The sequence below is a fragment of the Sphingobacterium sp. JUb20 genome, from assembly GCF_004342035.1.
In the GTDB taxonomy this organism is placed as follows: Bacteria; Bacteroidota; Bacteroidia; order Sphingobacteriales; family Sphingobacteriaceae; genus Sphingobacterium; species Sphingobacterium anhuiense.
Genome location: NZ_SLYV01000004.1, coordinates 288357 through 403699 on the forward strand (window position 1 = coordinate 288357; position 115343 = coordinate 403699).

Annotated in this window: 75 protein-coding genes (1 of these 75 only partly in view); 46 read left to right on the plus strand and 29 right to left on the minus strand. The window is 35.4% G+C overall.

Annotated elements, in window-relative coordinates:
- Positions 1 to 67: 67 nt before the first annotated feature.
- The 4 genes from EDF66_RS08925 to EDF66_RS08940 are packed head-to-tail and all read right to left on the minus strand — an operon-like array spanning position 68 to position 4906.
- Positions 68 to 871, minus strand: coding sequence for a hypothetical protein (locus tag EDF66_RS08925; protein ID WP_132842084.1), 804 nt, complete (start codon positions 869 to 871; stop codon positions 68 to 70).
- Between the two features lie 25 nt (positions 872 to 896).
- Positions 897 to 3383 carry a TonB-dependent receptor gene (locus tag EDF66_RS08930; protein WP_132842085.1) on the minus strand — a complete coding sequence of 829 codons (2487 nt, stop codon included), beginning with the start codon at positions 3381 to 3383 and terminating at the stop codon, positions 897 to 899.
- Positions 3376 to 4317 carry a FecR family protein gene (locus tag EDF66_RS08935; RefSeq protein ID WP_132842086.1) on the minus strand — a complete coding sequence of 314 codons (942 nt, stop codon included), beginning with the start codon at positions 4315 to 4317 and terminating at the stop codon, positions 3376 to 3378. Before EDF66_RS08935 ends, EDF66_RS08930 begins: the two co-directional genes overlap by 8 nt.
- 46 nt (positions 4318 to 4363) lie before the next feature.
- Positions 4364 to 4906 (minus strand): RNA polymerase sigma-70 factor, encoded by a 543-nt coding sequence (locus EDF66_RS08940; protein ID WP_132842088.1) that lies wholly within the window; start codon positions 4904 to 4906, stop codon positions 4364 to 4366.
- Positions 4907 to 5129: 223 nt separating this feature from the next.
- On the opposite strand from EDF66_RS08940, the gene EDF66_RS08945 reads away from it, so the two are divergent.
- The 12 genes from EDF66_RS08945 (at position 5130) to EDF66_RS09000 (ending at position 24553) form a co-directional block, all read left to right on the plus strand.
- Complete coding sequence (locus tag EDF66_RS08945) at positions 5130 to 5753, plus strand: hypothetical protein (protein WP_132842089.1); 624 nt, start codon at positions 5130 to 5132, stop codon at positions 5751 to 5753.
- 810 nt (positions 5754 to 6563) lie between these two features.
- On the plus strand, positions 6564 to 9734 hold the full coding sequence (locus EDF66_RS08950) for a SusC/RagA family TonB-linked outer membrane protein (protein ID WP_132842090.1): 3171 nt from the start codon (positions 6564 to 6566) through the stop codon (positions 9732 to 9734).
- Between the two features lie 11 nt (positions 9735 to 9745).
- Complete coding sequence (locus EDF66_RS08955) at positions 9746 to 11683, plus strand: RagB/SusD family nutrient uptake outer membrane protein (protein WP_207898550.1); 1938 nt, start codon at positions 9746 to 9748, stop codon at positions 11681 to 11683.
- A gap of 12 nt (positions 11684 to 11695) precedes the next feature.
- On the plus strand, positions 11696 to 12889 hold the full coding sequence (locus EDF66_RS08960) for a DUF5000 domain-containing lipoprotein (RefSeq protein WP_132842092.1): 1194 nt from the start codon (positions 11696 to 11698) through the stop codon (positions 12887 to 12889).
- Positions 12890 to 12898: 9 nt separating this feature from the next.
- A complete protein-coding gene (locus EDF66_RS08965; protein WP_132842093.1) occupies positions 12899 to 13585 on the plus strand; it encodes a DUF4998 domain-containing protein in 687 nt (228 codons plus the stop codon).
- Between the two features lie 1060 nt (positions 13586 to 14645).
- Positions 14646 to 15227 (plus strand): class I SAM-dependent methyltransferase, encoded by a 582-nt coding sequence (locus EDF66_RS08970; RefSeq protein WP_132842095.1) that lies wholly within the window; start codon positions 14646 to 14648, stop codon positions 15225 to 15227.
- 201 nt (positions 15228 to 15428) lie between these two features.
- Positions 15429 to 17069: a vitamin K epoxide reductase family protein gene (locus EDF66_RS08975; protein WP_132842096.1), complete on the plus strand. Its 1641-nt coding sequence runs from the start codon at positions 15429 to 15431 to the stop codon at positions 17067 to 17069.
- A gap of 117 nt (positions 17070 to 17186) precedes the next feature.
- Positions 17187 to 17456, plus strand: a complete 270-nt coding sequence (locus tag EDF66_RS08980) for a hypothetical protein (protein WP_132842098.1) — start codon at positions 17187 to 17189, stop codon at positions 17454 to 17456.
- 96 nt (positions 17457 to 17552) lie between these two features.
- Positions 17553 to 18698, plus strand: coding sequence for a TlpA family protein disulfide reductase (locus tag EDF66_RS08985; RefSeq protein ID WP_132842100.1), 1146 nt, complete (start codon positions 17553 to 17555; stop codon positions 18696 to 18698).
- Between the two features lie 145 nt (positions 18699 to 18843).
- Positions 18844 to 19359, plus strand: coding sequence for a cysteine peptidase family C39 domain-containing protein (locus tag EDF66_RS08990; protein ID WP_132842102.1), 516 nt, complete (start codon positions 18844 to 18846; stop codon positions 19357 to 19359).
- Positions 19360 to 19885: 526 nt separating this feature from the next.
- A complete protein-coding gene (locus EDF66_RS08995; protein ID WP_132842103.1) occupies positions 19886 to 21190 on the plus strand; it encodes a hypothetical protein in 1305 nt (434 codons plus the stop codon).
- A gap of 447 nt (positions 21191 to 21637) precedes the next feature.
- The gene (locus tag EDF66_RS09000; protein ID WP_165902410.1) at positions 21638 to 24553 is read left to right on the plus strand and encodes a glycoside hydrolase family 2 protein; all 2916 of its coding nucleotides are present in this window, start codon (positions 21638 to 21640) and stop codon (positions 24551 to 24553) included.
- 261 nt (positions 24554 to 24814) lie between these two features.
- Here the strand turns inward: EDF66_RS09000 and EDF66_RS09005 are convergent, their stop codons facing one another.
- Both EDF66_RS09005 and EDF66_RS09010 read right to left on the minus strand, forming a co-directional pair.
- Positions 24815 to 26377 (minus strand): RagB/SusD family nutrient uptake outer membrane protein, encoded by a 1563-nt coding sequence (locus EDF66_RS09005; RefSeq protein WP_132842106.1) that lies wholly within the window; start codon positions 26375 to 26377, stop codon positions 24815 to 24817.
- Between the two features lie 17 nt (positions 26378 to 26394).
- A complete protein-coding gene (locus EDF66_RS09010) occupies positions 26395 to 29511 on the minus strand; it encodes a SusC/RagA family TonB-linked outer membrane protein (RefSeq protein WP_132842107.1) in 3117 nt (1038 codons plus the stop codon).
- Between the two features lie 493 nt (positions 29512 to 30004).
- Here EDF66_RS09010 and EDF66_RS09015 point away from each other — a divergent pair, with 493 nt between their 5' ends.
- Together EDF66_RS09015 and EDF66_RS09020 are read left to right on the plus strand one after the other, a co-directional pair.
- Positions 30005 to 31672, plus strand: coding sequence for a glycoside hydrolase family protein (locus EDF66_RS09015; protein WP_132842109.1), 1668 nt, complete (start codon positions 30005 to 30007; stop codon positions 31670 to 31672).
- Positions 31673 to 31925: 253 nt separating this feature from the next.
- Positions 31926 to 34832, plus strand: coding sequence for a glycoside hydrolase family 2 protein (locus EDF66_RS09020; RefSeq protein WP_132842110.1), 2907 nt, complete (start codon positions 31926 to 31928; stop codon positions 34830 to 34832).
- A 125-nt stretch (positions 34833 to 34957) separates the two neighbouring features.
- Here the strand turns inward: EDF66_RS09020 and EDF66_RS09025 are convergent, their stop codons facing one another.
- Positions 34958 to 35821 carry an AraC family transcriptional regulator gene (locus EDF66_RS09025; RefSeq protein WP_132842111.1) on the minus strand — a complete coding sequence of 288 codons (864 nt, stop codon included), beginning with the start codon at positions 35819 to 35821 and terminating at the stop codon, positions 34958 to 34960.
- A gap of 600 nt (positions 35822 to 36421) precedes the next feature.
- Between EDF66_RS09025 and EDF66_RS09030 the strand changes: the two genes are divergently transcribed.
- Together EDF66_RS09030 and EDF66_RS09035 are read left to right on the plus strand one after the other, a co-directional pair.
- Positions 36422 to 39631 carry a SusC/RagA family TonB-linked outer membrane protein gene (locus EDF66_RS09030; protein ID WP_207898552.1) on the plus strand — a complete coding sequence of 1070 codons (3210 nt, stop codon included), beginning with the start codon at positions 36422 to 36424 and terminating at the stop codon, positions 39629 to 39631.
- A 5-nt stretch (positions 39632 to 39636) separates the two neighbouring features.
- Positions 39637 to 41418 (plus strand): RagB/SusD family nutrient uptake outer membrane protein, encoded by a 1782-nt coding sequence (locus tag EDF66_RS09035; protein WP_132842113.1) that lies wholly within the window; start codon positions 39637 to 39639, stop codon positions 41416 to 41418.
- A 346-nt stretch (positions 41419 to 41764) separates the two neighbouring features.
- Here the strand turns inward: EDF66_RS09035 and EDF66_RS09040 are convergent, their stop codons facing one another.
- The 7 genes from EDF66_RS09040 to EDF66_RS09065 all read right to left on the minus strand — a co-directional run bounded on the left by EDF66_RS09040 (position 41765) and on the right by EDF66_RS09065 (position 49078).
- Positions 41765 to 42763 (minus strand): metallophosphoesterase family protein, encoded by a 999-nt coding sequence (locus EDF66_RS09040; RefSeq protein ID WP_132842114.1) that lies wholly within the window; start codon positions 42761 to 42763, stop codon positions 41765 to 41767.
- Between the two features lie 144 nt (positions 42764 to 42907).
- Positions 42908 to 44161, minus strand: a complete 1254-nt coding sequence (locus tag EDF66_RS09045) for an MFS transporter (RefSeq protein WP_243656017.1) — start codon at positions 44159 to 44161, stop codon at positions 42908 to 42910.
- Positions 44162 to 44167: 6 nt separating this feature from the next.
- The gene (locus EDF66_RS09050; RefSeq protein WP_132842116.1) at positions 44168 to 45259 is read right to left on the minus strand and encodes a zinc-binding dehydrogenase; all 1092 of its coding nucleotides are present in this window, start codon (positions 45257 to 45259) and stop codon (positions 44168 to 44170) included.
- Between the two features lie 260 nt (positions 45260 to 45519).
- Entirely contained in the window at positions 45520 to 46716 is a 1197-nt protein-coding gene (egtB, locus tag EDF66_RS09055; RefSeq protein WP_310438100.1) for an ergothioneine biosynthesis protein EgtB, read from the minus strand.
- A 7-nt stretch (positions 46717 to 46723) separates the two neighbouring features.
- A complete protein-coding gene (locus EDF66_RS09060) occupies positions 46724 to 47707 on the minus strand; it encodes an L-histidine N(alpha)-methyltransferase (RefSeq protein WP_132842119.1) in 984 nt (327 codons plus the stop codon).
- A gap of 150 nt (positions 47708 to 47857) precedes the next feature.
- Positions 47858 to 48193, minus strand: coding sequence for a hypothetical protein (locus tag EDF66_RS26250; protein WP_207898554.1), 336 nt, complete (start codon positions 48191 to 48193; stop codon positions 47858 to 47860).
- Between the two features lie 48 nt (positions 48194 to 48241).
- A complete protein-coding gene (locus EDF66_RS09065; protein ID WP_132842121.1) occupies positions 48242 to 49078 on the minus strand; it encodes an AraC family transcriptional regulator in 837 nt (278 codons plus the stop codon).
- A gap of 90 nt (positions 49079 to 49168) precedes the next feature.
- On the opposite strand from EDF66_RS09065, the gene EDF66_RS09070 reads away from it, so the two are divergent.
- The 3 genes from EDF66_RS09070 to EDF66_RS09080 are packed head-to-tail and all read left to right on the plus strand — an operon-like array spanning position 49169 to position 52431.
- Positions 49169 to 50152, plus strand: a complete 984-nt coding sequence (locus EDF66_RS09070) for a polysaccharide deacetylase family protein (protein ID WP_132842122.1) — start codon at positions 49169 to 49171, stop codon at positions 50150 to 50152.
- Positions 50152 to 50985 carry an acetolactate decarboxylase gene (locus EDF66_RS09075; RefSeq protein WP_132842124.1) on the plus strand — a complete coding sequence of 278 codons (834 nt, stop codon included), beginning with the start codon at positions 50152 to 50154 and terminating at the stop codon, positions 50983 to 50985. The genes EDF66_RS09070 and EDF66_RS09075 overlap by 1 nt, the downstream gene beginning before the upstream one ends.
- 21 nt (positions 50986 to 51006) lie before the next feature.
- Positions 51007 to 52431: an L-dopachrome tautomerase-related protein gene (locus tag EDF66_RS09080; RefSeq protein ID WP_132842125.1), complete on the plus strand. Its 1425-nt coding sequence runs from the start codon at positions 51007 to 51009 to the stop codon at positions 52429 to 52431.
- A 180-nt stretch (positions 52432 to 52611) separates the two neighbouring features.
- Here EDF66_RS09080 and EDF66_RS09085 read toward each other — a convergent pair whose 3' ends face one another.
- From EDF66_RS09085 to EDF66_RS09100, 4 genes are all read right to left on the minus strand, one after another.
- Positions 52612 to 53772 carry a PepSY-associated TM helix domain-containing protein gene (locus EDF66_RS09085; RefSeq protein WP_207898556.1) on the minus strand — a complete coding sequence of 387 codons (1161 nt, stop codon included), beginning with the start codon at positions 53770 to 53772 and terminating at the stop codon, positions 52612 to 52614.
- Positions 53773 to 53774: 2 nt separating this feature from the next.
- A complete protein-coding gene (locus EDF66_RS09090; protein WP_243656018.1) occupies positions 53775 to 56024 on the minus strand; it encodes a TonB-dependent receptor in 2250 nt (749 codons plus the stop codon).
- A gap of 311 nt (positions 56025 to 56335) precedes the next feature.
- Entirely contained in the window at positions 56336 to 56758 is a 423-nt protein-coding gene (locus EDF66_RS09095; RefSeq protein ID WP_132842128.1) for an SRPBCC domain-containing protein, read from the minus strand.
- 115 nt (positions 56759 to 56873) lie between these two features.
- A complete protein-coding gene (locus EDF66_RS09100; RefSeq protein WP_132842129.1) occupies positions 56874 to 58079 on the minus strand; it encodes an MFS transporter in 1206 nt (401 codons plus the stop codon).
- 636 nt (positions 58080 to 58715) lie between these two features.
- Between EDF66_RS09100 and EDF66_RS09105 the strand changes: the two genes are divergently transcribed.
- Positions 58716 to 60083, plus strand: coding sequence for a sulfatase-like hydrolase/transferase (locus EDF66_RS09105; protein ID WP_243656019.1), 1368 nt, complete (start codon positions 58716 to 58718; stop codon positions 60081 to 60083).
- Between the two features lie 81 nt (positions 60084 to 60164).
- Here EDF66_RS09105 and EDF66_RS09110 read toward each other — a convergent pair whose 3' ends face one another.
- Positions 60165 to 62741, minus strand: a complete 2577-nt coding sequence (locus EDF66_RS09110) for a DNA-binding transcriptional activator (protein WP_132842131.1) — start codon at positions 62739 to 62741, stop codon at positions 60165 to 60167.
- A 353-nt stretch (positions 62742 to 63094) separates the two neighbouring features.
- Between EDF66_RS09110 and EDF66_RS09115 the strand changes: the two genes are divergently transcribed.
- The 5 genes from EDF66_RS09115 to EDF66_RS09135 are packed head-to-tail and all read left to right on the plus strand — an operon-like array spanning position 63095 to position 72894.
- On the plus strand, positions 63095 to 64567 hold the full coding sequence (locus EDF66_RS09115) for a glycoside hydrolase family 76 protein (RefSeq protein ID WP_207898558.1): 1473 nt from the start codon (positions 63095 to 63097) through the stop codon (positions 64565 to 64567).
- 17 nt (positions 64568 to 64584) lie between these two features.
- Positions 64585 to 67761: a SusC/RagA family TonB-linked outer membrane protein gene (locus EDF66_RS09120; RefSeq protein ID WP_132842132.1), complete on the plus strand. Its 3177-nt coding sequence runs from the start codon at positions 64585 to 64587 to the stop codon at positions 67759 to 67761.
- Positions 67762 to 67792: 31 nt separating this feature from the next.
- Positions 67793 to 69853 carry a RagB/SusD family nutrient uptake outer membrane protein gene (locus EDF66_RS09125; protein ID WP_132842134.1) on the plus strand — a complete coding sequence of 687 codons (2061 nt, stop codon included), beginning with the start codon at positions 67793 to 67795 and terminating at the stop codon, positions 69851 to 69853.
- An 18-nt stretch (positions 69854 to 69871) separates the two neighbouring features.
- Positions 69872 to 70687 (plus strand): DUF3823 domain-containing protein, encoded by an 816-nt coding sequence (locus tag EDF66_RS09130; protein ID WP_132842135.1) that lies wholly within the window; start codon positions 69872 to 69874, stop codon positions 70685 to 70687.
- 32 nt (positions 70688 to 70719) lie between these two features.
- Complete coding sequence (locus tag EDF66_RS09135) at positions 70720 to 72894, plus strand: hypothetical protein (protein ID WP_132842137.1); 2175 nt, start codon at positions 70720 to 70722, stop codon at positions 72892 to 72894.
- Between the two features lie 96 nt (positions 72895 to 72990).
- Here the strand turns inward: EDF66_RS09135 and EDF66_RS09140 are convergent, their stop codons facing one another.
- Both EDF66_RS09140 and EDF66_RS09145 read right to left on the minus strand, forming a co-directional pair.
- Complete coding sequence (locus tag EDF66_RS09140; protein ID WP_132842139.1) at positions 72991 to 73767, minus strand: response regulator; 777 nt, start codon at positions 73765 to 73767, stop codon at positions 72991 to 72993.
- Positions 73764 to 76919: a two-component regulator propeller domain-containing protein gene (locus tag EDF66_RS09145; RefSeq protein ID WP_132842140.1), complete on the minus strand. Its 3156-nt coding sequence runs from the start codon at positions 76917 to 76919 to the stop codon at positions 73764 to 73766. The genes EDF66_RS09140 and EDF66_RS09145 overlap by 4 nt, the downstream gene beginning before the upstream one ends.
- Before the next feature lie 226 nt (positions 76920 to 77145).
- Between EDF66_RS09145 and EDF66_RS09150 the strand changes: the two genes are divergently transcribed.
- The 8 genes from EDF66_RS09150 to EDF66_RS09185 all read left to right on the plus strand — a co-directional run bounded on the left by EDF66_RS09150 (position 77146) and on the right by EDF66_RS09185 (position 93178).
- Positions 77146 to 78306 carry an aldose epimerase family protein gene (locus EDF66_RS09150; RefSeq protein ID WP_207898560.1) on the plus strand — a complete coding sequence of 387 codons (1161 nt, stop codon included), beginning with the start codon at positions 77146 to 77148 and terminating at the stop codon, positions 78304 to 78306.
- 430 nt (positions 78307 to 78736) lie between these two features.
- On the plus strand, positions 78737 to 80581 hold the full coding sequence (locus EDF66_RS09155; protein ID WP_132770150.1) for a glycoside hydrolase family 2 protein: 1845 nt from the start codon (positions 78737 to 78739) through the stop codon (positions 80579 to 80581).
- 99 nt (positions 80582 to 80680) lie between these two features.
- Complete coding sequence (locus EDF66_RS09160) at positions 80681 to 83158, plus strand: glutaminase family protein (protein WP_132842142.1); 2478 nt, start codon at positions 80681 to 80683, stop codon at positions 83156 to 83158.
- Positions 83159 to 83257: 99 nt separating this feature from the next.
- Positions 83258 to 84361 carry a family 43 glycosylhydrolase gene (locus EDF66_RS09165; protein WP_132842143.1) on the plus strand — a complete coding sequence of 368 codons (1104 nt, stop codon included), beginning with the start codon at positions 83258 to 83260 and terminating at the stop codon, positions 84359 to 84361.
- Positions 84362 to 85314: 953 nt separating this feature from the next.
- Positions 85315 to 86778: an IPT/TIG domain-containing protein gene (locus EDF66_RS09170; protein ID WP_207898562.1), complete on the plus strand. Its 1464-nt coding sequence runs from the start codon at positions 85315 to 85317 to the stop codon at positions 86776 to 86778.
- 12 nt (positions 86779 to 86790) lie between these two features.
- The gene (locus EDF66_RS09175) at positions 86791 to 89940 is read left to right on the plus strand and encodes a SusC/RagA family TonB-linked outer membrane protein (protein ID WP_243656020.1); all 3150 of its coding nucleotides are present in this window, start codon (positions 86791 to 86793) and stop codon (positions 89938 to 89940) included.
- Between the two features lie 11 nt (positions 89941 to 89951).
- Complete coding sequence (locus tag EDF66_RS09180) at positions 89952 to 92006, plus strand: RagB/SusD family nutrient uptake outer membrane protein (RefSeq protein ID WP_132842145.1); 2055 nt, start codon at positions 89952 to 89954, stop codon at positions 92004 to 92006.
- Between the two features lie 188 nt (positions 92007 to 92194).
- Positions 92195 to 93178, plus strand: coding sequence for a DUF4973 domain-containing protein (locus tag EDF66_RS09185; RefSeq protein ID WP_132770142.1), 984 nt, complete (start codon positions 92195 to 92197; stop codon positions 93176 to 93178).
- A 203-nt stretch (positions 93179 to 93381) separates the two neighbouring features.
- On the opposite strand, the gene EDF66_RS09190 is transcribed toward EDF66_RS09185, so the two are convergent.
- Positions 93382 to 94362, minus strand: a complete 981-nt coding sequence (locus EDF66_RS09190; RefSeq protein ID WP_132770140.1) for a hypothetical protein — start codon at positions 94360 to 94362, stop codon at positions 93382 to 93384.
- Between the two features lie 1012 nt (positions 94363 to 95374).
- Here EDF66_RS09190 and EDF66_RS09195 point away from each other — a divergent pair.
- Both EDF66_RS09195 and EDF66_RS09200 read left to right on the plus strand, forming a co-directional pair.
- Complete coding sequence (locus EDF66_RS09195) at positions 95375 to 96034, plus strand: DUF2625 family protein (RefSeq protein ID WP_207898564.1); 660 nt, start codon at positions 95375 to 95377, stop codon at positions 96032 to 96034.
- A 406-nt stretch (positions 96035 to 96440) separates the two neighbouring features.
- On the plus strand, positions 96441 to 97067 hold the full coding sequence (locus tag EDF66_RS09200; RefSeq protein ID WP_132842146.1) for a methyltransferase: 627 nt from the start codon (positions 96441 to 96443) through the stop codon (positions 97065 to 97067).
- Between the two features lie 39 nt (positions 97068 to 97106).
- Here EDF66_RS09200 and EDF66_RS09205 read toward each other — a convergent pair whose 3' ends face one another.
- Positions 97107 to 97877 carry a methyltransferase domain-containing protein gene (locus EDF66_RS09205; protein ID WP_132770136.1) on the minus strand — a complete coding sequence of 257 codons (771 nt, stop codon included), beginning with the start codon at positions 97875 to 97877 and terminating at the stop codon, positions 97107 to 97109.
- 372 nt (positions 97878 to 98249) lie between these two features.
- On the opposite strand from EDF66_RS09205, the gene EDF66_RS09210 reads away from it, so the two are divergent.
- Complete coding sequence (locus tag EDF66_RS09210) at positions 98250 to 98693, plus strand: Hsp20/alpha crystallin family protein (RefSeq protein ID WP_021191225.1); 444 nt, start codon at positions 98250 to 98252, stop codon at positions 98691 to 98693.
- A 50-nt stretch (positions 98694 to 98743) separates the two neighbouring features.
- Here the strand turns inward: EDF66_RS09210 and EDF66_RS09215 are convergent, their stop codons facing one another.
- On the minus strand, positions 98744 to 99184 hold the full coding sequence (locus EDF66_RS09215; RefSeq protein WP_132770134.1) for an acyl-CoA thioesterase: 441 nt from the start codon (positions 99182 to 99184) through the stop codon (positions 98744 to 98746).
- Positions 99185 to 99327: 143 nt separating this feature from the next.
- Between EDF66_RS09215 and EDF66_RS09220 the strand changes: the two genes are divergently transcribed.
- The 4 genes from EDF66_RS09220 (at position 99328) to EDF66_RS09235 (ending at position 103048) form a co-directional block, all read left to right on the plus strand.
- The gene (locus tag EDF66_RS09220) at positions 99328 to 99834 is read left to right on the plus strand and encodes an RNA polymerase sigma factor (protein WP_021191223.1); all 507 of its coding nucleotides are present in this window, start codon (positions 99328 to 99330) and stop codon (positions 99832 to 99834) included.
- A complete protein-coding gene (locus EDF66_RS09225) occupies positions 99824 to 100465 on the plus strand; it encodes a hypothetical protein (protein ID WP_132842147.1) in 642 nt (213 codons plus the stop codon). The genes EDF66_RS09220 and EDF66_RS09225 overlap by 11 nt, the downstream gene beginning before the upstream one ends.
- A gap of 107 nt (positions 100466 to 100572) precedes the next feature.
- On the plus strand, positions 100573 to 102228 hold the full coding sequence (locus EDF66_RS09230; protein ID WP_132842148.1) for an ABC1 kinase family protein: 1656 nt from the start codon (positions 100573 to 100575) through the stop codon (positions 102226 to 102228).
- Positions 102229 to 102259: 31 nt separating this feature from the next.
- Positions 102260 to 103048 carry an SDR family oxidoreductase gene (locus EDF66_RS09235; protein ID WP_243656021.1) on the plus strand — a complete coding sequence of 263 codons (789 nt, stop codon included), beginning with the start codon at positions 102260 to 102262 and terminating at the stop codon, positions 103046 to 103048.
- Positions 103049 to 103097: 49 nt separating this feature from the next.
- Here EDF66_RS09235 and EDF66_RS09240 read toward each other — a convergent pair whose 3' ends face one another.
- From EDF66_RS09240 to EDF66_RS09255, 4 genes are all read right to left on the minus strand, one after another.
- Complete coding sequence (locus EDF66_RS09240; RefSeq protein WP_132770128.1) at positions 103098 to 103688, minus strand: YceI family protein; 591 nt, start codon at positions 103686 to 103688, stop codon at positions 103098 to 103100.
- Between the two features lie 135 nt (positions 103689 to 103823).
- Positions 103824 to 104405, minus strand: a complete 582-nt coding sequence (locus tag EDF66_RS09245) for a Crp/Fnr family transcriptional regulator (protein WP_132842149.1) — start codon at positions 104403 to 104405, stop codon at positions 103824 to 103826.
- 24 nt (positions 104406 to 104429) lie between these two features.
- Positions 104430 to 105137 carry an FkbM family methyltransferase gene (locus EDF66_RS09250; protein WP_132770124.1) on the minus strand — a complete coding sequence of 236 codons (708 nt, stop codon included), beginning with the start codon at positions 105135 to 105137 and terminating at the stop codon, positions 104430 to 104432.
- A gap of 63 nt (positions 105138 to 105200) precedes the next feature.
- Positions 105201 to 105851: a YiiX/YebB-like N1pC/P60 family cysteine hydrolase gene (locus tag EDF66_RS09255; protein WP_132770122.1), complete on the minus strand. Its 651-nt coding sequence runs from the start codon at positions 105849 to 105851 to the stop codon at positions 105201 to 105203.
- Positions 105852 to 105937: 86 nt separating this feature from the next.
- Here EDF66_RS09255 and EDF66_RS09260 point away from each other — a divergent pair, with 86 nt between their 5' ends.
- The 5 genes from EDF66_RS09260 (at position 105938) to EDF66_RS09285 (ending at position 109214) form a co-directional block, all read left to right on the plus strand.
- Complete coding sequence (locus tag EDF66_RS09260; protein WP_021191216.1) at positions 105938 to 106429, plus strand: hypothetical protein; 492 nt, start codon at positions 105938 to 105940, stop codon at positions 106427 to 106429.
- A 141-nt stretch (positions 106430 to 106570) separates the two neighbouring features.
- Complete coding sequence (locus EDF66_RS09265) at positions 106571 to 106864, plus strand: hypothetical protein (RefSeq protein WP_021191215.1); 294 nt, start codon at positions 106571 to 106573, stop codon at positions 106862 to 106864.
- A 2-nt stretch (positions 106865 to 106866) separates the two neighbouring features.
- Positions 106867 to 107241 (plus strand): hypothetical protein, encoded by a 375-nt coding sequence (locus EDF66_RS09270; RefSeq protein WP_132770120.1) that lies wholly within the window; start codon positions 106867 to 106869, stop codon positions 107239 to 107241.
- A complete protein-coding gene (locus EDF66_RS09275; protein ID WP_132842150.1) occupies positions 107241 to 108383 on the plus strand; it encodes a glutathionylspermidine synthase family protein in 1143 nt (380 codons plus the stop codon). The genes EDF66_RS09270 and EDF66_RS09275 overlap by 1 nt, the downstream gene beginning before the upstream one ends.
- Before the next feature lie 384 nt (positions 108384 to 108767).
- On the plus strand, positions 108768 to 109214 hold the full coding sequence (locus EDF66_RS09285) for a DoxX family protein (protein WP_132772605.1): 447 nt from the start codon (positions 108768 to 108770) through the stop codon (positions 109212 to 109214).
- Positions 109215 to 109296: 82 nt separating this feature from the next.
- On the opposite strand, the gene purL is transcribed toward EDF66_RS09285, so the two are convergent.
- Positions 109297 to 112965 carry a phosphoribosylformylglycinamidine synthase gene (purL, locus tag EDF66_RS09290; protein WP_132842151.1) on the minus strand — a complete coding sequence of 1223 codons (3669 nt, stop codon included), beginning with the start codon at positions 112963 to 112965 and terminating at the stop codon, positions 109297 to 109299.
- Positions 112966 to 113375: 410 nt separating this feature from the next.
- Here purL and pheT point away from each other — a divergent pair, with 410 nt between their 5' ends.
- Positions 113376 to 115343, plus strand: the 5' portion of a protein-coding gene (pheT, locus tag EDF66_RS09295) for a phenylalanine--tRNA ligase subunit beta (RefSeq protein WP_132842153.1). 429 nt of this gene lie beyond the right edge of the window; the window shows 1968 of its 2397 coding nt (coding positions 1–1968); the start codon lies at positions 113376 to 113378; its stop codon lies off the right edge, out of view.

Sequence of the window (115343 nt, forward strand, 5' to 3'; positions counted from 1 at the left end):
TACCATGAGCTACGTGCTACAGTAAAGGAGATTTTTTCTTCGTTTTTTAAAGATCTATTGTATCGCTTTAATCGATATAAACGATACGCTCCACTGCGGTTCCCAATATGCCTACACCTCCAGTGATATTTCCCTTGTTCGTAAGAACTTCTTCTTCTGAATTACCCTGTTTGATATTTGTATAATTATAATAATATTGATAAAATGTGGGGTCAACAGCTTGAACAATGCCTTTGTATTCGGTATTGTTATTATCTGCGGAGATTTGAAAATCAATGCTTGCTTCAGAGGTTTTCGGTATAAAAAGTTTGGAGTAAGGTATTTGCAGTTCTCTGTATTTTACATTGTCTGTCTGCATACTTTTAGTAGCTATTGTAGCCTCCTGCCAGTCATCTGAATATATTCTTTCTTTGTTGGCCCCTATAGTATAATTTCTCAACATCATTTTTAGGATAAAACACTGAGGTTTTGGGCTTTTAATTGTTAGTGTCATGTCTGACGTTTTTGTGTTTTTTCTTGTAATTTGAGTATTATAGGAAAAGGGGACTTGTACTTTTGCTTGAATTTTTTCTGATGCTACTGAGATATTGAGGGTATAGTTCATTCCATATTCCAGTGCCATTTTGTCATTGACCCAATAGCCATTTTGCTCATGTTGATAAACAATTGTTTTACTTTCATTTTTTAGAGATACTGATGCTTGCTGTATTGCTTGAGGCTTTGTCTGTTGATTTAAATTACCCGTTCTTGAAAGGTGTAATATTGATTTTCCGTTTACAATTAAAAGACCATTTACTGCAATTTTGGTCTGATCTGTTAAAGTAATTTTAGTTTCTTTTTCACAGCCTAAAAGCATGAATGAAAAGATCATGATAGGATATCTTAAATTTTGGATTTTAAAAAACATAGGTATAGCCCACATAAGGTAAAAATTTAAAAGGATCTACTTGATTGACTATTATTTGATTGTCTTCAATACTTGTCGTTGTAATAATGGGTGCCGGTCTACCGATAATATTATTAATACCAAACCTCAAGTGTGACCGTCGTGAATTATGGTATAATTTGGTATACGCTAATCCAATGTTCAGACTGTAATTATCTTTGAGTTTGTAGTTTTGTATATCTTCGGCATATAATTGGTATTCTTCTGGATTTTGACTGTTTTCAAGTATTTCGTCTAAATCAGGAATGTTATAAGAAGGAACGGTAATTCTTTTACCTGTCCGGTAAGTAAAGAGGAACGAAGTCTGCCATCTAGAACTGAGGTCTATGGTCATCGAATAGTTAAACTGATTGCGTATATCACTTGGTGAAATAAAATATTGGCCATTATTGATCTGTGCAAAAGATGATTCAGCCTTACTCAGGGTATACGATGCCTGAATGTTGATGGTATTAAATTTTTGATTATAATCAATTTCTAATCCTTTACTTCTCCCTATTCCCGAGAGAAGCCGATTTTGCCACGCTATATTTTCATCTGGTTCATCAAATAATGATTGAAAAGGTCTTGACATCAATATGTTTCTTAAATTTCTGCTATATATACCAATATTTATATTGCCATCTGATGGGAAAATATATCTGTAGCTTAATTCGTAAGTGGAGGATGCTTCAGGTGGTAAATTTGCTGAACTGGGTGCTCTAAATTCATTGGGAATGGTTATGCCCGGCTGTGTTATTTGATGATAAAATTGTGCCATGTAGGCGTAAGAGGCTGAAAAATAATTTGAACCGTCAACCTTGAATACTAATGAGCTGCGTGGTTGAAAAGATTCGTAGGTTTTTTGTTTGACTAAAAATGTCACCAAATGTAATCCTGCTCTTAGTTTCAGTCGATCACTGATAGAAATATCATTATCTGAATAGATACTGATCTGTGTTGTGTGCTGGATGCTACCCTCTTCGTCATTTTGGTAGCGCGATTTAAATTTGCTATCATTAAATCGAACTCCCCAATAACTGGACACATTATTATTCCACCTGTAATTTATTTCGTTATTTAACGCTAGGTCACTGATCTGGTTATAAGAGTTGTTGTCTATGTCAGTGATTAGTTTATTTGTAAATCTACTAAAGGTCATGGAAGTATTATAAAACAAACGATTATTAATGACTTTGTTTAATCTAGTCGATACCAATGCATTTCCCCATTGCAGTAGAAATGGAGTTTCAGATTCTTTAAAACCTAAACTTATACGATCACTACCTAAATAAGTAGATAAATATAGATGTGTTGTGGAATCAATTTTGTAATTAATTTTAAAGTTTGCATCATAAAGATAGTACTTGAGGTCAATATCTTTATCAATTACTTGGGTAATTGCATCAATCCAGCTTCTTCTTATACTGGACATGAAAGACACTTTGTGTTTAACAATGGGGCCTTCTACCATGGCTGAACTTGTAATTACTCCGACGTTGGCTACACCATGAAACTCCTCCATATTTCCTTCTTTCATCTTGACATCAATGACAGATGAGAGCCGCCCCTCATAGCGGGACGGGAAAGCGCCTTTGTAAAAGCTGATGTGCTTAATGGCATCGTTGTTGAAAATAGATAATAAGTCTCCAAAATGGCTGTAATTATACACCGGTACTCCATCTAACAAAACTAAATTTTGATCATTACTGCCTCCTCTAACAGACATATTACTTCCACTTGTTCCTCCAGAAACTCCTGAGTACATTTGAATAGTTCGTAAAGGATCGGCCTGTCCTAGTAGCAACGGAATACTGCTAGCGGTATTAGGGCTGATTGTATGTCCGTCCCAGGTTCTAGTATCTTTCTTTTCTACTTTAATTTCTGTTAGTGTTATTCCGGATCCTAACTGAAAATGATGTGTAAAGGAGGATGTGATTTTTAATGAATCCAATTGGGAGGTGTATCCGATGTGGCTGACCTTTAATACATACTTTCCATCGGGTAATTCTAGACTGTAAAATCCATAATCATTGCTGCTAACAGAAATAGATGTGCCTACGATATTAATATTCGCATACGGTATAGGCTCTCTGCTGTTTTTTAAGTACACATATCCACTTAAGATATTTTTATTAATCTTCGCATTAGTGGGTCTATGGAGTAAGATTTTGTTTTCTTGATCTGTTATCTGAATCTGTTCGTCCTTAAGGATGATCTCTAAGAGCTTTTTAATAATGTAAGTTCCTGGTTTTATTTGAACTACACGTAATAGTTTTATTTGATCATTGCTATAGGACAGTGATATTCCTTGATCTATTATTGTTGATAGATAGGATCCAACAGTACCCTCAGCCAATTTAATATGAACCTTCTGGTTGAGAATGCTACGTTGTTGCGTTAAAGCACTTTTCCATTGGAAAAGTACAATAAGACAACAAAGGATATATCTATTCATTTTTACAAGTTAAAGCTGTAATGAAAATTTCATTACCTGCAATACTATATTTAAGACCAAATAATAATTCAAGCTCTTTCAGTACTTTTTCAATCGGAAGATCTTTATATTCCGAGGTCAATGTACACCAGGTTGCTGGTGGATTTGTGATCTTTATCTGTATGTTGTAGTACTTTTCTAATGTTTTAAAAACTTGTTGTAGCGAAGTGTTATTAAATATGAGTGTATTAGTCTGCCATGCTAATTGATTAGCCTGAATTTCTTTTTTCATGGGATTACCATTTTCTATTTCTACAGCCTGACCGGGGAGTAAAATAAGGGGCGATTTGTCCTGGACTTCCACCTTTACTTTTCCGGTTATTACCGTTACATTTTTTTGTTTATCGCTATTTTTAATATAAAATGATGTACCCAAAACCGTGACTTTTAAAGAATCTGAGTCTACGACAAAAGGGTGTTCTTCGTCGCGTTTGACCTCAAAGAATGCTTCTCCTTTTAGGTTTATTTCCCGCTTCCCAAAATATCTACGCTTGTACGCGATGCTCGAGTTTTCATTAAGTGTTATTAATGAACCATCATATAGTTGTACGTGTTTAACTTCTCCTGTCAAGGTTTGTGTAGTAATCGTATTTAGAAAATAATACCATATTCCACAAAAGGAGATGATTAATATTGCGGCAGCGGCAATACTCCAATTACGCAGGTAGATCGGTTTTTTCTCAAGATGAAGTTTATTACTAATGGTATCCCAAGCATTTGAAGGATTATAAGGATGCTCTAATGCTGTTGTGTTGGCATCAGCCCATGCTATTCGTAGTTTTAAATACTCTTCTTTGTTTTGATTAATCCATGCCTGTACTTCAGTTTCTTCGGCAGAACTGGTCTCATTAACAAAGTGCTTAGCTAAGAGTATATTTATATCTTCAAATTCCATTTTTCTCTAATTAATATTTAATAAAACGCCGTTTTTTTTAAAAACCCTATTCCCCAATTTTATTCCAGATATATAATAATAAAATAAGAATGAGAATTGCATGTTTTTTTATAAATTCTCGCATGTGCTTAATGGCTTTTCCCATTTGATTTTCGACCGTTTTAATCGATATATTTAATTTCTCTGCTATCTGTTTGTAAGTTAGGTTTTCGACTCTACTTAATGTGAAGACTTCTCTGCATTTTGGCGGAAGTCCGTCCATTGCTTCTTGAATTAATTTTTGTACGTCACGCTCTGGCTGTTCTATGTACGGTTCGTCTGCCACTTCTAATGTCAGTTCATCTGTAGATATATTGTATATTTTTTTTCGTAGGATCGTGATACAGCGATTTCTTACTGCAGTGAAAAGATAATATTTTGCTGCTGGATCGCTAATCATATCTCTTTTTATCTCCCAAAAGCGTATGAGTACCTCCTGTACAACGTCCTTGCTCTCATCGTGATCAGAGAGATATTTGAAAGCATAGTTGCAAAGCGACTGATAGTGTGTGTAGAAAAGGGATTTAAATGCTCTGCTTTCTGTATTCATATAATAGAAGTAACGTTCAAAAATACTAATTCTGATTTTAATAAATATGATCAATTAAAATAATACGATCATATAACTGTCTGTTCTATAATGTGTGATTCTGTTTTTTTTATTTTTTTTTAAAAAAATAAGCAGTTGAAATAGGGGTTTTTAAAATAGCAGCGTATTTATAGCAAAGCCAGATATTCTGGTGTAAAATAATCAAAACAAAAAAAATTAAAACATGAAAAATTCATTTATTATTTTAGCAATTGCGCTCTTCTTTTCGTTTACAACAGCTTCAGCACAAACGCAGACATCAACAGGGAAACATGATTTTCGTATTACTTACAGCGATGCTACTACACTAAAATTAGGATCAGAAATAGCAGATATACTCGGAACAAGTCTTGTCTCTGGATTAACTGGTGGAACTGGCTATAAAATAAAAGATAGTAAAGCAATTGGAATGCTAGGCTTGCGTTATACGTATCAGTTTTCTGATCGTTTTAGAGCAGGTTTGGATGCCGGATATTTAAAAATGGATAGAACTTTGGTAGAAAAAGATAAATCTGACAATCCGGCTATTTATAAATCAAATCAGCATGTAATCGTGGTCATGCCAACAGCAGAGTTTTCTTACATTAAAACTTCATTCATTAATTTTTATGGTTCTGCTAGTGCAGGAGGAATCCTGATCGCGACTCCGGATCAACCTAAAGAAAAAATAAAAGGAGGAACAGATATGTCATTTGCATTTCAAGTAAATCCATTAGGATTGAGAATTGGGAAACAATTTGGTGGCTTTGCGGAATTAGGATTTGGCCATAAAGGTATCGCTACCGTCGGAATAAGTTACCAGTTTTAAGTTAGTAAACTTTAAGAATCACCAAGGTTTACTGACATGAACCTTGGTGATTTTTTTGTGAGAACTTTAGAATTCTAATTAGGCTTAGTTTTTAGAATAGGCAAAAAATACAGTGTTATTTTTTGCCTTTGTTATTATAAGTAAACCGTGAATTGCTTTAGTTTCTCTTCCTTTTGAAGGATTAGATAACATGTAATCTTGTTTAAGATTTTGCTCTGGTTTCAATCATAATGATAGTCAAAATTGAAAAGGGGTAATATAGTGTGTAATGTGGCAAGTAAAGTTTGAGTATTTCATTTTTGTAATAAACATCTTTGTTTAAACCAATTATGAGATTACGACTATGTATCCATACCGATTAACCAAATTATTTTCATTTTTTATAGTTCATGCCATTAGTGGAAATTGTAAGCTGTATGCCAATTTTAGTGTATTCTTCTTTCTTTTAAATTTAATATGTGAGTTCCCTCCTTGACTTAAGAGGACAATTAGATCGACTACTTTATAGATCTTCATTTTACGTAAATAGATGTGAAAATATTTTAAATGATTTTATATGCATTAATTTTTCGCCGATATTATATAGTAAGTTGTTGATTTAAAAATATTTACATGTATTATAAATGTTGTTGAGCAGTGTGGGTAAATGAGGAGGATTTGTTCCAATTTGAAGCTATTGGGATTACAGATAATACGATACACAAATGCTAAAAAGAAAGGAGGTAAATGAATAAATCGTGCTAAATGAATTATGATAATTAAATAAACCAATAATTAAAACCAAATTAATTAACTTATAAATTTAAAATTATGAAGAGAGTACTACTCTTGTATTTTTATATTCTATTAGTATTTAAAGTTTTTCCTCAAGAAACTTTGAGTATTAGTGGTACCGTGAAAAGCGATTTAAATGAAACTTTACAAGGAGTTACTGTTTCTGTGATCGGACAAAAGGTAACAGTCATCACAAATGCACAGGGGGCCTTTACAATAAAGGTGACAGACCCCAAACTCGCTAAGTTGAGATTTTCATATGTAGGTTTTACAACTAAAGAAATAGCTGTTGGAGAGACGACAGATTTTAACATTATACTTGAAAAAAGTGATGCAACAGCTATGGATGAAGTGACTGTTGTGGCATTTGGAAAAGCTAAAAAAACTTCAATTACAGGATCTGTTGTTTCAATCCGAGCGCAAGATTTGAAGGGGCCGAGCAGCAATTTGACGACCGCCTTGGCTGGAAAAGTACCAGGTATCATTGCCTTTCAACGGTCTGGGGAACCAGGTCAAGACAATGCTAACTTTTTTATTAGAGGAGTTGGAACATTTGGTGCAGGTAAGCAAGATCCTTTAATCTATATTGATGGTATAGAAAGTACTCCTACAGATCTTGCACGTCTAAATCCAGATAATATTGAAAATTTTTCAGTTCTGAAAGATGCTGCCGCAACTGCCTTATACGGTTCTAGAGGTGCGAATGGGGTATTGTTATTGACGACAAAGAATGGTGAATTAGGAAAAACAAAAATTAACTTTCGATTGGAAAATAGAATTTCTGGGAATACAAAAAGTTACAAGTTAGCTGATAATATTACCTATATGCGTTTAGCAAATGAGGCCGTGTTAACCAGAGATATTTTAGGAGCTCCGCCTTATGATCCTAATAAAATTGAAAATACAGCCGCAGGTAAAGATCCTTTATTGTATCCTAATAATGATTGGATGGACTTGCTTATAAAAGATTATACACACAATTTTGCTGCTAATTTAGACGTGAGAGGTGGAAATGAAAAAGCGACGTATTTTGTTAGTTTCACATATGATGAAAATAATGGTTTGTTAAAAGAAGCTAAGTTAAATAACTTTAAAAGTAATGTTAAAACACAGGCCTACTCACTACTATCCAATATCACAATCAACTTTACAAATACTACAAAAGCAACGATAAGTGTTAGAGGAGTATTTGATTCTAATAATTCACCAAGGGGAGGAGGCGCAAGAATATTTACGCTCGCAAATTCAGCGAATCCGGTAGCTTTTCCAGTTCTTTATGATCAAAGTTTTTTACCGTATGCCCAACACCCATTATTTGGTAGTGCATTAACACCTAATTCGACAAACACTTTATATACAAATCCATTTGCGACTTCAGTGTCAGGTTTCCAGCAGTTTAATAGGTCGCAATTAATTCCGAAAATTGAAATTTTTCAAGATCTAGAAAAGCTCACTGAAGGACTTAGCGCCAGGGTCATGGCTTACACACAACGCGATGCTGATTTTACTTTAGCAAGAGGATATAGTCCATTCTATTATCAACTCAGACAAATTGGTGGAGAGAATATCCTTAGCTTGTTAAATCAAACCACACCGGGACAACCTCAGATTGGGCAGCCGCCTACCGAGTATTTAACTTATGAACCTGGTGCTAAAAATGTCTCAACGATTATTTATGGCGAAGGTGTGCTTGATTATAGAAGAACGTTTAAAGATAAGCATACCATTGGAGGCCGGGTTATCAGTACGATTCGATCATCCCTTAATGGTAATGCAAATTCCTTACAGTTATCACTTCCAAAGCGAAATCTGAACTTAATGGCACAAACTAATTATTCATTTAAGGATAAATATACCGCAGAATTTTCTTTCGGATATAATGGATCTGAAAGGTTTTCAGATCGTAAGCGATTTGGATTCTTTCCTGCAATCAGTGGTGCATGGATCATCAGTAAAGAGAAATTTTTAGCAGATTCAAGAATCATCAATAACTTAAAACTTCGTGCTAGTTATGGTAAAATTGGTAACGATCAAATTGGTGAGGATGCCGATCGTTTCTTCTATTTATCAGAAGTTAGTCTTAATGCAGGAGAGAAGGGATATACATTTGGAGAAAATTATGGATATTTTCGACCGGGTATAAGTACCTCTCGATATGCGAATAGTGAAATTTCTTGGGAAGAGTCTAAGCAAAGTAACATAGGAATAGAAGCAACACTTTTTAAAGACTTTGATTTGACCATTGAGGCATATAAGCAGGAGCGTTCAAGTATCCTCCTGACGAGGACTAATATACCAACGTTAGTGGGTCTTCAAGCTCCTGCAAGAGCAAATATTGGAAAAGCAAGCAGTAAAGGAATAGATGCAAATATTAGTTTTACACGCTATTTTGGAACTGATTTTTGGATGAAACTAATGGGCAATCTCACTTACGCAACTAGTAATTTGATTTTCAATGAGCAGCCGATGTATCCTGATGGTTTAACTCATTTAGATCGTCTTAATAAACCTGTTAATCAAATTTATGGTTTGATTGCAGAGCGATTGTTTACCGATGAAGTTGAAGTTAGAAATTCTCCAACACAAAGTTTTGGTTTATACGGTGCTGGGGACATCAAATATCGTGATATCAATGGTGATGGTAAAATTAGTAATCTTGATATAGTTCCTATCGGGCTTCCGACTGTACCCGAAATCATTTATGGATTTGGCGGGTCTTTTGGAGTTAAGCAATTTGATTTTAGCTTTTTCTTTCAAGGATCAGGCAGATCTTCTTTTATGATCAATGCCAACTCTAATCGAAATGTTGCAGGTGATGTATTGGGAATATCTCCTTTTGTAACGGTAGGTGGTTCACAATCTGGACTATTAGATGTTATTGCTCAAAATCACTGGAGTGAAGATAATCGTGATCCTTATGCATTTTGGCCACGTCTTAGTAGTGAAGTGATACAAAATAATGTTCAAAGTTCTACTTGGTGGTTACGTCGTGGTGAATTTTTAAGACTAAAACAAGTTGAATTGGGATACAATTTCTCGGAACGAATAGCTAAAAGAATCGGTTTATCTAATCTTCGATTATATGGAAGTGCTTTAAACCTATTGACCATGAGCAGTTTTAAGATTTGGGATGTCGAAATGGCTGGCAATGGGCTTGGTTATCCTTTACAGCGTGTGTATAATTTTGGAATAAAAGTCATCTTATAGACGTATTTGATATGAAAAATAATTTAAATATAAAAATGCAGTACAAGCGAGTGTTTGTGTCAGTAATGATTTTAATGTGTATCATGATTATTTCAGGATGCACAAAATATTTAAATGTTGCACCTGATAATTTACCTCGAGTAGAAAATGCTTTTGCACTTAGGAGTGAAGCAGAAAAGTACTTATTTACTTGTTACTCTTATATCCCTGATGAGGGAAGTACTGCATCGAATCCGGCTTTTTTAGGAAGCGATGAGATGGTCGCGCCTTTAGTTAGTCGATCTAATAGTTTAGCGGCAAACCTACCTAGAGGAAATCAAAACGTAGTGGATCCTTATTTTAACAATTGGGATGGAAAGAATGGTGGTGTTCCTCTATTTCAAGCGATACGTGATTGTAATATTTTTATAAAAAATATGCAAGATATGAGTAAGGTGCCCGATATAAACCTAGATGAACGAAATAGATGGATAGCTGAGGGACAATTTTTGAAAGCTTATTATCATTTTATTTTGATGCGTGCTTATGGACCAATTCCCATCATGGAAGTAAGTCCTGAGATTGACCAGCCGATCGAAACGATGAAACTTAGTCGTATGCCTATAGATAGTGTAACAAACTTTATTGTTAATTACATTGATTTGGCTGTGCCTAATCTACCCATAGCAATTGTTAATACCGTAAATGAACTTGGGCGGATAACAAGACCTGCAGCATTGATGTTAAAAGCTAAAGTTTTAATCTTAGCAGCGAGTCCATTGTTTAATGGAAATTCAGATTATACTAGTTTTAAAGACAAAAAGGGTCAGCAGCTGATAAGGGCTGATTATGACGCGAGCAAATGGGAAAAAGCCGTTCAAGCTTGTAAAGAAGCAATTTTAATCAGTGAAACAGCTGGAATAAAATTGCACAAATTTAATTCGGAACTGTTTAAGTTAAGTGATACAACAACTTATCAGATGGGTCTACGAAATGCTGTGAGTCAAAAATGGCAAAATTCAGAATTAATCTGGGGTAATTCTAATTCCAATACAAATTATACACAAGCGGTTACTGTGGGACATTTTGATGGTCGTTATGGTAGTAGTAATGGTGCAATTGCAGATGTGGGAGCAACAATGAAATTAGCAGATCTGTTTTATACTGCTAATGGGATTCCTATTGCCGAGGATAAAACCTTGCAATTTGGAGACAAGGGAGAATTGCGTACAGGAGTTAATAAGGAACGCTTTAATAATCTGTTGAATTATCAATCTTCACGTTGGAACTTTGATCGTGAGAATCGTTTTTATGCAACACTGGCATTCGACGGCAGCATTTGGTACCAGGAAGGAAGCTTGACTCGAACCGATGAAAATACCTTTAATATACAGTCAAGATTAGGAGGTCCGAGCTCTGGAACACCCCTTCCTCCATCGGGTTTTTTTTGTAAAAAATTAATTAACTGGAAGTTTATGTGGAGTGCTGATAATGGTATCAGTTATGAACGTTATCCATGGCCTAATATGCGATTGGCAGATTTGTATTTACTTTATGCTGAGGCACTAAATGAATTGTCTGGACCGAGCGATGAAGTGTATACCTATCTAAACCGAATCAGATCTAGATCAGGTTTGAAGAGTATCGAAGAAAGTTGGAGCAATTATTCTAATAATCCCACTAAGTATCAAAATAAAGAAGGACTGCGACAAATCATTAGACAAGAGCGAGGAATCGAACTAGCATTGGAAGGTAGTCGATTTTGGGATGTTAGAAGATGGAAAACAGCTTCTTTAGAAACAAATGGGAATGTGCAAGGATGGGATATATCACAAAGTTCACCTTCTTTATACTACCGTATTTTGACCTTTTATAGCCAGCGTTTTGTCGCTCCTCGTGATTATTTATGGCCGATTGCTGAAGACAACTTATTAGTTAACGAAAATCTAGTGCAAAATCCAGGTTGGTAATTCTATAATAATATGAAAAAGATTAAAAATATATTTTTCACCAGCATCATCAATTTAGGATTGATGATGCTGAATGGCTGCCAGAGCGATATGTTAAATGCTCCTATAGAAAATAATACTGCAAAACCAGATGTGGTGACCAATATAAAAGTAGAAAATAAAAGTGGGGCTGCTTTGTTGACTTACACCTTACCCTCTTCGGAAGATTTACTCTATATTAAAGCAGAATATGAAATTCGTCCTGGAGTAAAGAGAGAAGCAATCAGTACTTTTTATACGAATCAATTATTGGTTGATGGTTTTCATTCTACTAATGAACATATGATCACTTTATATGCTGTTAGTCGTAGTGAGATTAAGTCTGATCCGGTAAAAGTGACCATTAAACCATTAAAATCACCTATTCAACGTGTTTTTGAAAGTTTAGCTATTATACCAGGCTTTGGAGGACCGAATATAAAATTTGAAAATAAAGATCGAGCACCTGTTGTTATTATTCCAATTATTAAGGAAAGTCAAGGACAAATAAAAAGTTTAGAAAAAATCTATACTCAAACTTCATCGGGTAATATAACATTACGTGGACAAGAAGCTATCGAAACCAATTTTGGATTTACAGTTTCGGATAAATTTGGAAACTTTACTGATACGGTTTATAAAAATATAACACCTTATAGCGAGGCCAAGTTGGATAGAACTAAATTTGCTGAGTTTCCGTTACCTGGAGATGCGGCCCTAGCATATGGGACATTTGTGAGGTATTTGTGGGATGGTAATTACACTGGGGCTCGGTGGCCTTGTATATTTACTACAGAAGCTGCAAGTACACCGCAAACTATTACAATTGATTTGGGCGTTACTAAAGCCTTAAGTAGATTGATATACTTCCCTAGAACTGAAGATGGAACTAATTTTTACAGAAGAGCTTGTATGAAAACATTTGAAGTTTGGGGAACAAATAATCCCTCATCCAATGGGAGTTTTGACAATTGGACGTTATTGGCCTCAAATACCATTGTTAAACCTTCTGGACTTCCTTCAGGTCAGGAAACTGCTGAAGATAAGGCGTATGCAGAGCAGGGCTGGAGTACGGAGTTTGAACCTGGATTACCTCCATTTAGATATATTCGAATAAAAAATCTTAAAAATTGGGAAAATACTTTCTCGATTATGGGTACACAAATTGAAGTTTACGGAAGCAAATAACATAAATCAATGAAAAGAAATATTATATTGAGTATTATGGCAATTGCCTGGTTTACCTCTTGTAGAAAAATGGATGATTATAAATCATTCCAAGGAGGTAAGGAAATTTATTATCCTGGAATATTAGATTCTGCACGTGTGTTTTCGGGTAATAAAAGAGTGTTATTATGGGGGCTCTTTACATCAGATCCAAAGATTGTTAAGTATAAGGTTTTTTGGAATGGAAAAGAAAGTTCAATAGAAAAGGACATCGTTCGATCTACAGGTATTGACACTGTAGAGTTGTTTTTGAATAATTTGAATGAAGGAGGTATAAGTTTTGAAGTAAGAACGTTTGATGCAAAAGGTAATAGTTCTGTACCTGTTAATGTGAGCGGTATTGTTTATGGAAATAATTATGCAGATGGTTTGATTAATAGAGGATATAATAGGGGGACGACAGTTTATGATGACAATACTGGAGTGTTGACAATTGATTGGGTTAGTGTTGATCCGACTGCTATTTTTACTCTAGTGGAATACATCGGTACTAATGGAGAAAATAGAATGTTGAAAGTAACAGATGTTGAAGCTACAAAAACCTTTATTACAGATTATAGAAAAGGGACTAACATTGCTATTAACACCGCATACTTGCCCAATATTACTGCTATTGATACTTTCTATGTCGCAAAAAAAGAAATATTTAAGAGGTAACTATCGTTGCAAATTTACTGTATCGATTATTTTGTATGATAAGTAAAATTATGAGAATTTGATTACTTAAAATTTCTTTTAGAAATTATGAAGAAAGGTTTAAAACAGTCTTGTCATGATAGTGACAAGACTGTTTTAATAATAAATATTACTTTTTAATATATGGTTGCTTTTGAAATTATTTTCTAGGGGTAGTAGAGTTTACGTAATGATCAATATTGTTTTAGAATCAGCTCTTACATTGATATATCTTGCAGTTATAAGTTTGTTAAATTATAATCTTCTTAAAAATGCAAATTGTGAAAAATTGTTCAGTATTTATTTTAATGATATTTTTTGCTTCTTAATAGGTGTAGGAATATATTTAAACGATGTAAATAATATGTTCTACTGCTGTTCCCAATATACCCACTCGACCATTGATGCCTCCTTTGTTTATTAGATTTTTTTTCTGTAAATGCCATTATTTATTGTCGTGTCTCATGGGGAAATGTATTTATAAGCAAATTCATATGTTGAAGATGCTTCCGAAGGTAAATTTAATGAGCTCTGTACTCTAAACTCATTGGGTATGTTATGCGTGGCTTGGTAATCTGACGATAAAACTGTGCTTTATAGGTCTACGACGCTAATAAATAATTTGAGGTGTCTAGATTCAATATTAAGGAATTATGTGATTGAAAAGACTAGTAGTTTTTTTATTTAACTAAAAATGTTACGTGTAAAATGATTAAAGAAACTTGAACATATTTTCAGATTATAGGAACAATATTAACGATAGACCATTGATGAGAAAATAATGAAATTTTTTAGAGTTAATATTTGTTGTGTTATCTGATAACTTTTGTTATTTGAATTTTCTGTTAGCCTGTATGTCTCCTGTATTTAAAAAAAAAGTGTTTTCCCATATGTTTGGGGTAGAAAAGTTTAATTACAAGGTAGAATTGGTTTAGTTGTTTACTGAAAGGAAATTTATATTTGAATTATAAGTTTGTTGTTAACCAAGTAGACAGTCTGTAGATCCAACAACTATAGATATAAATATGAGATCAATTTTTTTATGTCATTTGAAATAGATAAAAAAGGAAGGTGGATAAATTCTACTCTTGAAGGTCATTGTTTTGACAGAAAATTAGCATTGGCATTGGCTCGATTTTTTAAAAAGCATGGCCAGAAAAAAATCGTTGATCTAGGTTGCGGCCCTGGTTGGTATGTACGCATATTACGTGAAAAGAACTTAGTCGCGAAAGGATACGATGGCAACCCATATACTCCAGATATTACATTACAGATTCTAGCTGACGGAACACATTGTGAAGTATTAGATCTAAGTAAAAAGATAATTTTTGAGGAAAAATTTGATAGTGTTTTAAGCTTAGAGGTCGGAGAGCATATACCTGAAAAATATGAATATATTTATTTGGATAATATTGCTAAAAATGCAACAAACTATGTTGTATTAAGCTGGGCTATTATCGGCCAATCGGGTAGCGGCCACGTAAATTGTAGAAATAATGAATATATCATAGCACAAATGCAAAAAAGAGGATTCGTTTTTGATAAAAATTCCAGCAGTTATTTTAGAGATCGGGCTTCTTTGCCCTGGTTTAAAAACACTATCATGGTTTTTATTAAAACCTAGATCATCTATATAATCTGAATAATAATCAACTAAATAGTAGGTTTTATAATATGAAATTTAGATTTTTTAGAATCTAAATTTATCTAAACCACTGTCCAATTTTATATTTTAACTGCTTCTAAAAATACTTACTATTATTTTTTAGAGACAATAATTCTTCTTAAAACTCTAGTTAAGATAATAAACCGATATAACTTAAATATGATTTTTTTTAGTTCAATAAGACAATTGTCAGAAAGCAACTTATTGCATGCCTGTAATTATGTACTTAACATCTTTTCTGTAAAAAACAGTAAATATCAATTAAATAAATTGATTGAGTCTCATTTGGAATCTAATTCTCTATTAGCTGTAAAAGAAATTTTACAAGAATATGGAATTGAAAGCGTAGCTATTCGAAAGGGAGATTATTCCTACTCCGATTTTGAAACCCCATTTATAGTTTCTATACAACAAGAAGGTTGGTCAAATGCTAATTTTGCAGTAGTGACGGAGACTGATGATCAATATTTATATTATCTTGAGCCAATAAAAAATACCACTAAGAAAATCTCTTTCACTGAATTTGGAAATATTGATAAAGGAATTATTTTATTGCTCGATGATGCTACGAAAAAAGATGAAAAGGATTACGCAGTTAACAGAAAAGATGAACGAATACAATCTGTTATAAAAAATATACCCATTTATCTAATTCTGTTTACAATTCTAATTAGTAGTATAAATATACTATCAAAAGATACATCAATAACCTCTTGGATAGGTTTAAGTTTTTTGTTAAGTAGTTTTATTGGTTTAACAATTTCGACGATTCTTTTATGGCATGAGGTTGATGCACACAATCCTTTTATCAAAGAGGTCTGTGGTGGGAGTGGAAAGAAAATGAATTGTGACGCTGTTTTATCTTCAGCTAAGGCATCATTTTTAGGAGTAAGTTGGTCCACATGGGGATTTGCATTTATGGCAACACTATTTTTTACTCAAATTATTTATGCAGGTCAATTAAACCAATTGCTAGTAAGTTCCTATATTTCTATTATAGTTTCACCTTATATCTTCTTTTCCATTTATTATCAAGGACTTGTTGTTAAACAATGGTGTCCTTTATGTTTGGTGACTCAAATAATACTTGCAATTAATGCAATATTAGGTTTCGTTTTTATTAATATGGATTATATTAATATATACCAAATCGATTATTACAGTATTGTAACTACTATATTTTTAGGAATATTATTTTTGGTTACTTCATATTTTGCTGTACCGATGCTCAAAAGTGCTAATGATAGTAGAGGTTATGCAAAGAAATGGAAAAAACTACGCTATAATCCCATTGTTTTTCAAGCGATGCTTGACAATAGTGAGGCAATAACAATATCTACAGAAAATTTGGGTATTTTGGTAGGGAATCTGAAAGCTAAGCATGAGATTATTAAAGTTTGCAATCCCTATTGTGGTCCGTGTTCAAAAGCTCATCCCGAGTTAGAGGAAATTATTAAAAAAAATTCTGATGTCAAAATTCGTATCATATTTACAGCGTCGGGTAAAGAAGATGATAAAGCCACAGCTCCTGTTGCACATTTATTGGCTATCCAACAACAATTAGGTTGTCAAGCAGTACATAATGCTTTAGACGACTGGTATTTAGATCCCAGGAAAGATTATAGCATGTTTGCTGATAAATATCCAGTGGATGAAGGGTTAAAAAAGCAAGATGAGAAAATATCCGCAATGCGTGATTGGTGTGACAAAATGAAAGTAAGGGCTACTCCAACATTATATATAAACGGAAAAGAATTACCTGATCATTATAGTATTATGGATTTAAAGAATTTTTTCTAGATTAAGAATGCCCGAGCCGGTTGCAAACGATCTCGGGCAAACAGAAGGCTCTCTGTAAAAGTCCCTCCTAAGCTATTCGGGTGTGAGTGAATAGTCAAAAATTAAAAAATAAAAATAATGAAAAAAATTTCATTAAAAAATTTAGGTAAAACCGAAATCTTATCTCGTGAAGAGTTAAAGCAAATTCTTGGTGGAAATGGTGGAAGCGGAACTACTGGTAGTGGTGATGTTAAATGTTTGACATCATGTGGAGGAGTGGTAAATGGAGTTCCTAAAAATGGTACTTGTGATAAGAAAACAATCACCAACACTAATGGAACATTAACATGGTGTGAGTGCAGTATACCTAGTACGGCAAAGTGCACTGATAATGGTGTTCTTGCGTAGCATTGAGATAGATTCTATAACATACAAAATTTAACTCTATCTTTTATTTAAGGAGATAGAGTTAAATAAATTCTAGTCAGTTTATAAGTTAGAAATATGAGGAAAATAATATTAGTATTAATTTTACTTTCAGCATACTGTATTAGCATTGCTCAAAGTAAAATGGATGTCACTTTTATATTAGGTGAAAATGTAAACCCTCCGGATATAGATATAAGTTTAAATGATGGTATTAATAGTCAATTTCTGAACGATAGTTTGGGTAAAAGTACATTTCATATGACTAACTTATATTATGGATATTATGGCCATATTTCGATCTGGTACAAGAAAAGTGGCCGAGTTTATGAATATTTTATAAATGATAAACCTGGAAAATTTATCTTAAATGTTGACTCTGTAGATCAAGGAAAATCGCTAAACGTGATACATAGTGGAGGCATAATTAATTCTGTAGATAGCATTGAAAATCCGATACGTTATGAATATGATAATTTTTTGAAAAATGATTCTAATCACATTGCTATCGTTGAAATTTATAAAAATTATATTAATGAGATAAATAAAAATGATTCGATTAGAAATAAGTTGACTACACATACCAAATTATTTAACAAAAAACTACTCTCTTTTATAGAAGAACGCAACGAGGATTATTATTCTTTTTATCTGTTTAAAAATTATTCAAAAATGCAGTTAGAAGAGCTGTTAAATGATGAAGATTATATGTCTTCCTTACGTCATCAATTAAACGCATTTCCTAAAAAATATACGGATACCAAGGAGGGAAAAATATTACAGCAGGAACTTCAAAATAAAATTACTCCTTTAGAAAAATGGAATCTTATTAATTTTAATTTCATTGATGTAAAAGGAATTAAATATACGATCGAGAATTTGAAAAGTGACTATATCCTTTTGGATTTTTGGGCTACTTGGTGTGCTCCATGTATAACACAAATCCCTGATATTAAAAATTTGAATAAACAATATTCATTAGAGAAACTACAAATAATTAGTATAAGTGCAGACCTTGATTCAGCTAATTTTAGTAAGGTGATTGAGGAAAATGAAATGAATTGGGTACATATATTTGACAAAAATAAAGATGTGGCTAGAAAATTTAGCATTAAAGCATATCCTACATTAATCTTAATCGATAAAACTGGCAGGCTAATTTTTCGATCTGAGGGAATTATGGATAAAAAAAGAATTATTGATATAATTGAAGGTAGGGAGTAATTAATTGGTTGATAGAATATTTATAAACATTTTATGTTTTATTTTTTACTTGACTTAAGTAAAAAAGTATTTGTATTTCCAAGTAATTCTTTTTCATAATCTCCCATTAATCAGACTTGAGAATTTATTGAACTACTAATTTAATATGCTAAAGCGATTTCCATACTATAGGCAAAGGGATGAGATGGATTGTGGTGTGACCTGCTTACGTATTTTAGTTAAATATTATGGTCAAATTGCATCTATTTATAAAATTCGAAAACTTTGTAAGACTACCAAAAATGGAATCAATCTGCTCGGAATTAGCGACGCTGCCGAAAAATTGGGAGTTAGAACCTATGGTGTCCGCCTATCGCTAGACCAATTACAGGAAGCGAAGTTGCCTTGTATATTGCACTGGAATCAAAATCATTTTACTGTACTCGATAAAATAAAAAAGGGTAAATACTTTATTTCTGATGCTGCAATGGGTTTGATTTCGTATGATGAGAAAGAGTTTGCAAAAAACTGGTTCTCGACTAAGAAGTTATATTCAGGTCAGTCACATATATTGAGCCCTACTCCGCACTTCTATCAAATCGATGAAGACGAACCTGAATCAACTTTAAAATGGTCTAAAATTTTTATTTATTTTTATAAATATAAGAGATTATTTATTTAGATTTTTTTGGGAATGCTGTTGGGAACAGTTTTATCGCTGATAGCTCCTTTTCTTGGGCAATCTGTTGTTGATATTGGTATTAATACCAAAAATATCAGTTTCATCAACTTGATTTTAATTGACAATTGATGTTATTCATTGGAAACACGGCCGTCTCTTTTATACGTTCCTGGATTATGCTATATATTAGTACACGCGTAAATATATCCATTTTGACAGACTTGCTCATCAAGATAATGAAGCTTCCTATGCAAAAGTTATCCGTATCAAGAATATGGTTACCTTAAGGGTAAAGTCGTTTTCATTAGCGATATCCTAATCAGGGATTCTGTATTTTTTTCTAGATTGGATATTTATAGAAGCATACAAGACTCGTTAATAAAATTAAAACCAGGCCTGTTGGCTGAAGCTGAAATTATAACAGAGGATCAATCAATCTTTAAAAGGATATGACTGAACCTGACTAAAAATTTAAAAATATAAACACTATGTATATAATGATTTGAAAAATCAATTACTATAAATTATGAAAATACCAACTTATATCATAAACTTAAAACATCGTACCGATCGCTATAAAAATATTGTTCAAGAATTTGAAGATAGAAATGAATTTAATTTAACAGTTTTCACTGCAGTAGAAAATAAAATCGGATCTATTGGATTATGGCAATCTCTACTTCAGATAATTAACATTGCGAAATCGAATAAATTGGGGTACGTATTGATTTGTGAAGATGACCATTTATTCACAAATGAATACAATGTTGAGAAATTAAATGAACAAATAAAATATGTTTCAAAAATCAGAGGTGAAATACTTTTGGGAGGAGTAAGTTGGTTTGATTATAGCGTCAAGGTAAATGATAGATTGTATTGGATCAATGAATTTACAGGAACTCAGTTTCTAATTGTTTTTGCTAATTTTTATGACAAGATACTTGACTATAAATTTTATGAGGGCATCGAAACAATTGATTCTATGATTTCAAAATTATCAGATAAAATTTTTGTCTCCTTTCCAATAGTTTCAATTCAACGGGACACAGGATATTCAGATGTTACTCAAAAAAATGATTCTAAAGGAGTGGTTCAGGCACTATTTAATAAAGTGAAACTAAGAATGAAAGCTATAGATAAAATGGAAAAGCATATATTATCTACGAAGTATTCATACTACGGAAGTAATTATAATGACATACAAATTCCTGCGTATGTTATTAATATTGATGAACGATATGACCGATTGGAACATATAAAGAGCCAATTCGCAAATAAAAACGAATTTGAACTTGAATTTTTAATTGTACAAAAGGAAGAGAAGAGAACTATGGGTTTATGGAATAATATCAAAAAGATCATATCGATGGCAATAGAAAGAGATGAAGATATTATCATAATTTGTGAAGATGACCATGTATTCTCTGGAAATTACAATAAAGAGATATTGTTTGATTCGATATTTCAAGGTGCAGAATTAGGTGCGGATATAATTCTAGGCGGAATTTCAAACACTACACAAGCTATTGTTGTAAGTCCTGAACTGTGTTGGATTGAATCTTTTCAATGTACACAGTTTACAATTTTATTCAAGAATATTTTTGAACAAATTTTATCGGAACCTTTTGATGAAACAGATGCCGCAGATTTAATTCTTTCCATGATGAGTGCTAATAAGTATGTTATTCACCCATTTATATCCAGACAAAAGGATTTTGGATATTCAGATATTCCAATAGAAGGTTTTCGTACAGATCAATATGATGGTATGTTTGAGAATTGTGAAGCAAAAATAAGTAGAGTTAGAGATGTTAAAAAATTACTAAACTAATTCCCGTAAAAATAATAATTGATAATATTTGATTTCAAGTAGTTTAGATATGTCTGTGTTTTTTTTAGAAATTAGATGTAGGTTATAAGAAAGTGTGGTACTATGGTTGTATTGGTGATATATTCAAAAAGATTCCTAATGGATGGGATATCTAAATATACAAATTTGACTGAATACATAGGTGTGCTAAATTTCACTCAAAGTAGTTTTGAAGCGGTAATTGCATAATGCTTTCAATTATATTTTTTGATCATATAATTGAAAGTGTTTTTATTTACATTGGTAAAATCTTTTAATGATGTTTATTTTGATGCTTTACAATTCACTTGATTTAGATGGGTAAAAAAGTTTACTTAATGATTAGTATTGTTTTAGAATCAGATATTTGATTGACATATCTTGCGGTTATAAGTTTTTTTAAATATAATCTTCTTAAAAATGCAAATTGTGAAAAATTGGTCAGTATTCATTTTAATGATATTTTTTGCTTCTCATGTGGTTGCTCAAACCTTTATGGCAGGTGGACGACAGCATTTACCACCTAAATCTACTCGGGTAGAAGGTATTGATAGCGCTGTAAAAAGTCTGGATGGTGAATGGGAAATTAATCTTACCCCATCTGCTACGTCTATTTTTGATAAAACTATTTCGGCTAATTGGCAAAAAATAATGGTGCCAGGCGAGGCCATGATGCAGGGGTTTAAAATAAAGCATGACACCGCCTTCGTATACCGTAAAAAAATAAACATCACCGAAAATACTAAAGGTAAACGTCATGCTGTGCGTTTCAACGGTGTATTTAACCATGCAAAGGTTTATTTTAATGGTAACCTTGTACGTGAGCATTTTGGTGGGTTTACCGCGTGGGATGCGGATATAACGAAGTTTATCAAACCTGGTCAGGACAACTGGTTGCATGTGGAAGTTACGGATCGTGCGGATGATATTTCTTATGCCTCTGGTTATGCACATCATACTATAGGCGGGATCACACGAAAAGTTGATTACGTTATCTTACCCGAAAGTCCTGTTCAATATTTATACGCTAAATCATGGCTTACTAATAATTATACGGATGGAACATTAAGTATACAGATGGAGTTACCTCAAAGTAAAAACTTAACTGCACACTATGATTTAATAGATCCTTCTGGAAAAAAAGTATGGTCAAAACCGAGATCTTTAAAAGCTATCGGTGATATCTGGAAAGACAGTATTGCTGTTCCAAAAGTAAGTTCTTGGACAGCGGAGTCACCTTTTTTATATAAGATGATCTTAAGTGTCATAAAAAATGGTAAGACTCAACAAACGATTGAACAGCTGGTTGGGTTTCGGAGTATCGAAATTAATAAAGACAATGAAATGTTGGTGAACGGCAAAACTGTAAAGCTACGGGGGGCTTGTCGACACGATATGCATCCTACACTTGGGCGTAGTACCAATCGGGCACAGGATAGTATTGATGCTGTACTGACCAAAGAATCGAATATGAATTTTATCCGTACTTCACATTATCCTCCAACTGAAGACTTTCTTGAGTTCTGTGATCGATATGGTATCTATGTACAGGAAGAAACTGCAGTTTGTTTTGTGTTGGATTGGCGAGTGGTACCTTACAATAAATTTGAGACACAAAGTGATTCAGCTTATACGGATCGTTACCTTGGTCAGTTGAGTGAAATGATAGATCGGGACAGAAACCATGCTTCTATTGTGATGTGGTCTATCGGGAATGAAAGTAATTGGGGTACTAATTTTCAAAAATCGTATGAGTTTGTAAAATCTGTGGATAAGAGCAGACCCGTTTCTTGGTCTTTTCCAGCAACAGCTTTGGATCAAGGGAAAAGAAATTTTGACATTCTGGTATCGCACTATCCGGCATATAATGGTAAATATAGTGATCTAGGCAAGTACGAGAAAAATATGAAAGGGGAAATGCCGATTATTGGCGATGAGTGGGTACATGTGAACTGTTATAATACCGATTTGAGCACTTATGATCCTAATGTAAGGGATTTTTGGGGAGTAAGTATGGACTCTACTTGGACCTATCGTTTTGATGTGAAAGGCTATCTTGGCGGTGCTATCTGGGGAATGATTGATGAAACTTTTACAATGAAAGATGGTATGACGGGTTACGGTCCTTGGGGAATTGTTGATGTGTGGAGAAGGAAGAAAACCGAATTCTGGAATACTAAAAAAGCATATTCACCGATTAGAGTGCTGGTCGGTGATGTTAAAAAAGCAACAGGTAGTATCATATTGCCACTTCATAATCGCTATGATCATACTAATTTGAAAAGTATTAAAGCAACAGCTTTCATTAATGGTAAAGAAGTTGCTATTGCTATGCCAGACGTGGCGCCCCATGCTAAAGGTGAAATGATTGTTCCGATCTCGACTTCTTCTTCATCTGTAAAGATTCAGTTTAAAGACAAAACAGGTGCATTGATTGATGAAGAGTTGATCAGTATGGAGGGTGAACATAAAGCCCCTGCAATTGTATCAACAGGTGTCTGGACAGTGGCTGATGAAAGTAGTCAGTTCACACTAAAATCTGGCGATTTTACTTTTAAAATCAATAAGAAAACAGGAGCTATTGATCAGGGATCCGTAAAGGATGTAGCTGTAATTACAGGTAATCCGCTTCTAGTGGTGAATAGACCTAAAGATGCTGGTGTACTCAAAAATACAGATGCCATATTATCGGGTGATTATCGTGTTGCTAACTTTAGTTTTGATCAATTGAATAAAGAGGTATTTGTAATCCGTAGCAAAGGTGAAGTGGATAAGTATCCGGTTGAGATGGTTACCTCTTTATATCCTAACGGGCAAATTAAAATATCATACAGCGCGGACAGTATTCCTGCCTATACCTGGGATATAGGGGTAGGTGTGCCTGTAGATTCTGATCTGGATAAAATAAGCTGGGATCGCAAGGGTTATTGGACAACTTATCCTGAGGAACATATGTCAGCTTTAAAGGGCACGGCTAAAAAAGTGTATAACAGCACTGAATCTTTTGGTATCAAACCAAATTTTGAAGTATCTCATTCGATGTCGGACTATTTTCTTACTAAAAAAGATCCTGCGGTATTGTACAAAGCCGAAATGTCAGCATCGGGAATTTATCGAGCTAAGAAAGAAAATATTTATAGTTATACCGTGTTAGGAGATAGGGGTGCCTTAAATGTAATTAGCGATGGTAAGCAATCCGCAAAAATGAATGTTAATAAAGATGGTGGTCAGCAATTGCTCGTGAGTGATAAATGGGATTATTGGACAATTAGCTGGGGTAATTATCAAGGTACTCGCAATAAAACCAAGAAATATTCAGGAACAGTGTTTTTAAAGTTGAAGTAAAAATTTAAAATATAAGGTGTCTTTTTAGATACCTTATATTTATTGGATTTAAATAATCAGAGGTTGGCCAGAAAAATCATGTTAATTACTGACTTGTTTTATGGTCTTTTGCCAGTACTAATATAAATCTTCAGCTCCTTTAAATGAGTAGAGAATGCGGTTTTATGATAATGAAGAAAGCACAGCTGCAATTGTAACTGTGCTTTCTTCATATTTAAGGAATTAGAAGGTGAGATATAGATATCTAATTACTCCAAGGTTTTAATACCCTGGATTCTGTTGATCTTTCATGTTTGGAGCATTGTCTATATCTTTTTGAGGGAAAGGCATCAAATAGTCTTTCTCTTTTCTGAATATTCTCTTTTCAATTGATCCTTTGGTTTGTCCACCATTTAATACGATTGATTTATTTAGTATCTCCTCGGCAATTTTCCATCTTCGAATATCTGAATAGTAAAGACCTTCACCAGCAAATTCAATTCTTCTTTCATGTCTGATTCGTTCACGCATCTGTTCTTTAGAGAGACCAGATGGAATAGCAGGCATATTGACCGTAGGCCTAGCTCGTACTTGATTGATCGCTGTGTATACATCATTGGTTGGACCCGAAATTTCATTGAGTGCTTCTGCATACATCAGTAGAACATCTGCGTACCTAATGACAATTCCATTAATTTGTGAAAGACCGGTTCCACCTATTGCATTGCTAAGGTTTGTATTATTATCGTATACAGTGTATTTTTTATAACTATAACCTGTATATACTCCAGGCCAACCATCAGCTGTTACAGGATAAGGAACGGAGTTGTAAAGTACTCCTTTTCTGAAAATCGTCTGATCAAGTCTTGGATCTCTATTATTGTTAGGATCTTTGGGATCAGCAATTGGATTGGTAGTTGTGTATTTACTCCCATCTTTCATTTCGTATTCATCTATCAGATCTTGTGTAGGTTCTATTGAACTCCATCCTGGCGAATTTGTTGGAGCATATATACCTAAATAAATGTCCCAGCTCGTTGGAAATCTTGGTTGCAAAAATTGGATGTCAAAGATTACTTCGCTGTTATTCTCATTTGCTTCTAAAAATAGGCTACGATAATTCGGAAATAAAGTGTAACCCATTTTCATAACTTGAGATGCTGATTGAGCCGATTTTTCCCACTTTTCTTGGTAAAGGTAAATACGAGTCAGAAGACCATATGCGGAACCTTTTGTGACACGACCTTTTTCACTAGCTTCATTTGGAAGCATCTCTGTTGCTGCCGTTAAATCTTTTTCAATCTGTGCATACACTTCTTCTTTTGTGCTTTTTTTTGCATTCATCTGCTCAAGATTAGGGTTGTCCAAAATCATAACAACTCCCCCCCAATAATTAACAAGAATGGAGTAATAATAAGCTCTTAAAAAATATGCTTCTCCTTTCATCGTAGCTTTTCGACCTTCGTCCATTTGAACTTTATCGATATTTGCTAGAAAGTTGTTTGTTGCCGAGATACCTCCGTAAGCACCATTATACATATTTCCCATCCCTCCTAGATCATTGGGTGTCTGTGCACTCAGAGAGATATTTTTCCATCCTTCCCATGGATAATTGCTATATGCGTTAGGAGTTAGTACATCTAGATAGGGCAATACTTCTGTCGTGACATCCCAAAGTGCAGAATAACAACCAATGTTTGCAGCTTTAGCATCTTCTTCTGTTTTCCAAAAGACTTCTGGTGAAATGGAATCCTGCGGGAGTTTGTTTAGGAAATCTTTTTGGCACGAGGTTGTTAGAATAGCTAAAGCAGCTATACTCATTGAGATATATTTTTTAGTGTTCATGATAAGCTTTTTTTAGATTAAAATTTTAGATTTATACCTCCTGTAATCATCCTAACATTTGGATATTGTGCAGGAGACATATTTGCTAAGTCTCGTTCGGGATCAAGCCCTTCAAACTTGGTGAACGTGAAAACATTCTGTGCATCAATATACACTCTAATCCCGCCCATTTTGAGTTTAGAAAGTAGACTGCTAGGCAACGAATAACCTAATTGTATATTCTTAACTCTTAAAAACGAGGCGTCTTGAAGCCAAAAGCTGTTATCTGCATAATTTTGACTGTTGGATGCACTATATTGTACTAATCTTGGTAGTTTTGCATTGGGATTTTCTGGTGTCCATGTATTGCCAGCTTCCCATCTTTTTGATACTCCTGCACCATTTAGGAAAGGAAAATATAATTCACTACCAACATATGATTCAACATCTGCAACACCTTGTAAATTAATACGCAGATCTACTCCTTTATAACTCACGTTAATATTAGCCCCATACGTCCAGGTTGGTATTGGTTTGCCGACAACTTGTCGGTCATGAGCATCGATGATACCATCAGGTTTTCCCTCAGGACCACTGAAATCTTCAAATTTAATATCACCAGGTTTAGTAGGGACAGCATTTTGCTTCGGGCTGGAATCTACTTCTTCCTGCGATTGGAATATACCTAAAGACTTCCACATATAGAATGCATTAATAGCTTCTCCTTGTAATAATGCGTTTCGTCCGATTTGTGGATCAGGTATGTAGTCTATCTTATTTTTTACATGGGTCAGATTAAAGCCAGCATTAATATCCACTTCTCCAATTTTATGAGTATAGTTAGAAGATAATTCCCATCCCTTGTTGCTTACAGTTGCTAAATTTCTGAAAGGGGCATTTCGTATTCCTATGAAATTTGGAAGTTGGATCTGACGTAAAATACCCTCGCGTTTATCCTCAAAGTAGTCAAATGTCACATTCAATTTTCTTTTTAATAAAGTGGCATCAAATCCAATATTTGTTTTTGTACCAACCTCCCATTTAATATTTTCATCAACGATGGACATCTGTGCAATTCCTGTTGCGATATTGTCACTTAAGGGATAAAATCTAGCAAAAGCAAGTGTTGGAATATACGCATACAAATCTCGTTGGTCATTGAACCCCATACGATCATTACCAGATTTACCCCATGAGGCGCGAATCTTTAATTCGTCAATCAATGTCTGATTTTTCATGAAATCTTCTTGTGTAATTCTCCATCCGGCCGATATAGATGGAAAGAATCCCCATCTGTTTTCTGGAGAGAATCGTGAAGAACCATCGTATCGTGCAATACCTTCAAGTAAGTATTTCTCTTTATATGCATAATTAAAGCGCCCTATATAGGAGCGAAGTGCCCAACCATATGTCGTTCCATTTGTTAGTGGTGTAGTAAGCCCGGCATTTATTTCAGTTAATGTATTGTTGACGAATCCCATTATCGATCCCGATAAAGTCCGGTATTCTTCTTCCTCTTGACTGTATATTCCCGCTATCGTAAAATCATGATTTTCTGCAATGATTTTGTTGTAAGTCAAACTACTAAAAAGTGTTTTATATAGAGTCTTATCCCAATTATTGCTCGCATTAGGGCCTGAGGCATTCATTGTTGAAGTGACAGTTAATGTTTTTGGGTTATAGACAAGAGTTTTGGGAACAAAAGTCTGATTATCATTTGTTGAATAATTAACACCTCCTGTAACATTAAATTTTAATCCATCAAGTATTTTATAATTTAAAAATACATTGGTATTAAAGTTTCCATATGCACTGTGGTTCTTTCCTTCATTAACCATAGCGAGTGGATTTCGGAATTGAGCATTGACTGAATTAACCCATGTAGAAGCATATTCACCATTTGAGGTGTAGGTTCCATAGTAAGGAAGTGTACGATAGAGTTCCGTAAATAAATTACCTGAACCATTAAAAGATTCTTTTCTGTTTTGGTAACGAATACCAGATCGTAAACCTACATCTAATTTATCATTGACTTTAGTATCTACGTTGGCTCTCAGATTATAGAGTTTTGCATTTCCATTTTGAACAATTCCATCCTGATTGGTATAACCCAGTGATAAGTTAAATTGGGTATTCCCTTCCCCGCCAGATATACCTAATTGATTGGTCTGAATGCTAGCGTTACGCATGATCAGATCTAACCAATCCGTGTTGGGATAAATATTGGGGTCTTTACCATTTTGGTATTCGTTAATCGTTTCTTTACTAAAAAATGTTGGACTTCCTTGATTTATAAGTGCCTGATTATATAAGTTCATATAATCTACAGAATTTGTAATCATCTCAGGAAGTTTAGTTGCAGTCTGTTTTCCAAAAGATGTAGTGAAATCGATTTTAACTCTGCCTTTAGCACCTTTCTTCGTTTGTACAAGTATAACTCCATTAGCAGCTCGAGAACCATAAATAGCAGCAGAAGCATCCTTAAGAACTGAAATAGACTCAATATCATTTGCATTTACTGCTCCCAGTGATCCCACTATTCCATCAATAATAACTAATGCATCACTTGTTCCTATAGTACCGATTCCTCTCACTCGTATGTTAGCTCCATCACGACCGGGCTGTCCAGACTGTTGGTTTACCCATACACCTGGTACCTGTCCAGAAAGTGCTTGGGTTGCATTTGTAATGGGTCTGTTGGATATTGCATCAGATTTCATTACACTGACGGCACCAGTTAATGTAGCTTTCTTTTGTGTACCGAATCCAACTACTACAGTTTCCTCCAGCATATTAACCTCCGTGTCGAGTGTAATAGTAAGGTTAGCAGGGTTTGTACCGATAGGAACTTCTTTTGAAATATAACCGACATATGTGATAACCAATGTTTGATTGGTTGTAGCATTCAGGTTGAAATTACCTTCTGAATCGGTTTTAGTTCCAATTGACGTTCCTTTTACTTTTATGGTTACTCCAACTAAAGGTTTGCCTGATTCATCAGTAACTTTTCCTTTTATTTGTTGGTTTTGAGAGGTTTGCTGTGCATTTATTAGCGCATAATGTAATGAGCTTGCTTTTGCTATCGGGACAGTCCCAAACAAAAGCACAAATGCAGTCATGCTTCCCGTAATGTTAACGTTTAGCTTTCTTTTCATAGGTTTAATTTTAGTTTATTGTTTTGAGGATATTGTTTACAATCGTTTGTTTAAATAGGCAATGATATTATATGAAAATTACCTACGTAATATCATCCACATTTCTGTTTAGTATCAAAATTTATTGATCGTGATAGTCGTGATTTATATTGAACTGTAAAACTAGTATGAGAAAAAAAGAATAACCAAAACTTTTCTGACATGTATTAAAACTATTTTAACTTAATGATGGGATATGTTAAAACTTGTCAATCGCATAAGGGTAATATAGTGTCATTATAGGGTAAATAACTTTATGTAAAGTAGGCTGTTTACTAGGTCATATATTTTTATGAAGTTTCCTTTGATAATAATTTGAGTTTTTGTCTAGTTAATCTTTTCGATTTAAGATATTAAGTGATAATATTGGATCAAAGCTTGGTAAAATAGGCTTTGCAATATAAAATTGGTCATAAGTATCTTTACATAACTATTATTTACTTCACTTAAGATTATGAAAAAGCCGAGAAAATTTGGACTGTATACGACTGCTTTATTTTGCTTGTGGATGATTGCCCCATCTTATGGTCAAATTACTGAAAGGCCACGTCCTAAAGAATGGGATCTACTTGTTGAAGGTGCTCGCTTTAAAGATCGTTTTCTACCTATGCCTAATGGAAAAGTTATAGTTGCGAGTGATTGGGGAGCGGAGGGAGTGCGTAAACGATATATTGATAATGGTATCGAAGATGGTGAGCGATCGTACTGGGGCGGTAACATATTAAAAGGCGATGATGGTAAGTTTCATCTTTATGTATGTGGATGGCCTGAAAGTTCAGAGAAAGGACATATGGAATGGCCGAATTCAATTGTATACCATACGGTTAGTGATCATTCAATTGGACCATACAAAATTGTTGATACTATAGGTAAAGGTCATAATCCTGAAATTTTCAGAGCGAAAAATGGTAAGTATGTCATTTATGTGATCAATGGTTACTACATATCTGATAGCTATAATGGGCCTTGGAAGTATGAGAAATTTGTATTTGATCAACGGGATCGTCCTATCATCGAAGGTTTGTCAAACCTAACCTTTGCAAAACGTGAGGATGGCTCTAATTTGATGGTGTGCCGAGGTGGTGGTATCTGGTTTAGTGAAACAGGTTTAAGTCCTTATAATCAGATAACAGATAAACGCGTATATCCAGCTGTTGATGGAGAGTTCGAAGATCCAGTTGTTTGGCGCGATCATATTCAGTATCATCTTATTGTAAATGATTGGTTGGGACGAATTGCTTTTTATCAGCGTTCTAAAGATGGTGTAAATTGGATAACTGATCCAGGGGAAGCTTATACCACTGGTATATCTTTTCATCAGGATGGTGTAAAGGAAGATTGGTTTAAGTATGAGCGCATTAAAGTATTGCAAGATAAGTACGGTCGAGCTTATCAGGCAAATTTCGCCGTTATTGATGTTTTAAAGCTGGAAGATAAACCGAATGACCGACATAGTTCAAAAAATATTTCGATTCCATTGAACCCAGGAATGCTGATGGAAATGCTGAATACAGAACTACCATCTTTAAATACAAAATTTGTCCGTGTCAAAGTGTTAAAAGAGCCTAATTTTGATCCTGCTAAGGAGTTGGATTTACAAACATTGCGATTTGGAAAATCAGAGCTTGTTAATTATGGAAAAGGGAGCCGTGCAACTAAATTAGAAAATATAAAAGATGGGGTTATCATTACATTTGAGAATAGTGGGCATGGGTTAACTCAAGATGAATTTGCTCCCAAATTAATTGGTAAATCTAAGTCGGGAAAGATTCTTTTTGGTTATACCAGAGTGCCATGGGTGGCGTATAACGAAGCGATTTTATCAGCTAGAAAGCCGATAGTGGATAAAACAAAAGATCAGCAAGTTTTCGAAGTACAGGTGGATAATTTTGGGCTAGTGAAATCTAAGGAAAGTAAGTTAGAATTATATATTCTTGATGGTGAAAAGAAAACTTTGATCGCTAGTGGACTGATAGCTCCACTTGATCCTTATGCCATGAGCAGAATTAAATTAGCAGGAATTATTCCATTAACAAAGGGGGCGAATAATCTAATGAAACTTGTTATTCAGGAAAAAGGTATTCAAAAGTCAACATTTAATTTTGAATTGAAACTTGATTAATCTTATTATTTGATGTAGGAAATCCAGCAAATGTTTACTTGCTGGATTTTTTAATTTTTAGTGTATGTGGATAGATTTTCAATAATTTATACTGAAAGAGATGTTGTATGGGATATTATGAGGTATTATAGTTTAAGAAAGGGTTAGTTTAGTTGCAGAAAAGACGATTTTTATTATTCATTTTTGAAACGTACATGATCTGTAATCCGGGAGGGATTTTTTTATCATGAGTAAATATCTAAAATCTAAATAAATGAAATCATTATTAGTCCTTTTCTTTGGATTTCTTTCTCCGCTTATAATATGGGCGCAAGATATTGTTGTTCCAAGATTAACGCCTTTTCCTGATCATATCCAATCTACAAAAATAGATTTGAATGGAAAATGGTTATTTGATGTTGATCCGAACGAAAGTTTCTGGAAGTCTCCGCAAGCTGTAGATTGTAAGAATATACAGGTTCCGGGCGAATGGGTGATGCAAGGTTTTGAAGTAGAGAAAGGAGCTAAGGCGGGCTATTTTCGTCAATTTGAAATCCCTGTAAGTTGGAAAGGACAGCGTGTCAAGCTTAGAAATAATGGGATTTTTAGTGAAAGTACAGTTTATATTAATGGTAAGAAAGTAGGAAGTCATATAGGGGGATTTACTCCTTTTGAGATCGATGTGACAGATTTTGTTCACTATGGTGCTACTAACCAGATTACCATAGCTGTACGTAGCGAAAGTTTAGCTGATTCCTTAGCGAGCGCATCACGCTATGCTGTACATGCCCTTGGTGGTATAACTCGAGATATATTTTTGTTTGCGATCCCAGAGACAAATATTTCTTCTTTTCATGTGGTTACTGATTTTGATGCGAGCTATACAGATGCGGTTTTGTCTGCGGATGTGCAGTTGTCAAATGAATCTATTAAAGACAAAGGTACTCTTAAACTAGCATTTAGTTTGTTGGACACAGAGGGAAGATCCGTTGATTTAGGAAAGTCGGAATATCTAGTTGATGAGTTGAAAAATGGTATAAATTTAAATCGTAGTCTAAAGTTTCAGATTCGTAAACCTCATCATTGGACATCTGAGTCTCCCTATTTGTACACGTTAATTTGTGAATTAAGTGATGGATCGGGTGTTTTACATCGCACAAAGCGAAGAGTTGGCTTTAGAGAGCTTGAAGTAAGAGGAAACCAGTTTTTGGTTAATGGAAAACCGATCAAGTTAAGAGGTGTTAATAGACATGAAGTGATGCCACTCCGAGGAAGATCTTTGGAAGGTGATATTTGGGCTAAAGATGTTAAGTTGTTTAGAGAAGCCAATGTAAATTATATTCGTACATCGCATTATCCTCCTGATGAGAGATTGCTTGAGGCTTGTGACGAGCTTGGTATGTTTGTAGAGGTTGAGGCTCCATTTTGTTGGGCACATGAGACTGCTATTAAAAAAGAGGATATGTACCCTCTTCTGGTGAATCAACATATTGAGATGGTTAACCGGGACAAGAGTCATCCTTCTATTATTATGTGGTCTTTAGGAAATGAGTCTAATCTTTATAAAGAGTATTTTAAGGAAGCTGGTGAAGTTATTAAAAAGATGGATCCATCCCGTCCCCGCATATTCAGTCAATGGGGCCCGGATGCTGATAATGGCGAGCTTGAGGTGACGAACCATCATTATCCTGGTCCAACTGGTCCAGATATGTATCGCAATAGTAAACGTCCGGTTACTTTTGACGAATATATCCATGTAAATTCTTACAATCGTTTTGAACTATCGGCAGATCCCGGTGTAAGAAATATGTGGGGACCGTTATTGGATAAAATGTGGACAGCTATGTACAACAGTCAAGGTGTGCTTGGTGGCGCAATCTGGGCTGGAATAGATGATACTTTTTTCTTACCTAACAACAAGGTTGTCGGATATGGAACATGGGGTCCGTTGGATGGCTGGCGTCGGGCGAAACCCGAGTATTGGAATATGAAAAAGTCATACAGTCCAGTAAAATTAGAACAGCGTGGAAATTTATCAAAGGACGGTGTAGTATCTTTTGATGTCGAGAATCGTCATAATTTTACGGATCTGTCTGCTTGTCGATTTGAATGGTGCTCTGGTCAGGATAGTGGGGTTGTGCAAGTGAATTTACCTGCCAGAAGTAAAGGTCATTTTGATATCGATCTGAAGAATGAAAAACACTTGGATCAGGAAATTTATTTGAGAATAATTTCTCCTTTAGGTTTTGTAATAGATGAATATCTATATTCCTTGAAACCGAAAGTAATGGTCGCGGAGGTTGAAAAGAAAGGTTCTGTCAGTTTTGAAGAAAAAAATGAAGCTATCCTTGTTAAGGACAAGAACAGGGTGTTTGAAATCAATAAGTCTGATGGGCTTTTAAAAGTTTATGATGTCCATGGTAACAATTTGATCAATAAAGGGGCTACATTGATGTTATTGCCGCTCAATTCGGAAGGCAGGGGTATTCAAATGGTTGGTAAAGATCAAAATTTTGAACCTTTTAACCCTGTTTGTGAGAACTGGGTATGTCAGTCGGTGGTCTATAACATACAGAAAGATAGTTTAACTATACGTGTTAAGGGAGCATACAAAGAAGCTGAAGGAGCATATATTTATGTGTTTAAAGCAAATGGCGTATTAACGGTTAGCTATGATTTTGAATTGAGAACTGCAGTATCACCAAGGCAGGTTGGATTGGTATTTGAAATACCTAAAGAATTTAATAATTTAGAATGGAAACGTCATGGATATTGGAATATGTATCCGCAGGATCATCTCGGGTCATTGACTGGTCATGCTGTCGCTTTTAATCCTGATCTACCCGTTTCTGCTTCGGCGGGACCATCTGCTTTACCCCACTTAGGTTGGTCTTTTGATCAGACAGATGCAGGTTCGAACCTCTTTAGGGCAACGAAAGAAAATATTTACTCAGCTGATTTGTCGAATTTAAATGGGAATAAGGTTAAGGTCTTAGGTAATGGTAAACAACATTTTAGAGCTTGGATAAGCACGGATAAAAATAGTATTAATATGTTGGTCGCAGATTACAATAATGCTGGACGTGAAGGTTTTCTATCCTCTCATGCAGAGGTTGAATATCGCCCCTTAAAAAGGGGGGACCGTGTAACTGGAAAAGTAATGTTACGGTTTGAAAAATAAAAAGAAATAAAATTATAAATGAGAATATAAAGTCCAGACAGATTAACTTCAACTGGACTTTATATTTATTAATGGTTTTTCGAGTATCAATTTATTGATATTTACTAGTAATGAAGCATTATTTTTTATTTCAGCAACTCATTTTTGTACTCGCTTGGAGTAATTCCTTTTGTAGTTTTAAAAATCTTGTTAAAATTTGATAAACTGTTAAAACCACAATCATAAGCGATATTTCCAATCTGGTTTTTATCTTCATTAATGAGTTTACATGCTTGACTAATACGGACTTCATTGACAAACTGAATAAATGTTTTTTGCGTGCGGGTTTTAAAATATCTACAAAAAGCATGTTTGGTCATATTCGCTATTTTGGAAACTTCCTCTAAATTTATTTCTTTAGAAAAATTGTCGAATACATGTCGGAAAATTTTATCAATCTTTTCATTGTCTTTAGCAATGTAAGTATTTGTATATCCTGGGCTTGAAAGAAAACTATATTCCTGAGAATTTAACATTTTTTGGAAAAGCTCAAGTAAGAGAATCGTTTTTGGGATACCCTCACTGCTTATCATTTTTTGTAAAATACTTTTCAGGTCATTTTTTAATTTACCATGAAATATTAGCCCTCTCTGAGATAGGGCAAAGAACTGCTCGAGTTTGGATGTGTTAAAAAAAAGGGAAAGTGTACTAATTAACTTATCCGGCTCAAAGTATAATGCCATCGAAGATGCCGCATGGTTAATATTTAAATCTTGACTGTCATTGTGCCAGACATGTGGTAAATCTGATCCGATGAAAGTCAGTTCATCGCTGGTAAAAGTATCTAAACTATCTCCAATCATGCGACGACCTTCGCTTTTGACAATGTATGTGAATTGACATTCTTTATGAAAATGAAATTCTGTTGAAAAAAAAGGTCGGTTTATTTCACGTGTTACAAATATATTGTTTTCAAATCCTTCTAAAACTTTTGCAAATACGGGCTTCATGTATATTGATTGTTTTTTAGGTTCTATAAATGTACATAGCTAATATAAGATTAGTTTTAAGTAGTCACAAGTATTTCCTGTCTCGTATATTGTAATTCACAGGGTTGTTACATTCTAGTTGCTTAGAAGATATAGTTAGATATTTATTTACTGAAAAATTGGCTACGAATTTCTTTTATTCAATCATGCATTTTTCCAATATTTCATGATTTACTCTATAAAACCTGATAAAAACCATTTTTTGCTAATTATTTAAAGATTGTAGAATATAAATGTTCTTCACAAGTCTACTTAATATGAATAAAAAAATTTTTAATTTAATATTGAGTTTAAGTAATGCTAAACTTGAGACCTTATATTTGGGGAATTAATGTTGTTTTTAATTCATTGTTTTACTATTTGTAAACAGGTAAATCATAATATAATAGCTGAAAATTGACATTTTTAATAACACTATTTAAATCATCTAAAATTAAAATGCCTATGGATAACTAATTACAAGATCCTCAAAATACAAAAGGAGATGCGCTAACATCTCCTTCAGGTATAAGGAAACCAAAAAGTCTAAAAAAAATTTTAATTAACCTTAATTGTTCAAATATGAATAAGTTTTCCCTCGTTTCAAAATGGAAAGGTAAATTTTATTGCCCTTTGTATCGAGTTTCAACTACCCAAAAAGCATTGTCTATCGGATTGATGCTATCTCTAATGCATGTGGATTATAATGTAATATATGCTTCACCAATCCACAAAACTGCACAATCAGAAATCCTTGTAAGAGGTAAAGTAACCAGTCAAGGAAGAGGTGTACAAGATGTGTCTGTCTTTGTTAAAGGAAAGAAATCATTAGGTACTAAAACAAATAGTACCGGTGAATTTACTTTGGAGGTACCAAAAGGCTCTACGCTCGTGTTTACTTCGATAGGCTTTAAGATGCAGGAAGTACAAGCTGGCCCATTACTAAATGTTGATTTGATAGCAGATGCTTCGCTTCTTGAGGAGGCAATTGTTGTAGGTTTTGGAACACAAAAAAAAATAAATCTGACAGGTGCTGTAGATCAGATTTCTGCCAAGCAATTGGAAAATCGCCCTGTCACCAATATCGGAGCTGCATTGCAAGGATTAATCCCTAATTTAAATATTACAAATCCTAGTGGAAACCCTACTGCAGCTGCAACCTTTAATATTAGGGGCACTACATCTATAAATGGAGGTGGTCCATTGATTTTAGTAGATAATGTTCCACATTCGGAAGATGAATTGGCAAGATTAAATCCTAATGATTTCGAAACTTATACGGTCTTAAAAGATGCAGCCGCAGCTGCTATTTATGGTGCAAGAGCCGCATTCGGTGTTGTGTTAATCACTACTAAAACAGCTAAAAGTGATGATGTTCAAGTAAATTTAGGTATCAACACTTCGGTCCGTACTGTAGGTAAAATGCCAGATATTGTAACAGACCCTCTTACTGTTATGGAATATAAGCGTATGGCCGCGGCTCCACTTTATGATTTGTTTCCTGATGCAATTCGAGACTATGCAAAGAAAATGCAGGAAGATCCGTCATTGCCCAATGTTATTCTGGATCCTACCAATAAATTGAATTATATGTATTATGGTTCGACGGATTGGATGGATGAAGCATATAAAAAAACTGCCCCTACTACGACTGTTAATATGAGTGTTGGCAAAAGAGCAGAAAAGTTACAATACTTATTTTCAGGCGAATATTATAAACAGGATGGGATGTTAAAATATGGTGAAGATGTTCTAAAAAGATATAACGTGCGCGGTAAAGCTGATTTTCAAGTAAATGATTGGCTTTCTTTTGGTAATAATACTTTATTGACTATTCGAGATTTTAATTCTCCAGTTTTTATGGATGGTGACTTCTTTTGGAATGTCAATCGTACAAGCTCCTTGGATGTGCCTAAAAATCCTGATGGAAGTTGGACGTCGGCAGGAGCAGGTTTGCTAGGACGTATGCAAGAAGGAGGACGAACGACACGTAATATAAATGAGTTTCAAACAACCTTTAATGCTAAAGCTGCAATAATAAAAAATATTTGGGATATCAATGCTGATGTTACATTGCGGCGTACAAGTGGAAATACTGATTCATACGATGTGCCAATTCCTTATAAAATTGGACCTGAGACAGAGATTAAGTATGCCGGTTCGACTACCTCATATGCAAGTAAAAGCAATGATAATAACAGATATGATGTTATCAATATTTATTCAAATTTTAATAAAACATTTGGAGATCATAATTTAAGTGCTCTACTTGGTTACAATCAAGAATATAGAAAAAATGAATGGGCATCGTTGCGTAGGAATGATCTATTATCAAGAGATTTACCAACTGTTGAACTGGCTACTGGCACTATGACGACGCGTCATACTATAGATGACTGGGCTGTTCAGGGGATTTTTTACAGGCTGGGTTATAATTACAAGGGAAGATACCTTGCTGAGTTTAATGGTCGTTATGATGGATCGTCAAGATTTCCAAAAGGTGATCGTTGGGGCTTTTTTCCTTCTGCATCAGCAGGATGGGTAATTTCGGAAGAGCAGTTTTTTGAACCGATTAAACCTGTACTTAATATGTTTAAGCTTAGGGGATCATATGGTCAATTGGGGAATCAAAGCGTTGCAAATTATTCGTTTGTACCCACAATGTCGGCGTCCAAAATCGGACAGATATTAGGAAACGAGAGACCAATGTCAATTGGAGCTCCAGGTGAAGTTTCAAATAGTTTAACTTGGGAAAAGGTTTCTACGACGAATTTCGGTGTAGATCTAGCGGCGATCAATAATCGATTGAATTTAAATTTTGATACATATGTGAGAAAAACTGAAGGTATGCTTTCTGCAGGAAGGACCCTACCTGGCGTTTTTGGAACAGCATCACCAAAGATAAATGCTGCAGATCTTAAAACCAAAGGTTGGGAGTTACGTTTGGGTTGGAATGATCAATTTGAGTTATCTAATTCACCATTTAAATATAATGTGACTTTTGTTATCGCAAATAGTAAAGCTGAGATAACAAAGTTTAGTAATCCTGCCGGGAATTTGGGTGACTACTATACAGGAATGAAGCTTGGTGAGATTTGGGGTTTGGAATATGATGGTGTTTTTGAAAACCAAGCACAATTGGACGCTTTAAATCAAGTTGATATCGGAAATGGTAATCAAGGTAATAACTCTTATATCGGAGATATTAAGTTCAAAGATTTAAATGGTGATAAGCGTATTAATTTTGGTAAAAATACCTTAGAAGATCATGGTGACCGTGTAATTGTCGGAAACTCGAGTACTCAGTATCCGTATAGTTTAGATTTAGGGGGTGATTGGAAGGGATTTAATTTGCGCGTTTTCCTCCAGGGAGTGGGTAAAAAGGATTGGTATCCGGGTGGTGCTCATGTTTACTTTTGGGGAATTTATGCCCAGCCATGGACTAATGTAACTGTACAAAATCTGGATCACTGGACTCCGGAAAATCCAGATGGTTATTTCCCTGCGGTTCGAGCTTATGCTGCAGAAGTTTCTAATCGTTCATTAGCTGTTCCAAATAAAAAGTATATGCAAGATGCGAGTTATTTGCGAGTTAAGAACATAACTTTTGGTTACTCATTACCTAAGCAATGGGTTGAGAAAGCTGGTCTTGGACGAGTGTATTTTTATTTTAGTGGAGAGAATCTATTTGAAAAATCTAATCTTAAAGTTTCGTTAGATCCAGAAGGATTAGGAGGACAGATTTATCCATTTCAACGTACCTACTCTTTTGGTATGAATTTAAATTTTTAATGATTATGAAAAACACAATAATTATTTCTTTGGCATGTGTAGTCGTATTGGCACTCACTTCTTGTCAAAAAGATTTTTTGGATCGATTTCCTCAAACGAGTGTGACTGAGAATAGCACATTTAAGACTCCTGCGGATTTAGAAACATATACGAATGGATTTTACGGCATGATTGGTCCTAATTATAGCGATGGATTTACGGATAATATTGCGGGTATGAGTGGATCGTCAACAACAGATGCAATGGTTAGAGGCAATCTAACAATTGCTAATGCTGGTGGATGGGGAGGATGGGATAACGTGCGTAGAATCAATTTTATGCTACAAAGAGTTGCAAACACGACGGGAGATCAAGCTTCGATTAATCATTATGTAGGTATTGCTCGTTTTTTTAGAGCAAACCTATATTATAATATGGTGATGACTTATGGTGATGTGCCTTGGTACAACCAGGTGATCAAAGATACGGATGAGGACTTGCTGATGAAAAAGCAAGATAGCCGGACTTTAGTTGTCGATTCTATTATGGCCGATTTAGAATATGCTGTCGCGCATATTAAACCTGGAGGAACAAATACTAGAGTGACGAAATGGGTCGCATTGACCTTGCTATCTCGTATTGCTCTTTATGAAGGGACATATCGTAAGTATCACACATATCTTAATTTAGAAGAGACTGCTCATAAATTTTTGGAAAGATCGGCAAGTGCTTCTAAGCAAGTAATGGATCAAGGAGGATTTAGTATCACTAATACAGGTAAGCTTGAAGAAGATTACAGGAACTTATTTGTTAGCAAAGATTTGTCAGCTAATAAAGAAATTATTTATTTATGGAAGAATGGCGAAGCGGATGGGGTAGCTAATAATACGCATACTGTATTTGATTACCAATGGGCATTGAGTAAAGACTTGATGGAGGAATTTTTGATGAAGGATGGTTCCCGTTTTACTTCATTACCTGATTATGATAAAAAACAGGTGACTGAAATATTTAAAAATCGCGATCCTCGTTTAGCAGAGAATATTATGGAGCCTGGTTTTAAAACGAATCCTGATGTTAATATTCCTTATGTATTGAAACCAAGTTATGGTGGATATCTTCAGATTAAATTTTATCCTAGAGACCCGAATCAGCGTAAGGGATGGAACTTAAACTACACGGATCTTCCAATGATGCGTTATGCTGAGGTACTTTTAAACTATGCAGAAGCGCAAGCAGAACTTGGGAAAATAACTCAAGGTGACCTGGATTTAACTATTGGAGTATTAAGAAGACGGGTAGGAATGCCTACTTTAAAACTTGCAGAAGCACAGAGTAATATTGATCCTATTATGGCTTCAAAATATAGTAATGTAAAACATGCTAATAAAGGAATTGTTTTAGAAATTCGTAGAGAACGAAGAATAGAATTAGCCTCTGAAGGTTTTAGGTTTAATGATCTAAACAGATGGTATGTTGGGGAGTTATTTGCAGTCAACCCTAAAGGTATTTATGTGCCTGGCTTTGGAGCACTTGATGTAACAGGAGATGGCGAACCCGATCTTGTTATCTTAGAGAAAGAATCTGATAAAGCTTCATTACCTGAAAAATACAAAGCGTTACCTGGATATTATGTAAGTGAAAATAATATTTATTTGAGTAACGGTAGTTCAGGTCATATTGTCTTTTTTAAAGATAAGAATCAACCGCGTCAGTGGGTTGATGGTCCTAAATATTATTACCGTCCGATTCCAATTGGACAGACTGTCTTGAATCCAAATTTGATACAGCCGTTAGGTTGGAGATAATAGCTGTTAATTTTTTTTGAATATGGTTAGCCCTTGATTTTCGAGGGCTAACTTTTATTATAGTAGAATGACGCAAATAATTCTTTTGAGATTTTTTGCTACCAATAGCTCGCTTTAAAACTCATGCCTGTGGTGTATATTTAGATGTTAAAGGAGGTAAGAAATTGGATCGCAATGGAATATTTTTAGCATCGATGGCTTCCGTTGCAGTTATCTTTTTAAGAAGAGAATATCTAAGTTAATTATATTTACGTGGATGATTTTTCTGGTAATGTTAATTGTTTCCAGATATGGTAATGATATTGATTTCATAATAAAGGCCTCTAAAGAGGCCTTTATTATGAAATCAATATTTCAATTTTCTCGAATCAATTTCGGAAGTTATTGGATATACATCTTTGTAAACATCAATTCCTGCATCGCTTAATGGTACTCCAGCCATTTTGGTTTTCGTACCTTGAATACGAATATTCTTTTTATGATCTAGGTCAATTACTGCCCAAATTGGATCTTCATATACGAGTGTATAGCGAAGGATGCCGTGTTTTTTGTAAAAATCATCTGAGAACGCCGTACTTTTAAAGTCTTCTCCTGCCCAATAGTATGATGAACTGTTAATCTGAACATAATGGATCCCATTGATTTCATTGTGATAATTCATATGATGGTGACCTGTTAACACAAGTACTACTTTGTTGAAGCCTGCCTCTTGGTTTATCTGTTCGAATAGATAACGTACCTCCATGCCATTATCTAATCCTCCTAATGTATTTTCAAGTCCTTGATGACAGAAAATAACGGTGCGTAAGGATGTGTTTTGAAGGTCTTTTTTTAGCCAGTTAAGTTGCTTTTTTGTAATAGAGCGTGGATAGCCATCTATTTTCTTCGTTTCACTTTTTTCATTGCCATCTAATACGACAAAATGAAAACCGTTCTTATCAAATGAATAATAAGGATTTGTCGCACCCCAAAAAGCTAAAGCTTGCTCTTTGGAAAATCCACCATCGGTATCGTGATTTCCCAATACGTAATGTTTTTCTCCCTCGAATTTACTCCAAATATCTAGTAAGGGTTTATTCTGAGGTTTAGGTACACAAAAATCACCTAATTGAATTATGAAATCGGGCTGCTCTTTGATCATAGCATCAATAAATAATTGTGCTCTTCGGTCGCTATCATGCATAAGGTCATAATGGAGATCTGATATGACTCCAAATTTAACTCCTTGATTCTTAAGGGTACTTGCTTCAGTACTTTCAACTAGTGGAGCTCCCATGGTTTTATTTACTAGTAGTCCTGATAGACTAAGTCCTCCAATTTTTAAGAATGATTTTCTGTTTATCATAATTGACAATATATAATTCGGTTGATAAATTGCTTATTAATATTAGCTGTAAATGCAATAGATACCCATATTATGAATTTATTATATGGGTATCTATTTTTAATTGCATATCGTGCATTTTAATTACGCACCGACTGCTGTGTTTTACTGATCATTTTTAACAGGTGTTGCCGGCTTTACAAATGATATAACTGTAGCGCACAAAGCGCAAATTACAGCTACTACAAGAAAGATGTTTGATGTATCACCAGTGTAGTCAATAATTTTCCCAAATATGGGTTCTCCGATTGCAGCAAACACATATGCGAACATGTTCATAACACCGATACCGGTACCGACGAGTTTGGTACCTAAGATATCTGGACTTAAGGTCCAAAAATTAGCTTGAGGTCCATAAACAAAAAATCCAGAAGTGAACATCAATACTGCAGCAAGTATATGATGTGGAGTAGGAATGAAATAAATTAGCAGTGCAATTGCACTGCTAATCAGCATTCCGGCTCTAATCGACTTACTTCTGTTTTTATTAAATAATAAATCTGAAATATAACCAAATGAAACTGCACCTACAGCCATGCCGATAGGAATGAATAAAGTAAGCCATAAATTACCATTTGATTCCTTGTAATTATTCCCTAAGAAATGGATCGGTACCCAGAAAATAAGTCCATATCTCGCCATACTTTGAAATCCGATGGCAAAGGATGCGATCAGAAATTTTTTGTTTCCGAATACGAGCTTATAAGACTCTTTCCAACCTAATTTTGATGTTGAATCGTTTTGTGCACTATCTGATTGTAGCGTAAATCCTTTTAAAGACGGATGACTTCTCGCAATAATTAAAAATAAGACTAAGGCAAAAAGAAGAAAGAGTATGGGGTATCTAAAAAGTGTACGCCAGCTTTGTTCTTGTTGTACTAAAAGTAACGCCATGAAAAATGTAAGCACAGATGAGCTACCTGCTGCCATGGTATAAAAACCAAAAGCTTTACCTCGTTCATTGCTATCCCACCAATTGGAGATTAATTTACTTCCCGATCCCCAGGCCATGGATTGAAAATAACCATTTAGTGTCCAAAGAATAAGTATTACAACGTAGGTATTGGCATAACTAATAGACAGGTTGCAGACAATAGATAGAAAACCACCTGTTAAGATCATGATTTTTGGACTTAGACGATCTGCAAGATTACCGTTAATTAATTGTCCTATGGCATATCCCATCAACATGGAAAAGCTAATCCATCCAATTTGCTGGTAGCTTATACCTAATTCAGCTGACATTCCTTTTGCCGCCCAGCCAAAATTATGTCTTCCCGTATAAAAAAATAAATAACAGAACATGGTGATAAATAGCATCTTCCATTGCTCTTTTCTGAAGTTTTTTTGAATCTGCATCTTCTGTTATTTGATATCCATATTGATGCCAACACGTATTGGTTTGTTCATTACTGCATAGTCGAAAGCTTCATTCACTTCATCTAAAGAGAATTCTTTTTCAACAAGATCAAGAAATGGGTATTTTTCGAAATTATGTACAATAAAATCAACTGCCGTAGAAAAATCTTCATAATTATAATTATGTAAACCTTTAATTGTTAATATGCGTCGGATCATCTGCTCTGCATCGATCTCAAGTTTACGCTGTTTAAACACTGCACCAATAAATACGGCAACTCCATTTATACCCAATTGTGCTATTCCTGCTTCCATAGCATCTGGCGAGCCACTCATGTCAATAAAGCGATCAATACCATTTCCTACTTTAGCAATTGCTGATTCATCAAGCGTGGTTTCCTTAGAATTTAGAGTTTCGGTAGCACCGAATTTTGTAGCAAGCGCTAAGCGTTTGTCATCAATATCTGTTACTATAATTTCGGATGCGCCTGCTTCTTTACACATCGCTACACATACTAGACCCAATAAACCCATTCCGGAAATAAGTATTTTCTTGCCTTTGATGGCTCCAGCTAACCGAATTGCTCCAGCTGATGTCGCAATTGCACAATTGATCGTTGCTGCAATAGGTGCAGGTAATTCTTTTGGAAGAATACGAATGGAAGTATGTGGTCTTAATATAATGTGTGACGCTAATCCTCCATGAAAACTGTCACGATCTGTAATTTGTCTGTGTCCATATTTGTATAGATTTTCATTTTTTTGAGGCGTTTCTTCATTATAACTAGCTGTTTCGGGATCACTAGCAAATACGGTCCAGGTGATAACATCTCCTTCTTTGAGTTCCTGTCCGGAAGCATCTGTTAAAACTGAATTTGAATTTGTCTCCATTATTGTCCCCACTATTTCATGCCCAAGTATAGTTGGGCAAGGTTCTTGACGTAGACCGCAATAAGTATGAAGATCACTGCCACAAAGTGTAGCGTAATTTATTTTGACGAGTATTTCTCCTTCTTCCAGATTTGGTATCGTACTCGATACTGATTGAAGCGGAGATTTAGGTTTTTCAAAAACCAAGAATTTTCCTTGCTTAGCCATAATTGTATTGTAAATATAACATAAAATGTTTTACAATGCTAAACATTGTTTATAAATACTATATCTTTTAAATGTTAAATTTATATTAATTTATGGACATTAAGGTACATGATTTGGTTTTTTATAAAATTTGTTTGGTCACATAAGTTGTTATCAGTTACGTTCTTTTCAAATTATTAGCCACGGCTTGATAATCCATGTCACCGTTATTTATTATCGTTTTTTTTGATATTATAGGGCTGATTTCGTTGTGATCGATATCATCGTGCTAGTCGAATACCCGTAAATTGCCATTGGTGCTGTGTATGAAAGAAATTTCGATATGTCTTTCTACTATGTCCTTTTGACGTAGCTTCCGAAGCACCTCGTAAAACCATTTGATTGACCATGAACTTTCCATTATATTCGCCTACCGCACCAGCTTCTTTTTTGAAACCTGGATAAGGCAGATAGGCACTTCCTGTCCATTCCCATCGGTCGCCCCAATGCATGTTATCAGCCGCGATTTCCCATTCGGCCTCTGTTGGTAAACGCATTCCTTTCCAATTTGCATAAGCAACCGCTTCAAAATAGTTGATATGATTGAGTACTTCATTGAGATCCAATAATTTTAGACCTGATAATGTATAGTGCATCCATTGGTTGTCAATTTTATGCCAATATAGTGGTGCATGAGCATCATTTTCTTTTACCCAGTCCCAACCTTCAGCATGCCAATGGCGAAAGTCTTGATACCCTCCGTTTTCTATAAATTCTAAGTATTCCCCGTTGCTGACAACTTGTGTAGCAATTTCGAATTCTTGTAGATAGACTTGATGTCTCCCAAGTTCATTATCGAAACAGAACCCCTTTCCTTCAAATCCGATTTCGTATATTCCGGCTGGAAAGGTAATCATTTCGTTATTTACGAATTCTGATTTTGAAGGTTCTGGATCGCTTTTATTTTTATAGGATGGGAAAAGCGGATTGTGGCCCAAAATATATTTGATATCTGAAATCAGTAATTCCTGATGTTGCTGTTCATGGTTAAGTCCCAGTTCGAGCAAAGTTAATACTTCCTGTAAGTGATGTCGTTTCTGCTCAAAAAATAACTGCATTTGCTCATCTACGTAAGCTCTATACTTGTAAATATCAGATACGGATGGACGGCTTAAATTTCCACGATCGGTTCGGATGACCCGCGCGCCTACAGTTTCATAATAACTGTTAAAGACATAATTATACTGTGAGTCGAAAACTTGATATTCAGGAAAGTAAGGGATCAATAAAAATGTTTCAAAAAACCAGGTTGTATGCCCTAAGTGCCACTTTGGAGGACTGACATCTACTATTGGTTGCACAACATAATCTTCAATGGCTAAAGGTGCACATATATGTACAGAGTGATTTCGAATAGTCCAATATTGTTCTTCTAAATCTGTAATGTGATCGGTTATTGTATGTTTTGTATTCATCATCGTTTTTTTACTTGATTTCCCATATTGCATCCATAAACCATTCTTTCGAATCGTATAGTTCGCTGACAAAGTTAAAACCTGAGCTATTGGCGAGATCTCGGATGTCAGAAGGTGAGAATTTTTGTGATATTTCCATGTAAATGGGTTCATTTTTTTCAAATGAGATCTGCTCCTCGCCGAGTGTCACTTGCTGTTCTGTTAGGCTAATGAGATAACTTTTACATGCGCCATTTAAGGGATCGTAGGTTTGATAATGTTCAAATTGATTTATGTTGAAATTAGCCCCGAGTTCATGATTAATGCGAAGGAGAAGATTAAGATTGAATTTTGCAGTTATACCTGTTGGATCATCATAAGCACGAAGTATCGTTTTAGGATGCTTTTTTAAATCAAAACCTATTAAAACATTGTCTCCAGGATTTAGTTTACTCTTCAATTTGGAGCAGAACTGTTCAGCATCCGCAATTTCCATATTACCAATATTGCTCCCTAAAAATAATATTACTTTGCGATTTGACGATATTGTCATTGCTTTTTCGATCATCTCAAAATATTCACCTTTGAGGCAGATGATATTTAAAGCTGGAATTGCATCGTTAAGATTTGTTTTTAGAACTGAAAGGATATTACCAGATATGTCGATCGGCATGTAAGTAAAGTTTGCTTCTCTACGAACAAGGTGTTGCAATAGAAATGTGGATTTCATAGCATCGCCTGCTCCCAATTCTATCAGATCAAATGGTTTGTCATCTGCACATATTAAATTAGCAATTTCAGCTGTCTGATTTTTGAAGATGTCAAGTTCACATTTTGTAAGATAATAATCTTCCAGTGCCATGATTTTTTGGAAGAGATGATCTCCTTTACTGTCATAAAAATATTTAGAGGATAATCTCTTCGGATTATTTTTTAAATCATCTAATACCTCTATTTGGAATTTATGCTTAGTTATTGTTGCTTTTTGGTTTTCGCTGTGGAGACTGCTATTCATCTTTCTTATTTTACTGTTCTTGAAAGATAACAGTTGAATACGACTACTTGTTTGCTTAATGAGAAATGCTTAGGGTAAGATGTCGGATTGTAGTGCGGAAAGAGTATTAGCGATAGGTGAGGACTGTATCGTGATCTTAAATTATTTTTTCTACCCAAATATAGGATATCCCTCTCCGAATGCTCTTGATAGTACAGCTGATATACCAGCAAATCCAATTAATAAAACGAAAAAAGACTGTATGATGTTTAGTATGGAAAAGTTTTTCCAGGATTGACTGTTTGATTTATCAGAATATTCCCATAGTCTTAGGATATTCTGTCTTTTTTTATAGGTGAAAATGGGTATGATCAGGACCATTATTCCTACTGAGCTATTGAGCACAAGGTGCCTCATATCATGATATGCGCTTCCAATAATAACGAGAGACATTAGCGTCCATGCTATTATATTCAAGAGAGAGGATATTTTGTAAACAGTTTTCATTGATGAATTATATAATGCAATATCTTATACCGTTTAAAGCAATTGTCTTTACTTTTGTTTAGGACTTGCTCCTGTATATTTCTTGTAAATTTTATTGAAGTGACTTGCATCGGAGAATCCAAGTTTTAGCGCAATTTCATTAATGTTGTACCGACCATTTTTTAATAGTTGACTAGCTGTTTTTATTTTGGTCTGGATGATATGTTGCTGAATGGATTGGCCACTATGCTTTTTGACATATATACTGATGTAGTTTGGAGACATATTAAATTGGGATGCTATATTGTCAATTTTCATCTTTTCAGGATTCAAGGCATGCATCCGGGTAAAACTCAGTATTTGGCTTAATTTATCTATTTCAGTATTAGAGGGGCATTCTAGTCCAAATTGGACTGTAGACTGCGCTCTGGCCAACAGCATCATGACACCACCAAACAGTTCCAGAAGCAACTCTCTACTATAGGCACAATTATTTGAAAACTCACGCAATAGAATTTGAAACAGATAGTGGAGATGAATTTTGTCAACCTCATCTTTTACTATGTTTCCATTTATTGTTGAGGCTGTCTGAAGTAAAGTTTGGGTCGTTTCTAACCATTTGGCTGTTTTGCTTCCTGCTAACTTTTCTGTAAATAATTGCTCATTAAATTTTAGAAAGATGAATTTTGTAAATTCTTTTATTTCAAAATAATGTCCATCTTCAGGCCTTAAGATAAAAACATCTCCGGCCTCATAGGACATACGAGCATCATTTAAGATATGATCACCGGTTCCCTTTTCAATGAAAATAATTTCATAAAAATTGTGCTTATGTTCTGGGAAATCCCATTTATCCAGCTCCAGAGCAAATACATTTAATGAGTAATAGCTATTAAACCTTTGCATACATAGTAATTGATTTGTACAAACATACGATGAAAAATTACAGATTTAAGCGCTTGCTTCATAATATTTTTGTAAAAACAAATAATTACTATGTATAAATCATCAATTTCTATTGTTGCTATTTTAGCAATTATACTCGTCTTAGCTTCTTGCAAAAATAATGGGCAAAGTTCTGGCACAAAATCTTCGGTTTCTGATTCTATTTCTAGTACCAAGCAATGGCCAAATGGCGCTCAGCTGGTGATATCTGTTTCCATGCAATTTGAAACAGGGGGACAGCCGGCTGGAGCTGAAAGTCCATTTTCAGGCAATCCCTTACCGGTGGGAAACCCCGATTTACCTGCTGAAAGTTGGTATAGGTACGGGGCTGTAGAAGGCGTTTATCGCATGCTAAATCTTTGGAAAAAGTACGATATCAAAGTGACTTCTCATGTCGTTGGGACAGCCGCGGCGAAATATCCCGAAGTCGCTCAGGCAATTGCTGCAGATGGACATGAGATAGCTGCCCATGGAATTTCATGGGATGACCAATGGAATAAAGATTATAATGAGGAACTAGATTTTGTAAAAAGAGGTGTAGATACTGTGGAGCGTATTACGGGACAAAGAGCCGTTGGATATAATGCAAATTGGTTACGTAGAAGTCCTAATACTTTAAAGATTTTACAAGAATTGGGGTTTCTATATCATATCGATGACTTGAGCCGTGATGAACCTTTTTTAACAACCGTGAATGGAAAGGACTTTGTGGTCATGCCTTACACGCTTCGTAACAATGATATTGTCAATATAGCAGGCAATCATTGGACTCCAGAAATGTTTCTTTCGCAGTTAAAGATGGAGTTCGATCAACTGTATGAGGAGGGTAAATCAAAAAGAAGAATGATGAGTATAAGTTTTCATGATCGTATTGGGGGAACTCCAGCTGTTGTAAAAGCAATGGATGATTTTATTACATATGTCAAAGATAAAGATGGGGTTGTTTTTATGCGTAAGGATGACATTGCGAAGATGGTGCTCCATGATCCTAAAACACCAAGAGATGATTCCGAACGAAAATATAATAATCAATAATGAAAACTATAAAAACTAATGTTTTGCTGATCCATGATCTATCATTGAATTATGCTTTGATGAAAAAGTATACCATTCTAATTTTATCGATTCTGATCAGTGGATTTAACTTTGACGTCTGGGCGCAGTCGACGGAGACTGTATTTCATTATTCTGTCATGGATGCTATGCGCCATGGTGTTTATATGGGAGATTTAGCTGTTGGTAAGCTAAGAGAGAAGGGGGATTTTGGATTAGGTACATTCAATCACTTGGATGGTGAAATGGTTGCTTTGGATGGTATATATTACCGTGTTATCCCTACCGGTCAAGTTGTTCAAGCTGAAGATGATAGGAAGGTACCTTTCGCCGCTGTTGCACAATTCACGCCTGATATGGTATTTGAAATGGATGGTGATCTAACACTAGCACGGATGCAGGAAGAGATCGTTAAGCGATTACCTTCTTTTAACAAGCCTTTCGGTATTCAGATACATGGACTAATGGCAGAAATTCAATTGGGAGGAGCCCTAAAGCTTGCTGAAAATGATACTACCGGTCTTGCCAAGTTAATGGAAACACGACCGGTCTATCATGTTTCGGGTATATCGGGTACACTGGTGGGATTTTATAATCCTACATTCATGGATAATATTGATCTAACTCCTTTTCATCTGCACTTTATTTCTGATGACCGATCTGTTGGTGGACATGTTATATCGGGAAGGTCTGGTACAACAAAAATAAAAGTCAGTGTGGATACTAAAGTGGGGTATGAATTACTCTTTCCTGAGTCAAGTCCAAGGTTTCAAAAAGAATGGAATACAGGTCGCGCTTCTCAAAGCGCTTATTAAATAATTATAAATTTTTATATTATGTTTTTATTAAAAAAGTCCATTGTATTTGTACTGTTTACATTTGCAGTAATGAATTTTGCTGTCGCTCAACTGCCAAAGGAAATTCAGCATATTAAATTTGATGATTTGGGCTGGGAAAAATTAGCTGACAGACTTTACCGGAAATATGTGTTTGGTGAACAAGGTATGCTAGCCTTGTTCAAAATGGATAAAGGAGCGAAAGTTCCTTTGCACCAGCATTCGAATGAACAAACGACTTATATTACGAAGGGAAGTGTTAAAGTGACTATGCAGAACAAAGATTATATTGTTAAAGCAGGAGAGGTACTTATTATACCAGGTAATATACCTCATGAGTTTGAATGTTTGGAAGACGGCACATTGGACATTGATTTTTTTGCTCCTCCAAGAAAAGATTGGATTGATGGAACTGCCAGTTATTTTGGAAATGATCAAGAAAATAAGAGAGACCTGGAAGCTGTCGCCCAATTGGACGTTCGCCCTGGTGATGTGGCTGTATCTGCTGAAGGACGCATTTTCTCAACGATTCATCCATTGGGTAGTCAGCAGTTACAATTGGTGGAGATTGTGGATGGTAAGGCAGTTCCTTATCCTAATCTTAAAATGCAAAAGAATGGTGCTAAAGCAAGTGATACAACTTTTGATGCGATGTTGGGTCTTATTTTTGACAAACAGAATAGGCTTTGGGTTGTTGATATGGGGTTGGAACTTGGGAAGACCAGACTATGGGCATTTGATATACAGCAAAATAAAGTTATAGAGAAAATAACGTTGCCAAGTCGTATTGCTCCTAAGGGGACATTTGCTCAGGATGTGACCATTGACGAAAAGCATGGTTTTGCCTATTTAGCAGATATTGCCGATCCAGGTATCATCGTCTTAAATTTAAAAACTAAGAAGGCAACAAGATTTGGTAAGCACTTTTCGTTTGATGCCGAGGATAAAGATATGGTTATTGACGGGAAGGTAGTTCATTTTGGAGGAAAGCCTGCGCGAGTGGGTATCGATCCTATCACCTTATCGGATGATCGTGAAACTTTATTTTACGGAGCTATGAATGGCACGGGATGGTACAGTATCCCGACAAAAGTATTACGGGGACACCAGCCTGGTCAATTGGTATTTGATCAGATTATTAAGGTAGGGGATAAACCATTCAGTGACGGAGCTCTTACCGATTGGGAGGGGAATCATTATTTTACAAATCTACAGGAGCATGCGATCACTAAAATGGACAAGAAAGGCAAATTGAGTCATATAATACAGGATGATGATAAACTTTTATGGCCAGATAATGTTTATCAGGGGCCTGATGACTGGATGTATATTTCGATAAATCAATTGAATACAGCGCCAGCCTTTACAGGTGGTAAAGATATTGGAGTCGCTCCTTATTTCATTTATAGATTTAAAAAGAAATAGTAGTTAGTAGTAATAATTAGAAAAAATATGAAAGCGCATAGGCTTCTAGAAAGTGCTACTGCAATTGGGAAAATTGTTATTAAATATTGAAAATAGAAAAGACAAAAAATAAATTCTTATTAAAAAAGGAAAGCCATCTATTAGGATGGCTTTTCTTTTTATGTTATTATATAATTGAAATTATTTAATTCTTTTTTTGGTTTTCTTTTTCTTCTTGTTTAACCAAATGATTGTTCCTGTAATAGGAAGTGATGCGCATATTAAAGCGATGAAAAAATGTAAAACTTTAGTGGCTATACCTCCATAATTACCCACATGAAGATCATAGTTCATCGCACCAATTTTATCACCTATGAGAGCATTTTCTGATTGTTTTACTTTTTCAATCTGACCATTTCCTCTGTTAAAATAATACCAAATAAATTCGCCGGTACGATCTTTAATGAACCGCACTTGAATATCTTGTGGATCTGTTGGAGATTTACGTAAACGAATCGACATCATATCTGCATTTGGGTGTTTTGATATGGTGAAATTGAGCGCATTATCTAATATTTTAGACTGATTCTGTGGTACATATTCGAACTTTTCCTGTTGTTCAATTTCTTTTGTGCTATCGAAACCATTGAGCGATTTTACATAAAAAGTTTTAAATGCGGGAAATGTAAATGCAATACCTGTACATGCAATTAATAAGGCGAAAATGACACTATAAAGTCCTAAGATTTGATGCAGGTCATAGTTTAATCGTTTCCATTTAACTTTAAAATCAAACCAAAGCTGTCTTTTTAATTTTTTGATGGTCCATTTTTTAGGCCACCATAGGACCACTCCTGTTATTAAAATTATTATGAATATGATGACCGAAATTCCTACTACCCAATGTCCTACCATGGCGCCCAATAGTAAGTTCATATGAAGTTGTAAGACGATCTGAAAAAATTCTGTTTTGGAGTTTTCTACCGCTTGTACTTTACCCGAATAAGGATTAATAAAAACTCGTTTATGGTAAATATAATATTGATTATTACCAAAAGCATGTTCATCCGTTTTTAGCGCACGAAATATCCAAGTTCTGTCTGGTGAGAGGTACAGATCTGTTCTACTTATTTTTTCACCTTTAGGTAAAGCGTTTTGAGCAATATCAATCAGCTGTGTTAGTGGGAGTAACTTACTATTTTCTCCAACTGAATCTTGAGTATAGTATTTTTGAGGATAGACTATTAGTTTAAGCTCATCATAGAAAACATAAAAGCAACCCGATAAACTAACAATAAAAACAACTAGGCCTGTAAAGAGACCTAGCCATTTATGTAGCCATAATAAAACTGCCTTAATCATTATTAAAATTGATAATGAAGGTTTAATGAAGTGACAGTACCACTACCTTTTACGTACTCGGCATCCAATGCACGGTATTGACTAACTGTAGGGTAGTAAGATGTATTGAATATATTTTCTATTCCGAAGCCTATTTTCCAATTTTTATTCAAATTGTAGTTACCTGATAAATTGAAGAGATCGACATTACTGATTGGGCCTTCACTATTGTTATATTTTCCTTTGTCATTGAGTGCAAATCGATCTCTAGCTCCAGTGTGTATCCAAAACAATTGCAGATTTAACTGTTGGTTTGGTTTATAGCTTAAAAAACCAGTTGCTTTAGGTGGTGCAATCCGAGATCCATTAAGATAAATTTTGCTACCATCATCCATTTTTGCTTTTCCTTCTACATATGCATAGCTTCCACCGACGCTTAATTTTTGACTCAGTTGCGCATCAAGAGTAACTTCATATCCTTTTACTTCTTCAGGTTCACGCTGAGGCATTAAAAAACCACCAACATCTACTAAATTAACACCTAAATCCGAAGTACTGATGTAGTAAGAGGCTGAAATATTGAAGATACTGAAACGGCTTGAAAAACCAGCTTCATAGTTATTGGTAATGATCGGGTCTGTTTCTAAATTACCGATTGTGTTTTCTTTAGCACGGCGTAAAATACGACCTAATTCATTGATCGCAAATGCTTGCGAAAAACTAACGAAAGGGTTAAAATAATCGTATTTAGTATAGCGTAATCCTGCATTGAACATTGTCGCTTTATATGGAATATTTCCTCCGCTTACCAATATACTTCCTTCTCCATTCGGACCAGTAGCTATGGTATTGTAATCGTTGACTTTAACGGTTGCATTTTCATACCGAAGCCCAGCTTTAAAGATCAAATTTTCAATGAGGTCGGCTTTTACTTGCGCATAGGGGGCAAAATTAACCATATTCATTTTTGGTATGTATACACGTCCATCTGTTAAATCTTGATAGGTTACATCTTTTAATAAATCTAAACCGTAAGTTACTTCAGTTGGAATAGAAAAAAGCTGAAATGGAGTATTCAGATTTAAGCGCAATCCTTTTTTCTCAGAGTTGATCATGGTTTGTCCTGGACCATACCACGCCGTTCCACTGGCAACGTATCTGTTCATTGAACTGAAGGAATTTAAATAAGCTGTTACATCCAATTGGGTTGAATGAAAAAGATTACTTTTTGAATAGGTTAACATCGCATTGTGATTGTAAGGTGTACCTGCGGGTTTGCCTGGTTCTTCTCCTCTAACTCCAATTGTAGGCGACTGACCATAGATGCCGTTTTTACTGATATATTTGGCACGTTGTGTACTTCCATAATAGTTATAAAATCCAGTCAATGTACTGCTTGAATCAATTTGATAACCTATTTTAATAAAGCCATTGTACTGATAGGAATTGGAAAGACCATCAGTTTGTCCAAGAGGTAAACCATCGGAATCTCTTTGTAAACCGGTGTAGTCTGCCGAACCCGAAACGGTGTAACTCCATTTATTTACCAGTCCTGAAAGCTGTTGTGAAAGTTTGTAACTTAAGGTTTCCTTAGGGTCAAATGGATTTATTGATGTTCCCAAAATGGTCTGACCACTAATCTTTTTACCGTCCTTGTTTTTCTTGGTAATATAATTGATAATACCTCCACCTGAACCATTTCCGTAGATTGAAGTAGCACCTTTTATTACTTCGATACGTTCAATCACACTAGGGTCGATGGTGCGTAGGTCACGTGCTCCATTCATAAGCGGTGTTGATTGCGGGATTCCATCTATCAAAACAAGTACGGCACGTCCACGAAGGGTCTGTCCAGAATTTGTAGCTTTATTGGTCGAGGTACCCAAACCCGGAATTGCATTACCAAGTACCGTAGCTAAATTGTTCGTAATGTTGGTTTGTGCTTGTATATCTTGTTGATTCAAGATTGTGATAGAGGATGGTATCGTTGAAATACTTTCTGGCTTTCTTCCGGCCGTAACAACGATTTCATCCAATACATTTGTACTTGCCAATAAAGTGACGCTGATTAAATTATTGCTGGGTTTATTGGATAAACTGATGATTTTTTCTTTAAATCCTATCGCGGAGACTGATATTTTTTGATTTGCTATTTTTTCATTTGTTGTGATCAACACACCAGCTGTATCTGTACTTCCTAATAGTTGTTGATTTAAACGTACCGTCGCTCCAGCAATTGGAAGATCTTTTTCTGTTTTGACTTTTATAGTCATTTGTTGTGCTTGACAAATGAAAACGAATACCTGTAATGGTATTATTAGAATTAGAAATTTCCATCTATTAGAGATGGAAGGGAATGAAATAGGCATCTGTAATATTCTTATGTTGATTTAGATTTGTTCTAAACAATAGGCAAATATACAATCTATTTAATTCGAGTGAAATTATTATTTGATTTTTTTTAGCAGTAATTAGTTACTAGACATAAACTCTACAGGTCTTATTGTGAGTTTACTGCTCTAAAAAGTTTATGAATTAGATTACAATTGCTTTTTGTAAAATATACCCGCTTTTGGGAAATTTATTAATCTTTTTCGTTAACAAACTTTTTGAGATTGCTGAGAATCTGATCCCATCCAGTTTGATAGTTTTCTGAAGCAAATTCGGGGCCTGCATCATGAAGGTTTTCGATACCTTCATGATGTAAAGTAACAGTTGTTAGTCCTTCATTTTCCTGGAGCAACCAACTGACTGTTGTTACACCCTGACTAAAGGTGGGGTGAGTCCAGGTATGAACTAATTTTTTATTAGGAATAATTTCAAGTATTGTACACTCATGTAAAAATTTATTTTTACCACCAGGCTCATAAAAATGAAATGTTAAGCCCTTCTCTAGAGCAAAATCAGGAATGTCAAAATACCATTGCTTGAATTGATTCTTATCGGTCAGTACCTCCCAGATAATTGATGCTTTTTTTTGTATTACTATTGAAGACGTAATCATCATACCTTGGTGAAATATTTAAAAAAGTTGAAACAAGCTTATTTTAAGTTGTCTAAAATGTTAAGGTAAAAACGTATAATTTCGCCAATTTGTTTTTAGAATAATCTAAACTTAGTGATTATGTCCATTGTTTGTATGCTTTTTTCGCCTTAATTATAATAAGGGTAACGAAACCCAAAACAGCAAATACTGCATAACCAATACCTATCTCAGTCTGTGTTTCTGGATTAACGAGACTCACGACAATATAACTTAATGCAGAAGTGACGAGGTAAGTTATACCACCTGCTAAGCCACCGGCAATTCCTGCAGATGAAGGAAAACGACCTAAGCAGTAACCAAAATAATTATTAAATATAAATCCTGCGGTAACGTGGATCAAGAAGGCGAATAGTGATAATGTAAAGAGATTTGTGATATACGGAGATATTATAATCATTAAAATAATGAAAGCAATTTGTAAATAATTAGCATATCTTAATTTTGGTAGTAGTGCTTTCTTGATTAGTGCACGACCGATAAACCCACCGGACATCCATGCAAGTCCCATTAATAATGAAGTGTATCCGGTCGTAATGGAGCTATAACCTAAATTGTGTTCAATGAAAAATGGTCCACTTAGATTGTAGAACATAACTAAACCATAGCTTATTCCACACATGAGCACTCCAAACGTAAAGTCTTTCGTTTGAAGCATGGTCTTAAATTCAGTGACTAAATATTCAAATTGAAGTGGATTTTTCTGACGGATTGTTTCACCGGAAAAAATGAGTTCTAATATGAAGAGCACAATGCTGTAAGCTGCTAATAACATAAAATTAGAGCGCCATCCAAATTGTGCCTGTAAATATCCGCCAATGAAAGGAGCAATAATTGGCGCTAATGACCAAACGATAGTGATGGCACTCAGGTATCGTTTTCGCTCTTCACCTTCGTACACATCAACGAAATAGGCGCGTTTTGATACTACAACAAATGCGGATAGTATTCCTTGCAGTATGCGCATCATATAAATGACAATAATATTATCAGTTGTGGCTGTAATAAAAAAGCTGATTGTAAATAGAAAAAGAGAAATTAAGGTAATCCGATATCTTCCCCATGCATCAACAAGGGCACCGGCAAAGAATTGTGAAATACCATAACTAATTAAAAACAGGGATAAGGTGAGTTGAATCTTACTTTCTGCCAGTCCTAGCTCTGTTGCCATCTGTGGCAAGGATGGTAGGTAAATGTCTGTTGCTAAGCCCGAAATTGGAACCAATGCGAATGCAATTAGTGTCGGAGCAAATGATTTTCGTGAATTTAAAGTATTTTCTTGCATGTGTATTGTTTATTGAAAACAAATGAGATAAACGTAAATAGGATTTCTTTAGCTAGCGAATGTTCTTGAGGATATCTGAAATGTCGCAAAAGTTACATATGACATATGTAACCTATTTTTTGAATGTACTCATGTGGCAAAGGTATAAAATTCAATAAAGATGAATACTTGTTTTTTAATATTTACAGAACGTGGATGGTATATAATTTTACATAATTCTTTGATTATATAATTTCCGAAAATAAATTTTGTTTTTTTTATTATAGTATTTGTAATGAGTTGGTTATGTTTTATTCTTCATTTACTGTCTTGCTGATGTTACATGATTTTTTTCTATAATCTCATAACGGTTTAATGTTATTTTTACGGCTATGTTTTACATTTAAATGATGTTATTGAAATTGATGGAATGAAATCGTTTTCGTATTTTACTAGATTTTTTATTGTAGGTCGCACAATTTATTAATTATATTGGTCAGCAATTATAAATCAATCTTGCAGTTCTGAAATTGATTATGCCATTTATTTAATATTGGAAGATCGATAATGTAGTCCCTGCAAAGGTTTTAATAAACATGCAGCAGTTTTTAATTTTTATAAATCCTATTGATTAATTTAAAAAAAGAAATTACTATTATGAGTATCGTGTCGTGTAAAAAAAGAATGTTGTTATTGTTAACGGGTATAAGTTTTTGTTCCTTATTATATGCTCAAAAACAACCTCCTAATATTATTTTTATATTGACGGATGATATGGGGTATTCGGATTTGGGATCTTATGGTAGTCCGAATATTCAAACACCTTTTTTAGATTCGATAGCGAGTAAAGGTGTACGGGCTACAAATTATGTCGTTTCCACTCCTTCATGTACGCCATCCCGTGCGTCGTTATTGACCGGACGTTATGCTTCTCGTTATAACTTGCCTCAACCGATCGGTCCTGGTTCGGAATTAGGTCTACCTGATGCTGAGGTAACGATCGCTGAAATGTTAAAGCAGAAGGGCTATCAAACAGCTTTGGTAGGAAAATGGCATCTTGGTGATAAAGGAGAATCGCTACCCAATGCACAAGGATTTGATTTCTTTTATGGTATGCTCTATAGTCATGATTACCGTGCACCTTATGTGAAAACAGATACTGTTATTAAACTTTTTAGAAATCGCAGTCCTGAAGTATTTGCTCCTGATGATTCGGATCTAAGTCAGCATTATCACCGTGAAGCACTTCATTTTATCAATAAGCAAAAAAAAGACAAACCTTTCTTTTTGTATTATGCACATAATTTCCCTCATCTTCCATTGGCATTTTCAAACAAGAAAAATCCTTATGCCAGTGCACAAAATGCAGGTCCTCTTGGGGCGGTCTTGTATGAGTTGGATCAGTATATTGCCCAATTATGGCACGCATTAGAGGCTAAAGGTCTGGATAAAAATACCATCTTGATGTTTTCTAGTGATAATGGACCTTGGATTGAGTATCCTGCTCGTATGTCAGATGACGGCGAGACGAAAAATTGGCATGTTGGAACTGCTGGTGTATTTAAAGGTTCGAAAGCGCTTACTTATGAAGGCGGTGCCCGAGTTCCTTTTATTGTTTTCGGAAAGGGAATTATCCCGGAAGGAAAAGTTATTCGCTCTTCTATCAGTAATTTAGATATTTTACCAACTATTGCTTCTTGGACGGGATCTTCTTTACCAGACAGAAAACTGGATGGACAATCAATACGTAATTTACTGGAAGGTAAAGAGACTGATTTAAACTATGTCCATAGACCAATTTTTTTGGTTAATTATGGTAAACCAGAAGCTGTGAAAGTTGGTGATTGGAAATATCGTATTATTAAACAACGAACAAATTTAATTTCAGGGAAAACGGAGGAGACGGTAGAGGAATTGTTTAATATTGCCTGGGATCCGAGTGAAAGAACAAATTTGATTCATGAATATCCTGAAAAACTGACGGAACTAAAAAGGGTATTTAATTCTTTCGATGAAAAGGAATAGTTTTTCAGCAACTCAAGATAACCTCCGATCAAATGATTAAGTTACATTTGATTGGAGATTTTAAACCCATAAGATGTAAAATTAGGCTATATCTTCAAAGTTGAAAGGGAAGTCTTCCCCCATGATGTTCCTGTATTGGCTAGCAAAGTTTTGAAAACGTATGCGAGCTTCTTGGAGCATGTTTAAAGCAATCATTGCTTTAATTTCCATAAATAAGGCATTTTCATTGAGAGGGTCAAATAGAAAAATAACTTCAGCCAATGCTATGCTATCGTTATAGGCATGTTTCTCCATACTTTGATAGATTTCAGTGATTAAAAGAGGTGTTATATTTTTCTCTAGATCAGCCTTAGTTGAGTCGAAAATAGGTTGATTGGTACCCTGTAAGAACTTTCCCCTTCGTAATAGATGAATTAACTCATCTCTGTTTTCAGTGTTGTTAATAGACGAAGTGAGTTTCATACATCTCGTATAGTCGCAATAGAAATCAGCATGTTGTTCAATTTTAAAACGCCCTTTCTCATAGCGTAATTCTATCCCATCCAATTCACCTAATGCTTTTCTTAAATGGTTGATTGTAACGCCTCTTGAATTTTTGACTTTATCTTCAGATTTGTCTGGCCATACCAGATGACTTAATAATGCGGATGAAATCCCGGATTCACCTGCGTGGGTTAAAATCAAACAAAAAACTTGTTTCAGTCGTGTACTAAATAAATGGGATATATCTTTTTGATTGCGATCTAATACCGTAAATTCTCCAAATAAATAGATTGCATTGGCTTGTAAGTTATTTTTCCAGACAGCGGGTTCGTTATTACTTGGTTTTAACTTACCGATGGGTGCTAATTTTTTAGTCTTGATCAACAAATGTTCTTTATTGCTATCAGCTACACCTGCAGGTACTGGTAAGATCATATGTCGCCCTGTTTTTTTATTAGAGATCCTTTTGAGCATGATGTAAGCTCCTATTGCAACAGTTCCTCCGAATAATACAAAAATCAGATATTTAATTTTATTATTTTTTTTGGGATAATTGCTTAATTCTGTTTCTGAGATAGGAGGGGAGTTTAGGGAATAGATTTTTAATGTTGACTTAACATCATCATTTGACTCTTGTACTAAAGCGAGTAGACGTCCAAGTTGATGGTCATAATAAAGCTGTGCCCGTGTTGAAATCTTGTCCGAATAGATGGCTACAGAATCACCTAATATTTCATAGCTTCCATCTTGGATTGAAAACCGATAAAGCTTGATTGCTGATCGGGTGAGATGCTCGGGATAACATAAGGCATAAAAGTGTGACTGATCTAGGAATACAATACCGCGTGCAGGTACCACATGCTTATCTTTCCATTGAATATCCCACATTTTTGTCACCTTTTTAGTATCTAAGTTAATTTTGTGTAGATCATAATAGTATTTTCTTCCAACAATGTGCTCTCCAGATTCATTTCCCATTCCTCCAAAAATATATGCTGTACGGTTGTTTTCCATATAGCCCGCAGATAGAAAATATCGTGGGAAGAGCTTATCTCCGGTAAAATCTTCAAGTTTTTGCCATTTGGTAGAATCAGCGGCATATCGATAAAATTTGTCACTATAGGACATGTTCCCATATCCTCCGAAGATGTAATATTGCTTTGCTTGCTGATCAAAAAAGAATCCATGGTGATGCAGTTCCTTTTGGACACGATCATAGCTTTCAATAGTCCATGTAAATGTATCAAGATTAAGACTAGCAACGGTCGGCCCCTCATACGGATAATTATGATACAATTCATAAACATACAGCTTATTTGCTTTTACATCAAGGAAGTTGGTTGCTTGAATCAAGTCAACAGGGCATTTTTTTTGAAAAGCAATTTTCCGAGTATCATTCGTTTTGATATTATGAATGAATAAAGAATCGCGATTGAAATAATAGATTTCTTTTCTATTTTGATTGTAATTAGAGCCTGCTTGAATCGACGAATTGAAGGTCTGTACCAATTGCCATTTATAAGAATCATTGATTAACCATTCGGGATTGGTTACAAAGCCATAGTTATTTCCTTCAAAATCATGAACAATATTACCTTCATTCTCCCTTAATGGGAATACATATTTGGTGTTTTTATTTCCAACGGATAGGTTTTTAATGCCCATATTCGGTACATCGATCAGATAATCACTTTTTCCAAAAGTAATGATTGGAAAATAGGGATTTGGGAGTACAATTTTTTTGGATGAGAAAACTTTGTTTTTTATTTGAAGTTTAAAGATTCCTTGTGTGAGGTTAAAGGTTAATTTAACCGGAAACCATGTGTTGTTATCTAATAACCGACGATCTATTTTGGCTGTGATCAAACTACTTTTTCCTTCTTCATTTAGTCTGAATATGCATTGATCTTTTTCTTCGTCATAAAACAGGTTATAGATGGTATTACTTTCCTTATTTTGAACTCTAAGGATATTTCCCAATGAATTTGTGCTATAGATAGCAAGTTGGAAGTCAATGTCAAATAATCCTTCAAATGAAATTGTCTTTTCACCAAAAACTTCATAGGAAGTACGTTTGTCGATTGCGTGATGACCTCCATTAAATTTAAGTCCTTGTGAAAAGGATAGCGTCGGCAGGAATAAGTAAATAGCAAAATATATATAATAGAATTTCATACAGCGCAATTAAAAACTTAAATCAAGAAGTATGGACGCATGATTCCCTTTAAAAGGCGACCGTATAAACCTTCTTAGATGATTTAATGGTTAATAACTATTTTTTCAACATCTTAATGCCTTAAAAGTATACAAAAAAACAATCAAATGAAATAAATCCATTGTTACATGTTTTCTGATTTTTTGAAATTTCCAACACGCAGTAGCATTAAAATAATGCAAGGTTATTGTTTTATTTTTGCCTATTAACCCCTTTTTAACCCTAAAATTAATCGACTCCACTTATCTTGTTCCAGAATTTAATGCCTTAATCATGGGCAAAATTCTGACTAATTATAAACCAGATTCTTCTTATGAAATTTTTAAGAAAGCTACAAAGCATTTTTATTCATGCTATTCCACTATTACTGTTTGTACAGTTTTGTTTTTTAACACCTACGCATGCCACGATGCGAAATGGCGGGGATGGTCGTAATGTTCCAGATCTTCAAACTCAAAATTTAGTACGGTCAATGCAGCTTGTTGACAAATCCATTGCTACCTATTTCTCAGGTGATGAGATGACCATGGCTAGATTTTACAATCCGGACACAAAAGAACTATCTGCTGAAAGGGGCAGTGTTTGGATGTATACTGCCTCTATCGAAGCTGTTAATGCAATTTTAACAAGTCTTAAATTCCAAAAGGAAAATGGCAATGTGGAACTATATAATCAGCACTATAATCGTTATGTGGATTTGTTGAAAAAACTATTTGATAATGCTGATTATTATTTAGGGACTTTTAAACTGACCTCATTTACACAAGAAAAAGAGTGGGCAGTCTATGCTGTGGACCGTGTTCGGGAAAAGGGGAAAGCGAATGTTACTGGGATATTGAATGTTTACGATGACCAAATGTGGCTTGTCCGTGAATTAATAGACGCCTATCACCTAACGAATGATCAAGTCTTTTTAGAAAAGGCTGAGTATTTGACGGCCTATGTTCTTGACGGCTGGGATAGTACACTAGATGACAGAGGTAAGGAACATGGTGGTATTCCCTGGGGTCCGGGTTATGTAACCAAGCATGCTTGTAGCAACGGTCCAATGGTTAGCCCCTTGGTATGGCTGCACGAAATCTATAAGCATAAATCTGATCAGATCGAACATCGATATGTCGATACAAAAGACAAAAAAACACGCCGTTCGAAAATGTTAAATAAAGGTAATTATTACCTGAGTTTTGCACAAAAAGTATACGATTGGCAAAAGCGTTATCTTTTAAACAGTCAGGGTGTTTATACCGATATGATGGGAGATTGCTCACCAGACTGTACGATCGCTTACGAGAATGTCAATGGAACGAGATACCGTGCAAATACATTCTTGAAAACTGCTGTAGGTCCCTCATTTTCCTACAATACCGGTACAATGATTTCTGGCGCGGCGGATCTGTATCGCGTGACAAAATCGAAAAAATATATAGAAGATGCGCAATCATTATCTCATGCTGGTTTCGAGTATTTTGCAAAACTGGGAAAGCAGATTCCAGGATATTATACTTACGAATCCTCAGGATTCAATAATTGGTTCAACGGTATCCTTCTCCGAGGATTCTTTAATATTTATCCTAATTATAAAAAAGTAGGAAGTTACATGGAGTCTTTTCAAAAGAATCTGGATTATAGTTATGACCACTTCTTAAAGGACGGGTTTTTACCAACAGATTTATTAAATGGCTGGGATGTAGATCAAAATAAAAATAATTTGGAGGCTATGTTCATGTTTACATATGCGGCACAGTATGCTATCTTATCGCAATACGAATTAGACAAATCTAAATAACCTAAATAACGACTATTATGATAAAAACATTTAAAAATGGGGGGGCGATATGGTTTTTACTACTATTGCTCACGCTTTGTATGCCTGTAAAAGGTTGGGCACAGAAAGCAAATATTACGGGAAAGGTATTGGGCAGTAACAATGAACCACTGGCTGGTGTTCTTGTTAGTGTAAAAGGAGCGACCGTGAGAACAGAAACAGCTACTAATGAGGACGGCAGTTATGCTATACAGGTTACTGATGGAGCATCTCTGTTATTTAAGTTCATCGGTTATAAACCTCAGGAAGAAGTTATCGGAGAAAGGAAAACCATTAATGTCACCTTGATGACGGATGAAACTGAATTGGAAACAGTTGTCGTTGTTGGGTACGGGACACAGAAAAAGATGACTTTAACTGGGGCTGTTGCTGGTGTAAAAGGCTCTGAAATGAGGCAGACCAAAAATGAAAACCCACAAAATATGCTTGCTGGTCGTATTGCTGGTGTGCGTGTTTGGCAAAAAAGTGCTGAACCAGGCGCATTTAAAGCCAATTTTGATATCCGCGGTATGGGGGCACCTTTGGTTATTATTGATGGAGTTCCCCGTACTTCCGAAGATTTTCAGCGTCTAAATCCAAGTGATATTGAAGAAGTCTCGGTTTTGAAAGATGGATCTGCAGCAATCTATGGTGTCCGTTCGGCAAATGGTGTCGTTTTAGTAACAACAAAAAAGGGAAGAGAAGGGAAAGTATCTATCGGTTATAACGGCTCATTTACCTTTCAGAAACCTTCTGGAATGCCTTTTTTAGCAAATGCATTTGATGCTATGACGATCTATAATGAAAAGTCGAAGAACAACATCAATGGGGGGAGTCTGATCTATACGGAAAAAGATTTTGAAGACTTTCGAAATGGCACCCGTCGTGCTACGGATTGGACTTCTTTGATCTTCTCAAAATTCTCACCACAGACACAACACGATATTAATTTTTCTGGAGGAAGCAGTAAAATACAGTATTATATTGGTGGAGGCTATTCATACCAAGAAGGCTTTTTTAAATCGGGTGATCTCAACTATGATAAGTATAATTTACGGGCCAATATTAGCGCAGAATTAGCCAAAGGACTGAAGTTGGAATTAAGTCTAAGTGGTATGGCCGATCAACAGAATAATCCATACACAAGTTCTGTCGATATTATTCGGAACTATTGGAAACAGGGTGTTTTATTTCCAGCTTATGCAGATTCAGAGAACACCAGATTGAATTATGAGGGGCTTGATTTGGAGCAAAATACATTAGCTATGATCGACTCCGATATATCTGGATATCGTAAATATAAAAAGAAGACATTTCAATCCTCTGCCGCATTACATTATGACTTAAGTAATTTATCGCAAGCTCTTACAGGATTCTCGGCTAAAGCATTAATTGGTTATGATTATCGCGTGGATAACAATGCGATCTTTAGAAAAGAATATTACCAATATGCATTTAATGCTGCTACAAATACTTACAATCAAAAATTGTATAACCTCAGTAGTCCTAATCAGATGAAAAGAGAGTTTTTTGATAAACAGCAATTATTGACTCAATTTATCGTGAATTACGACCGTACCTTTTCGGAGAAACATAAAATTGCGGGATTATTAGGTTGGGAAACGCAAAAAAATAATGGAGATAATTTCTACGGTGTTAAAAATTTAGCATTTGGTTCTGATCAATTATTAGCTGGTGTAGAAGATGGTCAGATGACCTCAATGTATGGTGGATTGAACGATTATTATAATGAAGCAAAGTCAGCTCTAATAGGTCGGGTCAATTATGATTTTGGAGGTCGCTATATCGCGGAATTTCAATTTCGATATGATGGCTCATCGCGATTTGCTAAAGGGCATCAATGGGGATTTTTTCCATCAGCATCTGCTGCATGGCGGATATCAGAAGAACCATTCTTTAAATCTATTAAAGCATTATCATTTGTCAATCAATTGAAAGTAAGAGCAAGTTATGGTGTGCTTGGAGATGATTTGTCTAGCGATTGGGACTTTGGATGGATACCGGGGTACATTTATCCTGCGATAAGCGGAAATTCGGAGAATGGTTATAATAATCAATACGCACCCGGTTATTTGTTCGGAGATAAATTTATTACAGGAGTAAATCGTAAAGCTATTGCCAATGAGCTTATTACATGGTATAAAGCTAAATCGTTTAATGTTGGTGTAGATTTCGAAGGCTGGAATGGTTTATTCGGGTTTACATTAGATTATTTCGATCGTGTACGTTCTGGTTTATTCCAACGTCGTAGCAGTGAATTTCCGACTGTAATTGGAACAACCGCGCCTTTAGAAAATGTGAATAGTGATCGTCATTTCGGATTAGAACTAGAGTTGAAACACCGTAATAAGATCAATGATTTTTCTTACAACCTTCGTGCAATAGCAACCATTACTAGAAATAAGTATTTGAACGCAGTGCAAAATGGACCCTATAAAAATTCATATGACCGTTGGCGAAATGATAACTTAAATCAACGCTATCAAGGATTCCAGTTTGGATATGAAGGTGCTGGGCGCTATGAGAGTTGGGATGATATTCGTAATTATCCTATTTACAAAGAACGTGATCTATTGCCTGGTGATTATAAGTATTTGGATTGGAATGGGGATGGTGAAATTAGCGGCTTGGATGAACATCCCTTTGCTTTGGATCAAACTCCTTGGTTAAATTATAGTTTAAATATTGAAACTGCCTATAAGAATTTTGATTTAAATGTATTGTTGCAAGGATCTGCGTTAGGATCAATGGAATATAAGGAGCCTTTGTATTCGATCTGGGGAACAAACGGAGGCGGAACATTGGAGCAATATGTGGATCGTTGGCACCCGATAGATCCTACAGCAGATCCATATGATCCAAGTATCGAATGGGCAAAGGGTTACTACGGTTACACCGGTAGATATCCAAAAACAAACTCAGCCTTCAATCGTGTGAGTACAGCTTATCTGCGTTTGAAAAGTATTGAGTTGGGGTATACTATCTCGAATTTAAGACCATCTTCCAATATGCGTTTACGTCTATTTGCTAATGCTTATAACCTGTTTACGATCACGGGCGTTAAGTTTGTTGATCCAGAGCATCCAGATGATGATTTAGGCCGCATGTACCCGCTCAATAAAACATATTCTTTAGGTCTATCACTTACATTTTAGTCGCTTACTGATGTATAAAAAATTAAATCACATGAAAAAAATATTGATCATATTATCTCTTTTTGGTTCGCTAGGTCTTGCTGGTTGTACCGACTTGGACATTACTCCCAAAAATATTGTTACTGATGAGGACTTATTGACTACTCCAGCTGGGATAGATATCTACATGGCTAGGATGTATAGTTTAATGCCTTTCGAAGATTTTAAATATATGGCCGAATGGGGTATTGAATTTAATGGCTGGTTAGCATCTAATGGAATTGAAGGTACTGGAGAGGCTGTCAATAGGGATGGAATCACCCGATCTTTTACGAGCGAACGTACACCGTACTGGGGTAGGGGTTTTGAATTAATACGCGATGCCAACCATTTGATTGAGACTTTGCCAAATTATAAAGATAAATTTTCACAAGAGATCTATAATCATTATTTGGGTGAAGCTTATTATGTACGAGCAACAGTTTTTTATGCTATGGCACGCAGGTTTGGTGGTATTCCTTTGGTCACTAAGGTTATTCAATATCCTGCTTCCGCTGCTGATCTTGAAGTTGCAAGATCGAGTGAAGAAGATACTTGGAATCAAATTTTGAAAGATTATAATGAAGCCATTCAGCTCATGTTACCTAAAAGTTTGAAATCAGGGTATTCCAATAAATATGTGGCTTTGGCTTTTAAATCTGAAGCCATGTTATATGCCGGTAGTGTCGCAAAATATAACGAAACAGTCTCTGGAAGATTAACGGGACTCGGACAAAAAACAGGAGTGCGTGTTATTGGTTTTGATCCTTCGAATTGGAGATCTGCTTCTCAAAAATATTTTTTAGAGGCTTATCAAGCCGCGCGAACCGTTATGGCAGAGGGAGGTTACTCGCTCTATATGAAAAAGTGGCAAGCAAATGATGCAGAAGCACAGTATCAAAATATGGTCGATATGTTTAGTGATCTCAGTAGTTCTGAAAATATTTATGTCAAAGAATATCTTTTTCCAACAACTACACATAGTTTTGATGCTTTTAGTTCTCCGTTTGTATTTCGATCACCATTATCAGCAGGAACCTGTCCTACAGTAGATTTTCTGGAACTTTTCGACGGTTTTGATAAATATCCGAATGGTACTTTAAAAGTAACCTCAGGAAATACAAATACCGAGGGCGATTATTTGCTGTATGACAAGCCGATGGACTTGTTTAAAAATGCAGAACCACGGTTAAGAGCTTATGTCATTTTTCCAGATGATGTATTTAGGGGGAAATCGATAGAAGTTCGTGCAGGAATTTACACTGGTCAAATTCCAATAAAACCATTATTTAGTAATTATACTTATGCTACTGCAGATACACGTTATCAGCAACTTGGCGCCTATACCTCAAATCCTAAAACATTGTATTTGAGTCCAAGAGATGGTGGTGGTCAAGAGACTGTTGAATATAAGGGACAGCGCATGCCTGCGGCTGGTGCCAATGGTCCATTTTATGATAATGGTGAAGCTACTCTTACTGGATTTTATATAAGGAAATGGTTAAACACCAATTTGTCCAAAGAAATTGGTGAGGGAAAATCTGATCAACCTTTTATTTTGATGCGTTATGCTGAAATATTATTAAATGTAGCAGAGGCTGGAGTAGAATTAAATATGCTTGGAGCAACAGCACCCGATGGAAGTGATTTCCTACAAGTGGCAACAGCAGCGGTAAATGAAATTCGCGAACGTGCAGGAGCAAAATTGTTGACGACTTCTATTGGCGGAGATAATAATGGACGAAATATCGTGCGAAAAGAAAGACGCAAGGAGTTAGCATTTGAACATAAAGCGAAGTGGGATTTACGTCGATGGAGAGTTTTGCATTATGAAGGGAGAGATAATTTCTGGGGTGAAACTAAAGATAAAAATCAATATAGTAATAATGAGAATTTCCGTTTTAGAGGACTTTATCCCTTTTTCTCAACAGCATCAGGGAAATATTTCTTTGATGCTAGGTTTCAGTGGGTAAGCACCAAAACATTTTCTTACACCCCATTGGATTATTATTTTGAAATTCCTGGTGGAGAGGTCGCAAAAAGTGCTGTCATCGATCAACAGCCAAATCGTTAATATTAAAAATTACAGAAAATGAAAAATAGATTTTTTAGTATAATAGGTATGTTACTTTTATTAAGCTCATGCAATCTTTTTAAGGAAGACAATTATGAGGTTCCAGCGGTAACATTAAAAGGAGAAGTTGTTGATGCACAAACTGGTGAACGCGTGTTGACCGACCAAGGTAGTGAGGGTATTCGTGTTCGATTGACCGAATTAAGTTGGGGAGACAATGTCGAACACAATCCAGATTTTTATTGCATGCCTAATGGTACTTTTCAACACAACAAGTTGTTCAAAGGAAATTATAATATAACAGTAGATGGTCCATTTATCCCATTGGTTCGTAAGGATGTGAATAATACCATCCTTGCGGATGATAGCAAGAATATGGAGTTGAATGGTACACATGAAGTAAAAATGGAAGTACATCCATTTTTGAAGATCGAGTGGGTAGGAGAACCTATTGTGAGTAAAGGAAAAATTAGTGCTCAAATACGCGTAACCCGTGGTATCAATGAACAGTTTTTTAAAGATAAGATAGAACCTTTAGGCAACTACAGTGCTGATTTTTTCAATATTACTGATATTCAATTTTTTGTAAGTTATTCTTCTACTGTTGGCTATCGTGCTCGTGATGAACGTTGGTCTAGTAAGATCGAATATGGCGGACGTAATTTTGATCCTTTACTCGGACAAGTAATTGAAATAGAGTCAATAGGAGAGATTCCTGCTGGTCGTACGGTGTTTATACGTGCGGCTTCTAGAATTAACTATGATACACCCAGAGGGAGTGGTACAAGACGATGGAATTATAACGAGGCAAAGAGAATTGATATTCCGCAATAGGATCGATTTATTTATATATTAATATATTAAACATGAAAAAAACGAGCATATTAATAGTCTTACTAGCTGTTTCATCTGCGGTTACTGCGCAAGTAAAGGATCCGGTGAAAACTACTTTTCAAAGTTCAAGAGAATGGCGTCCAACCATTGATAATAGAGCAGATGCCGTCATGATCTACGGTACTGGAGGAAACCCATCGGATAAATCCAAAAGAATTCCTTTTGAAGAAAGAGTCAGGAGCTGGAGGGATAAAGGATATATCACACACTACATGACAGGTATAGCATGGGGCGAATATCAGGATTACTTTACAGGAAAGTGGGATGGGAAAATGCATCTTGATGAGGGTCAAGTTGACGTAAAAGGCGATACAATTTGGCATGGACATATGGTGCCTTATATCGTTCCTACGGATAATTATCTAAAATATATTAAGGAAATGCATGTCAAGCGCGTTATTGACGCTGGTATTGATGCAATTTTTATGGAGGAGCCGGAATTTTGGGCTAGAGCGGGTTACAGTGAATCTTTTAAACGGGAATGGAAAAAATATTATGGCTTCGAGTGGAGGTCACAACATGAGTCTCCTGAAAATACTTACCTCGCTAATAAATTGAAGTACTGGTTATATTTTAATGCCTTAAATGAAGTGTTTACCTATGCTAAAGCTTATGGGAAATCTAAAGGAATGGATGTTAAATGTTATGTGCCGACACATTCTTTAATCAACTATTCGCAGTGGATGATTGTAAGTCCGGAAGCAAGTTTAGCTTCATTGCCCGTAGTTGATGGTTATATCGCACAAGTGTGGACGGGAACTTCCAGAGAGCCAAATTATTTTAATGGTGTCGTAAAAGAGCGTGTTTTCGAAACGGCATTTTTAGAATATGGATCGATGGAATCCATGACTGCACCAACTGCCCGTAAGATGTTTTTCTTAACAGATCCGATAGAAGATTGGCCAAGAGATTGGGTAGATTATAAGAAAAATTATCAAGCAACTTTTACTGCGCAATTGTTATATCCGAATATATCCGATTATGAGGTAATGCCTTGGCCGGAAAGGATCTATGAGGGATTGTATAAAACCAGCATAAATAGCGATACAAAAGCTAAGATTCCAAAAGATTATGCGACGCAGATGCAAGTGATGATCAATACCTTGAATCAAATGCCAAAATCTGAAAATCAAGTTTCGGGTTCTTCAGGGATAAGTGTTTTATTGGCAAATTCGCTCATGTTTCAACGCTTTCCTACCCATGCTGGTTATGATGACCCGCAGTTAGCTAATTTTTATGGCCTTGCACTGCCTTTTTTAAAAAGAGGTGTACCTGTTAAAACCGTTCATATCGAAAATTTAAGTTTCAAAGAAGCTTTAGCAGATACCAAAGTTTTATTGATGTCATATGCCAATATGAAACCATTAAGCGCCGAAGCTCATCAGCATTTAGCCGATTGGGTAAAATCTGGAGGTTTACTGGTGTATAGCGGTACTGATCTTGATCCTTTCCAGACTGTTCAAGAATGGTGGAATACGAAAGGAAATAATTACGCAAGTCCTGCAGATCATTTGTTTGAAAAGATGAATATTAAGGAAGTAGCAAAACAGGGAAGGTATAGCTATGGGAAGGGTTTTTTACATATTTTACGTACGGATCCAAAAGAGTATGTATTAAAACAGAATAATACGCAACAATTGCTTGGTGTGGTCCAAGATTTATATGAAACAAAAACTAAGAGTGGAAAACTAGAATTTAAGAACAACTTCTTTCTCAGCCGTGGTGTCTATGATTTGATTGCTGTCCTAGATGAAAGTGTCAATAATAGATCATTTCAGGTCAAGGGAAATTTAATAGATTTATTTGATCCTAAGCTACCCATTGTTACCAGCCGCGATGTGCAAGTTGGAGAACAATGTTTCTTTTTAAATCTTGATCGTATCGAAGATAAGCAGAAACCTCAGGTATTGGCAGCAGCTAGTCGCACATATGATGAAAGGATAGATGGGAATAATTATTCTTTTATTGCTAAAAGTCCTATTCAGACAACTAATATTTCACGCATATTATTACCTGAAAAACCGAAGAGTATACGTGTCAATCATCAAGAAGTATTTACTGAATCAAATTGGGATCAAAAAACTAAAACTTATTTGCTAGGATTTGAAAATGACCCAGAGGGTGTAGCTGTCGCTATCAAATGGTAGCTATTAATAGTTAAGGAATTCAGTTGTGCTTTTAGTCAAAAATTAAAGATTGTTTTTAAAGACCTCATGTATTTAGCATGAGGTCTTTTATTTATTTTAGGAGTGTAGTTTTTGTTGTTCCAAAAATTCAGAAGGGCTTACTCCAAATTGTTTTTGAAAGTTACGTGAAAAATGCGTGGCAGAGCTATAACCTAGTAAATTGGATATTTCATAGATTTTGAATTTTCGTTGTGCTAGCAATTCTGCGGCTTTTCGCAGCCGGGTCAGGTTAATTAATTCATTAGGAGATAGGCTTGAAACAACATTAATTTTTCGATAAAGTGTTGGACGGCTCATGCATAAAATATCAGCCATACGGTCAACATTGAATTTCGGATCATCTAAATGATTCTGAATGATTTCATCCACTTTTTGAAGAAATTCTTGATCGCTTTGATTTTGGCCGATGCTCTGTATCTGCGATAAAGGGTTACTAACAAAAAAAGCTTTTACTTTTAATCTGTTTTTTAGAAGACTGGCAATTTGTGCTCTTAAAAATGCCGGTGAGAATGGTTTTTCAATATAAGCATCAGCGCCAAATTCTAAGCCTTGGATTTTAGATTCGATACTATTTTTCGCCGTAAGTAAAATTACCGGAATATGGGAGGATGCCATATTTTCTTTAATATGCTGACACAATTCGTAACCATCCATTTCAGGCATCATGACATCGCTAATAATTAAATCAAAATTATCCGATTCCATCAATTTCAATGCTTCTAGACCATTGTTGCAGGTTTGAACATGATATTCCTCACAGAGATCATCTGCAATAAATTCAAGTAATTCTTGATGATCGTCGATTAAGAGGATATTGGCTTTTGAATTTTTCATGATGATAGTGAGCTTTGATTTAAAGGAAGTATGAGTTTAAATACGTTGAAGGAGGATTCGTCTACTTCATATATTAATGTGCCTTGATGTTTTAAGGTCAATGATCTAGTTAGGGCTAAACCTAATCCACTACCTGAAATACTTTTGCTTCTTTTTAAGCGATTGAAAGGTTCAAAAATATTTTGCTGTTCCGCTGGCGGAATTAGTGCCCCGTCGTTCTTTATGATCAATACACATGTTTTTGTATTTTCATCGGTTTTTAATGTTATTTCTATTTGATGATCTGCATATTTTAAAGCATTATTAAGCAGATTATAACAGATTTTTTCGAAAGCGTCTAGATCTATTAAAGCGATAATATTCTGACTGATATCTAATGTTAAAACACGATTTTGAGCAATTAAGGTTACGGAAAAATTATTGATAATTTCTTGTAAAATATGGCTTATATTATGCGGTGCAAAGTTTAATTTAAACCCTTCGGCCTCTAACTTTCTGAAATCCAGTAATTGATTGCTTAGTTCAATAAGTTTATTGGTATTGTTTTCCATCGTTAGCAGTAATTTATCTACTGCTGGACTGCGTTCGACTCTATCCATCAATTTTTCCAAAGGAGCCTTTATTAATGTTAACGGAGTTCGGATTTCATGAGCAACATCAGTATAAAAATTGATTTTTGAACGGTATAAATCTTGATCTCTTAAGTTTTGGATTGTTAAGATATGTTGACGATTCCGCTGTTTTATTGCTTCGTTAAAATGATGAATTATAAATGCGATAAGTCCGATAATAATAAATCCATAGATAAGATATGCAGGAAGACTTGCCCATATTGGTGGTAATACTTCTATTTTCAAGGTCTTGATTTGTGGAATCGCAGTGCCATTTGGATCTTCAGCTTTAATTATGAATGTGTAATTTCCTGGCGCCAGTTTGGTAAAGTATGCGCGGGGGATACCATTGATAGGGTTCCATTTTTCATCTATTCCTAACATTTTATAACTATAGCGTACAGAATGAGGAGCTTGGTAATGTAATGCAGCAAAATCTAAGCTAAATGAGGATTCATCGTGCTTAAGTTTAATACTTTCGGTAAAGAGAATTGATTTTTTGAGAATGGTTGATTCATCAGTTTGACTCACTTCTCGATTATTGACAGTTAAATCTGTAATAAAAATAGGTGTTTTTGCATTGTATTTGATTTGATTTAATTGTTCGGGCTTAAATCGGATCAAACCATTGATAGTCCCAAAGTAGAAATTATTATTGTTATCATCAAAGGAAGAGTTGTAATTGAACTGTAATGTTGGTAAACCCGATTCCATATTAAATGTTCGTATTTTGTGGTTGACGGGGTTATACCTAACAAGACCTTTGGAAGTAGCCACCCAGATATTATTTTCTTTGTCTTCTAAAAAAGAGAGAATAACGTTGCTGGGCATCCCGTCTTTTATACTTATAAAGCTAAAACTGTTATTTTCAAATTCTTTTTTTACCATTCCTCCCTCAGTTGCAATCCACAATCTTTTTTTTGAATCTTCAAATAAACTGTTAATTCGATTATTGGGTAGCGCATGTTGATCATGTGTCTGCTGCTTATAATGTTTAAAATAATTGGTCTCTGGATTGTAACAAATTAAACCATCACGCCACGTACCTATCCATAAATTACCTCGGAAGTCCTCTAATATACAGGTGTAAAAGATATAAGCCGGTACATTTTTTATTAAGAAAAATTGTTTGGTATCCAAATTAAAACGGTACAAGCCTCGTGTAGAAGCGGCTAAAATATCACCCTTTTTTGTTTGATAGAGGTGGAATATGAAATTACTTTCAAGTTCTGAATTATGATAACTATTTCTATCCAAATGTTGTGTCACCTGTAAACGTTTTAAATCGAATATATCGAGTCCATTTACAAAAGCACCGACTAGTAATTTGTCTTTAATGGCTAGTAATCCATGAATATTATTATTAGCTAATGAGCTATTTTGACTCGTAAAACTTTGGATCTTATTGGTTGAGAGGTTCCATTTTGATATTCCGCCGTTCTCGGTACCCATCCAAATATTTCCTTCTTTGTCTTTTTTTATGGCCCTTACAACCGATCCTTGTAGGTTTGTTGGTTGGTCGCCCGGTAAAATTTTTTCGATGATGCTGTTATGTGCATGATAGTAATTTAGTCCACCAAAATAAGTACCTAACCAGATGCCCTGATCTTTGTCTTGTAATATGTTGTAAATTGCATCGTCGGAAATACCCCATTTATTATGATTCTCCTTACGTAAATGGAGAAAACTTTTAGTGGCGATTTGATAAACAAACAAGCCAGATTCTGTTGCAAACCAATATTCATGATCATTCGGTTGAAGAATATCCCTTACATATAAAAATTGTTTCAACTGTTTTTGACCAAGAATGGAAGTAAGTGTTCCAGTGCTCTTTTCGTAAGAGAATACACCCGCTTTGGAAGTCCCAATTAGGAGTTGTCCCTGCTTTGTTTCTACTATTTTTTCAATGCTATACCAATCTTTTTTTTCAAATGATTTTGTGAAATCAAGAAATGGAGTAATCTGATACTTTTCGTTAACGAGGTAAATAATACCCTCTGGAGTTCCAAAATAGAGTTTTCCGGATTTTGTACTGCATAGTGATGTGATGTACAGATTTGATTTTGTAAGTTGTCTTGTTACTTTATTTGTAAGGTTGTGCAGGTAAAGCATTCCATTGGATATAAACCATAGGTTGTGCTTTCCATCTGTCGTAATAACAGGAACTTCTGTGCTTCTAAATTTTTCATCTAATATTTCAAAATTTTCATGAATGGGATCATAAGCGTAGATCCCTTGATCTGTACCGATCCACATTTTTTTTTGATAGTCTTCTTTTAAAGATATAATAGAATTACTTCCTAAACTTCGATGATCTTCTTTACTTGTAAAGTGTTTGAAAGAATTTCCATCAAAGCGATTCAATCCATCTTTGGTACCAAACCATAGAAATCCGTAGCTATCTTGCATACTGCAGATAACTGCGTTGTTAGAAAGTCCTTCATTTATTTGATAATGGTTAAAATAATAAGGTTGTGCATGGATATGAGCAGAAAATAAAAGATAAGCAAAATAAAGAAGCAACAATTTAATTTTTATCATGTCTAATTGGTAATTGATACAAAAGAGCAGTATTATGAAACAATTCTGCTAATCAATATTTTCTAAATTTAGGATTTTAGTACTTGTAAGGTTGAAGATAAAAAATTAAAAAGTAAATCGTAACTTTTAAGTTCAATTATTTCATTTATCTGTCAACTAAATCGCTTAAGTTGATCAATATGATCAAAATTATGAACCTTTATAAGGGACCTAAAATAAATTAAAAATGAAAAGAAAAATGGAGTGTATGGGTATTGTTAGTATCCTTGTCATTGGATTAGGATGTCAGCAAAAGAATGTCACAGAAAATAAGGATCAATCTGAAATGATTTCCTATATGGATAGCGCTGCATTTGCTGCTAAAATAAATGATCATGATGTCCAGTTATTTGAATTGAAAAATAAGCGGGGTGTGCATGCATACTTTACAAATTTTGGTGCACGCATAGTAGGTTTGTGGGTTCCGGATAAACAAGGTAATTTAAGGGATGTGGTTTTGGGATTTACAAAAGCTACCGATTACAACAACCCGGCAGAGCCCTATTTTGGAACGATTGTCGGTCCTTTTGGAAACCGTATAGCAAAGGGAATGTTTCAACTTGATGGACAAACTTACCAACTACCTATTAATAATGGTGTCAATACACTACACGGTGGGTTTAATGGCGTTCATTTTGCCAATTGGACCTTGAAAATGAAGAGCGATTCATCGATTACATTTGCATATACCTTGCCAGATAGAGCTGAAGGTTTTCCAGGAAATATTGCGATTGAAGTTACATATGGTTTAAATGACCAAAATGAACTAACAATTGAATATGAGGCGCAATCGGATAAAAAAACGGTTGTAAATCTAACAAATCATGCTTATTTTAATTTAAACGGAGAAGGTAGTGGTTCAATATTGAATCACCAGCTTCAGTTATTTGCCGATGAATTCACGCCTGTTGATAGTACATTGATTCCAACTGGAAAACTTGAGAAAGTAGGCGGATCAGCTTTTGATTTCACGACCGCTAAGGCAATTGGTAAAGATATTGATGCTAATGATCGTCAACTGTCTTATGGTAAGGGATATGATCATAATTTTGTCTTAAATAAACAAAGAGAAGGTGATTGGTATAAAGCTGCTCATATTGTGGGTGATCAATCCGGAATTGTCCTGGATATCTTGACGCAGGAACCGGGCATTCAATTTTACAGTGGTAATTTTATGAGTGAAAAGGTCCAATTGAAAAATGGTAAAAAAGACTCTTTTAGAACTGCATTTTGTTTAGAACCACAACATTATCCAGATTCCCCTAATCAACCGAATTTTCCAACAACCGTATTAGTTCCTGGTCAGATCTATAAAACTAAATCACTATATCGATTCTCAGTTCTGTAATTGTTATTTTCATATTATCCAAATATAATCAAGCCCATTTCTTATTTAGGTAATGGGCTTTTTTTTAATAATAATTTAGAATCCTTTGCTAAGCTTAATTAAATGATACAAATGCGCACATTTTTGAGAAAATTAGCAAGTTAAAGTAGCTTGTTAAATCATAAATTTGAGTAACCAGTAATTAAGCACAACGACCTAATAATCATTCAATAATTATTTCGAGGAATTATGGTTTAATCTTAGAAAATATGATCGTTTTGGGGTTAAAAGAGAATGATACTGATCACAGCATTTTAGGTTCGTGTGGAAAATATTGAGATTACAAAATAAGAATTGAATTGATTTTGATGGGAGCCTAAGTTCATGGTTTGTAGTCGTCCCATCTTTAAATATAGTGATATAGATATTAATGATTATACGTTTTTTTATTATGAAGAGAACTTTATTGTTTGCAGGTTTATTAATGACCATACAGATGAACTTTGCTCAAGATTGGAAGCCCGCAGGTTCGCATATTTTAACTTCTTGGGGGGAACAAGTAAATGTTGAAAAGCCACATCCAGAATATCCGAGACCACAGCTCGTCCGATCGAACAATTGGCAAAATTTGAATGGACTTTGGAAATATGCCATTACACCTGTCGATGCTCAGGCTATTCCAACCCAATGGGAAGGTAATATTTTGGTGCCATTTGCTGTTGAATCATCTTTGTCTGGCGTAGGGAAAGAAGTGGGAAAAGATAAAGCGTTGTGGTATAGTAATAGCATTACTTTAGATAAAGCAGTTCAAAAAAATAAGATTTTACTTCATTTCGGTGCCGTAGATTGGCAATGTGATGTATTTATCAATAACCAATTGGTCGGTAGGCACGAAGGGGGATTCGATCCCTTTACGATGGATATCTCAAAATTTCTTAAAAAGGGATCGAAGCAGGATATTGCTATTCGGGTATGGGATCCTACCGATGATGGGCCACAGCCACGGGGTAAACAAGTAAAGCATCCTAATGGAATCTGGTATACACCTGTGACAGGTATATGGCAAACAGTTTGGCTAGAGAGCGTTTCTCAAAGTCATATTGTAAGTACTAAGCAAACTCCGCAATTGGATGAGGGAAGCTTAACCTTTGAAGCTTTGGTATCCGGAGGTCAGCCTGGCGATCAGATCAAGGTGAAAGCTGTGGATGGCAGTCGTATTCTGCAGGAGCAATTAGGTGAGCCAAATGTGGCTTTTAAGATTGCTGTTCCAAATGCAGAGGAGTGGTCTCCTTCTAATCCTAAATTGTACGATCTGGAAATTCAATTGTTACGTAAGGGGAAAGTAATTGATCAGGCTAAAAGTTATTTTGCGATGCGTAAGATATCGATGCAGCAAGATAAAGATGGTATTCAACGATTAATGCTTAATAATAAGTTTACATTTCAGTATGGTCCATTGGATCAAGGCTGGTGGCCCGATGGTCTGCATACAGCTCCTTCAGATGAAGCATTGAAATTTGATGTGATCAAAACTAAGGAAATGGGTTTCAACATGATCAGGAAACATATTAAGGTTGAACCTGCACGTTGGTACCGTCATTGTGATAGTATCGGTATGTTAGTTTGGCAAGATATGCCAAGCGGTGATCTTGGTGGAAATAATTGGGATATGCAACCCGGAAAAATTTCAGGAGGTGATCGTGACAAGACGCGTTCGGCAATATCAGAACAGTATTATCGTAAAGAATGGAAGGCGATAATGGAAGTTTTGCATAATTTCCCAAGCATCGTCATCTGGGTGCCTTTCAATGAGGCTTGGGGACAGTTTAAAACTAAGGAAATTACAGAATGGACAATTGCAAATGATCCATCTCGTTTAGTGAACAGTGCCAGTGGAGGGAATTTCATGGAAACTGGACATATTCTTGACATTCATAATTATCCAGATGCTGCTATGCCTGATCCTTCTTTATTTGGTGCAAATCAGGTTTTAGCATTAGGTGAATTTGGAGGTTTAGGCTTACCGGTCGAGGGGCATTCTTGGCAACAAAAAGACAACTGGGGTTATCAAAGTTTTAAAAATAAAACGGAGTTATTGGATCGTTATAAAAGACTTATTCATGATCTAAACCGTTTGATTCCAATGGGATTATCAGCGGCAGTTTATACGCAAACCACAGATGTGGAAGTTGAAACAAATGGACTAATGACCTACGATCGAAAAGTAATAAAAATGCCTGAAAGTGAACTGAAGGCAATTCATAAACCTTTATTTGAGTTTTTAATTAAACGTTAGCGTGTATTAGGTTGCTCTACTTTTGTGCAAGTGGAGTAACCTGATTCATGAAGATAATAAATTGAAAATTTATTTAAGTAATCCATCAATATATTCATAATGAAATTAAAATATGTCGCTATAGCTGTTCTGTTGTGTCAATCGCTTTTTTCGTCGGCGCAACATAATCCAGTCAAAAATAATTTGCGCGCACCTGCTTTTCCTCTAGTCACCATTGACCCCAATACCAGTGCGTGGTCGTATAGTGATGAACTTTATGGTGATGTTGTGCGGCATTGGACCGGAAAAACTTTTCCGTTGCTTGGCGTCATAAAAGTAGATGGTAAAGCCTATCGTTTTTTAGGTAAAGAGGAAATAGAATTAGAACCTATCGCACGAATGGGAGAAGATGATCACTGGAAAGCGCCATACACAGAGAAGGAACCTTCTGCCGGATGGAATACCTTGGCATTTGATGATGCGAACTGGAAAACAGGGATTGCGCCATTTGGTACAAAAGATAAAGAATCTCATGCGAAAACAGATTGGCAAGAGCCTAAGATATGGGTTAGAAGGATTATCAACTTAGAAAAAGATTTAGCGGGACAGTCTGTTTATATTGAATTTACCCATGATGATGATGCAATTTTATATGTTAATGGAATAGAAGTCGTTAATACCGGAAATAGAACCGGTAAAAATAATCGCGTCAAACTCTCAGATGAAGTTGTTAAAACCCTTCGGAAAGGGAAAAATATCATTGGAGGTTACTGCCACAACAGAGTTGCAAATGGCTTTTTTGATTTTGGCTTATTTTTAGAAAGAGAGGGGAGTAATCATTTTGATCAGGAAGCAAAGCAAGAAAGCGTTGATGTGCAAGCAACACAAACTCATTATGTTTTTGACTGTGGGCCGGTAAAAGTGAAAGTAAGTTTTACTGCTCCTATGTTTTTGGATAATTTGGATTTACTGACACGACCTGTCAATTATTTATCTTATCAAGTTGAATCAAAAGATGGTAAAAAACATCAAATCGAATTCTATTTTGAAGCATCTCCAAACTGGGCATTAAATTCGCCATTACAAGAATCTGAAAGTAGTGAATTTAAAAATGGATCCTTACAATACGTAAAAACAGGAAGTAAGAATCAACAGATACTGGGTAATAAAGGTGATGACTTGCGTATTGATTGGGGATATTTTTATATGGCTGGAGATCAAAAAAATACCAAAGCCATGATTGGTGATAGCCATGATTTAAGGAAACAATTCTTAAAATCAAATCACGTTATTCAAAGCTCTGTTTCAGGGAAGCAACTGGCCCTGCGTCAGTCATTCTCCGTAACGTCCAAATATAGTGATAAGATACTTTTAGGTTACGACGATTTATATGCGATTCAGTATTTTAACGAAAACTTACGTCCTTATTGGAATAGAGATGGCCAAAGTACCATTGAAAAGCAATTTGATTTAGCAAATAAAGAATATAGCAAATTAATAAAAGCCTCAGATCAATTTGATGCCCAATTGATGCAAAGCGCGATCAAGGCTGGTGGTAAAGAATATGCAGCATTATGCGCACTTGCGTATCGTCAAGCGATAGCTGCACATAAATTGGTAAAAGCACCAAATGGTGATTTACTTTTGTTATCGAAGGAAAATGATAGCAATGGATCTATTGGCACCGTCGATATTACTTATCCCTCAGCACCATTATTTCTATACTATAATCCTGAACTGGCAAAAGGTCTTATGAATTTTATTTTCTATTACAGTGAAAGCAATAAGTGGACAAAACCTTTTGCGGCACATGACGTGGGTACCTATCCGATAGCAAATAAGCAAACCTATGGCGGAGATATGCCAGTAGAAGAGTCTGGCAATATGTTAATATTAACTTATGCTATTGCTAAAGCGGAAGGCAATGCTGCTTATGCAAAGAAACATTGGAAAGTCTTATCTACCTGGGTAGATTATTTGGTAGAGAAAGGACTTGATCCAGAAAATCAGTTATGTACAGATGACTTTGCAGGGCATTTTGCTCATAATGCCAACTTATCGATTAAAGCGATTTTAGGAATTGCTTCTTATGGTTATTTAGCGGAGATGATGGGTGATCAGCAAACCGCTGATAAGTATCTCAATCAAGCAAAATCAATGGCTAAGAAATGGAAGACAATGGCACAAGACGGTGATCATTATAAACTTACCTTTGATCAATCTGGTACGTGGAGTCAAAAATACAACATGGTCTGGAACAAAATATTAAAAATGAAAATTTTTGATGAAGATATTCGTACAACTGAGATCAAATACTATCTCACAAAGCAGAACATTTATGGTCTTCCATTGGATAACCGTCAACAGTATACAAAAACTGATTGGATTTCTTGGACTGCAACGATGGCCGATGACAAAGAAACCTTTGAAAAATTCATTAGCCCAGTATATCGTTTTATGAATGAGACAGTAGATCGTGTACCCATGTCAGATTGGATCTATACAGATAAACCTAAACGCTCAGGTTTTAAAGCTAGATCTGTAGTAGGTGGTTATTTTATCAAAATGCTGGCAGAAAAAATGGAAAAAGTAAAGTAGATTTAGATAGGTTGGTTTGTAGGGCCTTGTGTATACCTGTATGCAACAAGGCCCTTTTTTTAATGCAGGCTCAACCTACGGACATATTATTCATTTATCATGTATAAATTAAATGTAACCGGTCGTTTTTTAGTACTTATATGTACTGTTTATTTTTCGATTTCGTGTAGTAGTTTAGGATTGCGGAAGAGCAATCTGACCGGTGGCAGTGATGCTACTACTGGATCTAACACGTATTTGAATCCAGTATTTGAGCCTATACTTGCGGATCCAACAGTACTTAAAGATCCGAAGTCAGCCTATTTCTATGCGTATGGTACTGCTGATAATTGGGGAGATGAACACGGAGAACGTCTCGTATCTATATTACAATCTAAAGACCTTGTTCATTGGAAATGGATAGGGACAGCCTTTCAACAGAAGCCATCATGGAAAATGGCTGGAGGAATCTGGGCACCTGATGTTATCAAGCTAAAGAACAAATATTTGCTGTACTATGCATTTTCCACTTGGGGAGATTCCAATCCAGGAATAGGTGTCGCGGTTGCAGATCAACCTATTGGTCCATTTTTAGATCAAGGTAAATTATTCGATAGTCAAGAAATTCAAGTTCCCAATTCTATAGATCCCCATTTCTTCTCCGATAAAGGCATTAATTATCTGTTCTGGGGAAGTTTTAGTGATGCTGATACGCAAGGTACATATGGAATACCGTTGACAGATAATGGATTAGCTATTTCCAGTTTACAGAAAAAGTTTAAAGTGGCCGCAGGAGATTTTGAAGCTGTTATGATTCATAAACGTAGAGGGTATTATTATTTATTTGGTTCAAAGGGTTCTTGCTGTGAAGGAGCCAAGAGTACTTATCATATTATGGTGGGGCGTGCAAAAGTATTGCAAGGCCCATATTTTGATAGAGAGGGGCGAGATTTGAAAATGAGGGGTGCTGGCACGCTGTTGCTAGAGGGTAATGACAACTTTGTAGGTACAGGGCATAATTCTCGTATCATGACCGATGAGAATGGCATTGATTGGATGCTGTATCATGGAATAAACCCTAAGCAAAGCCGTGTATCTTCAGGAGGTAACAGACGCGTTCTGCTCTTAGATCAAATTAAATGGGTCGCCGACTGGCCTATAGTGGAAAATAATACCAGTAGCCATTTAGCTAAGGAAGCACCATTTTTTAGAGCAGTACAATAGTCGACAGCACTATCCAAATTTTTAATCTATAGAGTTCGTAATACTAGCACTTAACAATCACTAGCTGTTAAGCTCCTTTCATATCTAGTTTTTTGTCTCGTTATATTCACTTGAAGATCAGTTGAGTTAATTTTAAAATTAATAATTACACTTTTTGGTAAAATTTGATAAATTCAATTTTACTGAAGTAATGAGTTGTTTTGACCAGGTGAAGGATGCAGATTAAGACGAACTCGCAATTGATAAATCTACCCATTTTGTTTCGTACATACTCACAATTTCAACTGCTCTTTTGAGACCGTTAAAGAGCGGTTTTGTGTTTATCTGATGTATATATTCTCATGTACGAGAAGCTATTCTTTACTGTCTTTTATAGAATTCTTTTTTGTGTAAAAATCGATAAACTTACTTCCTTTGGATGGTCTCTATTCATTTATTCTTTTTTTTAACCAAGTTTTTATCCTCGGAAATCTTGTTTGAAAATATATTCAACATGTCTTTTTGTTTATTTATGATACTAATTAGCAGACTGTTGAGATGAATTGGTAGTGTCATGTTTTTTGTGTTGATTAATTTTGATTAATCAATTATAGCATTAAACCTTCTAATATAATTAGAGACTTTATTTGAAACCACATGTATTCTGAGGTTAGGGAAATAGCGATTTTTATAAAATTATAGCTACTATTTTTTTTGACCATTATCATATAGTTCTATACTGGTATAGCAGTTATAAATGTCTTCACCTGGTTTTTTAAAAGATCTAAATTACAAGAAGTAAATTAAAAATGTAGCAGTTTATATATCGTTAAAAAGTGGAGACCGTATTGAGGTCCTTTTTTTAATTTAAAAAGCTAATACCATTTAGCTGTGGTGATATTATTCACTTATGTTATTTGTATCGATGATAATACTTTAAATACTGAGAATAAATTTTAACCAAATTATATTTTATGATAACTAAACAGTTTATTAACAGCAATAGGTGTCTCCTAAGCAATATGCTATGGACATTTCTTGTACTTATTTTTGGATTGGGGGGCTGTAAGGATGATATTAAAAATGTCACTGAGGCGTTGCCTTTTGATTCAGCTAAACCTGTGGTTGTATCTGATTTTAGTCCAAAAGCGGGAGGTATGGGGCAGCGCCTTGTTATCTATGGACAAAATTTTGGAAATGATCCCACAAAGATAAATGTGCTTATTGGAGGAAAGCAAGCAAAAGTCATTAGTGCCGTCGGAGAATCACTATACTGCTTGGTCCCAAGGCAAGCGTTTAATGGGGATATTGAAGTGCGGGTCGGAGATCCAAATAAACAAACTATTGGTAAATCTGCAAAACCTTTTGACTACCAGCGCAAAATGGTTGTATCTACCATTATAGGATACCGAAACTCGCGGGGGGATGAACCGTGGAGGGACGGAAAATTTAAGGATGCAGACCAAAGTAAAATGGCAAGTGGATTCTGGGAGCCTTCTTTTATGAAATTTGATCCTGTGAATCCGAAGCATCTCTGGATGACATTCGATAATAACAATGGACTTTACTTGATCAATTTTGCAGATAGTACCGTAACAAAAAAACGTTCTGATTTTGACCGTCCCCGTAGTATTGATTTCACGGTTGATCATAAATATATGATTATCGCAGAAGACCGCGGCGGAGAAAATGATCGAGCAACTTATCGATTATCGCGTGATAGACAGTGGCAGGATAGGGAGGTGCTGACCACCTATAGGCAGTGTAATGGTGCCTCTGTTCATCCTATTAATGGGGAGATGTATTTTAATAGTTATGAGAAAGGACAATTTTTTCGTTTCGATCTGAATAAATATTTTAATGAAGGTCTTGATGTTAAAGGCTACGAACAATTATTTGTCGTGCATGATCCGCAATGGGAATATAAGATTTTGATTCATCCTACAGGAAACTACGCATACATTGTCGTCATTAACCAGCACTATATCCTTCGTGTCGATTATAATTGGGAAAAGAAACAGTTTAATCAACCGTATTTGGTTTGTGGTCAACTTAGAGGAGCTGGTTATGAGGATGCGGTAGGTTCTTCTTCAAGACTGCGAAATCCTTATCAGGGAGTCTTTGTTAAAAATCCGAAATACGTCGCTGATGGTAAGACAGATGAATACGATTTTTATTTCACAGATCAGCAGAATCATGCTATCCGTATCTTGAAACCCGATGGGAGTGTGACGACTTTTGCAGGAAGGGGCAGTTCCAGTATCAATGCTAATCCATATGGCTATGTAGATGGAGACCTGAGACAGGAAGCACGTTTTGACAGACCTTCTGGTATCGCTTACAGTGAAACAGAAGGTGCATTTTATATAGGAGATCAATCAAATCGCCGTATCCGTAAAATCGCACTTGAAGAAATGGATCAAAGTATTAACGAATAACCAGTGGTTTTAATGATGAAAAAATTCTTAATAATATGCATGTTGCTGTTCGGCTTCACCTGTAGTCTTTTGGCTCAAGAGATCGTCGAAGTAACTGGTGTCGTCACGGACGCCCAAAAACAACCTTTAGTAGGGGTTAGTATTTTTGTAACCGATTCACCTGGATTAGGTACGGTTACCGATAATAATGGTCGGTATAAAATCAAAGTAGAACGCTATAAAAGATTAACATTTTCTTATATCGGATATATTAAACAAGACCTGCTGATTAAAGATGTCTTTGTTATAAATATGGCATTGGAAAAATCAGAAACAAGTGTTCTGGACGAAGTTGTAATCACAGGAACTGGTGCCCAAAAGCAATTGACTTCTACAGGAGCTGTAAGCAGTGTAAATGTCAATGACTTGAAATCCAATCCAACTTCGAGCTTATCCAATGCATTAGCAGGAAATGTACCGGGTGTGATGGCCATGATGCAATCTGGACAACCGGGTAAAAATATTTCTGAATTCTGGATTCGCGGTATTTCAACTTTTGGTGGTGGCACAGGTGCACTGGTTTTGGTTGATAATATTGAACGTAATATCAACGATATCAATATTGAAGACATTGAATCCTTCTCCGTGCTCAAAGATGCTGCAGTTACTGCAATATATGGTTCTAGAGGTGCAAATGGAGTTATTCTCATTACGACTAAACGAGGTAAGGAGGGTAAAATTAATATCAATTTTAAAGATGAAACAATTTATAATACCCGAACGATTACTCCTCAATTTGAAGATGGAGTCACTTACGCTAATCTCTTAAACGAATCGCGGATCACGCGTAATCAGGCACCCATTTATCAACCTGAAGAATTAGAAATTTTGAGATTAGGACTGGATCCAGATTTATATCCAAATGTAGATTGGCAAGATCTGTTACTCAAAGATGGTGCGATGACCTATAGAGCCAATCTGAATATGAGTGGCGGTGGCCCCACAGCGCGCTATTTTGCTTCAGGGAGTTATGTTGAAGAAGGTGGGATGTATAAGATCGATGAAACATTGCGTAATGATTATAATACCAATGCAAATTACAAACGTTGGAATTATCGTTTGAATACTGATTTTAATATCACAAAAACTACGGTAGCTAAAATTGGTGTTGCAGGATCGTTAGATAAACGAAACAGCCCAGGAATGGGGGATGATGATTTCTGGGGGGTACTCTTTGGGTATTCGCCCATCCGTACACCTGTTATGTATTCGAATGGTTACGTACCAGCGATCGGTACAGGGAATCAGACTAATCCCTGGGTAGTTGCTACGCAGACGGGCTTTAATGAGAATTGGACCAATAGTATCCAGACAAATGTATCTATAGAACAAAATTTCGATTTCATTACTAAAGGACTTCGGGCTAGGGGAATCGTCGGTTTTGATACCAACAATAAAAGTAATATATCCCGTCGTAAATGGCCTGAGCAATGGCGTGCTGAACGTGCGCGCGATGAAAATGGAAATCTGATTTTTACGCATGTATCCAATCCCAGTGAAATGTTTCAAATGAGTGGAGCTGAGGGAGAAAGACGTGAATTTCTGGATTTAATGTTCAATTATGATCGAAGCTTTGGCGATCATAATATAGGTGGGGTAATCCGTTTTACGCGTGACGCCTTAGTAAAAACCGTAAACATTGGTGATGATATTAAGAATGGTATATCGAGAAGAAATCAAGCACTCGCAGGACGGGTAACCTATAATTGGAAAAATAGATACATTACCGATTTTAATTTTGGTTACACTGGTTCCGAAAATTTCGCTATTGGACAGCAGTATGGTTTTTTTCCAGCAGTTTCTGCAGCCTGGAACGTATCAGAGGAATCCTTTATCAAGGAAAACTTCGATTGGGTCAATATGTTTAAGATCCGGTATTCATGGGGTCGCGTCGGTAATGATCAATTAAAAGTAGGTAATAATCAGGAAAGGTTTCCTTATTTATATACGATCGAAGAAATCTGGCGAAGGAATAGTGACGGAAGTTTTGCTTTAGATGGTGCAGGTAACAGGATACCAGATGGGGGTTACCAATGGGCCGATTATGGTTTCAATAGGTACTATCAAGGAATGAAATATGCGCAAGTAGCGTCTCCATATGTGACCTGGGAGATGGCAACGAAACAAAATCTAGGATTCGATATTTCACTTTTTAAAGATAAGATTGTTGCTAATCTTGATTTCTTCAATGAGGAGCGTACAGGTATATATATGGAACGCAGATTTTTACCTGCGATCGTTGGACTTGAAAGTACGCCTCGTGCCAATGTAGGCGCGGTGCAGTCACGGGGTTTCGATGGTCGATTTGAATATAAGCAAACGTTAGGGGCTTTCAATATCACTGCAAGAAGTAATATTACCTATAGTAAGAATATCATTTTAGAAAAAGATGAAGAGAATAATGTGTACGGTTATCAGAATGAACGCGGTTTCCGTGTTGATCAGGCTAAAGGATTAGTTGCTTTAGGTCTCTTCAAAGATTATGATGACATCCGCAACAGTCCGAATCAAACTTTCGGAAATTATCAACCTGGAGACTTGAAATATAAAGATATTAATGGTGATGGAGTGATTGATGATGGTGACCGTGTACCTATTGGTGCTACCAGAAGACCAAATTTGATTTATGGTATTGGTGCTTCGATCAGTTGGAAAGCGATTGATCTAAATGTCCATTTTCAAGGAGCGGGAAAATCTACTTTCTCCACCTATGGAAAAACTGTGCACGCATTCAGTGAGGGCGAGTGGGGGCAAGTTATGAAAGGCGTAATGGGCGATAACCGTTGGGTTTCTGAGGATATTTCAGGAGATCCAGCGACTGAAAACCCAAATGCTTCCTATCCACGTTTAAGTTATGGCTATAACGCTAACAATTTTAGAGAATCTACCTACTGGCTTAGAAATGGTCAATATCTTCGTCTTAAAACGCTGGATATCGGTTACTCTATTCCTAAGTCATTAGCTAATCGAATCAAGACTAATAACATTCGAATTTTTCTTGTTGGAAGTAACTTGTTGACCTGGTCAAAATTTAAGCTTTGGGATCCTGAACTCGCGAGCCCTAGGGGTGAAGACTATCCGCTTCCGAAATCATTTACGTTAGGCATTAATGTTAATCTATAAATTGAATAAAAATGCAAAAGAAGATATATTTCATGCTATTATTTGTGCTGTGCACAACTTTTATTTCCTCCTGTAAAAAGAATTATCTGGAATCTGATCAATATTTTAAGGATCGGATCACGATTGAAAAAGTCTTTAAGAGTAAAGTATATACAGAGGAGTGGTTAGCACATGTTTTCCAAGAGTTTAAAGGAGAGAATGTTGACGTTGCCAGCAAGGGGCTCACGCCCCATAATTTTGCAGATGATATGTATTATGGTGATCGGGATCGTGATTTTGATCCTTCAAAGACCGAACTATCCTATAATATGTTCAAAATGGGGATTTATACTGAAAATGATAAGCAAGGTAGCTGGACGCAGTGTTATCGGGGCATTCGCAATGCCACTACTTTTATTCATCATGTGTATATGAATACAGAAATGACTGCTGCTGAGATCGAAGATTATCGCGGGCAAGCTCGTTTTGGTAGAGCTTACCTCTATTGGTTACTCTTGCGGAAATACGGTCCGATTCCATTGTTACCTGATGAAGGAATTGATTATACACAAAGTTATGATGACATTGCTACAGCACGCAGCACCTATGAGGAGTGTGCTAAATTTATTGCTGATGAGCTATTATTGGCGGCTAAAGAAATGGAAAAGCTAGGTATGAATCGTGGTCAGGATGGTTCTGCTCGCCCTAGTTGCGGTGCCGCATTGGCCACACGTGCTAAAGTATTGCTGTATGCGGCAAGTCCATTAGCCAACGGAAATACGTCAACCTTTTCAGCGAGATTGGTCGATGATGTCGGTAAGCGGTTGCTTTCAGTAGATTATCAAGATGAGAAATGGGCTCTGGCTGCAGCCGCTGCGCGAGATGTGATTGAATTAGGCGTATATCGGCTGTATTGGGTTCCAATCCAAGAAACTGGTGATGATGCAACTGTAGTTCCGCCAAATGATAATAATTTTTCAGGAAAGAACTGGCCGGAAGGTTGGGCAAATATTGATCCTGCCAAATCCTATGCGCAAGTGTTTGACGGTACTTTGCAAGCCTCAGGAAATCCGGAACTTATTTTCACTAGAGGTAATAATCAAGATGGTGAAAGCGTAGCAGATATGGTTATCCATCAGTTGCCTCGTTCTGCAACCGGATGGAATACGCATGGTCTTACACAGAAGCTCGTCGATGCATATTATATGAATGACGGAAAAGATATTCCAGGTAAAGATAGTGAGATCGGACGTGGAAATGGAACAAACCGGTTAAGTGGTTATGTATCAGCTGATGATTATAGCAAAGGTAAATATAGGCCATTGAGAGAAGGTGTTTCTTTGCAATATGCCAATCGAGAGCCTCGGTTTTATGCTTCTGTTGCTTATAATGGTAGCTTCTGGACTTTACTGAATGAGACCTTGGAACGCAATCGCAATCAGCAAGTGTTTTATTACCGCGATGATACAAAGGGTAATGGCTTCAACTCATCCAATGCATACTGGCTCCGTACGGGTTTTGGAGTGAAAAAATTTGTTCATCCAAGTGACACTTACGAGGGGGGGAGTGCGTCACGCGTTATTTCAAAAGCTGAACCTGCCATTCGTTATGCTGATATTTTATTGGTCTATGCCGAGGCATTAAATGAATTAAGTGGTTCCTATAATATTCCTTCGTGGCGCGGTACAACTTATGCGATCAGTCGCGATATTAAAGAGATACAGCGTGGTACTCATCCGGTTCGTATTCGTGCTGGTGTACCAGACTATCCTGCTCAGGTGTATACTAGCAAAGTGGAATTAAGAAAAACTTTGAAACGAGAACGTTTTATAGAATTGATGGGAGAGGGACAGCGTTACTATGATTTACGTCGTTGGATGGATGCGCCTGTTGAGGAGGCTTTACCAGTTTATGGGTGTAATATTTTGATGAATGTTAAGGAGCGAGATCTCTTTCATAGACCAGTAGCCATATGGACACTTAAAACGACCTTTGCGGATAAAATGTGGTTTTGGCCGATCAGTCATAGTGAGCTTAAACGTAATAAGAGATTGACTCAAAATCCAGGATGGACTTACAATGATTAAAGATATGTGATGCTTATGCATATGAGCTAAGCGGTATAACACAGTGATGGAATATTGTAAAATTAGTTGATGCATGCTTTTAGATCGTAAATAATATAGTACTTAAAATAAATGCCTTTAAAAAAAAAGAGTGTTACTAAACTCTTGTATGCCCTTTATAATTTACACTTATAAAAATAAATTGTCCAATGAAAAAAAGATATATACAACTCTTGTTACTCTCTTTGCTGTTCTTATTTAGCGGCTGCAATGATGAATGGAAAGATGAACAATTTGAAAATTTTGTGTCATTTAAAGCACCTTTGACAATTGAGGGTGTTTCTAATATCTATGTGCGGTATAAAGGAGATCAGAAAACGACTTTCATGCTACCTATGATCGTTAGCGGATCGACTATCAATGATAAAAATATGACTGTTCAAGTTCGTGTGGATCCCGATACATTGAAGGTGTTGAATTATGAACGTTTTCAAAACAGGGAAGATTTTTATTACCGGGAGCTTATGAGTCAATACTTTTCAATGATTCCAGCAGTTCATATAAAAGCTGGTGAAAGCACTGCTTTAATGCCAATAGATTTCACGCTTAAAAATATTGACATGGTCGATAAGTGGGTTCTCCCATTAACGATCTTGGACGATGCGTCCAATGGATACAAAGCTAATCCTCGAAAACATTATCGTAAAGCTCTATTGCGTATCTATCCTTTTAACAATTACTCGGGAACCTATAGCGGTACAGCTTTGAAAACAAATATGGAGGGATATGAAAACGAAACTCCTATTGTTAAAAGTGAAATTCGGAGTTATGTCGTTGATGAAAATACGATTTTCTTTTATGCAGGAAACATAGATGAAGAACGACAAGATCGTGGTAAATATAAAATTTATGCAACTTTTAATGAAACTGGTGGGGTCAGCTTTCGTGCTGATAATGCCAACATGAATTTCAAAGTGAATAAAGATGCCAGTTATACTATTTCAGAGCAGATGGATGCGGTAAGGCCTTATCTACTGCACCGCTACATTGCTATCAATAATATTGACTATCAATTTACCGACTATACGATGGTTCCAAATGTTGCTATTAAATATAAGGTTACGGGGTCATTGATTTTACAACGGCGATTGAACACCGAGATTCCTGACGAAGATCAGTCAATCGAATGGTAAAGAAGGAACGATCGGATGTGTCGCAGAAAAACTAGTTTGGTGATTTAGTTTGTAGGAAAATGCGGAGCGTAAAAACTTCGCATTTTTTTTATTTTAACGGGCTAACATCATGGAAGATATTAGCCCGTTAATTTTAAAGGTTGCGTTTTTATCATATTGTGAGAAACAGTAACCATGTCTGGCTTTTTTATTTGGTTGTTCAATTATTCATGATTTTGAATCGGTTCGTTTGTTTGCGCTAAACGTTGGGAACCATTATTTGCAGGACATGAGATATCGTCTGTCGCATCATAGATTAATTTTTTACCTGGTTTTATTAATTCTTCAGGTACATAAATTTGAATACGGGTTATGCTATATCCACTAGGGAAATAACGAATATAGTAACCATCAGGATGTAATGTCCAAATTCCACTTGGTGTATCTGTTCTTGGCATAGCCATACCCGCCAAAATTGCATATTGTTCAAATTCTTCATAGGAGTAATTACCTGAAGAAACTAGGCTTCTAATATTATTTTCAGCTTCAAAGACTGCGCGCAGCGATGCAGGCAATTGTTCTTTGGCAGCAGCCATTGCATCAAAAGGTAAAATTCCAAGTGCGCCCCCTTCTAGTTGCAAAAGTTGTTTAGGTGTTAGCAATGTCAATGCTGTTTCTTTTACGGAGCCAGCGTAATCGATAAATTTTGTTTTAGCTATTATTGTCCATAAGAGCATCTGAATATCGCTTTGTTTTACTTCGGGATGTTGTTCAGCACTTTTAAGTATGGCTGTAACAACTTCTTTTTTCTTACCTAAGGTGGGTGCATACATATAACCATCTCCCGATGATGGCGCATGAGTGCCCGCTTTTAAGCAGTAGCTTTTGTTTGTCATCTCGAAATGACCAGCCTGTAAAATATAACCATCTTTGGCGTTTCTGGGAAGTTCCTGTAATGGCTTATAATTTGCATCTTGTTGAAAACTTGGCATCTGCTCACCTTTTCTATCTACATCTTCAAAATTCGTGGATATCGCTTCGGGTTCTTTGAGTAGTTTGTCCAAACCTAGCGCTTGTGTGCCCTTACTTGTTGCTACTTTTCCTACTTTATTGAGAAAGCCTCCAAGTTGTGCGGTTGCAAGCTCAGTTGTGAGTATAAAACTTAACAAAAGTGATAGTTTTAATACCATTTTTTGAATTTTCATAGTTTTTCTATTTATGGTTAGTTTTTGTCTATTTCAAAAGCTTTGTTCATCATCTAGTTTTATCGTGCTCGTTGACTTGTTTCTAGATAAGTAAAGATAGGTATCCTTTATTATTATGGAAATATAAGAATTGAATTTTAAGGTTGTATGAATTTAAAAATAATAATTTGTCATGGATGCTAATTATTCTGATTCCTTGATCTCTCCGCCTACCAAAATATTAATAAGTCCATAGAAGTCCTATGCTTATTTGATATAGATCCAGTATAACCAGTCTTTTTCCAGTTCCTCTATTGTATTTTTAATCAAGTTGAACTTAAGTTTAGGATATTTATTGTGTATGTATTACTTCAATTGATAAGTCTGGCTAAATACTTTTGAAGAGAAATAATACGGAAATCTAGAAGTAGGAAAATTAGCTCCGAAAGGCTCCTGTTTTTTCAGTATTTTCTTTTGAATGGAGAACAGTATGATGGTAGGGGTAATAGAATATTGACTTGTCTTCTTAGTCTAAGTATGAATTGGTAAGTTGTTTTTTTGTTAAAAAACAAAAGGTTTTCAAACGGGGAGAATGAAAACCTTTATAACCAATTATAAACCTAAATTATGATGACACAAATATAGTGTTATTTGTACACTAAGACAAATTTTTTTTAATATTTTTTTCGAATTGTATCCTATTTTGATTTAACCTTAATTTTTACGGGTTATTCGTTTCTTTTTTATTTCTTTGCAGTAGCGTTTTCTTTGTTTGATTTTGGGATAAGGTATTGCTTGCTATTTTGAAAACAGATTGAATATTATGCTTAGCATAAAGCATCTTATACGTTATTGATGGAGAAAAATGCGCACTATTACTTTTTACCCTGTTTTATTATAGTACCATTTGAATTATATTCAATGAAGGTAAAGTGGGGTTATCATATCAGTAATAGTTGAAAATATAATAAGTGAAAAATATTGGAGGTTATAATGTATTTATCATCACCGTATGTTTTTTTTAAAAGATTAGATGATGAAAACATTAAAAGATTTAATAAATAAGGATGGATTTGGTTGGGCACTTGTACAAAAGTGGATGGAAAATTCAAAGAATACCTTTGAAACTTTGCCAAGAGTTTCTAAGCGAGCTGATGAGGAGTTGTTACGCTTGCAGATTTCAACTAAATCGCCGATGGGGGCTATTGTTTTTGAAACAGGGGGTATTCTAATTGAAAATGGATGGTTACGTATCTTAGGTTCGGGTTCCACAAAGCTGAATAGAGGTATGATGGAGTGGAATAAAGGTAAGACCTATGTCAATGAAGGAGAGAAAGGGGGCTTCTTACTGATTGCTGATGATGTTTTGGGTGGATATTTTGCAATTAATGCTGGGGAGCTGGGGGAAGAGATAGGTAAAATATATTACTTTGCTCCAAATACTTTGCGTTGGGAAAGTTTGGAATGCGGTTACGCAGACTTCATTAATTGGTCATTAAATGGAGACCTTGGTTTATTTTATCAAGACTATCAATGGGATGGTTGGAAAGCAGATGTTGCAACGGTTGAAGGAAATCAAGTGTATTCTTTTGATCCCAATCTGAGTGTACCTGAAAAGAATAATAATATACGAAGGAGCAAAAGACTAATTTTGATTGATGAACATGTCAAATTAGCATTGCAGTCTATATAATCGTAACGTATTGTGATTAGTCTTTTTCGGCATAATTGCTCTTGTGAAGATTCGATCTTTCATAGTTAGTCGCTGGATATTTTGTTATTACACAGTAGGTAGTGAAAAAATTATCCAGCGATTTTAGTATAGAATGAAATGTTTGTTTAAAGGAATTGAAACGTGAATTTTAACGTTATAAGTTTGGTTTTCTGTTAAAAAACAAAAGGTTTTCAAACGGGGAGAATGAAAACCTTTATAACCAATTATAAACCTAAATTATGATGACACAAATATAAGTGTTATTTTTACACTAAGCAAAATTATTTTAAATTTATTTATTCAAATTGCACAAATATGACTTTTGATTAGGTAAGCGTAGATGTTCAACAGTTGTATTAAGTGATCATTATTTATTATTAGGTGTATGAATAATAAGATTAAAAAAAAATTTCCAGTTAAAACAGTACAGCCTGTCCTGGATCAAAACTATTGGAATACGAAGTGGCAGAACAATCAAACCGGTTGGGATATCGGTTATGCTTCTCCGGCTATTACCGCGTATATGGCGCAATACCCTAATAAAAATGCGGCAATTTTAATAGCGGGCTGCGGAAATGCCTACGAAGCGGTCTACTTATTAGAGAATAATTTCACTGACATTACTTTAATTGATTTTGCTGAAGAAGCAGTTAAAGGATTGATTGAAAAATTTGCGGGATATCCTGCTATAAAGATTCTTTGTACAGATTTTTTTGAACACGAGAGACAATATGATCTGTTGTTGGAACAAACTTTTTTTTGTGCGATTGCACCGGAAAGACGTGCCGATTACGTGCAAAAAGTATTATCCTTGCTGAAACCACAGGGTCGGATTGTTGGTTTACTTTTTGATAAAGCATTTGAAGCACCTGGGCCTCCTTTTGGAGGTGATGTTGTTACTTATGAAAAGCTTTTCAGACCTTTTTTTTCCATCGACAAAATGGAAAAGTGTTACAATAGTATTTCACCAAGAGCAGGAAAAGAGATTTTTATTAATTTTTCAAAACCTTAATCCAATTATGGAATTCTATGAGAGCAGGCGCATAAGAGCTTACACGGGTTTTCTTCCATATAGTAACAGTCGTTTAAAGGCATATATGGCTGGAAATTTGGGAAATTTTTGTTCGATACGACTTTTATAAACCGTAATAAACTCTTCTTTTTGATCCTCCTGTAGTTTGTCCAGATAAGGAATTAAAGCAGAGCCAGAAATAAAGTTTAGTAATTCTTGTGAACTTTGTGCAATTATGGGATATACTTTTTGAATAATTTGCAAATTTATCAATCCTGCGTCATACATAATTGCCGCATATTGATCTATTGATAACATTGGTGATTCTCTTTTCCATCCACTGAGATAGTCATTAAATGGCTGTTCTTGCACTAATGTTAATAAAATTTGATTTAAGATATTATCCGATTGCATCGGCATTTGAATTGCAATTTGGCCATTGGGATTTAATAGCGACAAAAGATCGGGAAATAAGGTTTGATGGTTATCAGACCACTGTAATGCTGCATTGCTAAATATCAGGTCCCATTTTTGTTTTGTATCGAGGACATCCTTCGTAGTAGCTATTTTAAATGCTAATCTGTCATTTTTAAATTGTGAAGACTCCGATAACATCGCTTCTGAAGAATCAACACCTAGAAATTGCGCGTTTTTTAACTTGTTGGACAGGATAAAAGTTTGTTCACCTGTACCACAGCCAATATCGATACAATTTTGTTGTGGTTCTTCAGTAATAAAATTGATTAAATCGTAAAATGGTTGATTGCGTATATCTTTAAATTGATTGTAAATTTGGGGATTCCACTTCATATTTTTCTATGTTATGATTGTCAATACATCTTTGTAATCTAATTTAACTAAATTTTGATTGATAAACACTAATTATATGTTCAGCTTTTGTTTTTCTTTTTTTTTCGCTATCAATTACAATTTTTCTATGCTGAAAACTAAGTGTAAACAATTTATATTTTTTTGATAATAAAGTTTTATTTTCAAATTGCTTGATTTTAAGTTTGTTATTTTCTTTCTTTATATCGAAAGTGACATATTGTCAACTTTAAATAAGTTATTCAGACATTTTGTCTATGTATTTTTTGTTTTAATGTTTTGGTATGGGAATTGAAATACTGATGTAAATTGATTAATAAAAAATAAAGTATAAACATAAAAGGAGGACAAAAAATGGCATTAATTAAATTTCCAACAAAAAGCTTGAATACTGATTCTGTAAATCCATTTGTAAGTACAGTGTTTGATAATTTGTTTAACGATTCTTTTATTTCGGATCGTCTGATTTCCCGCGTTCCGGCGGTGAACATTTCGGAGACAGAAAAGGCTTTTCGTATTGAGCTGGCTGCTCCAGGTTTAACGAAGTCTGATTTTAAGATCAATGTAGATAAAAAAATAATAACTATATCTGCTGAGAAAAAAGAAGAGTCAGTAAGTGAAGAGAAATTATTTAGTAAAAGAGAGTTTAATTACACTTCTTTTTCAAGATCTTTTGCATTGCCTGAAACGGTAGATCACAGCAATATTGACGCGGTCTACGAAGATGGTGTTTTAGTAGTGACAGTGGGCAAGAGAGAAGATGCTATTGTAGCAAAAAGATTAATAGAAGTTAAGTAATATGTGTTTATTGAAAAAAGCTTCAAGGAGTAAATTCCTTGAAGCTTTTTTTATTCTAAAATTTCTGTGTAATCGTCCGCTTTAGGAATTTTATCCATAAAATGATTCCATTCTTGAGGAATGAATGTTAATTTTCTTTTTTCTAAATCTAGCCAAGCACCATCGACATTAATGGTAGCACTTTTTGTTCCATCTGCTTTAAAAACGATATGCCTAAAAGAAAATCGGCTATTGGAAATATTGAATTTGGTTAATTCTACTTCAACATAAATTTCTTCATCGAGATGAATTTCTCTATGATATAGTAGCTCTTCTCTAAATAGGATGGGGCCTATGTGATGTTTAGCAAATTGCTCTAGAGATAATCCAATTTTATTTAACATATTGCTTCTTGCTTGTGCACAGAAGTCTGCATATGCGGAGTGACGTAAATGCCGATTTGGATCAATCTGCGCCCATAATACCTGACCTTTAAAAAATATTTTATCCATACGATGATATTTTTTGTTTTCAACCTAAAATAGTGAATAAAATGCAAAAGATTCTTTTTTTTAAATATTGACTGTAACATTTTCAAAAATGCGGTACTAATCCTGTATATTAAACTTAATTACATTAAGAGGCTACACGATTAATGATAAAGCCAGACGAACAGCAATTTTTAAAACAGATAGAGCAGAATAAAGGTGCTATCATTAAGGTGTCTCGAATGTATATGGACAACTTAGAGGATCAGCAGGATTTATTTCAGGAAATTGTTATGCAGTTATGGCGGTCTTATGGCTCCTTTAGGAAGGAGAGTTTATTTTCTACCTGGTTGTATCGTGTGGCAATTAACACTGCCCTCATGTATTTCAAAAAGGAGAAACGCCGGCCTGATCAGCATGAACTTACTGTTGATATTGATGTCGTAGATGAATTTGATTCGGAAAGAAAAGAGGAGCAGTTACGTTATTTCTATCAAGCAGTTCAACATCTGAATCCTGTAGAGAAAGCATTAATCTTTCTGTTTTTGGAAGGACAAAGTCATCGCGATATTTCTATTAATCTCGGTATCTCTGAAGTAAATGCACGTGTTAAATTGAACAGAACCAAAGAAAAATTGCAACAGATTATTAAAACACAAGGTTATGAATTTTGATGAATTAAAAGAACAATGGAATAATCAAGCGGAAAATAATTTTGAGATTGATCCAAATCTTAATCATTATAAATCCGTTGGTAGCATTCTTGTGAAACTGAGGAGAAATATCAAAATGGAATTTTTCTCATGGTTGTGTGCAATTACATTTTTGATGTTATTGCCTAACATTGATACCTATATGATCACAGGATATACAAAAGTTGCCTATTACTTTTTATTGCTTCAAATGTGCATATCCAGTCTATTTTACTATAAAAAGTTTTTTTATTTTTATAAAACCACAAAGCAATTTGAACTATTAAGTTCTCGTGAAAATCTGTTAAAGTTGTATTACGATTTAAAATTTTCGATTGAAACTTATAAAATGTCTTCTTATTTATTAGTTCCTCAGGGAATTCTTATTTGTTTCATATTTTTCTCTTTAGGTCATTCTGCGGAGTGGGCAGATAAGATTTATCATTTTGGTTCTACTTGGGAAAATGATTCCTCGTTTATCATATTTTTTATTCTTGGGGTTTTTGCAGGTTTGATTTGTTTGGTTGTTTGTATTGAGTCTATGAGTTATTACTACTATGGCAAATATTTGAAAATGATCAAAAAAAATATCGATGCCCTAGAGGAAGAGTAATTGTAATAAAACTGTTTTATTTTGAGTTATCAATCTTTAAAAGAGTTTCTCAATTCGATTTGTGGGCAAGGTTTTTGTATCTTGATGATCTAATCGGATAAAAGGTTATGATGCAGCATTCAGCTAAAAAAATACAGCGTAGTTCTCATATCATTAGCGTACTTGCTAAATATGGATTTCGCGATATCTTAAACAGGCTCCCCTGGAATACCGGTAAAACTTCTTTAGAAATAGGTGTTGATGTAGCGAATATTTCCGTTTATAGACGTATTCGTATGGCCTTAGAAGAGCTGGGGCCAGCATTCGTTAAGCTTGGGCAGTCTGCCTCTACACGCGAAGGTTTATTGCCCCAAGAGCTTATTGAAGAATTGAAGTTTTTGGAAGATCGTGTTGATCCATTTAGCATTGATATCAAAAGTTATATTGAAGAGGAACTGGATATTATTTTTGATGATCATTTCGCTTCTATTGATCCAGAACCTTTTGCCGCCGCTTCTATTTCCCAGGTTTATAAGGCGAAACTCATGGATGAAAAAGATGTTGTTGTTAAAGTTCGTAGGCCTCAAGTCGATGAGATTCTGAAAACGGATTTATCTTTAATGCGAGATATTGCCCGGATTTTGGTAGGCTATAGTGAACCTTTGCACAATCTTAATTTACCATTAATTGTTGACTCTTTTGCAACCACCTTGGTTCAGGAAATTTCGCTATTAAATGAACGTCATAACATAGAGCGTTTCGCCAAAAACTTTAAGGGCAACAGCAAAATCAGTGTTCCTAAAGTTTATCCGAAAATAAGTTCTGATCGTATCCTGACAATGGAATTTATGGACGGTGTTAAAGTGACGGATAAGGAGAAGTTGCAGTCTATGGGACTTGATTTAGAGGAGATTGTAGATAATGGTATCAATCTTTATTTAGAACAGGTGATCGTACATGGTTTCTTTCATGGCGATCCTCATCCTGGTAATTTACTTGTGCTTCCAAATGGTAAACTAGCTTTTATTGATTTTGGAAATATGGGTAAATTGTTAGGTATAGACCGACAAAATTTAGAAGAGTTTATCCAGGCGGCAGTTTCTTCCAATGCGATGCATCTAGCTGATACGATAGAAGATGTGGCGGTTGTGAGTAATATTCCCGATCGTGCTAGATTTGAACGTTCTTTGTATGAGATTTTTGATCTGATTGATAACGTCTCATTGGGAGATATCAGTTTAGAGTCATTATTTGATAAATTATGGACGATCATTGGGGATAACCGTCTTTATTTTCCTGAATATATCTATCAGCTTATTCGAGGCATATCTTTAATGGAGGGAATTGGTAGACAACTCAATCCAAACTTGAATATTATGAAGAGTATAAGACCGTTTGCAAACCGTATTATGCGGGAGCGAATGGATCCAAAATATTTATTTGAAAAAGGGAAGAATAAGGCTTTTTCTTTTGCTCGTGATATTGAAAAACTTCCTGATGATCTTAGAGGCTTATTTAGGCAAATAAAGCTTGGAAATTTCACGCTTAATCACCACTTGATCAGTGCTAAGTCATTTACCCAGATCTTAAGAAAAGGCGTTAACCGTATTGTAATCGGAATTATGGTTTTGTCCTTGAATATGCTTGCAGGTATGGTTATTATCGCGCATGTTGAGCCTAAATTTTTAGGAATTCCAGTTTGGGCATGGGTATTTTTAGGAACTTCTTTTTCTTTATCGATTTATCTATTTATAGCTATGATACGTGCTAAAAATCGAGATTAGTCAATAGAGGTTAGACATGATATAAAATAATATGATACAAATAAATTTAGAAAATAAGAAAGCATTGGTTGGTGCCAGTTCTGGTGGTATAGGTTGCGCAATAGCACAACAATTAGCCTTACATGGTGCATCTGTCACTTTAATGGCTCGAAATGAAGAGAAGCTGAAAATTGCACTTGCTACATTAGATAGGAGTAGAGGACAGCAGCACCGTTATCTTGTCGTAGATTTTAATGATTTTGAAGAATACCAACGTGTAATATCCAAGTATTTTACTCATCATGTTGTTGATATATTGATTAATAATACCAATGGTCCGAAGGCCGGCACTATTGCAGATCAATCATTAGCAGACTATCAACGGGCATTTGACTTATTATTTAAGACTCACTGTTATACGACAGATCTGGCATTACCTCATATGAAAAGTGCGGGTTATGGGCGTATCATTAATGTTTCTTCGTTAACTGTAAAAGAGCCAATGTCAAATTTGGTATTATCGAACACAGTGCGTACGGCATTAATGAGCTGGAGCAAATCATTAGCGAAAGATGTTGCCGTTCATCATATAACAGTTAACAGTATATTGACAGGTCTATTTGATACTGCGCGCATTCAATCATTGACACAGATGGATGCGGAGCGTCTAGATATACCGTATGAAGAGGCTTTGTCTTTGCGATTGAAGCAAGTTCCCATGAATAGATTGGGCAGACCCGAGGAGTACGGTTATCTTGTCGCCTTCATCTGTTCTGAGTATGCGAGCTACCTCACCGGATCCAATATTCCACTTGATGGTGGCATGATGAATGGATTTTAAAATAAAAGCCCTTAAGTATTTACTTAAGGGCTTTTATCTGTTTATTTTCTTAATTCAGTACGATTTCTGTATTTACTGTGATAGCCACATCTGCTGCGACAGCTTCAACCCCTGATGGTAATTTATCATTATATTTCATTCCGAAATCAAAGCGATTAATAGTAGTTTTCGCAGTGAAACCAGCCCGTGTCTTTCCCCAAGGATCAGTAATGATTCCTCCGTTCTGAGTAACGTCAAAAGTAACTTTCTTTGTCACATCTCTGATTGTTAGATCGGCGATTAATACATATTTTCCTTTTTTACCCTGTTTAAAAGAAACAGATTTTAATTTCATTGTTGGATATTTCTCTGCATTGAAAAAGTCATCTGATTTTAAATGGCCGTCACGAGCATCTATTCGTGTGTCAATACTGTTGACATCAATCGTGAAATCTAATTTTGCATTATCAAAACTCTCTTTGTTCGGAGCATCAATGGATCCGGATACTTTCGTGAATTCACCATCGACAAAGCTTATCCCTAAGTGATTTACATCAAATCTTGCGTTTGTATGTGCAGGATCTGCACTCCATTTTACTTGTGCTAAGGCGCCATTGATCATTAAGACTGTGGCTGCTACAATTTTCAATAAATTATTCATAATCTTTCTTTTTATCTTTTTTAACAGTAATCTTGTTTAAAATGTTTGTCGATAAACAAATAAATTGTTGTATTAATTTGTACAAAGATGACGAATAATGCTGTTTTAAAAATTGACCTACATCAATAAAATGTACTATTTTTTTGGTTTTAGGATCTGCCTTTTTAATCGGCTTAAAAACTCTTGTGTAACTCCGATATAAGATGCGAGCTGCAAATTAGATATTCTGGGGTATATTTTTGGATAACGTTTAATAAAATCCAGATAGCGCTCCTGCGCCGTAAATCCCAGAGCCGCAATGATGCGATGTTGTGATGCTACTTGAGCTCTTTGGGACATAATTCTGAATAGCCGTTCTACTTGAGTACAATTAGTGAAGAGTTTTTCTTTCTGTTCTCTCGAGATTATTAGTATTTCAGAATCTTCTAAAGCTTGAATATATAATTGAGCGGGTTCTTGATCATTGAAGCTGGCAATATCTGATATCCACCATTCTTCTATAGCGAAGTATAAAATATGTTCTTCTCCATTTGGAGTCAAATAGAAAATTTTAAAACAGCCTTTCTTTACAAATCCTTCAAAATTGCATATTTCTCCTGCCTGCAGAATGAAGCTCTTTTTTTTTACATGTGTTTGGGTGTAACTAGACGTGATCTGTTCAAGTTGTTCTTCTGTAACGGCTATTCTTTTTTTTATGTAATCCTTGAAAATGTCCATGAGATAATTAATTCTGAAATGATATTAACTAGAGACTTTAATAAAAGAAATTTCTTCTAAAGTATCAGAAATCCCAAATACTTTGTATCCATGTTGATGTAAAGAGTTTAATAACTCTTTTGTTTTTTCAATTCCATTATCAAAAAATCTTTCGTGTATTTCTAATAAAATCTGGCGGATCTCGATGGATGAATTTAGAATACTTTCTATGACGCAATATTCTGAGCCTTCAATATCCATTTTTAGCACATCGATGTAGCTATGGTTGTTTTCAGATACAATATCTATAAGTGATTTCATTTGTACTTCTACCATATTATTCTCATCAACATTTTGATGGTTAATGATGGAGCCGGAGACATGCTCTTTGTTTTTTGGTAAATTGAAATGGGTTATTCTGGTTTCCTTGTCCAATCCGAACGGATGAAAATGAAATTTGGGAGATAGATCTGATCGTTGCGCTATCCATTCAATTGATTTCGGTGTTGGGTCATAGCCATGGACATGGCAATTGTGCTTTTGTATAATGGCATCATCAAAAGAAGTGTCTTGTCCTATTCCAAAAGAGTATACAATCGCATCGGGATGCAGCAGATCTGGATTGACAAAAAATCCACCATAAGAATTTCCGTACCAAACATGTGGACATTTATGTTCGATCTTGAATGATGATATTTTTCCAGAAAGTATTTTATATTGCTTCTTCAACGTGTTGATTAGGCTTGGACTCATATAATTTGTATGTTTGATGGTGGTCGTAAGTTACGATAAAAATTAATTTTAATGATATTCTAATTAATTTAAGGGTGTTAGAAAACCGATTTTTGTTAATTTTTCTGACGCTGCCAATCCATTGGGATTGCAACCTAGTTTTCCTTCAGGAACTTCCAGTCCTTGTTTGTTATAAAAATCTTTCCAAAAGTTGTCTATTTCACCCGTAGCAGGATTGATGAAGGTCATGGGCTCTAAGGTAAAAATTTGAGATTTTCTAAAAGCTCTTTCGATAAAATCGGAACAATAGTAAGTGTTTTCATTTAAAATATAGCTCCAATTGTACGGTTTTCCCAGCATATTTTTTGCAGTTTTTATCGCTAGGGGTATAGCTTTCTGATATTCTTTTTTTAGTCTGTAAACGACTAAATTGTTTTGATTATTTTTTTGAGAATCATAAAAATCTTTTAAGTTTTGACGTATGGATCCATTTTTGGAACTTGCGTGTAAAACAAAAATAGAATCATGCTCAACTTCTAAGAGTCCAATGTGATCAAAAGAATTTTTTTTGTCACGTTGTGTCACACGGTTTATAGCTCCAGATAGATTTTCTTGTTCCGCCTCTACAAAGATAAGATCACCATTTTTAAGGTTTTTAGTTTCAACTTTTTGAGCAAAACAAAGTTGGGATAAAAGTATAACTAGGATGCTGAAGAATATTCTTTGTGCTTTCATGGCATAAATTTACATGCAATTTGATGTAAATAGAATCATTAGCTAAAAATAATTATGTAATGATAGAATGTTTGTATCTTTGCAAGATGGGAAAAATGTATAATGATGTGGTGGAATTATTGCCCGAATTGATTCATTGCTTCAATAATCATTTGATGTTTGATAGCTTAGAGGAGGAAGATGTAATTTCATTTCTTCCAATCGAAGATGAAGAAGTTGCGAAAGAATTTGTAGCTCATACAAATAAGGTATTATCCGACCACTTTGAAGTTGAGGATGGTGAATTATGTTATCCTGAAGACAGTTATTTGGATAAAATTGACAATCCTATTTTCTTTTGGAAGGATTATTTAGGATGCTTTTTTAATTTTGAATTGGTTGAGGATTTGTTGGATAGAGAAGATATAAGAGGAACAAGTTTTGGAACTTACCGAATTACCCATATTGCCTTTATTAACGAAGTAAATAAACGGATCAAAAAAAGAAGATTAAATGGAATAAACCTTGAGTATCGTGTTATTCCAACTCCTTTGGACAGCAATAAACATTGGAATCGTACATACGATAAAGAATTTTAATCAAATCATTATCTATCGTTTTAAACGTTCGCTAAGTACTGTTTTTTTAATGTTTTGTATTTAGTTTTTTGTAAATTGCCCTATTATTTTCTAAGCTATCAGAATAGCTAGCAGTATTCTTCTTGTTTAAATTCCGTTGAAATGAAATATATTTTATTCGTACTTCCAGTCATGGTTTTCATGAGTTGTTCCAATGCGCAACAAGATAAGCCATTAGAGCAGTTAGATAAAAAGTCTGCTCGTGAAGTGGTTTTAGTGACCGAAGTGAAGGGTGATTCAGTCCTGCATATTACTAAACAGCATATCTGGTTTAATGGAGAGCAAATTGCTTCTCAAAGTGATACGATCATTACAGCAAAGAAAGTGAATACCTGGAGTGTTGGGGATTCTGCTCAAACACTTAGTGAAGTTCCTATTTACGTAACCGTACAGTAATTATGAGAAAAAAAACATCTTCAGCGATTAAATTAGTATTAATTACTTCCGTTTTGGCCTCATGTGGAACTGCTCAGTCTCCTCCGGAGGATAAAAATAAACAGCGTGTTTTTATGCGTGCTGATTCTACTGCTCCTTATACAGAAGTTACAAATGATTATAAGGATCAGCATCGTACGGGAGGAGGTATGGGGTCTTCTCTTTTGTGGTTTATGGCCTTTAGACATCTTGGGGGAGGAATGGGATATGCGAACAATAATCTAAATCCCAGTTCTGTTTCTGGTACTAATGCTAAAAAATCTGCTGCATATCAAGCAAAGCGAGGTGGTTTTGGCAATACTGCTGCTTCTTCCCACTCTTCTTCTGTCGGTTCATAATGAAAATTAAACATCTTACGATTGATTCAAATTGGAAATCTAGATTAACGGCTATTGGATATGGTTATCATTCGGATCATGATGAACCTTACTGGATAGATAATTATTACTACGAAATCACTAGTAATGAAGCAGACACTATTTATCAAGCAACAGCTGAGGTTTGGGATATGTGTCTAAAAGCAGTTGAACATGTGATTGCAAATAAGCTTTACGCTTTATTTCATATTCCCGATCATATGGTACCTCATATCGAACAGTCGTGGGAAAGTGAATCTCCTTCAATTTATGGTCGTTTTGATTTTGCTTATGATAGCAGTAAAAGAAAATTAAAGTTACTGGAGTTTAATGCGGATACACCGACTTCTTTATTTGAGTGTGGCATTGTCCAGTGGTATTGGAAAAACCATTATTTTTCAGAATCAGTCGATCAGTTTAATAGCGTACATGAGCAATTGATCACTTCTTGGAAAGATATTAAACCTTATCTCAAAGGTGATATTTTGTATTTCACTTGTGCAAAGGAGACATTGGAGGATCTGACCAATGTAGAATATTTAAGAGATACGGCCACACAAGCTGGCATCCAAACACAATTGATCTACATCGACGATATTGGTTGGAATGGAAATTCATTTATTGATTTAGAGGGTGACTCGATCCAATCTATATTTAAATTGTATCCTTGGGAATGGATGGTACATGAGGAGTTTGGGCACCATATTCTCAATGATATCAATAAAACTCAATGGATAGAGCCTTCATGGAAAATGATACTGTCTAACAAAGCTATTTTACCCATATTATGGGATTTGTTTCCGCATCATGATAACTTATTGCCAGCTTATTTTGAAGAGCAGAGAACACTTAGGAATTACATTAAAAAACCTATTCTATCCAGGGAGGGTGCTAATATCGCAATGTATTATGATAAGGAGCTCATTTATTCAACATCTGGTGCATATGGACATGAAGGGTATATTTATCAAGAGCTGGCCACACTTCATAAAGAAGAATCGGGTTTTTCTATCATAGGCAGCTGGATTATTGGACAGGAACCGTGTGGTATAAGTTTTAGAGAATCGACTATGCCCATCACCACGGATAAGAGTCGATTTGTTCCGCATATCATTAAGCATTGATCAAAAATTGATGGTCCTTTTTATCCCAAATAGACTATTTACTTTTTGGACATTCTAATTCCTGCTTTAAAGTCCGGAATATTTGTTCATATTCTTGGAACCGATGTTCTCTTATCGGCCGAATGTACGGTTCAGTTTTAAAGTATAGCAACATGCATGGTGCAATTTGTTTGTACTTCGGTACATACTCATATGTAATGAATTCTCCATTAGCAATACGCTGTTTTATTTTATTATGATAAGGATACATCTATTTATATTAGCAATATATTAAAATTACTTTTTTTTATTAAAAACAGCTATTATTCTTTGTTGAAAATTATATAAAAACAAAACTAATTTAGGTTTGTTGTAGCTATAAATCAATAAGAAAGGAATAATATTATGAACCTTATTCACAAAATTGAGCATTGGGGTGATACGCATCATCCGCAATGGATAGATTACCTACGGATTGCTGTAGGATTCTTAATTTTAATCAAAGGAATGAGCTTTGTTGGTGATCTAGATCGGGTTAGTTCTTTGGTGCAGCAAGTTAACTATACATTTTATATTTGGGGAGGGGTGCATTATATTGTTTTTGCCCAGATTGTCGGTGGGATGTTTATTATTTTTGGCTTCCAGACCAGGTTAGCTTGTCTAGTTCTTTTGCCGATCTTGTTTGGTGCTGTATTTTTTGTAAACTTAACGCATGGATTTAGTTTTCTTAATGGAGAATTATGGTTGTCCATTGTTGTTCTACTTTTGCTTATTTTATTTCTTGTTATGGGTTCGGGTAAATATTCATTAGATAATTTAATGAATAGACCTGGTTATGAGAGAAAGATTTAATATTGATTATATCAATTCAAAAAAAAACCTCCTGCAATTCATGCAAGAGGTTTTTTATTTTTTCCGTATAGAAAACTATTTTTTAATTTTTTTCAATCCAAGTACGGGCATTTACAAATGCTTCTAACCAAGGTGTCACTTCATCTTGACGATCCTTCGGATAATTTGCCCAATTCCATTGGAATGTTGAGCGCTCAATATGTGGCATGGTTACCAAGTGACGACCAGTTTTGTCACAAAGCATAGCTGTATTATAATCAGAGTCATTAGGGTTTGCAGGGTACTGATCGTAAGCGTACTTAGCAACAATATTATATTGTGACTCTTCTTCAGGTAAATTGAATTTACCTTCACCATGTGAGATCCATACCCCTAATGTTGTACCAGCTAACGTTGATAACATGATCGAGTTGTTTTCTTGAACGGTAACGGATAAGAAATTAGATTCATGTTTTTGTGAAGTATTATGAAGTAATTTACCATGAACTCCGTGTTCTGGGTTGATTAATTCTAATTCCATAAACAATTGACAGCCGTTACAAATACCTACCGACATGGTGTCAGGACGTTTAAAGAAATTTTCTAATGCCGTTTTAGCTTTTTCATTGTACAAAAATGCACCAGCCCAACCTTTTGCAGAACCTAGAACATCAGAGTTCGAGAATCCCCCAACAGCACCAATAAATTGAATGTCTTCTAGTGTTTCACGTCCTGAAATTAAATCAGTCATGTGGACATCTTTTACATCAAATCCCGCTAAGAACATCGCATTTGCCATTTCGCGTTCAGAATTTGAACCCTTTTCACGAATGATAGCTGCTTTTGGTCTAGGTTTTGATTCGTCTATTGCAGGTTTCAACCCCGTGAAGTGATTTGGGAATACAAAATTCAATGGCTGATTTTTGTAATTATCATAACGAGCTTGAGCAGTTCCATTTTTAGATTGTTTTGAATCTAATAGGAAAGACGTTTTATACCAAGTATCACGAGTTTCTACAACATTGAAAGTAAACGTGTCAGCATTATTTTTGAAGGAAACTTCTGCACCTGAGATTGCTTCTCCAATCTTAACAGCATCAATACCAGCAGCGGCGAAAGCACTTTCAAATGTAGCGTCATCTTTTGCCTGTAAAACAACAGCAATGTTTTCATTGAATAGTGCTTTTACAGTATCTGCTTCACCTAAGCTTGATAAATCATAATTTGCCGCTAAGTTTACATCTGCAAATGTCAGTTCTAATAAAGTGGTAATTAAACCTCCTGAACCAATGTCATGACCAGCTTCAATTTGTCCAGCTTTTATTAAATCTTGAATCGTATTAAAAGCCGTTTTAAAATATGTTCCATCTTGAATGGTTGGAACTTCTTTACCGATCTTGTTTAAGATCTGAGCGAATGAAGAACCGCCTAATTTGAAACTATCTTTTGATAGATTGATATAGTATATAGAACCAGCATTTTTATTTAGCACAGGTTCTATAACCTTTGTAATATCCGTACAGTTACCAGCTGCAGAAACGATCAAAGTACCTGGAGCGATGACATTGTCACCGTTCGGGTATTTTTGTTTCATCGATAGTGAATCTTTTCCTGTAGGGATATTGATTCCTAATTCCAAAGCAAAATCTGAACATGCTTTGACAGCTTTATAAAGGCGAGCATCTTCACCCTCGTTGTTACAGGCCCACATCCAGTTTGCCGACAGTGATACACCTGCAAGACCATTTTTAATAGGAGCAAATACTAAGTTTGACAATGATTCGGCAATAGCTGTTCTACTTGCCGCTGCAGGGTCTATAATTGCTGCTACGGGAGAATGACCTACTGTAGTTGCTACACCTTCTTTACCTTTGTAATCTAATGCCATTACTCCCACGTTATTCAATGGTAATTGTAATGGACCAACACATTGTTGTTTAGCAACACGTCCGCCAACACAACGGTCAACTTTATTGGTTAACCAATCTTTAGAGGCTACTGCTTCTAATTGCAGCACTTGTTTTAGGTAAGTTGGGATATTTTCAGTGCTGTAATTTACATCTGCGTAATTTCTAACGACAGTTGTATCCTTCATAATTGTTTTGGGAGATGACCCGAAGAAATCTTCTAAGGCATAATCCATTGGTTTTTCACCGGTTGTTTTTGATTCGAAAGTGAAACGGTGATCTCCTGTTACATCGCCAACAGTGTACATTGGAGAGCGTTCGCGATCGGCAACGCGTTTTAACGTGTCAATATCTTTTTCACCGATCACCAATCCCATTCTTTCCTGAGATTCGTTACCGATAATTTCTTTTGCTGATAGGGTAGGATCACCTACAGGTAGTGCATCTAAATCAATTAGGCCGCCTGTTTCTTCTACTAGTTCTGAAAGGCAGTTTAAGTGACCTCCTGCACCATGATCATGAATAGATACAATTGGATTGTGATCGGATTCCACCATTCCACGAACTGCATTTGCGGCACGTTTTTGCATTTCTGGATTTGAACGTTGAATTGCATTTAATTCAATACCGGAACCGAAAGCTCCTGTATCAGCAGAAGAAACTGCTGCTCCTCCCATACCGATACGGTAATTTTCACCACCAAGTATAACGATCTTATCACCAATTTTTGGAGTATGTTTTTTTGCCTGGTTCAATTTACCATAGCCTATACCACCAGCCTGCATGATTACTTTGTCAAATCCTAATTTTCGGGCATCTTCTTCATGTTCGAATGTTAAGACCGATCCTGTTATTAAAGGCTGTCCAAATTTATTGCCAAAATCTGAAGCACCGTTGGAAGCTTTGATTAAAATGTCCATTGGAGTTTGGTATAACCATGGACGTTCTTCCATCGCTTGTTCCCAAGGACGGTTTTCTTCTAAGCGGGAGTAAGACGTCATATAAATCGCTGTTCCTGCTAAAGGTAATGATCCTTGTCCTCCAGCTAAACGGTCGCGAATTTCACCTCCTGAACCAGTTGCTGCTCCTGAGAAAGGTTCAACGGTAGTTGGGAAATTATGTGTTTCTGCTTTTACAGAAAGTACAGAGTCAAATTCTTTTTCTTCGTAAAAATCTGGCTTATCCGCAGATTGTGGTGCAAATTGGGTGATCCGTGGGCCTTTAACAAAAGCTACGTTATCTTTATATGCCGAAACGATTTCGTTGGGATTTGTTTCAGATGTTTTCTTAATCAATTTGAAAAGCGATGTCGGCTGTTCTTCGCCATCGATAATAAAAGTACCGTTGAATATTTTATGGCGACAGTGTTCTGAATTTGCTTGAGAGAATGCAAATACTTCTGAGTCGGTTAACTTACGATCTAATTTTGTTGCTAAGTCCGAAAGATATTGAACTTCCTCAGGATTTAAAGAAAGACCTTCTTGTTTGTTATAAGCATCAATATCTTCAATTTCTAAAATAGATTCAGGAGCAATATTGATGGTATACATTTCTTGTGTCAATGACTCATATTTTTGAGAAATCATTGGGTCGAAATCGATAAAATCAGCTTGTGCCTTATGGAATTCTTCAATTCGAATAATCCCTTGAATACCCATGTTTTGGGTTATCTCTACGGCATTGGTACTCCATGGAGTAATCATAGCTGCACGAGGACCAACATAATAATCGTTTAAGGTTGCTTTTTCGATTTTGGTAGCGTTTCCAAATAGCCAGTTTAGTTTAGAGATATCATCGGTTGATAAATCTTGTAGGGTTTGCACACCGTAAACGATGTCGCTTGGGTTCACAAAGAAATGAATCATTATAACTGTAAGTTTTGAACGTTCTTCAAATTAAAATACAAATTTACGTTAATCCTTTGACTTATTAGGAATGAAAAGTGCTAAATAATCGTAAAAATATTTTTTACTCTTAAGCGGTTCATCTTTTGCTTGATCTCAACTTCTTTTTAATTTTTGAAGTACTTACGATTTTAAGTTTTATATGCTGTAAATGAGCTGCCCATACGTTCTCTTTTTTTATTACTTAAATATAGAAACTGAGCCAGTCTATAAAACTGAATTGGTTATTTACATACAAATTTTAATATTATAGGTAGTAATAAACTCTCAAGGGTAGAGGATAAAACGATAAATTTGCATGGATAAGACTGTAATTATATTGCGAATCAGAGCAAATTTATCTAAGTTTGTGCGTAAAATAAGATTCTAAAATGAATATTTCATATAAGTGGCTTAAAGATCATATCGATATTGATAAAAAACCAGAAGAGCTTTCTTTGATTCTAACTAACGTAGGATTAGAGGTTGAGGTTTTAGATGTGGTCCAAAGTATACCAGGAGGTTTAGAAGGGTTGGTCATAGGGGAAGTAAAATCATGCGAACAACATCCGAATGCAGATAAATTGAAAATTACAACGGTTGATGTTGGTCAGCCCGAGTTGTTAAATATTGTCTGTGGAGCTCCAAATGTAGCAGTCGGTCAGAAAGTTATTGTTGCGACAGTTGGTTCAACAGTTCATCCAACTAGCGGTGAGCCTTTTAAGATCAATAAATCAAAAATCCGTGGTGAAGTTTCTGAAGGAATGCTCTGCGGGGAGGATGAAGTTGGTTTAGGCAATTCGCATGCAGGTATTGTAGAACTTCCTTCAGATGCTGAGGTTGGTACACTTGTCAAAGATTTTTATCAGATCGAAGATGACTACCGATATGAAATTGGTTTGACTCCGAATCGTGCAGATGCAGCTTCACATTTAGGTGTCGCTCGTGATATTGCCGCATATTTTAGATCTGAAATGAAGCAAATTGATCTTTCTAAATTTAAAGAAGGGTCTGGTGTCAATACAGAAGTAATTGTAGAAAATCATTCCGGCAGTCCAAGATATTCAGGAATTAATATTTCAGGTGTTAAAGTAACTGAATCCCCTGATTGGTTAAAGGAGCGTTTAAACGTTATCGGTATTCGTCCCATTAATAACATCGTTGATGTTACTAATTTTATATTACATGACTTGGGTCAGCCACTTCATGCTTTTGATCAAGATAAGATTGCAGGTAATAAAATAACTGTTAGACAAGCGAAACAAGATGAGATTTTTGTCACTTTAGATGGTGTTGAGCGTAAGCTTTCTGCTGAAGATCTTGTTATTGCCGATGCTGAGAAGCCAATGTGTATCGCTGGTGTTTTTGGTGGTGCTAATTCAGGCGTTTCAGAATCGACTACAAATATATTTTTAGAGTCAGCATATTTTAATGCAGTTTCAGTACGTAAAACAGCAAAGCGTCATCATCTGAAAACAGATTCTTCTTTCCGATATGAAAGAGGAACTGATCCAAATATTACCGTTAATGCCTTAAAAAAGGCGGCTATTCTGATTCAAGAGATCGCTGGTGGTGAGATCACTTCTAATATTACCGATATTTATCCTGCTGTTATAAATCCATTTGCTTTTAATGTCAATTACCATAATGTCCGTAAATTAATCGGTCAGGATATACCTAATGAGGAAATAAAATCAATTATTGTTGCCTTAGGTATCGGTATTGAAAAAGAATCGGCAGATAGTATTGATGTATTAGTTCCTGCTTATCGTGTTGATGTTACGCGTGAGGTGGATGTGATAGAAGAGGTTTTGCGTATCTACGGTTACAATAACGTCGCATTGAAACCACAGATAAAGTCATCTTTAAATACTTCAGAAAAACCTGATAAAGAGGTTGTTTTAAATCAACTGGCAGATTTGCTTATTGCAAATGGTTTTAGAGAAATTCTTTCGAATTCATTAACGAAGTTGGATTATGTAAATGATGAAGCGACCGCCGTTCGTTTGTGTAATCCATTAAGTTCTGATTTGGATACCATGCGACAAAATATGTTGTTTTCAGCTTTAACAGCAGTTTCTTATAATCAAAAGAGAAGAAATTCTGATTTGAAGGTTTTTGAAATTGGAAAAACATATTCGATCGATGGTGAGGGATATAAAGAGAAACAGCACTTGGCTATTGCTATTAGTGGAAAGTTGGAAGTTGAGCAATGGAACAATAGTAAGCAATCGGTAAATTTTTACAATCTGAAAGCGGTTGTCGATCTTATTTTGAAAAGATTGAAAATTGAAGGACTTCAGTTGGAAGATGCACCTACCGATCATTTCGCTTACGGATTAAGTTATATGAAGGGTACA

Coding starts and splice junctions, on each gene's coding strand:
- EDF66_RS08925 (WP_132842084.1), bottom strand. CDS start 871: ATGATCTTTTCATTCATGCTTTTAGGCTGTGAAAAAGAAACTAAAATT.
- EDF66_RS08930 (WP_132842085.1), bottom strand. CDS start 3,383: ATGAATAGATATATCCTTTGTTGTCTTATTGTACTTTTCCAATGGAAA.
- EDF66_RS08935 (WP_132842086.1), bottom strand. CDS start 4,317: ATGGAATTTGAAGATATAAATATACTCTTAGCTAAGCACTTTGTTAAT.
- EDF66_RS08940 (WP_132842088.1), bottom strand. CDS start 4,906: ATGAATACAGAAAGCAGAGCATTTAAATCCCTTTTCTACACACACTAT.
- EDF66_RS08945 (WP_132842089.1), top strand. CDS start 5,130: ATGAAAAATTCATTTATTATTTTAGCAATTGCGCTCTTCTTTTCGTTT.
- EDF66_RS08950 (WP_132842090.1), top strand. CDS start 6,564: ATGAAGAGAGTACTACTCTTGTATTTTTATATTCTATTAGTATTTAAA.
- EDF66_RS08955 (WP_207898550.1), top strand. CDS start 9,746: ATGAAAAATAATTTAAATATAAAAATGCAGTACAAGCGAGTGTTTGTG.
- EDF66_RS08960 (WP_132842092.1), top strand. CDS start 11,696: ATGAAAAAGATTAAAAATATATTTTTCACCAGCATCATCAATTTAGGA.
- EDF66_RS08965 (WP_132842093.1), top strand. CDS start 12,899: ATGAAAAGAAATATTATATTGAGTATTATGGCAATTGCCTGGTTTACC.
- EDF66_RS08970 (WP_132842095.1), top strand. CDS start 14,646: ATGTCATTTGAAATAGATAAAAAAGGAAGGTGGATAAATTCTACTCTT.
- EDF66_RS08975 (WP_132842096.1), top strand. CDS start 15,429: ATGATTTTTTTTAGTTCAATAAGACAATTGTCAGAAAGCAACTTATTG.
- EDF66_RS08980 (WP_132842098.1), top strand. CDS start 17,187: ATGAAAAAAATTTCATTAAAAAATTTAGGTAAAACCGAAATCTTATCT.
- EDF66_RS08985 (WP_132842100.1), top strand. CDS start 17,553: ATGAGGAAAATAATATTAGTATTAATTTTACTTTCAGCATACTGTATT.
- EDF66_RS08990 (WP_132842102.1), top strand. CDS start 18,844: ATGCTAAAGCGATTTCCATACTATAGGCAAAGGGATGAGATGGATTGT.
- EDF66_RS08995 (WP_132842103.1), top strand. CDS start 19,886: ATGAAAATACCAACTTATATCATAAACTTAAAACATCGTACCGATCGC.
- EDF66_RS09005 (WP_132842106.1), bottom strand. CDS start 26,377: ATGAACACTAAAAAATATATCTCAATGAGTATAGCTGCTTTAGCTATT.
- EDF66_RS09010 (WP_132842107.1), bottom strand. CDS start 29,511: ATGAAAAGAAAGCTAAACGTTAACATTACGGGAAGCATGACTGCATTT.
- EDF66_RS09015 (WP_132842109.1), top strand. CDS start 30,005: ATGAAAAAGCCGAGAAAATTTGGACTGTATACGACTGCTTTATTTTGC.
- EDF66_RS09020 (WP_132842110.1), top strand. CDS start 31,926: ATGAAATCATTATTAGTCCTTTTCTTTGGATTTCTTTCTCCGCTTATA.
- EDF66_RS09025 (WP_132842111.1), bottom strand. CDS start 35,821: ATGAAGCCCGTATTTGCAAAAGTTTTAGAAGGATTTGAAAACAATATA.
- EDF66_RS09030 (WP_207898552.1), top strand. CDS start 36,422: ATGAATAAGTTTTCCCTCGTTTCAAAATGGAAAGGTAAATTTTATTGC.
- EDF66_RS09035 (WP_132842113.1), top strand. CDS start 39,637: ATGAAAAACACAATAATTATTTCTTTGGCATGTGTAGTCGTATTGGCA.
- EDF66_RS09040 (WP_132842114.1), bottom strand. CDS start 42,763: ATGATAAACAGAAAATCATTCTTAAAAATTGGAGGACTTAGTCTATCA.
- EDF66_RS09045 (WP_243656017.1), bottom strand. CDS start 44,161: ATGCAGATTCAAAAAAACTTCAGAAAAGAGCAATGGAAGATGCTATTT.
- EDF66_RS09050 (WP_132842116.1), bottom strand. CDS start 45,259: ATGGCTAAGCAAGGAAAATTCTTGGTTTTTGAAAAACCTAAATCTCCG.
- egtB (WP_310438100.1), bottom strand. CDS start 46,716: ATGATGAATACAAAACATACAATAACCGATCACATTACAGATTTAGAA.
- EDF66_RS09060 (WP_132842119.1), bottom strand. CDS start 47,707: ATGAATAGCAGTCTCCACAGCGAAAACCAAAAAGCAACAATAACTAAG.
- EDF66_RS26250 (WP_207898554.1), bottom strand. CDS start 48,193: ATGAAAACTGTTTACAAAATATCCTCTCTCTTGAATATAATAGCATGG.
- EDF66_RS09065 (WP_132842121.1), bottom strand. CDS start 49,078: ATGCAAAGGTTTAATAGCTATTACTCATTAAATGTATTTGCTCTGGAG.
- EDF66_RS09070 (WP_132842122.1), top strand. CDS start 49,169: ATGTATAAATCATCAATTTCTATTGTTGCTATTTTAGCAATTATACTC.
- EDF66_RS09075 (WP_132842124.1), top strand. CDS start 50,152: ATGAAAACTATAAAAACTAATGTTTTGCTGATCCATGATCTATCATTG.
- EDF66_RS09080 (WP_132842125.1), top strand. CDS start 51,007: ATGTTTTTATTAAAAAAGTCCATTGTATTTGTACTGTTTACATTTGCA.
- EDF66_RS09085 (WP_207898556.1), bottom strand. CDS start 53,772: ATGATTAAGGCAGTTTTATTATGGCTACATAAATGGCTAGGTCTCTTT.
- EDF66_RS09090 (WP_243656018.1), bottom strand. CDS start 56,024: ATGACTATAAAAGTCAAAACAGAAAAAGATCTTCCAATTGCTGGAGCG.
- EDF66_RS09095 (WP_132842128.1), bottom strand. CDS start 56,758: ATGATGATTACGTCTTCAATAGTAATACAAAAAAAAGCATCAATTATC.
- EDF66_RS09100 (WP_132842129.1), bottom strand. CDS start 58,079: ATGCAAGAAAATACTTTAAATTCACGAAAATCATTTGCTCCGACACTA.
- EDF66_RS09105 (WP_243656019.1), top strand. CDS start 58,716: ATGAGTATCGTGTCGTGTAAAAAAAGAATGTTGTTATTGTTAACGGGT.
- EDF66_RS09110 (WP_132842131.1), bottom strand. CDS start 62,741: ATGAAATTCTATTATATATATTTTGCTATTTACTTATTCCTGCCGACG.
- EDF66_RS09115 (WP_207898558.1), top strand. CDS start 63,095: ATGAAATTTTTAAGAAAGCTACAAAGCATTTTTATTCATGCTATTCCA.
- EDF66_RS09120 (WP_132842132.1), top strand. CDS start 64,585: ATGATAAAAACATTTAAAAATGGGGGGGCGATATGGTTTTTACTACTA.
- EDF66_RS09125 (WP_132842134.1), top strand. CDS start 67,793: ATGAAAAAAATATTGATCATATTATCTCTTTTTGGTTCGCTAGGTCTT.
- EDF66_RS09130 (WP_132842135.1), top strand. CDS start 69,872: ATGAAAAATAGATTTTTTAGTATAATAGGTATGTTACTTTTATTAAGC.
- EDF66_RS09135 (WP_132842137.1), top strand. CDS start 70,720: ATGAAAAAAACGAGCATATTAATAGTCTTACTAGCTGTTTCATCTGCG.
- EDF66_RS09140 (WP_132842139.1), bottom strand. CDS start 73,767: ATGAAAAATTCAAAAGCCAATATCCTCTTAATCGACGATCATCAAGAA.
- EDF66_RS09145 (WP_132842140.1), bottom strand. CDS start 76,919: ATGATAAAAATTAAATTGTTGCTTCTTTATTTTGCTTATCTTTTATTT.
- EDF66_RS09150 (WP_207898560.1), top strand. CDS start 77,146: ATGAAAAGAAAAATGGAGTGTATGGGTATTGTTAGTATCCTTGTCATT.
- EDF66_RS09155 (WP_132770150.1), top strand. CDS start 78,737: ATGAAGAGAACTTTATTGTTTGCAGGTTTATTAATGACCATACAGATG.
- EDF66_RS09160 (WP_132842142.1), top strand. CDS start 80,681: ATGAAATTAAAATATGTCGCTATAGCTGTTCTGTTGTGTCAATCGCTT.
- EDF66_RS09165 (WP_132842143.1), top strand. CDS start 83,258: ATGTATAAATTAAATGTAACCGGTCGTTTTTTAGTACTTATATGTACT.
- EDF66_RS09170 (WP_207898562.1), top strand. CDS start 85,315: ATGATAACTAAACAGTTTATTAACAGCAATAGGTGTCTCCTAAGCAAT.
- EDF66_RS09175 (WP_243656020.1), top strand. CDS start 86,791: ATGATGAAAAAATTCTTAATAATATGCATGTTGCTGTTCGGCTTCACC.
- EDF66_RS09180 (WP_132842145.1), top strand. CDS start 89,952: ATGCAAAAGAAGATATATTTCATGCTATTATTTGTGCTGTGCACAACT.
- EDF66_RS09185 (WP_132770142.1), top strand. CDS start 92,195: ATGAAAAAAAGATATATACAACTCTTGTTACTCTCTTTGCTGTTCTTA.
- EDF66_RS09190 (WP_132770140.1), bottom strand. CDS start 94,362: ATGAAAATTCAAAAAATGGTATTAAAACTATCACTTTTGTTAAGTTTT.
- EDF66_RS09195 (WP_207898564.1), top strand. CDS start 95,375: ATGATGAAAACATTAAAAGATTTAATAAATAAGGATGGATTTGGTTGG.
- EDF66_RS09200 (WP_132842146.1), top strand. CDS start 96,441: ATGAATAATAAGATTAAAAAAAAATTTCCAGTTAAAACAGTACAGCCT.
- EDF66_RS09205 (WP_132770136.1), bottom strand. CDS start 97,877: ATGAAGTGGAATCCCCAAATTTACAATCAATTTAAAGATATACGCAAT.
- EDF66_RS09210 (WP_021191225.1), top strand. CDS start 98,250: ATGGCATTAATTAAATTTCCAACAAAAAGCTTGAATACTGATTCTGTA.
- EDF66_RS09215 (WP_132770134.1), bottom strand. CDS start 99,184: ATGGATAAAATATTTTTTAAAGGTCAGGTATTATGGGCGCAGATTGAT.
- EDF66_RS09220 (WP_021191223.1), top strand. CDS start 99,328: ATGATAAAGCCAGACGAACAGCAATTTTTAAAACAGATAGAGCAGAAT.
- EDF66_RS09225 (WP_132842147.1), top strand. CDS start 99,824: ATGAATTTTGATGAATTAAAAGAACAATGGAATAATCAAGCGGAAAAT.
- EDF66_RS09230 (WP_132842148.1), top strand. CDS start 100,573: ATGATGCAGCATTCAGCTAAAAAAATACAGCGTAGTTCTCATATCATT.
- EDF66_RS09235 (WP_243656021.1), top strand. CDS start 102,260: ATGATACAAATAAATTTAGAAAATAAGAAAGCATTGGTTGGTGCCAGT.
- EDF66_RS09240 (WP_132770128.1), bottom strand. CDS start 103,688: ATGAATAATTTATTGAAAATTGTAGCAGCCACAGTCTTAATGATCAAT.
- EDF66_RS09245 (WP_132842149.1), bottom strand. CDS start 104,405: ATGGACATTTTCAAGGATTACATAAAAAAAAGAATAGCCGTTACAGAA.
- EDF66_RS09250 (WP_132770124.1), bottom strand. CDS start 105,137: ATGAGTCCAAGCCTAATCAACACGTTGAAGAAGCAATATAAAATACTT.
- EDF66_RS09255 (WP_132770122.1), bottom strand. CDS start 105,851: ATGAAAGCACAAAGAATATTCTTCAGCATCCTAGTTATACTTTTATCC.
- EDF66_RS09260 (WP_021191216.1), top strand. CDS start 105,938: ATGGGAAAAATGTATAATGATGTGGTGGAATTATTGCCCGAATTGATT.
- EDF66_RS09265 (WP_021191215.1), top strand. CDS start 106,571: ATGAAATATATTTTATTCGTACTTCCAGTCATGGTTTTCATGAGTTGT.
- EDF66_RS09270 (WP_132770120.1), top strand. CDS start 106,867: ATGAGAAAAAAAACATCTTCAGCGATTAAATTAGTATTAATTACTTCC.
- EDF66_RS09275 (WP_132842150.1), top strand. CDS start 107,241: ATGAAAATTAAACATCTTACGATTGATTCAAATTGGAAATCTAGATTA.
- EDF66_RS09285 (WP_132772605.1), top strand. CDS start 108,768: ATGAACCTTATTCACAAAATTGAGCATTGGGGTGATACGCATCATCCG.
- purL (WP_132842151.1), bottom strand. CDS start 112,965: ATGATTCATTTCTTTGTGAACCCAAGCGACATCGTTTACGGTGTGCAA.